The following is a 115,343-nucleotide window of genomic DNA, read 5'->3' on the forward strand; positions in this document are numbered from 1 at the left end:
AGGCTCGCCCAAGATCTTTGCGCCGCTGCTGCAGATCGTACAGGCGCACAAGGGCATCGACCTGGCGGCCTGAGCCGGAAGTACACAAGAAAAAAGGCAGCCCGCGGGCTGCCTTTTTTTCGTCGCTCACCTGGAACGGTCAGGGAACTGTCAGGACTTCCAGGCAGCGAGGAATTCCTTCCAGTGGGCAGCCTCATTGCGCGACAGCGTGTCACGTACCAACTCGATTTCCTGCGCATAGGTGTCCGCATCCAGTGCGCCACGCATCAGCTGGAAGCGCAGGAACACCAGGTAAGTGTTCACCACGTCCGTCTCGCAGTAATCACGGATCTCGGCGATTTTACCGTCCTGATAGGCGCCCCACACTGCGCTGCCATCCATGCCCAGCTTGCCGGGGAAGCCGCACAGCTTGGCGAGATCATCCAGCGGCGCGCTCGCACGCGGCTGGTACATCGCCAGCAGGTCCATCAGGTCCAGGTGCCGTGTGTGGTAGCGACTGATGTAGTTGTTCCACTTGAATTCACGGCTGTCCGCGTAATCACCATCGCCCATGTCCCAGTAGCGCGGCGCGACGATCGCGTGCTGCAGGCCCCGATAGTGCAGTACCGGCAGGTCGAAACCGCCACCGTTCCACGACACCACCTGCGGGGTGTACTTCTCGATGCCGTCGAAGAAGCGCTGGATGATGCCGGCCTCATCGGTATCCGGCTCCGACAACGAAAACACGCGGAAGCTGTTGCCGTCACGCAGCGCGCAACTGATGGTGACGATGCGCTGCAGGAAATGCGGCAGGAAGTCCGAGCCCGTAGCCGCGCGACGCTTCTGGAACATCCACTCCGCGACTTCGCTGTCGGCAAGATCGTCCGGCAGGTTCTCCAGCTTGCGGATGCCCGCAACGTCGGGAATCGACTCGATGTCGAAGACGAGCGTCGCAGCCATCAGGCAGGGAACACGCCGGTAGACAGGTAGCGGTCACCCCGGTCGCAGACGATGGACACGATGACTGCGTTGTCCACCTGCGCGGCGATGCGGAGCGCCACGGCCATCGCACCGCCGGACGAGATGCCAGCGAAGATGCCTTCTTCCCGCGCCAGACGACGCGTGATTTCTTCCGCCTCAGCCTGATTGACGTTCTCCACCTGGTCGACGCGGCTGCGGTCGAAGATCGAAGGCAGGTAAGCCTCCGGCCATTTGCGGATGCCGGGAATCTGCGAGCCGTCTTCCGGCTGGCAACCGACAATGCGGATCGCCGGATTCACTTCCTTCAAGTAGCGGGAGCAACCCATGATGGTGCCGGTGGTGCCCATGCTGCTGACGAAGTGGGTGATGCGGCCATCGGTCTGGCGCCAGATCTCCGGGCCAGTACCTTCGTAGTGCGCCTGCGGATTGTCCGGGTTGGCGAACTGGTCGAGGATGATGCCCTTCCCTTCATTGCGCATGCGCTCGGCAACATCGCGCGCCAGTTCCATGCCGCCTTCGCGCGGCGTCAATACCAGCTCCGCGCCAAAGGCACGCATGGTCTGGCGACGCTCGACGCTCTGGTTCTCCGGCATCACGAGGATCATCTTGTAGCCGCCCATTGCAGCGGCCATGGCCAGGGCAATACCGGTATTGCCGCTGGTGGCTTCGATGAGCGTGTCGCCCGGCTTGATGTCGCCGCGTTTCTCGGCGCGCTGGATCATCGACAACGCGGGACGATCCTTCACCGACCCCGCCGGGTTGTTGCCTTCCAGCTTGGCAAGGATGACGTTGTTACGTGCGGTAATCGCGTCGCCGGGCAGGCGCTTCAGGCGCACCAGCGGCGTATTGCCGACGTAGTCTTCAAGAGTGGGGAACTGCCGTTGAGTGGACATGGGCCGTGTTGTTATGGGGGGTAAACACGGCGAATGATACTGCAGTGGGCTGGACCGTCCTCAGGAACGCAGGCGCTCGGCGGCCGCGGCGAGTCGGTCCGACTCCTTGCGCAGCTCGACGAGCTGCCCCTGCAGGGCGCCGAGCTGGTCACCCAGCATACCCATCATCTTGCGCACCGCCTGCATGGGCGTTCCGGCTTCGAGGCGGGTGGCGTCGATGAGGTGTTGCAGATTGCGCAGGCCATCGCGATGCTGGGCCGGCACGGACGCGATGAAAGCGTCGATCATCTGCGTGCGTTCCGCGAAGAACGCCGCCGGATCGCGCCTGGCGAGCGCGCTCCAGTAGTCGAAATCGAAGTTCTCATGCGAGGGATGGGTCACCGCCGCTCCAATGAAAATGCCGCCAGTGACCCCATCCTACGCCGGGGTACTGGCGGCATTCAAGCCGACGATAGCTTTCTAGGCGGTATTAAGTCTCAGCCCTTGCGCAGCGCAGCAATCAGGCTGCCTGGGCGATCCGGTCTTCCAGCAGCAAGGCCGAACGCGTCGCCACCTTCTGGTCGCCCATCGCTGCCAGCAGTTCCTTCATGTCCAGGATCAGCACGATCTGGCCATTGGACAGCGTGGTCACGCCGGCCACGCCCTTGGGACGGAAGTCGTCCAGCGACTTGATCACCGCGTCCTCGCGGCCGGCGAAACTGTCGATGGCCAGCACGAAGCTCTGTTCCGCCGTCTGCATCAGCACGCCGTACTCCGGCACCTGGTTCTGCGGCCAGCCCAGCAGGCTTGCCAGCGAGACGATCGGCAGGACTTCGCCACGCACCACCAGGGTGGCACGGCCGCCCAGTTCCTGCACCTCGTTCGGGACGATGGGCAGGATCTCGCGGACCATGGACAGCGGCACCGCGAACGGCTGGTCTTCCAGGCACACCAGCAGCACCGGCAGGATCGCCAGGGTCAGCGGCAGCGAGATGATGAAGGTGGTGCCCTTGCCCAGTTCCGACTTGATGTCGATGGTGCCGTTGAGCTTCTGGATGTTGGTACGCACCACATCCATGCCCACGCCGCGGCCCGACACGTCGGAGACCTGCGCCGCGGTCGAGAAACCCGGCAGGAAGATGAGGTTGAAGCTCTGGCGCTCATCCATGGTGTTGGCTTCCTCATCCGAGATGAGGCCCTTCTCCACGGCGCGTGCGCGCAGCTTCTCGGCATTCATGCCGCGGCCGTCTTCGGCCACGAGGATGAGGATGTGGTCGCCTTCCTGGCGCGCCTCCAGGCGCACGAAGGACTTGTCCGGCTTGCCGGCGGCCAGGCGCTCATGCGGCAGTTCGACGCCGTGATCCACCGCGTTGCGGATCAAGTGGATGATCGGATCGGACAGATCCTCGATCATCGTCTTGTCGATTTCGGTGTCCTCGCCTTCCAGCACCAGCTCCACGTCCTTGCCCAGCGAACGGGCCAGGTCGCGCGCGATACGTGGGTACTTCTGGAACAGGCGGCCGATGGGCTGCATGCGCGTCTTCATGACGGCGTTCTGCAGGTCCGAGACCAGCAGGTCGAGCTGGCTGACCGCTACGTCCAGCGCATGCAGCGTGTCGGTGTCGTTCTTGCCGTTCAGGATGTCGCTGCGCAGCGCGTTCAGGCGGTTCTTGGTCAGGCCGATTTCGCCCGACAGGTTGAGCACCTGGTCCAGGCGCGAGGTATCGACCCGGATCGAGTTGTCGCGTTGGCGTTCCTCGGTACGGCGACCGGTCGGGCCGCTGTAGCCGGGTTTGTCGGCCGCACGGCGACCGATCGCAGCCTGGATGATCTCCTGGGCCTTGGCGTCTTCCAGATGCACTTCGGGCTCACCCGGCGGCACCGACACCACGGCACCCGGCTGGACGCCGGTCACCGCGAAGTAGTAGGCGTTCCAGTCGATGCCATCCGCACCAATGCTGGCAGCCGCCGCAATGGGCTGCGGCGCGGGCGCAACCGCCGCGACCGGCTTCCCGGCAACGGGCGCAGGCGCTGCCGCGGGCACCGCGCCGGCCTTGAGTTCGCCGGCCAGCGCCAGCTTGAGCTGGGCAATGATCTGGTGATCAGCCGGCGACGGCTGGATGCCGCGCTCCAGGTGACCGAACATGTCGCGCACCGCGCCGGTGGCGGCGAGGATGACGTCCATCGCCTCCGGCGTGATCGACAGCTCACCGTTGCGCAGCTTGTCGAACAGGTTCTCAGTGAGGTGACACAGCGTGACCAGTTCGGTCGCGTTGAGGAAGCCGGCTCCACCCTTGATGGTGTGGAAGCCCCGGAAAATATCGTTGAGCAAGCCCTTGTCATTCGGCGCCCGCTCCAGGTCGACGAGCTTGTTGTCCACACCTGACAACAGATCGCCGGCCTCGATCAGGAAATCCTGCAACAGGTCTTCCATGCCCCCAAAGTCACTCATCTCGTACTCCGCTCAGAACGCGCTCAGATTTGCTCGGTTGGCTCAGAAGCCCAGGCTTTCGAGCAGGTCGTCCACCTGCTCCTGGTTGGTCACCACGTCGTCGCGACCCGCCGCATTGACCACCGGACCGTTCAGCAGACCTTCGTCCGCCGCCAGGTTCAGCTTGCCTTCCGGTGCCGACTGGATCAGCACGCCGAGCAGTTCGGTCTCCAGCGTCTGGGCCATGTCGACCACGCGCTTGATCACTTGCCCGGTCAGATCCTGGAAGTCCTGCGCCATCATGATTTCCAGCAGCTGCGCATTGACGACCTTGCTGTCTTCCTTCACCTGGTTCATGAAGGCTCGCGTGTCGCCAGCCAGTTGCTTGAATTCATCGACCGACAGTTCGCGGCCATACAGCTTGTCCCAGCGTGAGGACAAGGCACTGGCGTCTTCTTCCACGCGATCCTGGATCGGCTTGGCCACGTCGGTCGCGTTCAACACGCGGCTGGCCGCCTGCTCGGTCATCTGCGAGATGTAGGTCAGGCGCTGGCGGGCATCCGGCAGCTTCTGCGCGGTCTCTTCCAGCTTCTTGTCGTAGCCGAGTTCGCACAGCGTGTCGTGCAGCAAGCGGGTCAGGTTGCCCAGCTTGTTGAACACCGACTCCTGACGCTCTTCCGCGGTCTGCGGAATGTGAACCACGATGGGTTCGGGCGTGCGGGCCGCCGCAGGGGCCGCGCCGCCGGAAGCCACCGTGTCGAACAGGGCTTCGAGCTCGGGCGAATCGCCGATCTCCCCTGCCGCCGTGGCAGTAACGGCCGCCGCCGGTGCCGCAGGGCTGGTACCGGCGGATACGGAATCGAAAAGGTTCTGCAGGTCGTCCGAATCCCCCGACTCCTCGGAGTCGGTGCCGGCTACGACTTCCAGCTTGGGCTTGCCTGCTTCACCAGCAATGTTGTCGAACAGTGCCTGCAGTTCGGCGTTGTCGCCGGACTCGTCTGCTTTTTGCCGCTTGGCCATGTTGTGGACTCCTTGTCGGCGCAGATCAGGCAGCTGCCTTCATTTTTTCGAAGATCTTGCCGAGCTTCTCGGACAAGGTCGCGGCGGTGAAGGGCTTCACGATGTAGCCGCTGGCGCCTGCCTGCGCGGCCTCGATGATGTTTTCCTTCTTCGCCTCGGCGGTGATCATCAGCACCGGCAGGTGCTGGAGCTGCGCATTGGCGCGAATGGCGCGCAGCAGCTCGATGCCAGTCATGTTCGGCATGTTCCAGTCCGTCACGACGAAATCGAAGCCGCCCGCGGTCAGCTTCTGCATCGCTGCGACACCGTCCTCCGCCTCGTCGACGTTGGTGTATCCGAGTTCCTTCAGCAGGTTGCGGACAATCCGGCGCATGGTCGAAAAATCGTCAACAACCAGGAATTTCATTTTGGGATCCGACATGGTTTTCTCCGGCTCTGTCCTTGCTTACTTTGCTTTCATGAGATACGGGCGCAACGTATCGGCGAGAATTTCCGCATCGAACTTCGCGACATAGGCATCCACGCCCACCGATTTGCCCATCGAGCGATTCGCCTCCGATGACAGGGACGAATGCATCACGACGGGAATTCCGTCGAAACGGCTGTCACTCTTGATATGGCGAGTGAGTACGTAGCCGTCCATTTCCGGCATCTCGGCATCGACCAGGATCAGGTCGAGTTCTTCGGCGAGACGCCGCTTCTGTTGTTGTGCGTGCGTGGCCAGGCCTTCCAGGCGGGTCCAGGCTTCCATGCCGTTCAGGGCATGCTTGTGGCGGATGCCGAGCTTGTCGAGCACTTCCGCAATCTTGCGGCGGGCGACGCTGGAGTCATCCACGAAGAAGATGTTGCGCTCGCCGTCCTGGTCGATCGCTTCGATGCTGCCGATCGCCGGCTCACCGAAGGTCTGCGCCATGATGGTCTCGACGTCCAGGATCGACACCAGCTTGCCGTCCGGCAGGTCGGTGATGGCGGTAATGAAGTTCTGCGCCGCCATGTTCTCGGGCTGGCGGACCTTGCTCCACTCCACGCGGATGATGCGATCGACGTCATTCACCAGGAAGCCCAGCGTGCGCTTGCTGTACTCGGTCACCATCATCGAACCACCCAGCGGGGCGCCCGGCTTCGCCAAGCCGATGACCTTGGCCAGCGACAGCACCGGGATGACGTTGCCGCGCAGGGAAATCAGCCCCTCCACGCCATGCGGCATGTTCGGCGACTTGGTGATGAAGGGCGTCTTGGAGACTTCGCGCACCTTGAACACGTTGATGCCGAAAATCTCGCTGGTACCGAGGCTGAACAGCAGGATCTCCATGCGATTGGAGCCCGCCAGCCGGGTACGGCCGTCTATCGATTCAAGCAGGTTGGAGTTTTGCGTATCCATGTTTCTCGATCGCCTGGGTTGATGCTCGGCGCGGCGCTCAGGCCGCAACCAGTTGTTCCGGCGCCAGCATGGCGCGGATCGCGTCCGACAGCTTGTGCGGCTCGAACTTCGGCACGTAGCCATCCACGCCCACCGACTTGCCCAGCGTCTGGTTGGACATGGACGACAACGACGAGTGCATCAGCACCGGCACGCCGTCGAAGCGCGGGTCGGACTTGATCTTGCGGGTGAGGATGTAGCCATCCATCTCGGGCATCTCGACATCGGTGAGGATCAGGTGCACCAGCTCCCACACCTTGCGACCGGTCATCTCGGCATGGGTGGCGATCTTGTCGAGCTCTTCCCAGGCGATACGCCCGTTGATCGCGCCGCTGTGGCGCAGGCCCAGCACGTTGAGCGTGCGTTCGATCTGCTTGCGGGCGACCGATGAGTCGTCCGCGTAGAAAACCATCATGTCGCGACCGATCGGCTTGATGTCGCGGAACATGAATTCGTCGTCGTACTTGGTGGTCTCGGAGAGCACCTTCTCGACGTCCAGCATCATGATGAGTCGACTGTCTTCCAGCTCGCTCACCGCGGTGACCATACCGCCCAGGCGATTGGTCAGCATGTCTGGCGGCACGCGCATGTTCGACCAGTCCAGGCGCAGGATGGTATCCACCGCCTCGACCAGGAAACCCTGGGTATGACCGTTGTACTCGGTGACGATCATGATCTCGCGCTTGCCTTCGCGGTCGATGCCGCAGTACTTGGCAAGGTCGACCACCGGCACCAACTGGCCGCGCAGCGACACCATGCCCTCGACGCCAGCCTGCATGTCCGGCGCGGCGGTGATCGCGGGCGTGCGCATCACCTCACGCACCTTGAACACATTGATGCCGAAACTCTCGCGGCGACCGGTACGTGCGTCGACGCCCAGTGAGAAAAGCAGGATCTCCAGCTTGTTGGTTCCCGCCAACCGGGTTCGCGCATCAACCGCCTTGAGCAATTCGGACATTTGGGTGCTCCGTTGTTTCGTTTTTGCACCTGCTCTGCGCAGGTGCCCCACTGCTACAGGGTTTACGACGCCTTTCAGGCAAACTTAAGTCGTAAAGCTGCGCTGCGTCATCCCTGAAACCCAGCCGGAGAGCCGCATCCAGCAGCTTTTGCACGCATGAACGGGGGCCGACACATCGTGCAACACTTCACCCCGCTTTTTCGCCGGCTTGACGGCACCGGAACCGGCTCGCCATCAATGCCGGCTTCCTGCCAGACAAGCTGCTCTCAGCCCGGATATCGGTCCGGGCGACCAGCTACTTTAGGGCGCGGGCCCCGTCATGCATGAGGGGAAATACCCAGCAGGCCGTCGGGCAGGAGGATGGAGACCATGTGGATACCGCGTCGATGCCGCGCGGGATATCCAGCGGAACACTTGGGGAACGGCGACGACGGCCGGGAAGGGGCCGCCGGAAAAGCAGAAGGCCGGGACAAGCCCGGCCTTCGCATGTTGCGCAGCACGTCCGCGATCAGTTGATCGTGAACAGCTTGGAGAAGTTGGCGATGTCCAGAACCTGACGGACATTGCCCTTGACGCCAGTGAGATGGACTTCGCGGCTGGCAGCCTTGGCCTTGTCGCGCAGCATCAGCAGCATGCCGAGCGCTGAACTGTCGAGGTAGGAAACACTGGCCAGATCGACGCTGACTGAACGGCCCGGCGATTGGGACAGCAGCTTTTCGACGGCCTCGCGGAATTCACGATGCGCCTTGAAATCGAAGCGGCCCGACAGGTGCAAGGTTGCCTGCCCATCGTTGACCGTCACGTTTGCTTCCATAGGTGCGACTCCAGTGTTCTTGTAGCTATTATGCGATTCTATCGTCAGATGGCGCCAACTCTTGAGTTGCGCCCTGCCCGAGCCAGCATTTTACATGTTGCTCCCGCGCCCTTCCCCCTTGAGGCGGGCAAGCAGACGGGTGGGGATATCCCGCAGGGCGGCGACCTCCTGCGCTGCACCAATCAATGCCGCCTCCCGCGGCATGCCCCAGACTACACAGCTTTCCTCGTCCTGCGCAATGTTCCATGCCCCGGCCTGACGCATGGCGAGCATACCGCGAGCGCCGTCCTTTCCCATGCCAGTAAGGATTACCCCCAAGGCCTGGCTGCCACTCCAGCGCGCAGCAGATTCGAAGAGCACGTCCACCGAGGGACGGTGACGGTTGACCGGTTCGTCGCGCGACAACTCGCATACCGCCCCGGCCGCTGTGCGGCGCAGGCGCAAGTGGGAATGCCCGGGCGCGAGGTAGGCGGTGCCAGGCTGGATGCGCTCACCGTCCTCCGCCTCCTTCACGCGGATCCTGCACAGACTGTCGAGCCGGCGTGCGAACGAGCCGGTGAACATTTCCGGCATGTGCTGCACGATGAGGATCGGCGGCATGCTGGCCGGTAGCTGGGTCAGGACTTCCTTGATCGCTTCTGTGCCGCCGGTCGAGGCGCCTATATATATATATTTCTCGGCCAGGGTCCGTGCGTCCAGTTGAGGCAGGTTTGACGGTGGCGGGTTTGCCGCGCCCGCCTTTGCTGCACCCCCGCTTGCAACATGGGCAGTCCCGTTCCGGTTCGGCATGGGGTCGGCCCTGGGCATGACCCGTGGCCGGGACAAGCGGGCGGCGCGGATCTTGTCGCAGATCTCGTCCGCGTAGCGCTGCATGCCGGCCACCGGTTCGACGCGTGGCTTGGAAATGACGTCCACCGCCCCGAGCTCCAGCGCGCGAAGGCTGGTCTCGGAGCCCTTGTCGGTCAGCGCGGAGATCATGATCACCGGCATCGGCCGCAGCCGCATCAGGCGATCCAGGAATTCCAGCCCGTCCATGCCGGGCATCTCGACGTCCAGGGTCAGCACGTCGGGCGACAGTTGCTTGATGGCTTCGCGGGCGGCCTGCGCGCTACCCGCGGTGCCGACGACCTCGAGGTCGGGCGCTGCGTTGATCAGTTCACAGAGGATGCTGCGCATCAGCGCCGAGTCATCTACAACCAGCACCCGGGTCTTCATCGGTCGTCCTCAGAACAGTTCCACTATGCCGGCCACCGGCTGGTCGTTCAGGCGCTGCGCGTACTCGCGCTCACGCTCGACGACGGTGCCGTTCTTCAGTTCGATCAGCCGCTTGACCATGACCCGCCCGGTCGCCGGAAAGAAATACACCTTGCGCGGATAGATGTCGCCGAGATCCTCGGCGAGCAGGGGGATCTTCTCCGTTCGCAGATAGTCCAGCACGAACTCGGCATTGCGCTCGCCGACCTGCGAGCCCGCCAACTTCGCCATGACGCGACCACCGCCGAAGACCTTGGCCTCCAGGTGCTCACGCTGCGCCCCCAGCTTCAACAGGTGGTTGATCAGGATCTCCATGGCAAACACGCCATAGCGCGCCGAGCCGGACAGGGGCCGCGCATCGCAACCGATGGTGCCGTCAGGCAGCATGAAGTGGTTGAGCCCGCCCACGCCCAGTACGCGGTCGCGCACGCAGGCGGACACGCAGGACCCCAGGACGGTGACGATCGCCATCCGCTCGCCGGTCACGTAGTACTCGCCCGGCAGCACCTTGACCGCCTCGCAGCCGAAGCCGCGGTCGAAATAGCGGTTGCCGGCGAGCTGGTCGCGCAAACTGGCGCTGTAGTCAGGCGCAGCCCTCGGGGACGCTGCAACGGCCACGGCCTGTGTCGCGCTACTTCCTGGCGGCGGCGTCCGCGCGTGCATAGACGGTTCTTCCCATCGAGCGGAACAGGTTGGCAGCGTGGATGAAGTTCTCGGAGTGCCCCGCGAACAGCAGGCCTTCCGGACGCAGCAGCGGTACGAACTTTTCGAGGATCTGGTACTGCGTCGGCTTGTCGAAATAGATCATCACGTTGCGGCAGAAGATCGCATCGAACGGCCCCTGCACCGGGTAGCTCTTGTCCAGCAGATTGATCTGCCGGAAATTCACCAGGCGCTGCAACTCGGGGCGTACGCGGACGAAGCCGTCCTGCTCACCGGTACCGCGCAGGAAATAACGCTGCAGCCGGTCCTGCTCCAGGCGCTCGACGCGGTCCATGCCATATACCGCGCGCTGGCCGTGAGCCAGCACGTTGGTGTCCAGGTCGGACGCGGTGATCTGCACCGGGGGCGTAAGGCCGCCGAAGGCCTCGCAGGCAGTGATCGCCAGCGAGTACGGCTCCTCGCCCGTCGATGCCGCGCAGCACCAGATCTTGATGGGTCGCTTCTCGGCGATGCCACGCAGATGGGTATTGAGGATGTCGAAGTGATGCGCTTCGCGGAAGAACGAAGTGAGGTTGGTGGTCAGCGCATTGACGAAAGCTTCGCGCTCCGCCGGATCACCGCCCTTCTCCAGCGCATCGAGGTACTCCGAGAAAGTCTTCATGCCCTTGCTGCGCAGGCGCCGCGCCAGGCGGCTGTACACCATGTCCTGCTTGACCGGTGACAGGGAAATGCCGGCCTGCTTGTGGATGAGGGCGCGCACGCGCTCGAAGTCCGCCGGGGTGAAGGCGAACTCGCGAGTGCCCGTGTCGATCTTGCGGAGCGACTCCATCGCCCCCTGCTGGGCCCGTTTCAACTCCTCGGGACTCAAGCGCGGACGTTCGGGGCGAGGCGGTTGCGTCGCCGTGTCTCTGGAAGCGCCACCCACACTCGCCACCCCGCCAGTACGGGTTGGAAGGCCGCCCAAAGAACCCACCGGTTTATCCAAAGCCATGCCCTGCCCACTCCTCGCTCAATACATCCGTTTCAGTTTCTAGAACTCTGACCAGCCGTCTTCATCGGCCTCGGCCTTTTCTTTGCGCATCGGCGCGGCCGCGCGGACCGGCGCCCGCGGCGCGGCCTCGCGGCGAGCAGCTGGCCGGCTGCCGGTGCGCGGCTTCAGCTCGCGCACCTCGGCGCCCTGTGCCGACTGTTCCAGCCGGAACACCGCCACGGTGGTCGCCAGTGCCTGCGACTGCTCGCTGAGGCTGCCCGCCGAGGCGGCGGCCTGCTCGACCAGCGCTGCGTTCTGCTGGGTCACGCCTTCCATCTGGCTGACCGCCTGCGTCACCTGCTCGATGCCTGCTGCTTGTTCACGGCTCGCCTGGGCAATTTCTGAAACCAGGGACGACAGCGACTGGAAGCGCTCGACCAGGCCGCCGATGGTGCCGCCGGCTTCCTGCACCAGCGCCACGCCGTCATCGACGCGGGTCACGCTCTCGGCGATCAGGGTCTTGATCTCGCGGGCGGCCTGGGCGCTGCGCTGCGCCAGGCTGCGCACCTCGGTGGCTACCACGGCGAAGCCGCGGCCCTGCTCACCGGCACGCGCGGCTTCCACCGCCGCGTTCAGGGCCAGGATGTTGGTCTGGAACGCAATCGAATCGATGACGCCGATGATGTCGGCGATCTTCTTGCTGGATTGCTGGATGGACTGGATCGTCTCCACCACCTGCCGCACCATCTCGCCACCCTGCTGGGCCACCGCGTTGGAGCTGGTGGCCAGTTGCTGCGCCTCGCTGGCGTTGGTGGCGTTCTGCCGCACGGTGGCATTCAGTTCCTCCATGCTGGACGCGGTTTCCTCCAGGCTGCTGGCTTGCGCCTCGGTACGGGACGACAGGTCGGCGTTGCCGGAGGCGATCTCGCCGGACGCCGTGCCCACCGCCGCCACGGCTTCCTGGATGCTGGAGACGACCTCGCGCAGACGCGCCACGGTGGCGTTGGTGTCCTGCTTGATCTGGCCCAGCGTGCCGCCGTACTCCGCGGTGATCTGCCTGGTGAGGTCGCCCTGCGCAATCGCGTTGAGCACACGCCCCAGGTCCTCCAGGCTCGCGGCGACACTTTCCACCAGGCGGTTCATGCCTTCCGCCAGTTGCAGGAAGAAGCCGCTGCGACCTTCCACCGACAGGCGCTGGCTGAAATCGCCATCGGCCGCGGCGGCGATCAGGCCGGCGATCTCCCGCTCGGCCGCCACCTCGGCGGTGCGGTCCACCCACTCGACCGCGGTGCCGATGCGTTCCTGCTTGTCGGTGAAGGCCGGTGTCACCGTCAGCGAGAAGGTGCGCCCACCCATGACGATCTGCGCCTTGTGGGTCGCCTTCAGGTCCGCCAGCATGCGACGCTGGTGCGCGGGGTTCTTGTGGAACACGTCGATGTTGGCGCCCTGCAGCGTCGCCACCGAGAAGTTGGGCAGGTCCCGGCGGATGTCCGACTCCGCCTCGCTGAACATTTGGTGGATCGCACGGTTCATGTAGATGACGTTCAGGTCGCGGTCGGCGATCATCACGTTGGTGGCCACGTTGTCCAGGCCGATCTTGATGCGCTGCGTCTCCTCGGCCTGACGGTCGGCCTCGGCCACGTCGAAGCCCAGCTTGATCTGCATGGACTCCAGCGCGCGCAGCACGTCGCCCACCTCGTCGCCACGGTTGATCTGCACCTTGCCGTCATAGTTGCCTTGCGCGATGTTGCGGAAGATGGTGATCGCTTTCTTCAGTGGCGGCACGAAGCGGCGTGCGAACAGCAAGGTCAGCCCCACGGCCAGCGCGATCGCGACCAGCCCGCCGAGCAACAGACCGTTACGCGTGCCGGCCAGGCCGTCGGAGATGCCGATCGCGTGGGCGTTCGCCGCCACCCGCTCACCGTCCATCAAGCGTCCCATAGCGACATCGAAAGCCCCCGCCGCAGGCACGATGCTGCCCTGCCACAGGCGCTGCGCATCGTCGAAGCGGCCCGCCTCCAGCGCATCGCGCCCCTGCTTCAGCAGGTTGCGCAATTGCTGGCGCCGCTGTTCATACGCGGCCTGCACGGACTGCAACTCCGCGGGGACGCCATCGGGGCGCTTCAGGTATTCGCCCCAGCGCGTGTCCGCCGTGGCGATGGCACGGTCGAACGCCGCGAGGTGTTCACCGACCGGATGAGCGTGCGCAGCGGATTGCTGGCGCGGCGAATGCTGCAGGCCCTGCACGATCTCGTCGCGCGCATGGATCAGCTCGCCGTGCGCCGCCACGGCATGCACCATCGGCACGAAGTGCTGCGGCACGAAGGCGCCGCCGGCGTCGCCAAGCTGGCTCACCTGGCGGATGGACAGACCCGCGACGACCAGCGCGACCGCCGCCAGCAGGCCGAAGCCGATGCCGAACTGGGCACGCAGCCCCAGGCGGCTGGCTTGCTTCTGCCACCAGTGGCGTCGCGCATTCACCACCGCCCCCTGCGCCACCGCCACGCCCTTGGCCTGGCCTTCGCGGATCTCGCGATAGATCCGCTCGCCGTACTCCACCTGCTCGCGCGTCGCGGTGCGGCGTACCGACATGTAGCCAGTGACCACGCCACCTTCCCAGATCGGCGTGGCATGGGCCTCCACCCAGTAGTGGTCACCATTCTTGCAACGGTTCTTGACCAGGCCGATCCAGGGCTTGCCGTCCTTCAAGGTGTTCCACAAGTCCTCGAACGCCGCTGGCGGCATGTCGGGGTGGCGCACGATGTTGTGCGGCTGGCCGATCAGTTCGGGCTCGGTGAAGCCGCTCACGTCGATGAAGTCGCGGTTCACATACGTGATGCGTCCCTTCGTATCGGTCTTGGAGACGATCATCGTGTCCGCGGTGAGCGGATACTCGCGTTGGGTCACGGGCAGATTGGTACGCATGCGGGCCTCCCGGCTTCTCTATGACTGCTGGCGATGACTGCTTGGTTTGCGGACGCTGTTCAGTAACTGTCCGGTAGCTGCGAAACAGTGGTTGCCCGGCCATCCCGCTGGATGCCGGGCGGGTTGTCTAGTGAACCGACTGGTCTATCAGGCACATCTCGGCGGAACTCATCATCCGGGCGATGTCCAGCACGATCAGCATGCGGGACTCCAGCGAGGCCAGGCCGGCGATGTACTCCGCGCCGACCGACGAAGAGAACTCCGGCACCGGGCGCACCTCCCCGTCCGGCAAGGTCAGCACGTCGGACACGCCATCGACCACCATGCCCACTACGCGGGTCCCCACGTTGAGGATGATCACCACCGTGAAGGGCGTGTACTCCACCTTGCCGACGCCGAACTTGATGCGCAGGTCGACGATGGGCACGATGGTGCCGCGCAGGTTGATGACACCCTTGATGAACTCCGGCGCGTTGGCGATGCGCGTCACCGCGTCGTAGCCCCGGATCTCCTGGACCTTCAGGATGTCGATGGCGTACTCCTCGTCACCGAGCGAGAAGGTCAGGTAGTCGCTGCCACCCGCGCTGTCGCCCGCGCTCTTGCCATGAGTCGTGTCCTGTAGCTGAAGCATTCCGCCTCCCTCCTGTCCCGTTCGTTCAGGCGGCCACCGGCAGGCTTCGCCGTACCAGGCCCACCATCGCCGCGGCATCCACGATCAACGCCACCCGGCCGTCGCCCATGATGGTGGCGCCGGCCACCCCGAGGACGCGGTGGTAGTTCGCCTCCAGGCTCTTGATCACCACCTGGTGCTGGCCGATGAGCGCGTCGACGAACAGCGCAGCCTTGGTGCCGTCGCTCTCCAGCACCACCATGATTCCCTCGCTGAGCGCCGGCCCGTCGCCGGGCACCCGGAACTGCTCGCGCAGTCCGATGACGGGCAGGTACTCGCCGCGCACCTGGATCAGGCACTCGCGGCCCGACACGCTCTTGATCATCGCCGGCGTCGCCTGCAGCGACTCCACGACGTAGTCCAGCGGGATGATGTAGGTCTCGTTGCCCACCGCCACCGACATGCCGTCGAGGATGGCCAGCGTGAGGGGCAGCCGCACGGTGACGCGGGTGCCCACACCGGCCACCGAGTCCAGCTCCACACGGCCGTTCATGGCGGCGATGTTGCGCTTCACCACATCCATGCCGACCCCGCGCCCCGACACATCGGTCACCGCGGCGGCCGTCGAGAAGCCGGGCTCGAAGATGAGCATCCAGACGTCCTGGTCGCTCATGTTGTCGTGCACCGGCAGGCCGCGTTCGCGCGCCTTGGCGAGGATGCGTTCGCGGTGCAGGCCACCGCCGTCGTCGGACACCTCGATGACGATGTTGCCGCTCTGGTGATAGGCCCGCAGCATCAGCGTGCCCATCTCCGTCTTCTGAGCGGCAGCGCGCGCCTGTGGCGACTCGATGCCGTGGTCCAGGCTGTTGCGCACGAGGTGCGTCAGCGGGTCGGTGATGCGCTCGATCAGCGTCTTGTCCAGCTCGGTATGCTCGCCGGTCATGATGAGCTGCACCTTCTTGCCGAGCTTCTGCGACAGGTCGCGCACCAGCCGCGGGAAGCGCGAGAAGACGGTGGAGATCGGCAGCATCCGTACCGACATCACCGACTCCTGCAGGTCGCGCGTGTTGCGCGCAAGCTGGCCGATGCCGCTGAGCAGACGCTCATGAAGCTGCGGGTCCACATCGGCCGCGGCCTGCGCCAGCATGGCCTGGGTGATGACCAGCTCGCCGACCAGGTTGATCATCTGGTCGACCTTCTCCACGCTGACGCGGATCGAGCTGTCGGCGGCCGCTTTCGCCGCGGCGGGCGCGCCCTTCTGCTCGGTCCTGGCCGTCGCGGCCTGCGGCGACTCGCTGCCAGCCCTTGCGACGACCGTCTCCGCCGCCGGGGCCGCCGAGGGCGCCTCCTGGGCTGGCAGGCTGCTCATATCGAAGAGGCCGAAGGAGCCATCGTCCGCCTCGAATCCTTGCGACGTAGCTGGCGCTGCCGCCGCAGCTGCCTCGCCATCGACGCTGGCATCCTCCGCCAGCGGCGCGAAGAACCCGAAAGCGCCATCGGGGTCGTCGTCACCCGCCGCTTCGACCGGCGCAGGTGCCGCCTCCACCGCAGAGGTCGCCACCGCCGAGACACTGACGCTGCCGCTGTCCGCCACGTAGTCCAGGATGCCGGCCAGTTCCTCGGCGCTGGACGTCCCCTGCACGAGGACGCTCAGCGTCCCCTCGGCATCCAGCACGAACTCGTCCACGCTGCCGACCGCCAGCAGTTCCTGGCGCAGGTTCTCGGCCAGTCGCGCAGCGTCGCTGCCGCTCAGGTGAGCGTGAAGGCGATAGGCAAGCAGCGCGCCGGGCGCCTCGCCCCCCTCGGTGGCAGCCGCCGCGCCCTGCGCCGCGGCCAGCATGACCAGGCGCGCGCGGATCTGCTCGGCTGCGTCATGGTCGGCCTCGCCCTGCCCCTGGTGGGCCGCCAGCAGGTTCTTCAGGACGTCACCGGCGACCAGCGAGGCGTCGACGATGTCCTCGGTCAGTGCCCGCTCGCCCTTGCGCACGAGGTCAAGCAGGGTTTCCAGGTCGTGGGTGACTTCGGCCAGGTCATTGAACCCGAAGGTGCCGGCCGAGCCCTTGATGGAGTGGGCCGCACGGAAGATCGCGTTGAGCGCTTCGGCGTCCGGCGCCGAGAGATCGATCTCCAGCAGCAGGGCTTCCATGCTGCCCAGGTGCTCCTGCGCCTCCTCGAAGAAGGTGGCGTGGAAGCGGCTCATGTCGATGGACATTGGCTCGCCTCCCGGGGATCAGCCGATGACTTTCTTGACGACTTCGATCAGTTTCTGCGGATCGAAGGGCTTGACCAGCCAGCCGGTTGCGCCGGCATTGCGTCCCTGCGTCTTCATGATGTCGGACGACTCGGTGGTCAGCATCAGGATCGGCGTGCTCTTGTACTGCGGCAGGCCGCGCAGCGTCTTGATCAGCGATATGCCGTCCAGTCGCGGCATGTTCTGGTCGGTCAGCACCAGGTCCACCGGGCGACCCTTGGCCTTCTCGACGCCGTCCATGCCGTCCACGGCCTCGACCACGTCGTAGCCGGCCCCCTTGAGGGTGAAGGACACCATCTGGCGGATGGAGGCGGAGTCATCGACAGTCAGTACGGTCTTCGCCATCACGGCTCTCCTAGAAAAGTTCGACGTCGCCGCGTGCCATCGCGGTCTGCAATACGGGAGTCGCTGTCTCGCGGGCCGACAGGCGCGACAGCGATTGCGCGAGCTGCGCCAGTTCCAGCTGGAGGTTTTCCGTGTCCGCTGCCGTGGCTCCGTCGAGCTGTACGGCCAGGCGCTGCATGTCCTGCAGGGCGCCATCCAGCAGCACGACGCGCTTGTCCATGTGGGTCAGCAGTTGCGACACCATGTCCTGGAACTGCAGGGCGGTGACCGCACGGCCAACCTCGCCATCGAGCGCGGTGGCGGCCTCGCCCATCCGTTCCAGGGCGGCGCTGCGCTGCTGATGGATGTGGTCGATCTCGCCGAGCACGCTTTCCACCCGGGTCTTGGCGTCGACGGCGAAGCTCATGTCTTGCGAAGCCATCCGCCGGATGGCGATCTCGGTCTCGCCGACCACGGCACGCATCTGCGCCATGACATTCGAGATCTGCTGCGAGAACTGGGTGGTGCGGTTGGAGAGCTCGCGCACCTCGTCGGCCACCACCGCAAACCCCCGCCCGGCCTCGCCGGCACGCGCCGCCTCGATGGCCGCATTGAGGGCCAGCAGGTTGGTCTGCTTGGAAATGGCACCGATCTCGCCGAGGATCGATTCCACCTCGCGGGCACGCTCCGCGATGTTGTCGGTCAGGCTGACGAGGCTCTGCCCCAGGCGACTGTTCTCGATGACGCTGTCGACGATGCGCTGCATCGCCTCCGATGTATTCGCCATGAATACATCGATCTGCACGGTCGCCCCGTCGCCCTGGCCGCTCGCCATGTCGACCGCCAGGCGTTGCTGGGCGCGGGTCTGTTCGTTCATGCCGCCGAAGCTCGTCGTGAGTTGCGTGATGGCCTGTGCCAGCAGGGTCTGGACCCGAACCGTGTCTTCGCGATTGGCGCTGAGCAACTGACCGAATTCACGTGCGCAATGGCTCAGCAACTCGGCAAGACCTGTCTGCAAACCTGGCTCCCCGGACGCTATGGCAGCGGTACCGGAAGTCGCCACTCCGTGCGGGCCGCGCAGTGCCAGCCATGCCCAGGGGGCCGCAGCCAGGAGTGCGATCAGCCAGGTGCCGAACAACGAGGACCGCACGCCGCCCGCTCCGCCATAGGCCAGCAACGCAAGAGGTAGCAGCAGGCTCCAGCCTGCTGCCAGGATCAGAACTGTCCTTCCCGCAACCCGTGTCTGCATTGCCCTGCCCCTTGCCTGTGCAGCCTTGCGGCCTGATGCAATAGGAATATCGTCGGTCGCATTTGTTCCAACTTGAACGCGTGAATAAATGTCCACGCTCGGTGTCATCCGGAAACCCGCATGGGATATGGCGGCGCAAAAAAACCTGCCCAGAAGTGCGTATGACGAAAGGATTAGATGCGACAGAGGTGCCGCAGGAGTGGTCAGACCGCCGGCAGGACTACCGGCGCGCTGCGGGGTCCGGAAATCCCTGGCGGGAGGGTGGTGTCAGCGCGGAACGGGGGACGCTTCGCGCAGCTCTTCCGCCTGGAGCGGCTGACTGCTGCCGACATCCAGCTCCTGCCCTTCATTCAGCAGGGTCTCTTCCGCTTTACGATTCAGCACGATGATGCTGATGCGGCGGTTGATGGCGCTGTATGGATCGTTGCGATCCAGCGGAATCGTGGACGCCAGGCCCACGACGCGCATCACCTTGTTGTCGCCGATGCCGCCGACCACCAGTTCGCGCCGACAGGCATTGGCACGGTTGGCGGACAGCTCCCAGTTGGTGAAGCCGCTGCCGTCGCCGGAATAGCGCGCGGCATCGGTATGCCCGGTGATGCTCAGACGGTTTTCCACCTGGTTCAGCACCGTGCCGATCGCGCGAAGGATCTCGCTGGTGTAGGGCTTGAGCGTCGCGCTGGCGGTGTCGAACATCGGCCGGTTCTGCTCGTCGACGATCTGCAGGCGCAGGCCGTCGGAGGTCAGGTCGATGAGCAGCTGGTTCTTGAACTGGCGCAGGTTGGGGTTGGCCTCGACGAGGGCTTCGATCTTGCCCTTCAGGTCCTGCAGCATCGCCCGTTCCTTCTGCCGTTCCTCCTCGGTCTGCTGGGGCGAGGTGTGCACCTTGGTGAGCTTGCGCGCTTCCTGGAAGGTGCTGTTGGCCACCTCACCCACGGAACGGGTCAAGTCCTTGCCGCCCCCCTCGACCGGGGACGTGGCCGAGCCCGAGCCCGGTCCGCCTTCCAGCGAGAGCTTCAGCGGGTTCTGGAAGTAATCCTGGATGCCTTTCAGGTCGCCCTTGGTGGTCGACCCCAGCAGCCACATGAGCAGGAAGAAGGCCATCATCGCCGTCACGAAGTCGGCATAGGCGATCTTCCACGCACCACCGTGGGCGCCACCGCCGCCCTTCTTGATGCGCTTGACTACGATTGGCTGTTGGGAATCGTCACTCATTGCTCACTCATGACTGCTCGAATCGCTCAGGCAAATGCCAGGCTTATTTGCTCTTGCGGTTCTTGATTTCTTCTTCCAGTTCCTTGAACTGGGGGCGGTCGGTCGAGTACAGCACCTTGCGGCCGAACTCCACGGCCACCTGCGGCGCGTAGCCGTTCATGCTGGCGAGCAGCACCACCTTCATGCACTGGTAGATCTTGCCGGCCTCTTCACTCTTCTGCTCCAGCTGGGAGGCGATCGGCGCGACGAAACCGTAGGACAGCAGGATGCCGAGGAAGGTACCGACCAGCGCGCCGCCAATCATCTTGCCCAGCACCGCCGGCGGCTGGCCGACGGAGCCCATCACGTTCACCACGCCCATCACCGCCACGACGATACCGAAGGCCGGCACGCCGTCGGCCGTCTTGGACATGACGTGCGCCGGCACGTGGGCCTCGTGGTGGTGGGTTTCGAGTTCGATGTCCATCAGGTTCTCGATCTCGAAGGCGTTCAGGTTGCCGCCCACCATCATGCGCAGGTAGTCGGTCAGGAACTCCACGGCATGGTGATCGTGGAGGAAGGTCGGGTACTTGGAGAAGATGGGGCTGGCTTCCGGGTTCTCGATGTCGTTCTCGATCGACATCAGGCCCTCCTTGCGCACCTTGGCGAGGATCTCGAAGAGCATCGCCAGGATGTCGACGTAGTAGGCCTTGTTGTAGGGCGAACCCTTCAGCACCGAGGGCAGCGCCGCCAGCGTGGCCTTCACCGCCTTCGAGCCATTGCCGGCGACGAATCCGCCGACCATGAGGCCGAAGATGGCCAGGTATTCCATTGGCACCCACAGTGCCGCGAGGCTGCCGTGCACCGCGTAGGTGCCGACCGAAGCAGCCAGGATGATGACGTAACCGACCAGCAGCAGCATCTTGAATCGTCGCCCGGATAGTTGCGAGGGTGGGAGGTTCTGCGGACCAGCGGGCCGCCCCCGGGATCGCCATTTGCGCCCCGTCCATGCTGGCTATCGGCACCGCGGGGCCGCAACTTGAGTCAGGCGGGGCGCGGATCGGCAGCCATTCGCCCTGCCCGGCGCAGCGGCGAAAAAAGACCGCCGGGCCAAGGGCCGGGCGGTCTTAACCCCTTGCGGCGCAAGGAGGAGGTCAGACGGAGAGCGAGGCTTTGCGCGCTGGCGCGGTCAGACGGCCACCAGCTTGGGGGCGGTTACGGCTTCCTCGCGCAGGCCGGCACGCTTGCCCTTGCCGGCACGGGCAGGCACGTTGCACAGGCCGCACACGTAGTCGTGGGTCGGGTCGAAGGCATGGGCCACGAAGCCACCACCACACTTGGTGCAGCAGGCCAGTTGCAGCATCTTGGCGTCGAAGAAGCGCACCAGCGTCCAGGCACGGGTGAGGCTCAGCACTTCTTCCAGGTCATGGGCCTGCACGTGGTCGCGGTACAGGCGGTACGCCTTGAGCGTGGCGTCCAGGCCACGCAGGCTGGTGTTCTTGTTCATGAAACCCAGCAGGGACATGAACAGCGACGCATGCACGTTCTGTTGCCAGGGGATGAACCAGTCGGTCGAGAACGGCAGCATTCCCTTGGGGGGCGACTCGCCGCGGATCTCCTTGTACAGCTTGAGCAGACGCTCGCGGGACAGCCCGGTTTCGGACTCCAGCATCTGCATGCGTGCGCCCAGTTCGATCATCTCCATGGCGCGCTGGGTTTCCTGCGCGTCCTGCACCAGACTTTTCATCCGCATGATGGGCTCCCGGCTCAGGAAAGATGCTCGACCGGCTGCGACGCAGCCAGGATCGTGGCGTGGATGCTGGCGGCTGCGCCCACGCGTTCGTGGCTGGACAGCAGATTCACCAGCATGGCGTCGTCGAAGCGGAAACGGCACAGCATCATGTCGCTGCCGGCCATGCGCAGGATCTGGCCCGGCGACAGCTCCTCGATGATGACGGCGACGTCCTCGCCGATGCCCAGGCGCAGCATCGCGCCTTCACGGTCATCGCGCAGCATCTGTTGCGAGAGCATCAGGTAGGCAAGATTCAATTCACGAATCTCGTTCTTCAGATTTGCTGCATTCATCGCGGGCCTCGACTCTCTTTTGTGGGAGCGGGCTGGATGCCGCTCTATGGGATTGAAGTCTGCCGCGCAAGGTGCCGATGTCCAATCAGGTGCCTGCCAAAAATGACGTACAAGAGAACGACCGATTTTTTGTAGGAGTTTCTCCTACAAGGGCATTCCCCAAGGGGTGATGACGGCCTATCTCGCTTGCCACGCATTCACGGACTTTTTGACACCGCGCGGCGGCCTATGTATAGTTCGGCCTCTCGTTTCGCGGCGCCCTTCCTGGCGCACTGTCGAATCGGGCGGTTAGCTCAGCGGTAGAGCACTGCCTTCACACGGCAGGGGTCGCAGGTTCAAACCCTGCACCGCCCACCAGTTTCATGAAATGCCGGCCTTGCGCCGGCATTTTTCTTTTCTGCTTTCCTTCTGCTTCCCGATGACTCACGCACGCGGCCGCGGCATCGCGCCGCGATGTTTCACGCGCCCGCGTTCCCCGCTCATCACACTTAAAGTGATTTCTAGCTTCCTACAAACCTCCTAAAGTTTTTCAGGAGGCATGCCGTTAGAGGCCTGCGTACTGGAGTCCACGCTCCAGCGAAATTCGTAAATCCGTCTCAGGGCCGCCCGCCCTCCTCCGCAGTCCCTCCCCGATTTCCATTGCGTCAATGACGCTGCCCGCGCAACGGCGTGCTACGGGCAGCGCCTGGCCGCGCTCAGGGCTCCTGTCCCGCATGCGGCTGGGTCTTCTGGCGACCCCCGGTGTTCACCACCGCGATAGCTCCGAGGATCAACACCGCCGCCAGCGCTTCGCGCCAGCCCGGCTGCTCGCCCAGCACGACTACGCCGGCAGCCACGCCCACCAGTGGCGTGATGAGGGACGACAGTGACGACACCGCCACCGGCACCAGCAACACCAGCCGGTTCCACGCCCAATAGCAGTACATGAAGCCGACCACGGTGTTGTAGACGATGCCGAAGGCCGGCCAGAAGCTCGGCCAGGACTGCGGCACGCCATCCACGAAGTACGCCAGCACCGTCATGGGGATGCCGCCCAGCAACATGATCCAGCCGGTCAGCACGACGGTGGGCATCGGCAGTTGCCACAGCTTCATCAGCACCATGCCCATGGCCCAGCACCAGGCGGCCCCCACCATCAGCAGGATGCCCAGCGGCGTCGCCAGCATGGCGCCGAAGCTGTCGCTCATCAGCGCGGCGATTCCGCCCAGGCCCAGCAACAGCGCGACGACGCGGCGGCCGTCCAGGCGGTCGCCCAGCAGCCAGACGGACAGCGGGACGCACCACAACGGCATGGTGTAGCCGAGCAGCGCGGCGCGCCCCGACGGCAGGTACTGCAGGCCGTAGGTCGCCAGCACGTTCCAGCCAACGATGTTGAACAGGGTCAGCCACAGCAGATGCTGGATGCGGCCGCGCGGCAGGCCGACGGGCTGGCCGTAGGCGCGGGCGATGGCCAGCACCCCCAGCCCGCCCACGACCAGGCACAGGCCGCGGAAGGTCAGCGGCGGCACCTCGCTGAGCACGATCTTCATGATCGGCCAGTTGAGGCCCCAGCCAAGCGCAATGGAAGCGAGCAGCACGATGCCCTCGCGGGGCAGGTGGAAGCGTTGGGACATGGTTCAGGCACTGCGGATGAACGCAGCGGACGACGAATGCGTCGAAGGCGCGACGCGGCTGCCCCGGCGGCGCGGGGACTGACGGATGGCGACGGCGAATGCCGTTGCCGGGGTAGATTTTATGCGAGACGGCGGCGGGCGTGACGCGCGACGCCACATGAACGGCATTGGAACGACACGGCATCGACCAGCCCATCGCTGACCAGACACTTCGAGAACCAGACGATCGACCGGTGAGGACGGCAGGCCAACCCGGCCTGCGCGCATCGTCAGCACCGTCAAGAACTGGCAATACCCGCATCACAGGCCGCCGAAGGCCGCAGCAGCCCCTGCCGTATAATCCGCGCCTTGCCGAAATACCCTCAGAAAGTCCGGTTGTCCCCATGTCCGCCCTCCAGCAAGAACTCCAGCGCCGTCGCACCTTCGCCATCATTTCCCACCCTGACGCGGGCAAGACCACGCTGACCGAAAAGCTGCTGTGGTTCGGCGGCGCCATCCAGGTGGCCGGCGAAGTGCGCGCCCGCAAGGCTTCACGCCATGCGACGTCCGACTGGATGGAGCTGGAAAAGCAGCGCGGCATCTCGGTGACCTCCTCGGTCATGCAGTTCCCGTACCGTGACGCCATCGTGAACCTGCTGGACACCCCGGGCCACGAGGACTTCTCGGAAGACACCTACCGCACGCTCACCGCCGTCGACTCCGCGGTGATGGTCATCGACTCGGTGAACGGCGTGGAGTCGCGCACCATCCAGCTGCTGAACGTGTGCCGCATGCGCGACACGCCCATCCTCACCTTCATCAACAAGCTGGACCGCGAGGGCAAGGAGCCGATCAACCTGCTGGACGAGATCGAGTCCGTGCTGGAGATGGAATGCGCGCCGATGACCTGGCCGATCGGCATGGGCAAGCGCTTCCGCGGCGTGTATCACCTGTACGACGACACCATTTCCTTCTTCGACCCGCACGCCGAGAAAGGCACCTCGGAGATCATCAAGGGTCTGGACAACCCGCGCCTGGACGAACTGATCCCGGAGCAGGCCGACGAACTGCGCATGGAGGTGGAACTGGTGCGCGGCGCCTCACACACCTTCGACAAGGCCAAGTACCTGGCCGGCAAGCAGACGCCGGTGTTCTTCGGCTCCGGCGTAAACAATTTCGGCGTGCAGTCGGTGCTGGACGCGCTGGTGGACCACGCGCCGCAACCGCTGGCACGCCCCTCCGAGAGCCGTGAAGTGAAGCCGGAAGAAGCCAAGTTCTCCGGCTTCGTGTTCAAGATCCAGGCCAACATGGACCCGAAGCACCGCGACCGCATTGCCTTCATGCGCGTGTGCTCCGGCCGCTTCGAGCGCGGCATGAAAATCAAGCAGGTGTCGCAGGGCAAGACGCTGGCGGTGAACAACGCCATCACCTTCATGGCGCAGGACCGCAACACCACCGACGAAGCCTTCCCCGGCGACATCATCGGTATCCCGAACCACGGCACCATCCGCCTGGGTGACACCTTCACCGAAGGCGAGGACCTGAAGTTCACCGGCATCCCGTCCTTCGCGCCGGACCTGTTCCGCCGCGCGCAGATCAGGAACCCGATGAAGATGAAGCAGCTCCAGAAGGGCCTGGAGCAACTGGCCGAGGAAGGCGCGACGCAGCTGTTCCGCCCGCTCGCTTCCAACGACCTGATCCTCGGTGCGGTCGGCGTGCTGCAGTTCGACGTGGTGGCGCACCGCCTGGAGCACGAGTACGGCGTCGAAGCCGTGTTCGAAGGCTGCACCTGGGTGACCGCACGCTGGCTGCGCGGCAAGGACGAAGACATCCGCACCCTGCTCGACAAGGCGCCCGCCAACATGGCGTTGGATGGCGCGGGCGACTACGTCTACCTCGCACCGAACCGCGTCAACCTGCAGATGGCGCAGGAGCGCCACCCCAACGTGCGCTTCCTGGAAACGCGCGAGATCTACTGAGCCGCCTGCCGGGCGCGACACCCGGCGCGTGCCCTCAAGCCGGGCGCGTGACGGGCAGGTGAAGGGTGAAGGTCGAGCCTTCACCCAGCGCGGAACGCAGCTCGATGCGGCCTCCCATCAGACTGGCAAGTTGCTTCGCCAATGCGAGCCCGAGGCCGGTGCCGTCCTGGCGCCGGGTCAGTGACGGGTCGGCGCGGCGGAATTTCTCGAACACCAGTTCGTGCATCTCCGGTGCGATGCCACGCCCGCTGTCTTCCACCGCGAAGACCAGCTCATCCGGCGTACCGCCGACGCGCAAGGTGACATGGCCGGTGTCGGTGTACTTCACGGCGTTGTTCAGCAGGTTGTTGAGGATCTGCCGCAGGCGCAGTGCGTCTGCCACGAAGGATACCGGCGCCTCGTCCATGACTTCGAAATTCAGCGCCAGCCCCTTCGACTGCGCATGCGCACGATGCAGGCCGACCACCTCCAGCACGAAGGGCCGCGTGTCCAAGCCTTCCGGCCTCAGTTCCAGGCGACCGGCTTCCACCTTGGCAAGGTCGAGCAGGTCGTTGACGATGTCCATCAGGTGCTGGCCCGAGCGCTTGATGGTGCTGGCATAGTCGCGCTGCGCCTCGTCGGTCAGCTCCATCCCCAGCAGGTCCGCGAAACCGAGGATGCCGTTGAGCGGCGTGCGCAGTTCGTGCGACACGTTGGCGATGAAGTCGGTCTTGATCTGGTTGGCTTCTTCCGCCTTGACCCGCGCGCTGTCGGAACGCACCAGTGACTCCTGCACGCTGTCGGCCATGCTGTTGAAGGCCTGCGCCAGCCGTCCCATCTCGTCATGGCTGCGCACCTTCAGGCGATGCGACAGGTCGCCGTGACGGAAGCGTTCGATGCCGTGGATCATGTCGGTGATGCGCGTGGTCAGGAAGGCGGCCATCCAGATCGCGATGGCGATGACGATGACCACCATCGCCAGCGTCGACACGGTAAGCGCCTTGGCCGTGCCGTGCAGGTTGTCCTCGATGGCCACCATCAGCGCAGCGCGCTCGCCCTGGAAGGCCCGGTTCTTCTCGCTGATGGTCAGGCCGATCTGCCTGGCGGAGTCGGTGGCCGCCTTGTGGAAGTCATCCACGTTCGCGCCGATGGTAACGAAGCCAAAACCCCGCGCGCTGTCGCCGTACTGTCCTGTGTAGTACGGAATGGTCGCCGCCGTGGTGAGCTTCCACAGCCCGCTGAAGAAGATGACGAAGGAGCCCGACCCACCGCGCTCGGTGAGCTGGTGCCAGCCGGCGCACTGCGGCGAGAAGTTGAGGTAGCGGCAATCCAGCGCCACCGTGCCGGCCTTGACCAGCGCCCCGGCCGGCTTGCGCTTGAGCGACTGGTCGCGGAAGTCCGGCACCTCCTGCAGGAAGGCCGGCGAGGCTTTCCCGGAGGCCTGCCATTCCTCGTACAGCTGCTGGTCCAGCCACGGCGTGACCGGCTGGCCGTTGGCGGGGTCGTAGCCGACGATGAAGTAGTCGCGCGGGTGCACGATGGCGCGGCTCTTGTGGTCCCACATGAAGGCGTAGTTGCCTTCGATGGCGTCGATGATCGGCGTGTAACGCTGCGCAGTGGGCATCACGTGGTCGGTGAACTGGCGCAGGTGGGCGTGGTCCAGCGCCAGCGTCACGTAACCTGCCACCACGCCGTTGCGCACGACCGGCGTGGCCCAGCGAACGATGCCGTGGTAGCGCTGGCCAAGCGGATTCTCGGTGCCCGCGTAGGCCGACTTCGTCGGTTCATAGGGAATGCCGGCCTTCTTCGCCGCCTCCGGCGTGTACATGCCGATCAGCTTGCTGCCGACATAGGCGCCGATCACTTCCGACACGTAGATCTCGCCGGGCTTGAGCTTCTTCAGGGCCGGCCAGTAGTGCTCGGCACGCACGAAGGTGTTGGCGGACTGGCTGACGTCCCGCAGGCCGGCAGGCATCCACTCGACGTTGCGCAGTTTCACCCGCTCCTGCCCCTGGGTGTCGATGAAGCTCATCTCCGCGAACAGCGGGCGCATCACGCGCTGGCCCAGGTATTCCGGCGGCCGCGCGCTGAAGTTGCGCGCATTGTCCGGCAGCGCCTGGCGTGCATCGGCTACCGCGGTCGAATCGGGTTGCTGTGGCGTCGCCGCCTGCCAGCGCATGCCATCGGCGGACAGTTGCCAGGGGCCGTGCTCGTGCAGGGCACGCTGGCGATGACGCAGGAACCCGGCATAGGCCGCCTCGCTCGCATCGATCTGCGCGGCCTGCAGGATGTCGGCATCGCGGTCGTAGAGGAAGGTCGCCACCGACTGGGCGGTATCGGTGGTCAGGCGCTCGATGGCTTCGCGCGACCGGTCATCCAGCGCGGCAATGGCGTCCCCCGTGACCTGCTCGCCCACCTGGCGGATCGAACCCAGCATGCCTTCGGCCATCGTCGTGGCCCGGCCGGATATCGATACGCTGAGCCCCTGCGCCGCCGACCACGCGACCCACGCCAGCAGCAGCAGCGGCACCACCTTGATGACGACGAAGATCAGGATCAACTTGCCGCGGATGCCCGCGGTACCGCCCCACCAAGCCTTCACACCGTCTCCCTTGCCCTTGTCTTGTATGTGCCGCAGCCTTCACGTGCTGCGTGTCCCCGCACTGTCCTGCCTGCCGGATTATGCGGTGCTGAGCCGGCCCGTCCAACCACGCCCGGCCGACGGCCGGCCCGGGCGGCACCAAGCAGTTAGAATGCCAAGGATCCAATCCTGCTGACGGCTACCCGGCGCCATGAACTTCTGCCCCAAGTGCGGTGCAACGGTGACCCTGCGTGTTCCCGCGGGCGACCACCTGCCCCGTCACGTCTGTGACCAGTGCCACGAGATCCACTATTCCAACCCCAAGGTGGTGGCCGGCGTGCTCGCCGTGTGGGAAGACAAGGTGCTGTTGTGCCGCCGCGCCATCGAGCCGCGATACGGCCTGTGGACGCTGCCGGCGGGCTTCATGGAGAACAACGAGACGACCGGTGACGCCGCGCAGCGAGAAACCCGCGAAGAGGCCTGCGCGCGGGTGGAGCTGGAGCAGATGTACACGCTGGTGAACGTCACCCACATCAGCCAGATCCACATCCTCTACAAGGCACGGCTGCTGGACCTGGAATTCCACTCCGGTCCGGAGTCGCTGGAAGTGGCGCTGTTCGACGAAGCCGACATCCCCTGGGAGCAGATCGCGTTCCGTTCGGTCGGCGTGACGTTGAGGCACTTCTTCGCCGACCGTCGCGAGGGCCGCTTCCAGTTCCGGGTGGTCGACCTGCCGCCGCCCGAGGCAGGCGGGCGCTAGGGCTTCCCGCTCAGCGCGGCAACAGCTCGATCTCGACTTCCCCCGGCCCCGTCACCGGCAACCGCAGTGCCCCCAGCCTGGATTGCCAGGTCCCGGCGTCCAGCCACTCCCCGTCACGCCCCAGTGCCACCACGCGGCCCTGCTCATCGAAGCGCGCCGCCAACCGTTCGCGCGCCGCGGACAACATGTCGGGCGCCAGATCGACCAGGGCCGCCAGCAGGGCCAGGCGCTGGCTGACCGGCAACTCCATGTGGTTGAGCGGGCGAAACCCGGGGGTCGCCTCGGCCGGCCCGATCGGCGCCACGGCGGGCGGCGGCGTTTCGGCAGCGCGCGCGGGTGCCGGCTTTCCAGTTTCCACGGTGGCTGACGGGCGCCCGCCCGCAATCGCCGTCGCTGCAGGCGGCGGAAGGGGGACCGGAACCGGTGTTTCCTTCGCCGACGGCGCCTCGGAGCCCGCCTGCAGGCGGACCTGCAAGGCCTGCCTGCCATTCACGGAGGAGACGGTCTGCCCGCGCCAGTAGTCCAGCAGCGCCAGGTGCAGCAACACCGACGCCAGCAGGCCGACAAGCGCGTAGCGACGCAGCTTCATCCACCCCTCTCCCCGGGCAAAGATTGAAAAAGTCGCGCAACCCGTTTAGCGTACAGGCATTGTCAGTGCCGATACTTCAAGGAATGTAGTCCCTGCGCAGTCCCCACCTGGTTCGCTCTCCGCCATGCTGCCACACGCGATCCGCCAGCCCGAGCTGTACAGCCCTCACCGTTCGAGGCGCCCGTTGATCCTGACCCTGGATGTCCACGGTCAGCCGCATCGCTGGGTGACCTGGCAACACGCCATCTTCTACTACAGCAAGAACCTGGTGGCCTGGGACGCTGGCGAACACTGCTTCACCTTCCTCGGCGGCACCTCCCGCCTCACCGGCACGCGTTCCGCCCTCACCGCCAACAGCATCATCGCCATCAAGGGTCGTGCGCTGTCGGCGCGCAGCCTGATCCAGACCCCGCCGTTGTCCAACCGCGAGCTTTTCCACCGCGACCGCCATGTCTGTGCGTATTGCGGCGGCGAATTCAGCGTGCATCGCCTGACTCGCGACCATGTCCTGCCGGTGTCGCAAGGCGGTACCGACATCTGGATGAACGTGGTGGCCGCCTGCCGCTCCTGCAACCAGCGCAAGGCCGGCCGCACGCCGGAACAGGCCCGCATGCTGCTGTTGTACGCGCCCTACGTGCCGAACAAGGCGGAGTACCTGATCCTCTCCAACCGCAACATCCTCGCCGACCAGATGGACTTCCTGGCCCGTCACCTGCCGGCGCAGAGCCGCTGGCGGCACGTCGCGCCGGCCTGACACCCGCGGGTTCGCTCCTCGCGGCCGGTCCACGACATCGCGGGCCGACCGCGATGGAGTAGCATGCGCGGCGGCACCTGTTGCGGCGACACCTTTCCGTCATCGCCCACTGCCGCTTTCCCCTCGCCTGATGCAAGCCCTCACCGAAATCATCGGCTTCGCCGCCGCCGGCCTCACCACCTGCGCATTCGTCCCGCAAGCCTGGCTGACCTGGAAGAGCCGCTCCGCCCACGGGGTATCGCTGGGCATGTACAGCGTCTTCGTCACCGGCGTGGCGCTGTGGCTGGCCTACGGCCTGCTGATCGGCTCCTGGCCGGTGACGGTGGCCAATGCCGTCACCCTGACACTCGCCAGCTTCATCCTGGCCATGAAGTTGCGCTTCGGCTGAACTACGACCACACCATGAATGATCCGCAAGCCAGCCTGAGCTGGCAGGACAACGACACTGTCCACACCGCACGCTGGCGCTCCGAAAGCGGCTGGCCTGCACCCAGGCGTGTCGTCATCGCCGACGACACCACGCCTGCCGACACTGCCTACCGCCTGGCCTGCGAAGGCACCGCCCTGCTGTGGCACGGCGACTTCCAGAACGCCCGCCAGTTGCTGCAGGCGCTGATGCGCCGCGTCGACCGCAAGCCGGCCAAACCGTCGAAACAGCGCAAGCCGGCGTCGCTGACCGAAGCCTTCCACCTGCACCGCCAGGCCCAGGCGCAACGCGCCCGTACGCTGGCGATGCTGCTGATCCCGCTCGACGCCGACTACGGCATCAGCCTGCGCCGTGCGCCGGACCTGCGGGAAGCCTGCCGTGAAGCCTATGGGGAGCCCCACGCCCAGGCATCCGTCGCGTCGCTGCGCGAGCTGCTGGGCCTCGTCGGCGCGCATGAATGGCGCAAGAAAGGCGTGGAGATTCCCGCGCTCGACGCCCGCATCCACCCGCACTACGGCGTGTTTTCGCCGGTGCGTGGCGAATACGTCGACCTCGTCGCGCAGGCACCGCTGCCCGCGAAGACCCTGGCCTTTGACATCGGCACCGGCACCGGCGTGCTTGCCGCCCTGCTGGCGAAGCGCGGCGTGCAACGCGTCATCGGCACCGACCAGGACGCACGCGCACTGGCCTGCGCCCGCGACAACATCCAGCGCCTCGGCCTGTCACGGCAGGTCGAGATCCTGGAGGCAGACCTCTTCCCGGCGGGGCGCGCGCCACTCATCGTCTGCAACCCGCCCTGGCTGCCCGGCAAGCCCAGCTCCGCGCTGGAACACGCCGTGTACGACCCCGACAGCCGCATGCTGCGCGGCTTCCTCGCCGGCCTCGCGGAACATCTCGCACCCGGCGGCGAAGGCTGGCTGATCCTGTCGGACTTCGCCGAGCACCTTGGCCTGCGCTCACGCGAATCCCTGCTCGGCTGGATCGCCGATGCCGGCCTCGCGGTGCGCGACCGCCTCGACATCCGCCCGCGCCACGGCAAGGCCCGCGACGCCGACGATCCCCTGCACGCTGCACGCAGCGCCGAAGTCACCTCACTCTGGCGCCTCGTCGCCAAAGACTGAACACCGCAGACTGAACACCGCATCATGAGCAAGATCCACGACATCCGCCCCGGCCAGTCCGTCGAGCTGCTGAAGGAGCTCCACATCCTGACGCGCGACGGCAAGATGAACCAGGACAGCCGCCGCAAGCTGAAGCAGGTGTACCACCTGTTCCAGTTCATCGAGCCGCTGCTGCGCGACGCCCTGCAGCAGCACGCCACCCTGAGCCTGGTCGACCACGGCGCCGGCAAGTCCTACCTGGGCTTCATCCTCTATGACCTGTTCTTCAAGGAACACGCTGCGCAGGGGCACATCTGGGGCATCGAGACGCGCGAAGAGCTGGTGAGCCACTCGCGCGAGCTCGCCGCCAGGCTGGGTTTCCCCGGCATGTCCTTCGAGAACCTGTCGGTGGCCGACTCCATCGGGTCGACGGCACTGCCCGCCAGCGTGGACGTCGTCACCGCGCTGCACGCCTGCAACACCGCCACCGACGACGCGATCCGCTTCGCGCTTGCCAAGCAGGCGCGCCACATCGTCCTGGTGCCCTGCTGCCAGGCCGAAGTCGCCACGGTGCTGCGCAAGAACAAAGGCCGCGAACTCGCGAAATCCGCGCTCACCGAATTGTGGCGCCACCCGCTGCATACCCGCGAGTTCGGCAGCCAGATCACCAACGTGCTGCGCTGCCTGCAACTGGAGGCGCACGGCTACAAGGTGAACGTCACCGAGCTGGTGGGCTGGGAGCATTCGATGAAGAACGAACTCATCGTCGCCACGCAGACCGGCCAGTCCAACCCGCGCGCGGCACACCGCCTGCAGGACGTGCTGGAATCGGTCGGACTGGAAGAACTCTCCGGTCGTTTCTTCGTGCCAGCCTGAGCGACGCTGCACGTCGTGCCCGACTACCGCCCACCACCGGACAAAGGCCTCGCGCTGGTCCATCACGACGACGCGATGGTGGTCGTCGACAAGCCGGCCGGCCTGCTGTCGGTGCCCGGACGCGGTGATGACAAGCAGGACTGCATGGCGGCGCGCGTGCAGGCGGCGTTCCCCGACGCACTGATCGTGCATCGCCTGGACATGGGCACCTCCGGCCTGCTGGTCCTCGCACGCGGCGCAGCAATGCACCGGCTGCTGTCCATCGCCTTCCTGCAACGCAAGGTGGGCAAGCGCTACGTCGCCATCGTCGCCGGCCGCATGACGCAGGCCGAAGGCGAGATCGACCTGCCGCTGATCACCGACTGGCCGAACCGGCCGCGCCAGAAAGTCCACCACGACATCGGCAAGCCATCGCTGACCCGCTACCGTGTGCTGTCACGGGATGCGGACAGTACGCGCGTGGAACTCGAACCGCTGACCGGCCGCTCGCACCAGTTGCGCGTCCACCTGCAGCAGATCGGCCACCCCATCCTCGGCGACGAGCTGTACGCTGATGCAGGCAGCGTCGCCCGCGCACCGCGCCTGTTGCTGCACGCGGAATCGCTTTCCTTCACCCACCCGGTCAGCGGCGAGACAATGCATTTCCAGAGCCCTGCGCCGTTCTGAACACCTTCCGCCACACCTACGATCACCCGGCAAGGAGCCGCCAATGACCCTGTCCATGCATTCCGCCCTCGTCCCCACCGCCACGCGCACGCTGCGCAACCTGGTCAGCATCCTCGAGAAGATCGCCGCCCACGCGGAAGCCAGGAAGATCGATCCTTCCATCTTCCTCAACGCGCGCCTCTACCCCGACATGTTCCCGCTGGTGCGCCAGGTGCAGATCGCCAGCGACACCGTCAAGGGTGCCGTCGCCCGACTGGCCGGCCAGGAACCGCCGAGCTGGGCGGATACCGAGACCACCATCGAGCAACTCATCGAACGCATCAACCGCACCATCGATTTCGCCAACAGCTTCCAGCCCGCGCAGATCGACGGCTCGGAAGAGCGTCCCGTCGAGTTGAAGATGCGCAGCGGCACGCGCCAGTTCACCGGGCAGTCCTACCTCCTCGGCCACGCCCTGCCCAACCTGTTCTTCCACACCACGACGGCTTACGCGATCGCGCGTCACAACGGCGTGGAAATCGGCAAGGCGGACTACCTCGGCCGCGTGGAGTAGATCCGGTGGCGGCCTGGGACATCGCCTGCCCCGGGTCATCCAGGCAACGACCCACAAAAGAAAAACCCGGCCTGAGCCGGGTTTTCTTTTTCAACTGCTACGTGATCAGAAGGCAGTCACGTCGGAGCGACGGATGTCGCACCACTGGGTTTCCCAGAACTCACCGTTGTTGACCTGCGGCTCACCCGGCTGCACGCCGATGGCCTGCACGCAGACCTTCGGTGCGCCGGCCTTGTAGCCCTTGATGCGCAGGTTGCGCACGGTGGCCTTGTCGCCGTAGTTGTAGTTCAGGCGCAGCAGGTAGCTGCTGACAGAACCGTTGATGTTCACGCCGTCCAGGTCCAGGTTGCGCGGGCCGCCGTTGTTCGAACAGTTACCACACGACTGCCACAGCTTGCCGATGCTGCCGTAGGTGTTGAAGTTGCGCAGCTTGATGGTGCTGCCCTTGCCGTTGTGCTGGAACACCTTGTCTTCGGCATTGTTGGCCGAGCCGCCGATGATGTTCATCACCTGGCCACTGGTGCCCAGCATGGTGGCGGCGTCTTCGCAGACGTCTTCCCACACCACGTTTTCCAGCGTGCAGTTGCCCTGGCAGTGGATGCCGTCGGCCGCGTTGGCATTGATGCGCAGGTTCTTCACCGTGCCGCCGTTGGCCACCTTCAGCACCGGTTGCTGGCCTTCATCCTGGCCGCCGCAGGCCGTGCCGATGGTCACGCCGCCGCAGTCCACCGTGCCGCTGATGGTGCTGCCCGGCAGGCACGCGCCGCCGCCCGAGCTGGACGAGGAAGAAGAGCTCGAGGACGAACTGCTGGACGAGGAGCTGGAGCTCGATGAGCTCGACGAAGAGCTGGAGGAGCTGCTCGAGGAGGAGGAAGAAGAGGAAGAAGAAGACGACGAGGACGATGAAGAGGACGACGAACCGCCACCACTGCTCGAGGCCGTGGAGCACTCGTTGTTGCCACCGGCGATACGACCGCCGAAGGTCGCTTCGTTGCAGGTGAAGCTGCCCGAAAGCGTTTTGTACAGGAACTGGTCGGCGCGGCCGAAAGCGACCTGCGTGTTGGCGGCCACCGAGCAGGAAGCGCCTTCCTTGCAGATGGTGACCCAGCCCTTGGGACGATTGGCTGCCCAGACGGAAGCAGCCATCGCTGCGGCCGCCAGGCCGAAGGCGATGTGCGAGAGTTTCATGAGACCTGTCTCCTTTGGATCTTGATCGATCTTGGAATTGTTGGATCTGGGGGCACGGAAATTCCGGAGCTCCAGTAGCCGGCGACCCCTTGCGGGCGCGACCAGCCCCTAGTTTGGCCATTCATCGCATGAAAGCAAGGCTTTGCCGGGCATGTAGGACAAGTTCCTCGCTCGTCGCACGAATTTTCCGCGCTGCGCCTTGACGTCCAAAAGAACCGCGACCAAGCTGCAGCACGATCAGGACGCCCGGCAACCAGATTCATGCGTCCTCGATCTGTAGGCAAAGTACCTACACTGCAGCAAAACAATAATTATCTGGAGACACACATCATGATCCGCAAACTGCTTGCAGGCGTTCTCGCCTGCTCGGCCGTCGCCTTCGCGCACGCCGCCACCGACTACCCGTCCGGCTACACCAAGTGCGCCCAGAACACCGGCGCCACCTGTTCCTTCAGCGGTACCCGCCAGGTCGCGCTCGGCAAGTCCGGCAGCTTCGTCTACGGCACCTTCAGCAACAGCGTCGCCTGCTCCGGCAGCAACTTCCCGAGCAACAGCTTCACCAGCTCGGCGTGGTGCTCCTACGCCAGCACGACCAGTTCGTCATCCAGCTCCAGCTCGTCGTCCTCATCCTCATCGTCGAGCTCGTCGTCCAGCTCCAGCAGCTCTTCGTCGTCCTCGTCGAGTTCCTCCAGCTCTTCCTCTTCAAGCTCTTCTTCCAGCAGCTCGTCGAGCACCAGCTCCTCGTCGTCCAGCTCGGGCACCGGCAGCTCCACCTCGTCCGGCGGCAACGCCCCGGGCCTGATCGGCTTCGCCACGCTGAACAAGGCCGGCCGTAACGGCACCAACGGCGGCGTGGGTGGCCAGACCGTCACCGTCACCACCTTTGCGCAACTGGTTGCCGCCGTGGGCGACAACACGCCGCGCATCGTGCAGGTGTCGGGCACGATCTCCGGCTCCAGCCCGAAGATGGTGAAGGTCGGCTCCAACAAGACCATCATCGGTGTGGGCTCCAGCGCGACGATCAGCGGTTTCGGCTTCAACGTCAGCAGCTTCGTGCCGCCGAACGAGGGCGACTCCTGCGACTACGATGACCGCGGCACCTTCACGCCGGCCGAGAACGTCATCATCCGCAACCTGACTTTCCGCAACTCGTCCGACGACAGCATCAACGTCGAGTGCTACACCCACCACGTGTGGGTGGACCACAACACCTTCTACTCCTCGACCGACGGCTCGGTGGACGTGAAGCGTGGCGCGGACTGGGTCACGGTGTCGTGGAACCGCTTCGTGCAGACCGACAAGTCGATGCTGCTGGGCCATAGCGACAACAATGGCTCGCAGGACACCGGCTACCTGCACGTGACCTACCACCACAACTGGTTCGACCACAGCAACACGCGTCACCCGCGCGTGCGCTTCGGCCAGGCGCACATCTTCAACAACTACGGCAACGGCATCCAGGATTACTTCATCGGTGCCGGCGTAGGTTCGGACATCACGGCAGAAGGCAACTACATCGACGGCATCAAGCGCCTGATCACCTACTGGGGTGGCAACAAGGTGACCTACGGCAGCTCGAACATCAACTCGGGCGAGTGCCGTGCCGACGACTGCCTGGTGCAGAACGGCCAGGGCTTCAACCCGCGCAGCTACTACAGCTACACGCTGGACCCGGCCGCCAACGTGCCGACCATCGTGAGCAATGGCGCGGGCGCCGGAAAACTGTAAGCACCGCGTGAGCAACACCTTATAACGCAGTACAGCGAAAGGAGTCCGGAACATCGGGCTCCTTTCCGCATGTCTGGCGCAGCAGTGCAACGCACGCCAGTGAAGTCGCAGCAACAAACCAACAACTACGGAGACAAGAATGAAGTTCTCGCACATCGCAATCGGCCTGGCCGCCGCGACCATGGCAGCGTCAGCTTTCGCCGCCAACCGCCCCAAGGGCTGGGTCACCGTCTGCGCGGAAAACAAGGGCACCTGCTCGGTTCCGGCCAACACGAACGTGGCCTTCGGCCGCGCTGACCAGTTCATCTACAAGACGCTCTCGGGCGGCTTCACCTGCAGCGAAGCGACCTTCGGCGGCCGCATCGCCGGTGGCGTGAACGAGTGCTCCACCGCTTCGAGCAGCTCGGGCGGTTCGTCCTCGTCGAGCAGCAGCTCTTCGTCTTCGTCGTCTTCGAGCAGCTCGTCCTCCAGCTCGAGCTCTTCTTCCAGCTCTTCGTCGAGCAGCTCTTCCTCCAGCAGCTCCAGCTCGTCGTCGAGCAGCAGCTCGGGCTCGTCCGGCAACGGCACGACCCCGATCCCCGGCTGGTCCGGTCCGGTCAACACCTGTGAGCCGGGCGCGCTGATCCACGGCACCACGGTGGACTGCGGTGGCAAGAAGCTGGGCCTGTCCTGCGCGGGCGGTAGCGAAACCCAACCGGCCGTGCTGACCATCATCAACGGCACCGTGAAGAACGCCGTGATCGCCGCTGGCGGTGGCGCGGACGGTATCCACTGCGGCTGGGGCAGCCTCGGCAGCGGCCTGGGCACCAACGTCCAGGGCGGCACCTGCAACCTGGAAAACGTGACCTGGGAAGAAGTCTGTGAAGACGCAGCCTCGATCGGCAACGGTCAGGTCGGCACCGTGATGAACATCAAGGGCGGCACGGCAGCCAACGCGGACGACAAGGTGTTCCAGAACAACGGCATCAACTCGACCCTGAACGTGAACGACTTCACCACCACCGGCTCCATCGGCAAGCTGTCCCGCTCGTGTGGCGACTGCACCGGCAACGGTGGCCCGCGCTTCTTCAACATCAACAACACCAAGCTGGAAAAGGTGTCCTCGTCGGTCATCGGCGTGAACAGCAACTACGGCGACCGTGCCACGATCCGCAACCTGCTGATCAAGGGCTACAAGTCGGGCAGCCCGAAGGTTTGCGTCGAGTACAAGGGCGTCCAGAAGGGCGGCGGCTCCTCTTCCACCATCGGTGAGAAGTGGAACTCTGCTTCGTGCGACGTCAGCACGGGCGACGTGAAGGCGTACTGATGCCGTGACACCGGAGCGGCCTGGCCGCTCCGTCTGCAGCACAGAACCCCCGTGTCTTCGCGATCCGGGGGTTTTCTTTTCCGGGACCGTGTTCCTGACGGATCATGTGCCCACCTGCTCCCTCGCACTCATGCCCTTTCGGATGTCCAGGATGTCGAAGCGACTGTTCACGCTGTTCGCCCTATGTGGCGTGCTGCTGCCTGCCCTGCCTGCCCGGGCAGCAGGAATCCCTGAGTCCCCTGCACCTGTCTTCAGCGGTCGCACGGTCATCAACGCCGTGCTGTTCACCCAGATGGCGCTACCCGCGCCCGGGCCGCTGCTGCTGGCCGGCACCGACGGCAGCATCCTGCGCAGCGACGACGACGGCCAGCACTGGCGGGCCACGCTGCCGGACGCGCCTGTCTCCAGCGCCATCCTGCAGTTCGCGCGTGACGACAACACCGGCACGCTGCTGGCTGCCGGTGCCACCGGCGGCATTCTGCGGTCCACCGATGCCGGCCTGAGCTGGAAGCTGCAGGCCACCGGACAGAACACCCGCGCACGCGCACTGGCGCGATCCGCCCGCAGCAGGACCTGGCTCGCGGTCGGCGAGAACGCCTTGCTGCGCTCCACCGATCAAGGTGCCCGCTGGAGTCCGGTCGACAATCCGGCGAACAAGCCGCTCGGCCACGTGCTGGCGCTACCGGGTGGCACATGGCTGGCCGCCGGCGAGGAAGGGACGCTGCTGCGTTCCACCGACGATGGCAAGCGCTGGCGTGCGGTCAAGAGCGGCAGCACCGCGACCATCACCGGCCTGGCCTACCTGCCGGAGTTCCGCCGCGTGCTCGCACTGGGCGGCGACGGACAGATCCTCGCCAGTACCGATGACGGCCAGGGCTGGCAACACATGGCCACCGGCGTCTCCGCCTACCTGGGTGCGGTCGCCTACGATCCTGCGCGCAAGCTCTTGCTGGTCGGCACAGCCCAGGGCGATGTCCTGCGCTCCGGCGATGGCGGACGCAGCTGGCAGAAAAGTGCGACCGGCGCCGGCCAGTACATACAGCAACTGGCGTTCGGCCCGGACGGGAGTGTCTTCGCAGCCGGCGAAACAGGCGCGATCCGTCGCTCGCAGGACGGAGGGCAGACCTGGACGCGCATTTCCATCGCGACGCCTGACCGGCTGAACGTGCTGTTGATCCGCGATCGCACGATGATCGCCCTGGGCCAGTTCGGCGCCGTCATGCGTTCGGCCGACGCGGGCGACAGCTGGTCGTCGCTGCAGCAGGCCATCCATTCCTACGTGCATGACATCAGCCTGGCGGCGGACGGCCGCACGCTGGTCAGCGTGGGGGCCAACGGCTGGGTCATGCGCTCGGTCGACAACGGCCGGCAGTGGACGCCTCAGCCCATCGGCCTGGGGCACGACGTCTACCTGCTGAGCGCAGTGCAGGACCCGAGATCCGGCGCCGTCGTCGCGGGTGGGCCGCCCGGTACGATCATCCGCGCCGAAGGCGACGCCTCGGTGTGGAGCCGTCGTCTCGAAATCAATCGCGCGGCACAGGGCAACTTCCAGAAGCTCGTCGAGGACCGGCGCAACGGCGTGCTGCTGGCACTCGCCAGCCCCGGCACCGTGATGCGCTCGGTCGATGGCGGTCGCACCTGGCTGCCTACTGACGCGCGCACCGACCCGCACCTGTACGACGCGGATGCCAGCCGCATCGACGGCAGCTTCGTGGCCGTCGGTCGCGATGGCGTCATCCAGGCCAGTCGCGATGGCAGGCAGTGGAAGCCTGTCGACAGCGGCGTGAAGACGGCGCTCTACGGCGTCAGCTTCATTCCCGAACTGAGAGCCTTCTTCGCAGTCGGCGGCGCGGGCGTGATCCTGCGTTCCGAGGATGGGCATGCCTGGCGGCGCCTGGACAGCGGCACCGAGGCCACGCTGCGCCACATCGCCTACAGCCCTTCCCACAAGGCGCTGATCATCACCGGCGACAAGGGTGCCCTGCTGCGCTCCACGGACAACGGCAACAGCTGGGCCTGGCCCGGCAGCACGACGGACGAAGGCCTGCGCAAACCGCTGGTGACACGCAAGGGGGTACTGCTGGTGCCCGGCCGCTCGGGGGTACTGCTGCGCTCGGACGATGGCGGCCTCAGCTGGCAGCGCCTGCCCACTCGCACGACCGGGCATTTGAAAGGCCTGTTCGAGCTGGACGATGGCAATGCGGTGCTGGCCTATGGCGAGCGCCTGCTGCGCATCGAGCTTCCGCCGCCCGCTCGCTGATCGCAAACAAAGAACCCGCCAGATGGCGGGTTCTTTGTTCACTGGTACTACAGGTGATCCAGCGTCAGGGAGCGATCTTCCCGGCCCCGGCACCTGCCGTCAGGATCGCCGGAATGTTTGCCGCCGGATCCAGCGTGTAGCTGTAGTAGCTGCGCGGGTTGAAGGCATCGCCCGTGTTCACCTCCGGCGCCTTGGCCTTGATGATCAGGTTGCTGGCATCCCAGGTCAGCTTGCCCGAAGCGCTGCCCTGCTCCTGCGTCGCGAAGCCATTCATGTTGAGGTAGTTGCCATCGGCATGGATGTCCGACTGCAGGCTGGAGCCGATGAAGTAGTTCTTCGTCCCGTCCGCCCAGTTGTTGTACACGTGGGCCTGGCCGAAGCGCACGCGCGGGTGGCGCTGCGTCGTGTTCTGCAGCCAGTTGTGGTGGTAGGTGACGTGCAGCTTGCCGGTGTCCTGCGCCGAGTTGCTGTCATCGTGGCCCAGCAGCATGGTCTTGTCGGTATTCATGATCTTGTTCCACGAGACCGTCACCCAGTCCGAACCACGCTTGATGTCCAGCGCACCGTCGGTACCCGGCAGGATGGTGTTGTGGTCGAGCCAGATGTGGTGCGACCAGCAGGCCACGTTGATGCCGTCGTCGCCGTAGTTCTGGATCGTCAGGTTGCGCACGATCACGTTCTGCGTGTAGGTGAACAGCCCGGCGTGCTTCGCCTCGCACCAGTCCGACTTGAACTGCGCCACATGCTCCGGCCACCAGCCGCTGATGTTCAGACCGAAGCCATCGATGGTAGCGTTGGTTCCGCTGCCCAGGATGCTCTTGTTGGAGCCGACGTTCACCATCACCGCACCGCCTTCGGCGCGGATCGTGCCGGACACCCGCACCACGCGCGGTGAATGATCGCCCACTGCCGTCACGAACTGCTGGAAGTTGGTGACCACGACTTCCGGACCGCCCGCGCCGCCGTTGGTACCGTTGCGACCATCGCGGTTCAGCGAGGCGAAGCCATCCACACCCGCCGCGTTGCCGCTGGATGAACCATTGCCGGAAGACGAGCTGCTCGACGAGGACGAACCTGTACCACTGGACGAAGAGCTGCTCGACGAACTCGAGGAACTCGAAGAACTCGATGAGGTACTGCTGGAGGAGGAACTGCTCGACGAAGAAGAGCTCGAAGAACTGGAGCTGGAGGACGAGCTGGAAGAGGAACTCGACGAGGAGCTGGATGAAGACGAGCTGCTCGACGAGCTGCCCGGCACCGAGCACTCGTTGACGCCACCGGCAGTGCGGCCGCCGAAGGTTGCCTCATTGCAGACGAAGCTGCCTGCCAGGCTCTTGTAGAAGAATCTGTCGGCACGGCCGAAGGCGACGCTGGTGGTTTGCGCCACCGAGCAGGTCTTGTTCTCGCTGCACAACGTGACGTATCCGGCTGGCCGGTTGGCGGCCATCGCGGACGTTGCGACGGACGTCAAGGCGACGAGCAATACGTTACCCAACGCAAGCTGCGTGGTCTTCATGGAAATGTCTCCTCAGTAGGTATTTTTGTAGGTGCTGCAATTTGACGAAACCTGCAGAAATACCGAGCAATTTCATGTTTCTACGCCCGTCATGACTCTGCAATTTCGCCTTCGGCAGATTGGTCTGACAAACATGAAAGGTCAAGCCGCAAGGCACTAAAGCCGTTGCCACGCGCGTACGCCGGAGAGCCCGGCCCGGTGCACTTGCTGCGCTGCGTTGCAGGCACAATCCGCGATCACACACCAACGACACGCCGCCATGACGCGCGTGCATTGCCAAGACTTCGGAGGAGACACGATGCCCAACCGCCTGAGCTCTCACGTCTGGCGCCTGAGCGCCAGCATCCTGCTACCCGTCCTTGTCCTCGTCGGCTGTCGCGACGCGGAGCCCCCGCGCGCGACGCCGGGCTATCGCGCGGAAGTGATCAACCCGACACTGGTCCGGGGCATGTCGGTCGATGACGGCAGCATCCAGCTTGCATGGGGCAGCGATGGCACCATCCTGCGCTCCACCGACAACCAGCAATGGCAACAGGCCAGCTCTCCCGTCACGGCGGACCTGAACCGTGGCGGCACGGACGGCAAGGTCCTGATCATCGTCGGCGCAGCCGGCGCCATCCTGCGCTCGGAGGACAAGGGGCAGACCTGGACGCAAGTCCGCCACGACGGCATGGAGTCCGACCTGCAGGCACTCACCTTCCACGCGCCGACCAGGACCTGGATCACCGCCGGCACGCAAGGCGTGATCCTGCATTCACGCGACGACGGCAAGACCTGGACCGCGCAGAAAGCCAGCCAGCCGTTCAAGCTGGAGAGCCTCTACGCCGACCCGGCCAGCCAGCGGGTATGGCTGGGTGGACCGGAGGGAATGCTGGGACGCTCCGACGACGGCGGCCAGAACTGGGCGATCGTCTCGCTGGGTATCGACACCCCGATCACCGGCTTCTACCGCCATGGCGAGACACTGATCGCCACCAGCGCGCAGGGGCGCTTCTACGTGTCGCAGGACAAGGGCGACAACTGGGCATTCCTGCAGCTGCCCACGCGGGCCTTCTTCACCGACACCGCCTACGACCCCGGCCACAGGACGATCGTCATGAGCGGTCACACCGGTGACGTGGCCGTATCCGCCGATGAAGGCAAGTCCTGGCGTCTCGTCGAGGCGACCTTTCACGGCAGCAAGAACTACCTGAGCACGGTGCAGTTCGACCCCCGCAGTAAGGGCCTCATCGCCGCGGGTCATCACGGCACGCTGCTGCGTTCCGCCGACGGCGGACTCAGCTGGACCGCCGCGCTGCCCGCCGGCACCGCCGGCAATTTCCAGGGCATGTTGTACGACGCCAAACGCGGCACCCTGGCCCTGCTGGGTGATGGCGGCCACCTGCACGCATCGCAGGATGCCGGCAAGACCTGGGCAACGCTGTCCGCGCGACTGACCGACTACCAGCGCGAGGTCATCGCCACGCCCGACGGCAAGGGTTTCGTCACCGCAGGCCAGGTCGGCGCGATGTACCTGGCCGGGCACGACGGCAATGACTGGGAAGTCCTGCGCCTGCGCTACCCGAACGAGAACACGCCACCGAGTTACCGCGCGCTGGAACTCAGCCCCAGCGGCAAGGCGCTGCTCGCTGCAGGTCCGCCGGGCACGATCATGCGTTCCGCCGACCAGGGGCGCAGCTGGCAGGTCACGCTCGCCATTCCGCTGGAGAAAGGCGAGGCGCTGGTGAAACTGATCCCGGACGCACGGCACAAGACCACCGTCGCCGTGGAAGTGTTCGGCGGGCTCAAGGTGTCGACCGACGACGGCAAGAGCTGGCAGGAACAGCGCGTCGACGCGGGCGGACGCGAGCTGTGGCATGGCGCCGCCACCGACGACGGCACCGTGGTGATCACCGGCAATGGCGGCGTGATCGTGCGTGGCGATCCGCGCAGCAAGCAATGGCAGGTCGTGCCCAGCGGCACGGAGCACGGCCTGTACGGCAGCCACTACGACCCGGCCTCGAGAAATGTCTTCGCGGTCGGCCAGGGAGGCACCATCCTTCGCTCCACCGATTCCGGCCGGCAGTGGCAGAGCGTCGGCACCGGCGGCGAACACGGGCTGCGGCGCATGCTGACCGACCCCAGGACGCAAGCCCTCGTGGCTTTCGGCGAAGGGGGCCTGATCATGCGTTCGACGGACCAGGGACAAACCTGGCAGCGCGTGGAAAGCGGCACGACGGAAGAATTGCGCACCAGCGCCGTCGAGCCCGGCACGCGGAATCTGTTGCTGACCGGACGCCAGGGCACGCTACTGCGCAGCACCGACAGCGGACAGACCTGGCAGGCCATCGACACCCACACCCAGCGACATTTCCGCAGCATCGCCATCAACCCCGCCACGAAGACGCTGATGCTGGTGGGCGAACGCACGGTACGACTGGTGCCTGACGACGCAGCGCCCGCACCGTAGGCAAGCAACCGGCAAGTCCTCGACCCGTAACGGCAGACGATCCAGCGCGATCGCCTGCCGTTTTGCCGTCCAGTGCGTCTTCATGTTCTTGCGTTGCACACACGCATGCGATGTGCGGTGCATGCAAATGAACGGCATAACTGCGGGGTGCCACACCACGCTCGATCGGTCGCCGTATTGCGCAGCTTCGATCGGTCTCGACCGGGCATCGCACCTCATCAAGGCGCCGATACGCTGCCGCGACGAATCGGCATGGTTTTGCTCTGCTTGGGACGTGGGACGCAGGTGACGCGGCCGTGCGTGGCAATGAATCCTGTGGGCCTCGCCGGCAGACAGATACCCGGGCTTGATCTGCAGTCGCACGATCCAGCAATCGCCGGCCCAAAGAAAAACGCACGGCCATCGGCCGTGCGTTCAAACAAACAACAAACCAGGAAACAACAAATTACTGCAGTACGTATTCAACTTCCTGTTACACCGCACCGCCGAAGCGGTGCGGCTGACAAACCAACCAGTGATTCTTAGTAGTTGGTGTTGCCCGAGGACGTGCACTTCATCTTGCCGATGCACAGCGAGCCGGAGTTACGCAGGCGGCTGTTGGTCAGGCTGCCGGTGGAGCTGGAGCTGTCCGAACGGAACACGCCTTCGCCCAGGTTCGACAGTTGGCAACGGTCGATGTTGACCGTCATCTTGAAGGTCGTGCCGCCGTTCTGACGGATGACCTTGGCAACGCTGTCGACGATGCAGTTGGAGATGTTGACGGTACCAGCAGCGTTGACCTGACCGAACTTGTCTTCACCGTTGTAGCCCGACACGCCGCTGATGTTGATCGTGCCCGATTCCTTCAGCGTGAAGGCGTCTTCACCGATGTTGGTCCAGCGGAAGTTCTGCAGGTTGCCGTTGCCCTTGAAGTGAACACCGTCCACGCCGTTGTTGCCCAGGATGGCGTTCTTCAGGGTTGCGCCGCCGGAGATGATGAAGGCCGGATCCTGGCTTTCGTCCTGGCTGCCGTTACCCATCGAGCTGGAGGGGTTGAAGGTCTTGCAACCGCCGTCATAGGTGCCGCTGCTGACGTTGATGGTCGAAGAGATCGACTGGTTGCCGGTGGAGGAGCAGGTAGCGCCGGTGATGCCACCGCCGCTGCTGCCGCCCGACGAGCTGCTCGACGACGAGCTGGAGCTCGACGAGGAAGAGCTGGAGCTGCTGCTGGACGACGACGACGAGCTGGAGCTCGACGAGGTGGAGCCAGCGTACGAGCACCAGGCCGAAGCCGCGTAGCTGTTGCTCGGGAAGTTGCTGCTGGAGCAGGCAACGCTGTTGGTGAAGGTGCCGTACACGAAGTTGCCGGACTTGCCCAGGGCGACCGAACGGGTGCCGCTGAACGAGCAGGTGGCGCCGGTGTTCTGGGCGCACTTGGTGTAGCCGGACGGATAGTCAGTTGCGGCTTGGCTGCTGAAAGCCATGGCGGCCAGCAGGCCACCGACGACGAGCTTGAGTTTCATGAGATGTCTCCAAAAGAACCACGATTGGTGTCCGACCACGACGGCACTTTCGGTGACAGCCTGACCTCCTCCTGGCCGCACGAAATGCTCTTCGGTGCTATCTGCTTCTGCGTGGTCAGGCTGGAGATTGGTACCCGTTGAAACCCAAGTCAATTTGCAGCGCGACACAATTCGACAGAAGCGTCAATTCAGTCACACCGAAAAACGAATTTGAAGACGATCGTACGAATATGGTGATTTTTGGCCGCCAAAGCGTGCGTGCAAACACGTTGGCACCCGAATAAATCAGGCCTGCGTCTGCGTGTAGATGGCCTTGATGTCCTGGATGTTGCGACAGGTGCCATCCGCCAGCATGGCATCTCCGTGGATGTAGCCGCCGTAGCCGCGCAACACGGGCAGACCTTCGTCACAGCCTTGCAGCCGTGCCAGCATGAGCGCCAGCGCAAGGGGCTCGGGGTCATCCAGGCGGCAGTAGGTGTGGTGTTCGCTGGCGACGATGGCACCACGGTGGGCACGCTGCGCGAACATGCGCTCGCCCAGCTTCTGCGCGAGCTCCAGGTAGATTGCCGCACCGGTCGCGCGATGCACTTCCATCACCGCGCTGAGCAGCAACGCATCCACGTCCTGCGGCACCGCGATGCTGCGCGGCTGCGCCGGATCCTCCGGGTCCCAGTCGCCCAGGCCGAAGTTGCGCGCCATTGCGCACACGGTGGGCCACAGCGTCGCACGACGGCTGACTGCCCATGCGGTGGCGTAAGACAGGAAGACCATGCCGGTGATCGGACGGCGGATGAACGTCTTGCCCTTGGGGCCGTAGTAGCCGAAGCGCCGGAAGACTTCGCCGGTGAGATCGCGGCCGTCGGCGAACATCGGCTTGATCTCGTTGGATTCCGGCACGTACGCATAGCGCGCCCAGGCATCGAGGCCGTCGAGCGTCCAGTCGCGCAGGCGGCGCCCTTGCTCACCGAGCTCGCGCGCCATCAGCATCTGCGTCAAGGCACTCTCGCCGTAGATGCCCTCCGGTCCGTTGAGCGCCTCCTCGTCCATCTTGAACAGCACCCAGGCTTCCTTCGCCACGTCTCCGTACTCGGGACCGAACTGCCTATGGGCGCGATCGCCGAAGAAGGACCAGGTGAAGTTGTGGGCGTTCTCGTCGGTCGGCGGCTCTTCGCGCTTTTCCGGGCGGTTGAACTGATAGACGCCCAGGCCGGTCACCGGATGCCGGCTGCGCACGTACTGCCACGCCAGGAACTCACCCCAGGACAAGGCCTGCTCGTCGCCCTGCAACTTGAACAGCATGCAGGCGGCATAGATCAGGTCGCTGCCGATGTTGATGAAGGACAGGCCGCGCGCTTCCCGCAGCAGATCCAGGTCGGCACGTTGGGGCGCGCTCCACAAGCCCGGCTCGTCAAGCGAGCGGCCGTACTGGCCGTGACGGCTCAGTTCGAGGCTGTCCCAGTTGTCGATGTGGGCGTTCCACAGGCCCTTGATGAGACGCGCCGTGGCCTGCGGATCCACCTCGTGCATCAACTCGTAGTACGGGTAGTGATGCTTGAGTTCGTGTACCTGGTGCTTGTTCTCCGGCCCCACGGCACGCAGGGTGCGCAGGTCGATGAAGGAGTGCCCGCCCCAGGTCAGCAGGCCACCATGATCGACATGCTGGAAATGCCAGGCAATCGCGTCCCGCGCGGCCTGGGCGTAGCGCTCGTCGCCGGTGAGCCGGGCGAGGCATACCAGGAACCGGAAGAAATTCTGCTGCGATGCCAGGTTGGACGGCTCCCAGGGCGTGCCGTCAACGTTCCGCCACACCACCGGACGACCGGTGAAGGTATCGAAACCATCGAAGAAAAGCGGCGTGCCGTGGTAGGGGTCGCGATAGCGTTCCAGTACCAGATCGGCGTAGCGGCGCAGGTAATCAAGCACCGAATGCATCGTTGAATCAGCAGAACCAGGCAGGTGAAATAAACAAGTCAGCCGGAGTCTGTCCGGCCCTTGGGGTTAACCGCAAGCTTAGCTGTAAAGCTGACGAAACGCTTACGTGCTTATCGTGCAATGCGGCAGCAATGCACCATCGTGTCTTCAAAAGGCGATTTCAAGGGCTGGCAAGCGCGTGCGGAATCGCACGCCAGACACGCTATTTACGACTTTCCCGGACACTACCAGACCATGCTGGAAGCAGCGCAGCATCCGTTTTGGATAAACTGCGTTCCATTCCCGATCAAAAGCGTGGCTGGGCATGCCCGATACTCAATACCGGATCATTTTCCGCGGTGAATTGCTGGACGGATTCAATCGCGACGAGGTCAGCCAGACCGCAGCCCAGCGGCTGGGGCTGAAACCCGAGCAGATGGATACCATCTTTTCCGGCCAGGCGGTGGTTCTCCGCAAGGGCCTGGACAAGGCCAACGCCGCCCGTTACCTCGGCGAGCTGCGCAAGATCGGCATGCGGGCCAAGGTGCAGGAAATGACCGTCGTGCCACGGCCGGCAATCACACCTCCCCCGCAACCCGCCCCCCAGCCCGCTCCGGGCTTCGATCCCGAGAAGACCGACATCTACGTACCGGCCCGCCCGCTGTCGTCGGCGCTGGACGAGGCAGCCGACGCCCTGCCTGCCATTCCCGCGATACCGCCAGCAGCGCCGCGTCCGGCGCTGCCTGCGCAGTCCGAGAAGATCATGTGCCAGAAGTGCGGCGACCGGCAGACCAAGCGCAAGCTCTGTCGCAGCTGTGGCTTCGACATGGAAGCCTACGAGGCGGCGCAGCGCCAGCTGGAAAAGGACGAGATGGAAGCCGCGTCGCGGATGCGCCTGCCCGACATCAGCATCCTGGATTCTCAGGTTCCCGTGGCCATGACCCTGTCTCCGAGCTCGGACGACCTGCCCGAGGAAGACGCCGGCAAACGCTTCGGCGCCGGCCGCATCGGCCGCGGGCAATTGCTGGCCAACAGCCTGCTGGTGTTCTCCGCCGCGGCCCTGCTGATCCTCGCCGGCTCCAGCCTGGGTGAATTCGGCGCCATCGTCGGCGTGCTGTGCGCGCTCGGATTGACGATCTACGTGCTGGCCCCGCAATTCGTCCGCCGCCTGCACGACCTGGGACGCAATAGCTACGCAGCCGTGGTTGGGCTGGTGCCCTACGTGAATCTCGCCTTCCTGCTCTATTTGCTGGTGAAGCCGGGCTCGCCGCGTCACAACCGCTACGGCGCCCCGCCCGCCGGCCCCAGCAGCACCTTGTTAACCGCCGGCCTGGTTGCGGTGGTCGTCACGCTGACCGCGCTGTACACGCTGCCGTCCGAAGCCATGCAACGTCACATGGGCAATGCCGTGAGGCTGTTCACCGGCCTCCTGCCGTGACCACATCCCAGTCCTGCCAACACGATCCTGCCACCATGAAATACCTGCTCGTCGGCACCGGCAACATCAGCCGCACCTACATCGGCGCCATTGCGAAGATCCCCGGTAGCGAAGTCGTCGGATGCGTTTCACGCAGCGGCCGCCGCCCCGCCGTCGCGCCGGACATGCCGTGCTGGACCACGATCACGGCCGCCGCCGCGGCCACCGATTTCGAAGCGGTCATCCTGACCACGCCCAACAGCCTGCATCACGAAGGCGCCATCGAGGCCGCCGGCCTCGGCAAGCACGTGCTGACCGAGAAGCCGCTGGACATCACGCTGGCCAACATGGACCGCATGATTGCCGCGTGCGAGGCGGCCGGCGTCACGCTGGCCACCGCCTACCAGCGACGCACCAACCCCGACAATCTCGCCATCAAGCGCCTGATGGACGCCGGCGCCTTCGGCCGCGTCTTCGCCGCCGACCTCGCTGCCAAGTTCTGGCGCGAGAAGGCCTACTACGACACCAGCCCGTATCGCGGCGGCTGGGCGCTGGATGGCGGCGGCCCCTTCATCCAGCAGGCCTGCCACAACATCGACTACTACCTGTGGCTGTTCGGCATGCCGGACAAGGTGGTCAGCGAACTGGGCACCTTCGTCCACGACATCGAGACCGAGGACCACGGCGCGGCCCTGCTGCGCTACGCCAACGGCATGATCGGCACCATCATCGGCTCCACCGCCGCCCGTCCCGGCTTCTCGGCGCGTCTGGAAGTGCACTGCGAGAAGGGGAGCTTCGTGACCCTGGACGATCGCATCGTCACATGGGAAATCGACGGCATCCCCAACCCGGCCAACACCACCGACATCTACGACGACAAGGGCGCCAGCAGCGCAGCGGTGGCCGACACCTCGCGCCACGAGGCGGTCCTGCGCGACTTCGAGGAAGCGGTGCGCGACGGCCGCCCGCCGCTGGTCACGCCGCAGCAGGCACGACAGACCACCGCGTTCATCCTGCGCATCTACGGTCGCTGCTGAAGATACAGTCTGGACGCAGGCACCCGGTCCGGCAGCGGCAACGCCTCATCGCCTCCACCCGACCGCTCGCGCCTCCGCACGAGTCACGCTTGCCGGACTTCTGTGAAAGCCGGTACGGCGCAAACTGCACCGGCTTTTTCACGTTCGTGCCATGAACACCGTCAACGCCCTTCTCACCCTCTTCCTCGCCGCCCTGATCGCCGCGACGCTGCTGCCCACCTCGTCAGAGGCAGTACTGGCGGCCTTGCTGGCACAGGGCGACATCACGCCTGCGCTCCTGATCGCCGTCGCAGCGCTTGGCAACACCCTGGGCTCAATCATCAACTGGGCGCTTGGCCGCTTCCTGCTGCACTACCGTGAGCGGCGCTGGTTTCCGGTCAGTGCCGCGCAACTGGACAAGGCCACACATCACTACCGGCGCTGGGGCGACTGGAGCCTGTTGTTCTCGTGGGTGCCGGTGGTGGGTGATCCGCTGACCTTCGTGGCCGGCGTGCTGCGCGTGCCGTTCTGGCGCTTCCTGCTATTGGTCGCCACCGGAAAGACCGCGCGCTATCTCGCCGTGTGGTGGGCGGTGAGCACCGCCACGGCATAAGCAACAACCATTCAGGCGTAACGCGTCGCGCGGCCCTCGCGCACGAAAGCCCACAACTGCATGCCGCAGGCACGCGCCAGATCCACCGCAGCGGCGGTCGGGGCCGACACGGTTGCCATCGCAGAAACGTTCGCCATCATGCACTTCTGCACTAACTCCACCGAGGCACGCGAACTGAGCAGCGCCAGGGCGGGCGCGCTGCCCGCACGCAGGCAGGCGCCAATGGCCTTGTCGAGTGCGTTGTGGCGGCCAACGTCCTCGCGTGCTGCCAGCAGGGTGCCGGCCCCGTCGAACAGCAGCGCCGCATGCGCCGCGCCGGTCTGCGCATTGAGGCCTTGTTGGGCTTCGAGCTGGGCCCGTGCGCGCTGGATCGCATCGACGCTCACGTCCAGCGCCGTCACCCTGCGCGGCGGGCGCAAGGCGCTGCCGAGATTACGCGCGCCGCACAAGCCGCAACCGCTGGGTCCGGCCAGCGTGCGGCTGCGCTCGACAGCGCGTTGGCGACAGGCTTCATCGACGCTCAGGTAGAGATTGATTCCCGAGGGCTGGGCGTGAAGCTCGATGCCGTGGATCTCCGACACGGCGCCGACGAGGCCTTCGCTGAACAGCAGGCCCGCGGCGAAATCCTCCAGGTCGGTCGGCGTCGCCATCATCACGGCAAAGGACTCGCCAGCCAGCACGATGCCCACCGGCACCTCGGCCATCAGCATCTCGCGGGATTCATGCATGCCGATGTCGTACCGCAATGCATCCACCTGCCGCAATGCCTCGCCAGCGCGCGGCAGCAACATGCGTGCAGCCGCTTCGCCGGCGGCGGTCAACGACACCTTGCGTTGCAGGCTCAGCTCCGCGCCGTACGGCTCCAGCGCGATCCAGCCCAGGCCCCCATCCCTGTGATCACCCAGTGCATCCAGCTCGCGCAGCAGCACGCTCATCGACAGGTCCAGCTGCTTCGTCAGCGCCGCCAGCGGACGCCCGCCCTGTTCGGCCAGCACCTGCAGCACTGCGCATTGGAGTTCGGTCATGGACGCGCCACCGGCACCAGCCGCACCGGGATCGACTTGGACGCGGGCGTGCCGGCGCCGACCGCCACGTTGTCCAGCGCGACCAGCGCATTGGTCTCGGGGAAGTAGGCGGCCAGGCAGCCGCGCGGGATGTCGTGCGCCTGCAGGCGGAAGCCCGGCGCACGACGCACCGGCCCGTCCGTGTAGGCACTTTCGATATCGACACGGTCATCGGGTCGCAGGCCCAGGGCAGCGATGTCGTCTGCGTGGATGAAGAGCACGCGACGCTCGCCGCGGACGTCGCGGTAGCGGTCGTCCAGGCCGTAGATCGTGGTGTTGTACTGGTCGTGGCTGCGCACCGTCATCAGGTGGAAGACCTGCGCGTCCTCGCTCACCGCGCGGCGATAGGCCGTGTCGGCAGTCAGCGGCGCGACACGGAATTCCGCGAGCCCGCTGGCGGTTAGCCATTCGCGCTCGCGCGCCGCGTTGCGCAGGTGGAAGCCCAGGGGTTTCTCCACCCGTGCGTTGAAGTCGGTGAAGCCATCAATGGCCTGTTCGATCAGCGCACGGATGCTGCGGTAGTCACGCGCCAGCGCCAGCCAGTCCACCGGCCCGGGCGGCAAGGTGGCGGCCGCGAGTCGCGCGACGATCACCGGCTCGGACAACAGGTGCGGCGAAGCCGGCCGGTTGATGCCGGCGGACAGGTGCACCATGCTCATGGAATCCTCGACGGACACGCTCTGCGGCACGCCGTCCACCTCATCGCGTTCGGTGCGGCCCAGTGTCGGCAGGATCCACGCCTTGCGGCCTGTGACGAAATGGCTGCGGTTCGGCTTGGTGGACACATGCACCGTCATCTCGCAGCGCGACAGTGCCGCCCAGGTGCGCTCCGTGTCGGGCGTGGCAGCGGCGAAGTTGCCCCCGAGCGCGAAGAAGAACTTCGCACTGCCCTCTTCCATCGCGCGGATCGCGTCCACCGTATCGTGGCCATGCTTGCGCGGCATGCGGATGCCGGTGGCGGCCTCCATGCGGTCCAGGAAAGCCGGCGCAGGTTTCTCGTAGATGCCCATCGTGCGATCGCCCTGCACGTTGGAATGCCCACGTACCGGACACAGCCCGGCCCCCTGGCGGCCGATGTTGCCGCGCAGGCACATAAGCGCGGCGAACTGCTGGATGGTCTCCACCGCGCGCGGATGCTGGGTGATCCCCATGCCCCAGGTGAGGATGGTGGCGCGGCTCTTCAGGTACAGCTCGGCCGCTGCCTCGATGCTTTCCCACGTCAGCCCGGCCTCTTCCGCGAGTTGCGCCGGCTGCAGCGACTCGACGTGCGCGCGCCAGGCGTCGAAGCCGGTCGTGTGCGTGCGGATGAAGTCCTCGTCGATCAGGCCCGGCTCGCTGCGCGCACGCTTCAGCACGCAATGCGCGATGCCGAGCACGACGGCGATGTCGCCACCGATCTTCGGCTGAAAGTAGTGCGAGGCAATCCGCGTGCTGCTGCCGGACAGCATCTCGCCGGCCTGCTTCGGGTCGGTGAAGCGTTCCAGCCCGCGCTCGCGCAGCGGGTTGAAGACGACGATCTCCGCGCCGCGCTTGCTCGCTTCGCGCAGGGTGCCGAGCATGCGCGGATGGTTGGTGCCGGGGTTCTGACCGAAGATGAAGATGGCATCGGCATGATCGAAATCCGCCAGCGTCACCGTGCCCTTGCCGACCCCGATGGTGGCCTTGAGGCCGACGCCGGAAGGCTCGTGGCACATGTTCGAGCAGTCCGGCAGGTTGTTGGTGCCGAAGGCGCGCACGAACAACTGGTACAGGAAGGCCGCCTCGTTGGAGGTGCGACCCGACGTGTAGAAAAGCGCCTCGTCCGGCGACGCCAGGCCCTTCAACGTCGTGGCGATGTCGGCAAAAGCCTCGTCCCAGCCCGCGGCGACGTAACGGTCGGTGGCCGCGTCGTAGCGCATCGGCTCGGTGAGGCGCCCCAGGGCTTCCAGCTCGATGTCGTCGCGCTGTCGCCATTCGCTGACGGTACGCGCGGCCAGCACCTCCGGTGTCGCGCGGTGGCTGGTGGCCTCGTTCATCACCGCCTTCACGCCGTTCTCGCAGAACTCGAAGCTCGACGCGTGCTCCGGGTCCGGCCAGGCGCAGCCAGGGCAGTCGAAACCGGTGGGCTGGTTGACGTTGCGCAGGGTCAGCACGCCGCGGGCGGCCCCATGCTCGGCCAGCGTGTGGCCGACGGCGCGCAGGGCACCCCAGCCACCCGCAACCGGCCCCGTGGCGTCGGGGGCACTGCCTTGCTCGTGGGACGCGCTTGCCTTCTGGCTTTCTTTTTTCATGGCGGCGAGGGTGCCACGGCTGGCGCGCTCACTCAATGGAGGTTGCCGCCACCGCCTCTACGTCGATCGCCGTATTGCCGCGCGTATCAATACCGATTGAACCTTTCGCAGCGATGCGGCTCAATCGGCCCATGCCACGCAATGCCCTCTTCCGTTCCCTCCGCCCGCGCGCCGCCCTGGGCGCGCTGTGTGCGGCCGTTTTCATTCTGCTGGGCGCTACGGCTTGCCAGAGCGTCGACGGCTGGCAGCGCGGCCTGATCTATCGCCCCAGCGCCCAGCTGGAGCGCACACCTGACAACGCTGGCCTGGGTTACCAGGACGTGTGGATCGACGCGCCCGCCGCCGGCAGCTTCAACGACGGCAAGGTGCATGGCTGGTGGTTGCCGGCACGGGAGGCGGATGCGCCGGCCCTGCTGTTCCTGCACGGCAACGCCGGCAATCTCGGCTACAACCTGGGCATCGTGGAGCGGCTGGCGACGCTGGGCTACTCGGTGCTGGCCATCGACTACCGCGGCTTCGGCCGCAGCAGCCCGGGCGTGCCGGACGAGCCCGCCCTGTACGCCGACGCGCAGGCCGCCTGGAAGGAACTCGCGAAGCTGGCGCCGCGGGCCTCGCGCCGCGTCATCTACGGCCATTCGCTGGGTGGCGCGGTAGCGATCGACCTCGCCAGCCGCGTGCCGGATGCCGGCGCGCTGATCGTCGAGAGCAGCTTCACCTCGATGGCCGACATGGCGGAGGTGCGCGGCTACGGCTGGCTGCCGGTGTCCTTCATCCTGACCCAGCACTTCGCCTCCCGCGACAAGATCGCCAGGGTGAGCGTGCCCACGCTGTTCATCCACGGCGAGCGTGACGGCATGGTGCCGGCGACGATGAGCCGGCAGCTCTTCGAACTCGCCAAGGGACCGAAGGAGCTGTTGATCGTGCCCGGCGCGCGCCACGCCAACGCCGGCATGGTCGCGGGCGAGCAGTGGCGGCAGGCGATCCAGCAGGTGAGCACCCCCAGCACGCTGTCGGCCGCCGTGCCGGCGCTGCCGCTGGGCACCGTGCAGACGACGACCCTGCCCACCTCCGCCAGCGCAGCTGGCAACTGATCGACACTTCATCGACACCTGACTCCATCCGGCTTCGGCAAGCGGCATGGCAGCCGGAGCAGCCATACGCAGGTCGGTACAGATCCCGCCATCCTCCTGACAGAATGCTGTCAGCAGCAGGCGCGCAGCATGGCGACTCCTTCACCCCCCCAGAGGAGTCGATCATGTCCAGCACCCCGCAACTGAACGCCGTCAACTGGTTCGAAATCCCCGTCAGCGACCTGGGTCGCGCGCAGCAGTTCTACCAGACCCTGCTCGCCCGGCCGCTGGAGCGCATGAATTTCGCCGGCACGGACATGGTGTACATCAGCTTCTCGCAGGAAGGCATCGGTGGCGCGCTGGTCACCGACCAGAACCGCCCTTCGCTGGACGGCACCACCGTGTATCTCAACGCCAATCCGGAGCTCGACCCGGTGCTCGCCCGCGTGGCAGCGGCCGGCGGCAAGCTGCTGACGCCGCGCACCGAGCTGCCCGAGAACATGGGCGTCTTTGCAGTCATCCAGGACAGCGAGGGCAACCGTGTCGGTCTGCATGCTGATCGCTGACCGACCGGTACCGCCCGCAGCAACCGCAACGGCCGCCGTGACCAGCGTTTGCTACTACGTCGCCTGCAGCCTCGACGGCTTCATCGCCGCCGAGGACGGCGGCACCGACTGGCTGCCGCCCATCGACCCGGACGGCGAGGACTTCGGCTTCGGCGAATTCTTCGCCGGCATGGATGCGCTGGTGATGGGCCGCCACACCTGGGAGCAGTCGCTGACACTGGTCGGCCCGGATGCGCCGTGGCCGTACGGCGACAAGCCCTGCTGGGTGATGAGCCGCCGGCCGCTGAACCCGCCGCACGCCAGCGTGCGCGTCAGTGCGGCCACGCCGCGCAGCGTGCTGGCCGCCGCCCACGCGGCCGGCCAGCAGCGCGTATGGCTGATGGGCGGCGCGGCGCTGGCGCGCAGCTTCCGCGCGGAAGGGCTGATCACCGACTACATCCTCAGCATCGTGCCGGTGATCCTCGGCAAGGGCATTCCCCTGCTGCAGGCCGACGAGACGATGACCCACCTGGAATTGCTATCCTCCCGGCAGCTTGGCGGCGGGCTGGTCCAGTTGCACTACCGGCGCAAACTGCCTTCGGCACACTGACGAGAGAGTGAAGGAAAGACAGCCATGCCCATCCACCGCATCGGCGAATTCACCGCCCGCGAAGGCCAGGAGAGCGCCCTGCGCGGCTTCTTCATCGCCACGGTCCTGCCCTTCATCCGCGCCTCCGCCGGCAATCTGGGCTGCGAGCTGCTGCAGGACTGCGAGCAGGCGCGCCGCTTCGTCGTCATCGAGCAATGGGAAAGCGCAGCGGCACACGCCGCGTCGCTGGCCAGCGCGCCCCCGGAAGCCTTCGCCGCCGTCCTGCCGATGCTGGATGGCATGCCGGCGGGCGCCTGGTACCTGAAGCAGGAGAGCCGATGAACGACGGGGCACCGCGATGAGACGCGCCGACCGGCTGTTCCGCATCGTCGAACTGGTGCGTGGGCGACGCCTGTCTACCGCCGCCTGGCTGGCGGAACGCCTGGAGGTCAGCGAGCGGACCATCTATCGCGACGTGGCGGACCTGATCGCACAAGGCGTGCCCATCGAAGGCGAGGCCGGTGTCGGCTACCGCATGGGCGCCGGCTACGAACTGCCGCCACTGATGTTCAGCCGCGCCGAAGCGCAGGCGCTGGTGGCGGTGGTGCGCATGGCGCGTGACCGCATCGGCAGCATCCAGGCCCAGGCGGCGGAAAACGCACTGGGCAAGATCATGAGCGTGCTGCCGCCGGCGGAACGCGCGGCGGCCGAGCGCCTGCAACTCTACGCGCCGACCTACGGCTTCGACGACATGACGCGGCACATGCTGGACAGCGTGATGGCCGCCACCGAGATGCGCCGCAAGCTGCGCCTGCAGTACGAGACGGAAGGCGGCGATGGCAGCGAACGCATCGTGCGGCCGCTGGGCACGCTGTACTGGGGCCGCGCGTGGACGCTGGTGGCATGGTGCGAGTTGCGCAACGACTTCCGCAGCTTCCGCATCGACCGCATCCAGGCGCTCGACACCCTGGGCGAAACCTGGCGCGACGAGCCGGAGCAGACGCTGCAGGCCTACTTCCGCCGCGAGCGGGCACGCATGGAAGCCTGCGGCGAGTACGAGCCGGCGCTCGATCCGTCCAGTGTCCCCCGTGCCCCCAGGCCTGCCCCGGCTGGCGGCATGGCACGTGACATCGCACGCGACATCGCACGTGATACATCCAGCCACACATCGACCGGCCACGCTTCGAGCGAAGACGGCGGGCCGCAACACCGCCCGCAAGACTCTCGCCCTCCGGACGAGGACGATCCTTTCGGGCGATAATTACGGGATGCAAGGTCGCAATCCCGTCTTTCAGTACCCGTCATTCCTGCGTTTCTGGTTCGGTCGCGTGGCAACCACGATGGGCAACCAGATGATGATGGTGGCGGTGGGCTGGCAGATGTACGACCTCACCAACAGCGCCTGGGACCTCGGTCTCGTCGGCCTGTGCCAGTTCCTTCCCTCCCTCGCGCTCATCCTCGTCGTCGGCCAGGTGGCCGATCGCTATGACCGCCGCCGCATCCTGTCGCTGTGCGTCGCCGCCGAGGTGCTCATCTCGCTCGGCCTCGTGTGGGCCACGCTGGGCGGCTGGATCAACCGCGAGACCATCCTCATCGCGTCGGTGCTGCTCGGCGTGGCCAAGGCCTTCCAGATGCCGGCGCAGCAGGCGCTGTCGCCCTTGCTGGTGCCCGCCGCAGTGCTGCCGCGCGCGCTGGCCTTCAATTCCTCCGGTGCGCAGGCCGGCATCATCGTCGGGCCGGCCATCGGCGGCTTCATCTACGTGGCGGGCGCACAGGTGGTGTACCTGGTCGCCGGGGTGATGTTCCTCGCCGCCGCCCTGCTGTTCGCCAGCGTGCGCTACGAACACACGCCGACGACCACGCGCGAGCCGGTGTCGCTGACCAGCATCTTCGCCGGCATGACGTTCATCTGGCAGCGCAAGGCGGTGCTGGGCGCCATCTCGCTGGACCTCTTCGCGGTGCTGCTCGGCGGCGCCACCGCCCTGCTGCCGATCTTCGCCAAGGAGATCCTGCACGTCGGCCCCTGGGGCCTCGGCCTGTTGCGCTCGGCACCGGCCGTGGGCGCACTGGCCATGTCGCTGTGGCTGGTGCACAACCCCATCGAACGCCGCGTCGGCAAGGTGATGTTCGCCTCGGTGGCGGTCTTCGGCGTGTGCATGCTGGTGTTCGCGCTGTCCACGTCCTTCCTGCTGTCGCTGTTCGTGCTGCTGATCTCCGGCGCCGCCGACATGAACAGCGTGGTGATCCGCCAGTCGCTGGTGCAACTGGAAACGCCCAACGAGATGCGCGGCCGCGTCAGCGCGGTGAACTCCATCTTCATCGGTGCGTCGAACCAGCTCGGCGAGTTCGAGTCCGGCGCCACCGCCGCCTGGTGGGGCGTGGTCCCCTCCGTGGTGGTCGGCGGGCTCGGTACGCTGGCCGTTGTCGCCATCTGGATGAAACTCTTCCCCGACCTCACCCGGCGCGAGAAACTCGTGTCCGCGCCGCCCCCCACCGCCTGATTCGCTTCAACCCACGATTTCCATGCTGCACGACGCTTTCTCCCTCGCCCAGATCCTGGGTTACGCCGCCTTCGTCCTCGGCGTCGGCTCCTTCCTGCAGAAGAACGACCGCCACTTCAAGCTGTACATGACCGGCGAGTGCATCGCCTACGCGCTGCATTTCTACATGCTGGGCAACTACACTGCCACCGCCAGCTCCATCGTGTCGGTGGCACGCTCGGTGCTGTCGCTCTACACCCGCTCGCTGTGGATCGCGCTGACCATCGTCGCGATCAACATCGCATTGGGACTGGCGCTGGTGAAGACCTGGACCGACTGGTTGCCGCTGATCGCGTCCTGCACCGGCACGCTGGCGCTTTTCCTGCTGCAAGGCATTCCGATGCGCCTGCTGATGCTGGTCGGCACCCTGCTGTGGCTCGCCAACAACATCATCACCGGCTCGTACGGCGGCACGGCGCTGGAGATCGTGATCGCGATCGTGAACTGCACCACCATCTGGCGCCTGATGCGCGACCAGCGCCTGGCAGGCACGCCAGCGGAGACCCCACGCGATGTATAACCCCAGCCGCGACCAGGCCCGCGCTTTCTTCGCCGACGCCTGGCGCAAGTACAACGACAAGACCCCGCTGACGCCGATGGAAGACATCGGCGTGCGCATCGTCCTGCTGCATCCGGAGTACCACGCCCTGCTGGCGGACGAGGACTCGCTGCACCGCGACTTCTCGCCGGAAGACGGGCAGATCAATCCCTTCCTGCACCTGTCGCTGCACCTCGCCATCGAGGAGCAACTGAGCATCGACCAGCCCCCCGGCATACGCGCCGCTTTCGAAATGGCGATACAACGGCACGGTGGCGAACAGCACGACGCCCTGCACGACGTGCTGGAGTGCCTGGGCGAGACGATCTGGAAGGCCCAGCGCGAGGGCAAGCCGCTGGACGCCGTGACCTACGTGGAGTGCGTGCGGCGTCGCTCGCAGCAGGCCTGAAGCCAAGCTAGCGCGGCACGAGCCCCTTCACCGCGTTGGCCCGCGCCACGCAGGTGATCTGCCCGGAAGCGTCCTCGGCCGGCAAGCGGGCCTGCACCCGCGACCTGAGGACGGAAGTATCCTCGGCCCCCATTTTTGCCAGGATGAGCCCCACGCTCGGCGCACCCAGCGCCGTCGCCCAGAAGTCCTCGAAGCCCTGGAAGCTGCGATGCACGGTGATCTCGCGGGTCTCGATCGCCTCCAGCCCCGCACCGTCCCACAGCGCCTGCAGGACGTCGACGCGCGAAGCCTCCGGGCTCGGCGGTGCCGGCACTGCGAAGCCCAGGCCGCGCAATTCCGCGAGCAGCGCTTCATAGGGAAAGCCACCTCCGGTCATGTCCCAGCCGTAAGCCGTGACGGCGCCACCAGTACAGACCACGCGCTTCATTTCAGCCACGCCTCTGGCGGGCTCCGGCACGAAGAAAATCACCAGCGGCATCACGGCGATATCGAAGCTGCCGTCGGCGTAGGGCAAGGCCATGGCGTCTCCCTCGCGGAACCCGGCGGCAGCCAGCGCGGGTCGCGAGCGTGCGTAGGCGAGTTGCTCGGCGGAAGGATCGACACCGTGCAGGGAGGCAGGCGCGCAACGGTCGGCGAGCATCTCGGTGAAGGCGCCGTTGCCGCAACCGACGTCGAGCCATCGCAATCCCGGCGCCGGGGCCAGCCAGTCGAGGAAGGTCTCCCCCGCGAGCTGGCTCCACTTGCCCATGTATCGCTCATAGGCGCCACCATCCTTGAAGCGGATCGGGTCCGTCGTCATGCAGCATCACCTCCTCAGCACGTGCGCCCTGCGCGCAGAAAAGCAAAACGCAGCCCGAAGGCTGCGTTTCTGTATTCAAGGCGGCGAGCCTGACCCCCGGCACTTACAGTGAGTGGTTATGGCTGCTTCCTTCCGGACCTGACCAGGTTCCCACGCTGCAATGCGGGGAGACCCGCCGCCGTGCATTCTACCCCAAAAGCTGCGCGATCCAGCCGCCCCCGGGCAAGTCCGAAAACAGTCCCTTACTGCTTCGACGGAATGTTCAGCAGCGGTGCGACGCTCATGTTGGCCGGCACCACCACCGTGTTGGTGTTGCCCTTCTCGGCGAACTTCAGCAGGGCCTGGTTGGCCTCGTGCTGCAGGTATTCACGGGTCAGGCTGTCCGCGATGATCTTGTTGGCGCGCGAGATGCCTTCGGCTTCGGTGACGCGGATCTCGGATTCCTTCTTGGCGATCTCGGTCTGGATGGTCATCGCCTCCAGCTTCTTCTGGTTGGCCACCGCATTGCGGATCGACTCCTCGATGGACGGATCGGTCGCTACCGAGCGGATCACCACGCGGGTCACCTGGAAGACCTTCGGGTCGTTCTTCTCCAGCTCTGCCTGCACGTTGTCGCGGATCGCGCCGGCGATCGCATCGCGGCGCGTATGCATCACCAGGGAATCGACCTTCGCCACTTCCTCGTAGGCCGCATTGCGCACCACGCGATGCAGCAGGCCGAAGGCCGGCAGCCACTGCTTCGTCTCCCCGTCGTACTGCGACTGCCCGGAGTACTTGGACTGCAGCTCGGCGATCTGCCCCTGGTCCGCCTTGTAGTAGATGCTGATGTCCATGTCGCGCAGGCTGAGGTTGTCCTTGGCCTTGGGCGTCAGGTCCTGCAGGTCGATCACCACCTCCTTGGCGGTGAACTCGCGCACCGTCGAGATCAGTGGCCACTTGAGGTATACGCCGGGCGTCACTTCGTCCTGCGAGATGATGCCCAGCGTCTGGCGGATGCCGACGTTGCCGGTGCCGATGGTGCCGGCGGTGCCGATCAGCAGCGCGAGGCCCAGTCCGAGCAACACCACGAAGCCCAGCAGCTTTCCACGGTTGTGCATTCTTGTTCTCTCCCTGTTGTGCGGCCATCGTCGGCCTGCGCCGCGACGCTAGCACAGCTTTATGAGCGAGGCTGGCCTGCCCGCTGGCGGGCCGACGAATGCAGGCGTCTTACCTTGGACGGCTTTCCCAGATCTTCTGCAGCCGTTTGACACTCACCGGCATCGGCGTCTTCAGCTCCTGCGCGAACAGGCCGATGCGCAGCTCCTCCAGCATCCAGCGGAACTCCTCCAGCGACTCGTCATGCACGCCGGCCTTCTGCTTGGCGATCCACTCGCGCTCCCAGGGCTGGGCCAGCGACCGCCAGTCGCTCATCAACTGCGCGTCGCGATCCGCGTTGTTGCGCAGTTTGTCGAGGCGCACGCCGGCGCCCTTCAGGTAGCGCGTGAAGTTCGTGAGGCGCTCGTAGGGATGCGCGACGAGGAAGTTCTTCGGCATCAGCTTGCCGGTATGGGCGTGGAGGTCGGCGACTGCCTCCGGGAAAGTCTTCAGTCCCGACAGGCGCTTCTGGAGGCCGAGGTACTCCGTCATCAACTGGCCGGCCAGGCGCATCAGCTCCTGCGCCACCAGGCTCATGCGCGGCTTGGCGTCTTGTGCGCGCTGCGTGAACGAGGCCGCATCCTTCGGCAGCGGATCGAGCAGGCAGGTGCGGCCCAGCGTCGCCTCGACAAGTTGCGCCTTCAGTTCGGCCTCGGTGCCGAAGGGAATGAACTGCAGGGCCAGCTCGCGCAGGCCGGGCAGCTTCTCGATGGATTTCACCTGGTCCTTCAGCGCCAGCGCGAACAGGCGCGACAGCCCCTTGCGATGCACCCTGGCCGCCTCGTCCTCGGTGTCGTAGGGACGCAGGCTCACCGAGTCACCATCGTCATGCAGGGCCGGGAAGCCGATCAGGTTGCGGTTGCCAACCTTCACTTCCAGCAGTTCGGGCAGTTCGCCGAAGCTCCAACTGGTGATGCCGGTGAGCTGCGTGGGCGCTGTGCTGGCTGCTTGCTCCTTCGACGCAGATGCTTGCGGGGCCGGACTCGCCCTCCCCGCTTGGGACGACGCGGCAGGCGCGGCGGCCTCCTCGGTCGGGGCACGACCCGCAACATTCAGCGCCGCCAGCTGCGCACCCATCGAGCCTTCCACCTGCGCACTGCGGAATGCGGCCGCCACCTGGTCCTTCAGCTTGACGCGCAGCTCCGGCAGGTTGCGCGACTGCATCATCACGCGGCCATGCTCGTCGATGACGCGGAAGTTCATGAAGCAGTGCGGATTGATGTTCTCCAGGCGGAAAGCCGCCAGTTCCAGCTTCAACGACACGCGGTTCTCGACGAAGTGCTGCAGGCATTTCAGCAACGGTTCGTCGCGGTTGTGCTGACCTTCCTCCACCTCGGCCAGGAAGGCACGCGTACTCTCGCCGATGGGTTGCAGGCGATGGCGATGCTTCTGCGGCACGGTCTTCAGCAACGCGGTGACCTTCTCTTCCAGCAGGCCGGGCACCAGCCATTCGCAGCGGTTGGCGCTCACCTGGTTGAGCATCGCCAGCGGCACGGCCAGCGTCACGCCGTCGTCCGGCGCCGAGGGTTCGTGCACGTAGCTGAGCTTGAGCTTCTGCCCCATCACTTCCATCGAGCCGGGGAAGTTGTCGCTGTTCACGCCAGCGGCCTCGTGGCGCATCAACTGCTCGCGTTCGAGGTGCAGCGTCTTGCCGCCCGCGCGCTCGGCCTGCTTGCGCCAGGCTTCGAAGGCGCGCAGATCGGTCACGTCCGCGGGAACCTGCGCGTCGTAGAAGGCGTAGATCAGGTGCTCGTCGACCAGCAGGTCGGGCCGGCGCATCTTCTGCTCCAGGCGCTCGATCTCTGCGATCAACCGCCGGTTGTGCTGGAAGAAAGGCATGCCCTTCGCCGACGATTCCTCGATCTCGCCCTGCACCAGGCCGTCGCGGATCAGCAGCTCGCGGCACAGGGCCGGGTCGATGTGGTCGTAGCTGCAGGCGCGTCGCGCATACAGGGTGATGCCATGCAGCACCGCGCGCTCCCAGGCGCGCACCGCCCCCTTGCCCTTTTCCCAGTGCGGCTCGTACACGCTCTTGCGCAGCATGTGCGCACCGACTTCCTCCAGCCACTCGGGCTCGATCTTCGCGATGCAACGGGCATACAGGCGCGTGGTGTCGATCAGCTCCGCCGCCATCAGCCACTTGCCGACGCGCTTGCTCATGTAGCTGCCGGGATGCGGCCAGAATTTGATGCCGCGCGCGCCCTGGAAGGCGCCGACGTTCGGCCCCGTCGCATCCTCGATCTTCAGGCCGATGTGGCCCAGCAGGCCGGACAGCAAGGCCTTGTGGATGTCCTCGTAGCTGGCCGGCTTGTCGTTCTCCTTCCAGCCATGCTCGGCGCACAGCGCGTGCAACTGCCCATGCACGTCGCGCCATTCGCGCAGGCGCAACCAGGACAGGAAGTGCTGCTTGCACCAGGCCTTCTGCTTGCTGGAGCTCTCGTGCTTCCAGACCTGGTCGAACGCCTGCCACAGGTTCCAGAACCACAGGAACTCGCTGCGCGGCTCGCCTTTCTCCTCGGGCGCAAGGCGGAACTTCGCGTGCGCCTGGTCGGCGGTGCCGGGTTGCTCCGGCGGACGTTCTCGCGGGTCCTGCGTGGAAAGCGCGGCGGCGATGACCAGCACCTCGCGCAGGCAACCACGTTCGCGCGCAGCGAGGATCATGCGGCCGATCTTCGGGTCCAGCGGCATCTTCGCCAGTTCGCGGCCAACGTCGGTCAGGTCATTGTCGTCATCGACCGCGCCCAGCTCCTGCAGCAGCTGATAGCCGTCGTTGATCATGCGCGGGCTGGGCGCGTCGATGAAGGGAAATTCCTCCACCGCACCGAGCCGCAGGCCCTTCATGCGCAGGATGACGCCGGCCAGCGATGAGCGCAGGATTTCCGGCTCGGTGTGCGACAGGCGTGCGTTGAAATCGTCCTCGCCGTAGAGGCGAATGCACACCCCGTCCTGCACGCGGCCGCAGCGACCGGCGCGCTGGCGTGCGGCGCTCTGCGCGATCTTCTCGATCTGCAGCAGCTCCACCTTGTTGCGGTGGGAATAACGGTTGAGACGTGCCAGGCCCGTGTCGATGACGTAACGGATACCCGGCACCGTCAACGAGGTTTCGGCCACGTTGGTCGACAGCACGACGCGCCGGCCATTGCTACGGCCGAACACGCGCGCCTGCTCCTGTGCGGACTGGCGCGCGAACAGCGGCAGAATTTCCGCGCCCTGCGGGTGGTCCTTGCGTAGCGCCTCAGCCGCTTCGCGAATCTCGCGCTCACCCGGCAGGAAGACCAGCACGTCGCCGGGACCTTCGCGCTGTAGTTCGGCCACGGCATCGACGATGGCGTCGTTCAGTTCCTTCTTGGCGGACTGTGCGCGGCGGGCGTCGCTGCGGTCATCGCGGCGTTGCAGACGGCGGTCGGTGGCGGACTTTTGCGTCGGCTCCTCATCTTCGATCGGCCGGTAGCGCATCTCGATCGGATACAGGCGGCCCGATACCTCGATGACCGGCGCCGGCTTCTCCGGCGTGCCGAAGTGCTTCGCGAACCGATCGGCGTCCAGCGTCGCGGAGGTGATGATGACCTTCAGGTCCGGCCGCTTCGGCAGCAACGTGCGCAGGTAGCCGAGCAGGAAGTCGATGTTGAGGCTGCGCTCGTGCGCCTCGTCGATGATCAACGTGTCGTAGGCCGACAACGTCGGGTCACCCTGGGTCTCGGCCAGCAGGATGCCGTCGGTCATCAGCTTGATGTAGCTCTGCGCGCTGGTGTGATCGGTGAAGCGGATCTTGAAACCGACCGTCGTGCCCAGCTCGCTCTTCAGTTCCTCCGCGATACGCGTGGCGGTGGCCCGCGCGGCCAGCCGGCGCGGCTGGGTGTGGCCGATCAGGCCGGTCTCGCCGCGGCCGAGCTCCAGGCAGATCTTGGGTAGTTGCGTGGTCTTGCCGGAACCGGTCTCGCCACAGACGATGACCACCTGGTGCTGGCGGATCGCTTCTGCGATCTCGGCCCGCCGCTGGTTGACCGGCAACTCGTCGGGGAACGTCGGCTTCGGCAGGTTCTCGCGCCGTGTGGCGCGCGTAGCGATGGAGCGCTCGAACTTCTCGCGCAAGGCATCGGGCAGATCAGCGAGCGCACGCGCCGGCCGCTTCAGATCACGAAGCTGGCGACGCAGGCGGGGACGGTCGGCGGAGAGGACGAGATCGAGCAGATCGGGCACGGGGAGCAGCCGGGATGGCGCGGCAAACAAAGCGCGCGATTTTACCGCGCACGCTGCGTGTCATTGCGCCAGCCAGCCAGCGTCGCCAAAAGATTGCCGGCACAGAAGATTGCCGACACAGAGGTCGTTGGGCTTCGTTTCACTCAGCCCAACACGTCACTGTCCGCAGGACTCCAGCAGCTCAGACCTTCCGCCCGATCCGCGCCGTCAGCGGCCAGCTCACGCCGCGCGCTTCCTGCGGGTGCCCCCACAGCGGCAGCAGCTCGCGGGCCAGCGCCTCGACGGGGTCCACGTTGTACATGCCGACATAACGGCCGGTGGCGGACCAGCTGCGCAGGTAGCCCATCAACTGCGCGAGCGTCCAGTTCACGCTCAGCGTGTAGGGCGGCACGTCGATTTCCTCGAAAGGGAAATCCAGTTCGCGGTAACGGGTGTCGACGTGGCGGCGCTCCGGGTTCCACAGGCCGCCCAGCGTCTCGGTGCGGAAGCGCTGCACCAGCACGTCGATTTCCGGGTCGTCCATCTCGACCACGCCGTAGGTCCACGCCGCCAGCACGCCACCCGGCACCAGCACGCGCCGGGCCTCGGCATAGAACGCTTCCAGCGGGAACCAGTGCAGCGACTGCGCGCAGGTGATCAGGTCCACGCTGCCGGTTTCCAGCCCGCTCTGCTCCGCCGGTGCCACGCGCCACTCGACCTTCTGGCAGGGCGGCGCGGCGGCGATCTGGGCGGTGGAAAAGTCGCTGCCGATCACGTGATCGAAACGCCCGGCCAGGTCCAGCGTGGCCTGCCCGCTGCCGCAACCTGCGTCCCAGGCCAGCTTGCGATGCGGCACCCAAGCCAGCAGGTAGTCGTAGAGCGACTGCGGGTAGCGCGGACGGAACAGCACGTAGCCCTGCGCGAGGGTGGAGAAATCGTCTTTGCCAGTGGGCTGGCCGGGGGTCGAGGTCATGGCGGGCTCCTTCGCCAGCCAGATTACACGTTGCAGGCAAGCAGCCGCCAGCCCGGCCAGGGAATGATTCAGGAAAATTTGATTTGCATGTGCTATTGCGATCAACGATGATCTGGCCGGATTACCCGCAGTGCACAAGACAGGTGCCTGCTTCGCATCAGGGCTGGTTCTCGAAGGAGAGGTCATGCGCAAGTGGCGGAACGGATCGGGTGGCTGGGCAATGACAGCCGTGGCTGCAGCATTCCTGGCGCTGGTCCTCGGCGCATGTGAAAAAAAGGAGCCCGCCGCCAAGGGCCCACCCCCCGCCCCGGTGCGTGTCGCCACCGTCGTCCAGCAGACCATCCCCGCCACCACTGAGTTCGTCGGCCGCGCACAGGCCTATCGCTCCGTGGAAATCCTCGCCCGCGTGGAAGGCGTGCTGGAAAAGCGTCACTTCACCGAAGGCACCAACGTCCAGACCGGACAGCTCCTCTACACCATCGAGTCAGCCCCCTTCGAGGCGGCGCTGCGTGATGCGCAGGCCGTGCTGGCGCGGCAGGACGCCACCCTGGTCAATGCCCGCTCGCGCGAGGCACGGCTGGCGCCGCTGGTGAAGGAAAACGCGATCAGCCAGCAGGAGTACGACAACGCGGTGGCCTCGATGAAAGAGGCCGAGGCCTCGGTCGCCGCCTCGGCGGCGCAGGTCGAGACCGCCAAGCTGAATCTCGGCTACACGAAGATCTACGCCACCGAGAACGGACGCATCGGCCAGAGCCTGGTGCCGGAGGGCCGGCTGGTCGGGCGCGGTTCGCCGACGCCGCTGACCACCATCGACCGCATCCATCCCATTTACGTGAGCTTCACGGCGTCGGACAAGGACGTGTTCGAGTTCCGCCGCGCGCTGACCAGCGGCAAGATCAAGGAAGGCAAGGAGCAGACGGCGCAGGTGCTGTTGCCGGACGGCAGCATCTACGAGGAGTCCGGCCGCATCGATTTCGCCGACATCCAGATCGGCCAGGGCACCGGCACGATGACACTGCGCGCCGTCCTGCCCAACCCCAAGGCCGAACTGCTGCCGGGCATGTTCCTGAAGGTGGATGTGAACTCCGGCGAGATCCCGAACACCGTGCTGGTGCCGCAGAAGGCGGTCATCAAGTCGCCCACCGGCCACAACGCCTGGGTGGCTCGGCCCGACGGCAGCGCGGAGCGCCGCGACCTGCTGGTGGGCAAGTGGTACAAGGACCTGTGGATCGTCGACAAGGGCCTGCTGCCGGGCGAGAAGGTCATCGTCGACGGCTACCAGAAGCTGCAGCCGGGATCGAAGCTGGTGATCGTGCCCGACGGCGCGCCGATGCCCGGCGCTGCCGCAGCACCCGCCGCCGCGAAATAAGGGAGGCCCGCTATCATGGGTTTCTTCGTCACGCGGCCGGTGTTCGCCACCGTCATCGCCACCATCCTCGTGCTGCTCGGTCTTCTGTCGGTCAGCCAGCTCGCCATCGAACAGTACCCGGTGGTCGCGCCACCGCAGGTCAAGGTGACCGCCACCTATCCCGGCGCCAGCCCGGAGACGCTGGAACAGACCGTCGCCGCGCCCATCGAGCGCGAGATGAACGGCATCGAAGGCCTGCTGTACATGAGCTCCACCAGCTCGTCGAGCGGCCTCATGGAGCTGACCATCTCCTTCGAGCCGGGCACTGACCTAGACCTCGCGGAAGTGGAGGTCAACAACCGCGCCAAGCGCGTGGAGCCGCTGCTGCCGGAGATCGTGCTGCAACAGGGCCTGAAGGTGGACAAGACCAACCCGCAGATCCTGATGATCGTGGCGCTGAGTTCCGAAGACCCGCGCTACGGCCAGTTCTACCTGTCCAACATCGCCTACACCGCGCTGATCAACGAACTGAAGCGCCTGCCCGGCGCGGGTGACGTCACGTTGTTCGGCAACCCCTACTCCATGCGCCTGTGGGTGGACCCGGACGCGCTGGCCAAGTACAGCATGTCGGTCACCGACGTGATCAACGGCGTGAAGGAGCAGAACCAGAACTTCGCGGTCGGCGAGATCGGCCAGGCCCCTGCGCCGACCGGCCAGGTGCTGACCTTCCCGATCCAGACCGCCGGCAGCCTGGTGGAAGTGTCGGAGTTCGCCAACATCATCCTGCGCGCGCAGAGCGACGGCTCGGTGGTGCGCGTGCGCGACGTCGCGCGCGTGGAACTGGGCACCGAGGACTACCAGATCGTCTCCCGCCTGGACGGCAAGACCGCCTCGGCGATGGGCATCTACCTTCGCCCCGGCGCCAATGCGCTGAAGCTGGCCGAGGCGGTGAAGGCGCGCATGGAGACCTTCGGCAAGACGCTACCGCCGGAGATCAAGTGGTCCATCCCCTACGACACCACGCGCTTCGTCACCGCTTCCATCGAGCTGGTGCTGCACACCTTCGTGGAAGCCTTCGTGCTGGTGCTGATCGTGGTGTACCTCTTCCTCGGCAACCTGCGCGCGACGCTGGTGCCGATGATCGCCATCCCGGTGTCCATCATCGGCACCCTGGCCGGCATGCTGGTGATGGGCTTCTCGATCAACATGCTGACCCTGTTCGGCATGGTGCTGGCCATCGGCATCGTGGTGGACGACGCCATCGTGGTCGTCGAGTCGGTGGAAGAGATCATGCACCGCGAGCATCTCTCCGCCGTGGAAGCGACGAAAAAGGCCATGGCCGGCATCGGTGGCGCCATCGTCGGCGTCACCTCGGTGATCTGCGCGGTGTTCGTGCCCATCGCCTTCCTCGGCGGCGTCACCGGCACGCTGTACAAGCAGTTCGCCATCACCATCACCATCTCCACGCTGCTGTCGGCCATCACCGCGCTGACGCTGACGCCGGCGCTCTGCGCGCTGATCCTCAAGCCGGGCATGCACAAGCCGAAGCCGATCCAGGCTTTCGACAATTTCTTCGCGAAAGTGACGCAGCACTACACCACCGGCGTCGGCGGCGTCATCAAGCGCGCATTGCGCTTCGGCCTCATCTACCTGGTGCTGATCGGCGGGCTGGTCCTGCTGTTCAAGACCATTCCCACCGGCTTCGTGCCGGAAGAGGACAAGGGCACGGTAATGGTAGCCGTCGACCTGCCCGCGGGTGCCTCGCCGGAACGCACGCTGGAAGTAGTGAAGCAGGTGGAGGCCTACTTCCTGAAGGAACCCGCGGTGCAGAACGTGGTGGCCATCACCGGCTTCTCCATCTTCTACCGCTACGCCAACCAGGGCTTCCTGTACGTGACGCTGAAGGACTGGAAGGAGCGCGAGGACCCGGACCAGTTCGTGCTGAAGATCATCGAGCGCGCCAACCGCTCGCTGTATGCACTGCCCGAGGCGCGGGTCTACGTGCTGAACGAACCGCCGATCTCCGGCATGGGCAACATTGCCGGCTTCGACTTCCGGCTCGTGTCCACCGACGGCGATCGCGCCAAGCTGGACCAGGCCGCGCAGGACATGGCCGCCGCCGCAGCGCAGGAGCCCTCCCTGATCGGCGTGCGCAGCGTGGCGGCGCCGATGGTGCAAACGCTGTACCTGGACGTGGATCGCAACAAGGCCAAGGCGCTGGGCGTGAGCCTCGCGGAGCTGTACCAAGGCGTCGGCGCGCTGATGGGCTCCAGCTTCATCAACCAGTTCACCCAGTTCGGCACCAACCTCAAGGTGAAGCTGCAGGCCGAGCAGCAGTTCCGCTCCGACCCGTCCTTCCTCGGCCGTTTCTACCTGCGCAACATCGAAGGCAAGCTGGTGCCCTTCTCGTCGCTGATGAAGACCGAATGGCGCTTCGCGCCCATCGCGCTGAACCGCTACAACGGCTACGCGTCCGTGCAGCTCAACGGCACCTCGGCGCCCGGCCACAGCTCGGGTGAGGCCATCGCGGCCATGGAGCGCATCGCCGCCGAGAAGCTGCCCGAAGGCGTGACCTACGAATGGTCCGGCCAGTCCTTGCAGGAAAAGCAGTCCGGCGGCCAGCAGGGTTTCATCTTCGTGCTGTCGCTGATCTTCGTGTTCCTGTTCCTGTCCGCGCTGTACGAGAGCTTCTCGCTGCCGGTGGCGGTGTTCCTGGTGGTGCCGATCGGCATCCTCGGCGCGCTGGTCGCGCTGTTCCTGCGCGGCACGGCCAACGACGTGTTCTTCCAGGTCGGCCTCATCACCCTGATCGGCCTGGCGGGCAAGAACGGCATCCTCATCGTGGAGTTCGCCAAACAACGCTGGGAGGAAGGCCAGAGCACGCTGGACGCCGCCATCGAGGCCGCGCGGCTGCGGCTGCGGCCCATCGTCATGACCTCGCTGGCCTTCATCCTCGGCGTGCTGCCACTGGTGAAGGCCACCGGCGCCGGCGCCGCCACCCAGCACTCGGTGGGCACCGGCATCCTCGGCGGCATGCTGGCCGCCACGCTGATCGGCGTGTTCTTCACGCCGCTGTTCTTCTACGCGATGAACCACCGGCGCGACAAGCGACGGGCTTCGCCGCCGGCAGCCGATACGACCACCGGCGTCGACGTGGGTGGAAAGGCAGGCACGCCATGAGACGCGTCGTCCGTCGCATCCTGCCAGCGAGCCTGGGCCTTGCAATGCTCGCGGTGCTGGCCGCCTGTGCCAGCAAGCAGCAAGTGCCCCCGCCCGAGGTCGACATGCCGCCGGCCTGGCGCTACACGGCAGCAGGCGCCGACCCCGCCGCGCAACCGTGGATACCGCTGCTGACCGATCCGGAGCTGGACGAACTGGTCACCGCCGCCCTGCGCTACAACCGCGACCTGCGCGCTGCCGCCGCCCGCGTCGACCAGGCCCGCGCCCTGTGGGGCACGCAGGATGCCGGCCGCTGGCCCATGCTGAGCGCGGGTGGCAATGCCACGCGCGGCAAGCAGCCGGTTGCCGCCGGCGTCGACAACCGCATCGGCGAATCCGGCCAGGTCGCCGTGCTGGCCAACTGGGAGCTCGACCTGTGGGGGCGCATTGCCGACAGCTCGGAGTCTGCGCGCCAGAGCTGGCTGTCCACCGAAGAGAGCTACCGCGCCGCACGCGTCAGCCTGGTGTCGCAGGTGGCGCAAGGCTGGCTGCGCCTGCTGGAAGTCGACGAACAGGTGCTCATTGCCGAAAACACCGCGAAGGCACAGCGCGAATCGCTGCGGCTGGTGAACCTGCGTTTCCGCGGCGGCGTGGCCTCGCAGGTGGACGTCAGCCAGGCCGAGTCCGCGCTCAGCACCTCGGAGAGCTCGCTGGCCGAACTGAGGGCCAATCGCGTGCAGGTGGAGAATGCCCTGGCCGTGCTGGCCGGGCGGTCGCCACAGGCGCTGCAGCTGGCACGCACGCGCCAGATCGTGCAGTTGCCCGCCCCCGCCACGCTGGGCGCGGGCCTGCCGTCCGAACTGCTGCAGGCGCGGCCGGACATCCGTGCCGCGGAACGCAGCCTGGCCGCCACCCAGTTCGACGTCTCCGCCGCCCGCAAGGCCTTCCTGCCCAGCATCAGCCTCACCGGCCTGCTCGGCTTTGCCAGCTACGACCTGTCGCGGCTGCTGGACGCGGGCAGCGAGGCCTGGTCGGTCGGCGCCGGCATCACCCAGCCGCTGTTTACCGGTGGCGCCCTGCGTTCGCAACTCGACCTCGCCAACGCCCGCCAGCGCGAGGCCACCGAACGCTATGCCGCCGCCGTGCTGCAGGCCCTGCGTGAAGTCGAGGACGCGCTGGCCAGCTACCAGCACCTGCGCGACCAGGCGGCCGCCCAGGCGCGCGGCGTGGCCGCCAACCGCGAACGCCTGCGCCTGGCGGACCTGCGTTACCGCGGCGGCGTGACCGACTACTTCGAGGTGCTCAACGCCCAGCAGCAGCTCTTCGCCGTGGAGCTCAGCCGGGTGCAGAGCGAACGCGCGGTACGTGCCGCCCTGATCCAGCTATACGCCGCACTGGGCGGCGGCGAGGCTGCCACGGACACAGCCCCGACCGCCGAGGCGTCGCCTCCCGCGACGAATCGCTGAGCAAGCCAACCAGATACGCAAACCGGGCGCCCGGAACCGAGGCCCGGCGCACGGAAAGTCGACGCAGGGCAAAGCCGCGGCCCCACCGATGGCTACACTGTGCATCGGGCGCCGGTCAGCAGCCAGCAAGCTGCGGCCGGCACGATGGGAAGGCTGACCGGGTTTGCGCACGCAACATGGACGAAAAGCACTACCTCTCATCACTGTTCGACCCCCGCAGCGTGGCGATCATCGGCGCCACCGAGCGCGAAGGCGCGCTGGGCCGGGTGCTGGTGCAGAACATGCTGGATGCCGGCTACCAGGGCGGCCTCCACGCGGTCAATCCCAAGCATCGCACCGTGCTGGGGATCACCTGCCGTCGCCGCATCGGCGATGTGCCCGGCCCGGTGGATCTGGCCATCATCGCGACGCCGGCCCGCACCGTGCCCGACATCGTGAGCGAATGCGGCAAGGCCGGCGTCAAGGCAGCGGTCGTGTTGTCGGCGGGCTTCGGCGAGACCGGCGCCGCCGGTGCCCAGCTGGAAATGGAAACGGTGCGCAACGCCAAGCGCCACGGCCTGCGCCTGCTGGGGCCCAACAGCCTGGGGCTGGCGCGGCCCTCGCTCGGGCTCAACGCCACCTTTGCACTGGGCAAGCCCCTGCCCGGCAGCATCGGCTTCATCTCGCAGTCCGGCGCGCTGTGCGCCGCCATCCTCGACTACGCCCGACCCAACCAGGTGGGCTTCTCCAGCATCGTCGCGCTGGGCGTCGCCAGCGATATCGACTTCGGCGAAGTACTGGACTACATGGTCTGGGACAACCGCTGCGAATCCATCCTGCTGTACATCGAAGGCGTGCGCGACGCGCGACGTTTCCTGTCGGCCCTGCGCGCCGCTGCGCGCGCCAAGCCGGTGATGGTGCTGAAGAGCGGCCGCCATCCGGTCGGCCTGCGGGCGGCGCAGTCGCACACCCGCGTGACCGGTGGCGACGACGCGGTGTTCGACGCCGCCCTGCGCCGCGCCGGCGTGATCCGCCTGCAGAACCTGTCCCAGCTGTATGCCGCCAGCAAGGCGCTGTTCGCGCACTTCCGGCCGCGTGGCAACCGCCTGGCCATCGTGACCAATGGCGGTGGCCCGGGTGTGCTGGCCGCGGACTGCGCGGGTGATCTCGGCATTCCGCTGGCCGACCTGTCCACCGACACGCTGGTGCGGCTGGACCGCATCCTCCCGCCGGAGTGGTCGCGCGACAACCCGGTGGACCTCGTCGGCGATTCCGACCCCCAGCGCTACGCGCAGGCGCTGGCCGAACTGCTGACGGACAGCGGCGTGGACGGCGTGCTGTGCCTGCTGAGTCCGCAGGCGATGACCCGTCCGGTGGAAGTGGCCCAGCGCGTCATCGCGCTGGCGAAGAAAACCGACAAGCCCATCCTCACCTGCTGGCTGGGCGACGAACAGGCGCGCACCGCGCGCGACCTGCTGCAGGCCGCCGGCATACCGTCGTTGCGCACACCGGAGAATGCGGTGGAGCTGTTCTCCAACCTCAGCGCGTATTACCGCAACCAGCAGTTGCTGACGCAAGTGGCGGCCCCCATCGTGGAAGACCGCCCGCCCCTGCTGGAAGCCGCCCGCCTGATCATCGACACGGCGCTGCTGGCCCGCCGCACCACGCTCACGCGGCTGGAGTCCATGGCCCTGCTGACCGCCTTCCACATTCCCACGGTGCCGATGCAGGTGGCCTACCACGCCGACGAAGCGGAGACCGTCGCGGCTGCCCTCGGATTCCCGGTCACCCTGCGACCCAATGCACCGCTGCCGGTGCAGGGCGCGGGAGCCGTCAGGCCGCGCCACGACCTGCACAGCGCGGTGGCGGTGAACCTGGCCTGGGCGGAGATGAGTGCCGACATCGCCCGCAGCATGCCGGCCGCGGTACATGACGGCATCGTCATAGAACCGACGGAGCACGCGCTGAACGTGCGCCAGCTGATGCTGCGCGTATGGCGCGACCCGGTATTCGGCCCGGTCATCGGCGTGGGGGAGCGCAGCCTCGACCCCCAATACTGGCCTGATCGCGCCGTCGGCCTGCCGCCGCTCAATGCCTTCCTCGCCAATGACCTGCTGTCGCAGACGCGCGCAGCCCGGCGTATGCAGGCGCTGGACGGCCTGCCCGCCGCGAACGTCAAGGCCGTGGAGGACCTGCTGGAGAACGTCTCGGAGATCGTCTGCGAGCTGCCCTGGGTGCGTGCCGTCGAGCTGAACCCGCTGCTGGTGGACGACATTGCCGCCATGGTGATCGACGCCCGCATCGAGATCGGCAGCGTGGCGCACCTGGCGGGTCGCTACGATCACATGGCGATCCACCCCTACCCGGCCAACATGGTGCGGCACGCCAGCCTGCGCGACGGCAGTCCGGTCCTGCTGCGGCCGCTGAAGCCGGAGGATGCGGAACTGGAACAGGCCTTCGTCCGCCGCCTGTCACCGGAGACCAAGTACTTCCGCTTCATGAACGCGCTGCGCGAACTGCCGCAGAGCCTGCTGGCCAAGCTGACGCAGATCGACTACGACCGCGAGATGGCTTTCATCGCGACCGTCGAACGCGACGGACAGGAGTTCCAGATCGGCGTGTCGCGCTACGCCACCAATCCGGATGCCGACAGCTGCGAGTTCGCCATCGTCGTCGCCGACGAATACCAGCACAGCGGCCTGGGCCGCCAGTTGATGGCATTGATCATCGAAAGCGCGAAGGAGCGTGGCCTCAAGACCATGAAAGGCTCCTTCCTCGCCAGCAACGAACGGATGATCCGCTTCGTCGAAAGGCTGGGCTTCGTCGTCACGCGCGATGCCGAGGACCAGGGGCTGCGACACGGCGTGCTGGACCTGGAAACGGCCGCCCCGCCCCCGATGCCGTGAACGCGAACGCCCCGCCGGAGCGGGGCGTTCCTGTCAGCCTTGCACGAGGCAAGGCGCAGTACCGGCAAGGACGGACTTAGTCCGAATCCTGCTCCACCAGCACCGAGTTCTTCACCCGGCCGCTGGGGTCCAGCTCGACGTAGAGCTGTGCATCACCGATGCTGGAGCCCGCTGCCGGTGTTACTTCATACACCAGCGATTCACCTTGCGGGTTGCCCGGGATGTGGCCTGCCAGGGCCGGTCGGCCCAGCTGGCTGATCACTTCTTCCTTGGTCTGACCGTAGGAGACCATTCCGGCCTTCTCTTCGGTGATTTCCTTCGACAGCCAGTTCACTTCTGCTGCCATCACGCTACCGGCCATGAACGAACCGGCAACCAGGCCGGCCAGGATACGGGATCGAGTCTTCATGATTTCACTCCTTTTATCAGTTGCGAGGACAGCCTTCAGAAGAGCAGCCGTCAGGACCACTCTAGGCCCGCGCACCGGGCGCTCCCTGTAGGCATCGTCGGCAAGGACTGTAGGATTCGCGGAGGCATACCGGCGGCCGGTGTCTCACGTGTGCAACGGTGCTCCCGCCGGCATGCAGCATGATCCGGCTCAAGCTCCGCGGCGCCACTCGGCGCCGAGCTGTATGTAGAATGCTGTGACGCAAAAACACTCATCCGCGACCCGTCGGGGTCCGCACGCCATCCCCTGCACACATGAACACGCGACCCATCAACGTGATCATCATTGCCGAGGCCTTGCCTGCCCACCTGGAAGATGTCCACGCCATCATGGCCGAGGTTGCCAACCTCAGCCGCATGGAAGAGGGTTGCCTGCGCTATGACGTTTATTCAGACAGCGAGCATCCGACGCGCATGAACACCATCGAGCTGTGGCAAGACCAGGCCAGCCTGGACCGTCACCTCGCCTCGCCGCACGTGCGACGCGGTGTCATGCAGCTCATCGGCAAGATGGCCGGGTTGCCGCAATTGCGCATCCTGCGGCCGGCCGTCGAAGAGCTGAACTGAGCACCGTGGCCGATACCGCCCCCAAGCGCTGCACCTGGCCCGGCGAGGACCCGCTGTACGTCGCCTACCACGACGAAGAGTGGGGCGTGCCGGTGCATGACGACGGCAAGCTGTTCGAATTCATCACGCTGGAAGGTGCGCAGGCGGGCCTGTCGTGGATCACCATCCTGCGCAAGCGCGAGAACTACCGGCGCGCCTTCGCCGGCTTCGACGCCCGCAAGATTGCACAGTGGGACGACAGGCATGTCGAGAAACTGATGCAGGACGCCGGCATCGTGCGCAATCGCGCCAAGATCAACGCCACCATCGGCAACGCCCGCGCCTTCCTAGAACTGCAGGCGCGCCACGGCAGCTTCGCCGAATGGATGTGGGGCTTCGTGAATGGCAAACCCATCCAGAACCGCTGGAAGAGCACCAGCCAGGTGCCCGCCAGCACCCCTGTCTCGGATCTGCTGTCGAAGGAACTGAAGCGCGCGGGCTTCCGGTTCGTCGGCAGCACCATCATCTACGCACACATGCAGGCCGTCGGCATGGTGAATGATCACCTCACGACCTGCTTCCGCCATCGGGAACTCAGACCATGATCGATTTCAAGGGATTGCCTGCGGTACGCATCGTCGCACCGGACGGCGCAGAGGCAACCGTCCTGCTGCAGGGCGCACAGGTGTTGTCCTGGAAGCCGGCAGGCGGCCAGGAGCGCCTGTACCTGTCCGACCGCGCCATCTTCAAGCCGGGCGAACCGGTGCGCGGGGGCGTACCCATCTGCTTCCCGCAGTTCTCGCGTCGCGGCCCCCTGCCCCAGCACGGCTTCGCGCGCAACCTGCCGTGGGAATGCATCACCGAGCGCACCGGCGAGGACTACGCGATGACGGTGTTGCGCCTGGTCGACGACGAGACGACCCGCGAAGCCTGGCCCCATGCCTTCCAGTGCGAGCTGACCGTCAGCATCACCGGCCAGCGCCTGGACATGGAACTGGAGGTGCTGAACACCGACGATGAAGCCTTCAGCTTCACCGCGGCCCTCCACACCTACCTCGGCGTCCGCGAGGTGGAGGAAGCCACCCTCGAAGGCCTGCGCGGCCTGCGCTACTTCGACAACGTGCTGAAGCAGGAAGACTGCACCGAAACCGGCACCGAACTGGTGGTGGACCGCGAGCTCGACCGCATCTACTTCGACCTCCAGCGCCCGCTGCTGCTACGCGAACCCCGGCGCGCGCTGGGCATCAACGCCGAGAATTTCGCGGACGCGGTGGTGTGGAACCCGTGGGAGACCCGCACGCCGAGCATCGCTGACCTGCCTCCCGACGGCTTCCGCCGCTACCTGTGCGTGGAGGCAGGCGCCATCGGCCAGGCCGTCACGCTGACGCCGGAGCAGAGTTGGTGGGGGCGGCAGACCCTGGTGGCGCTGTAGCCGCCACGGCAGGGCCGACCGTCGCAGGCTGCGTCTGGCGGGTTCATTCCCGCTAGAATCCTTGTCTTCCGGGCGCCACGGGCGCCCTCCCCGCACCGAACCGGAACCACCGTGAGCACCCCCAAGGACACCGCGCCCGCCCAGGCCAGCAACTTCCTGAAGAACATCATCGAGCGCGACCTCGAGACCGGCACCTATGCCAGCCGCCGCTGGGCCGGCTCGCCCGGCGACGCTGCGCACCAGTCCGCCGGCCAGCCCGACCCGGCGAAGATCCGCACCCGTTTTCCGCCGGAGCCGAACGGCTACCTGCACATCGGCCACGCCAAGAGCATCTGCCTGAACTTCGGCCTCGCGCGCGACTATGGCGGCGTCTGCCACATGCGCTTCGACGACACCAACCCGGAGAAGGAAGAACAGGAATACGTCGACTCCATCGTCGACGCGGTGAAGTGGCTGGGTTTCGGCTGGGAAGCCAACAACGACTCGCACCTGTATTTCGCCAGCGACTACTTCGAGTTCATGTACCGCGCCGCGCAGTACCTGATCGAGGCGGGCCTCGCCTACGTGGACGCGCAGAGTGCGGAAGAGATGCGCGCCAATCGCGGCACGCTGACCGAACCGGGCAAGGACTCGCCCTGGCGCAACCGCCCCGCAGCGGAGAGCCTGCAACTCTTCGCCGAGATGCGCGAAGGCAAGCACGCCGACGGCAGCCTGATCCTGCGTGCGAAGATCGACATGGCGTCGCCCAACATCAACCTGCGCGACCCGGCGATCTATCGCATCCGCCACGCCGAGCACCACCGCACCGGCGACACCTGGTGCGTGTATCCGATGTACACCTTCGCGCACCCCATCGAGGATGCGCTGGAACAGATCACCCACTCCATCTGCACGCTGGAGTTCGAGGACCAACGCCCCTTCTACGACTGGCTGCTGGAGCGCCTGGCCGATGGTGGCCTGCTGGCGAAGCCGCTGCCGCACCAGTACGAGTTCGCACGGCTGAACGTCACCTACGTGATCACCAGCAAGCGTAAGCTGAAGCAACTGGTGGACGAGAAGCACGTGGATGGCTGGGACGATCCGCGCATGCCCACCATCGTCGGCCTGCGCCGCCGCGGCTACACGCCCGAGGCCCTGCAGTTGTTCTGCGAACGCACCGGTACCACGAAGTCCAGCAGCCTCATCGACTACAGCAGCCTGGAGATCGCGCTGCGCGACGACCTCGAAGGCAAGGCCGCCCGCGCGATGGTGGTGCTGGACCCGGTGAAGCTGAAGCTCACCAACTGGAACGACGTATTCGGTGCGGGCCATGTCGAGCCCTGCAGTGCGCCGGTGCATCCGCACCACGAGGAAATGGGCAGGCGCCAGTTCAACCTCACGCCGGAAATCTGGATCGAGCGCGAGGACTTCATGGAAGAACCGCCCAAGGGTTATCACCGCCTCACTCCGCCGCGCACCGACGCGGCGGGCGTGGAAGTTGCCGGCAGCATGAGCCGCCTGAAGTACGGCTACGTCATCCGCTGCACCGGCTGCGAGAAGGATGCGGGTGGGCAGGTCACCGCAGTGCTGGCCGAGATCGTGCCGGACACCAAGAGCGGCACGCCCGGCGCGGACAGCGTCAAGGTGAAAGGCGTCCTCACCTGGGTGAGCGCGAGCGAAGGCACATCGGCCGAAGTGCGCCTGTACGACCGCCTGTTCAGCGAAGCCCATCCCGACGCCGGTGGCCGTGATTTCCTGGAGGCACTGAACCCGCAATCGAAACAGGTCGTCACGGCCTTCGTCGAACCGGGCCTGGCCGCGGCGCCCGCGGGCACCAGCTTCCAGTTCGAGCGGCACGGTTACTTCGTGGCCGACAGCCAGGATCACCAGCCGGGGCACATCGTGTTCAACCGCACGACCACGCTGAAGGACAGTTGGGCAAAATAGGCGTCACACACGAGATGGCAAGGCACACTCGCCGCAATTGCCACATTCTTGCCACACAGGCATCGCACGAAAGCCAGGGAGGCTGGCGCGAATGAGCATCTTCGACAAACTCAAGAACCTGCTGGGCCAGGGCAACGAAGCTGCGCCACCGCCTGCTGCACCGGTGGAAACGCCGGCCGGTCCTGCCACACAGATGGAGCGGCGGACCCGCGAGCGCGTGAATGCCCGGGAAGGCACACGCGCCCTCATCATCGACGACTCGCCGACGATCATCGCCGCACTCGCGAAGATCCTCCGCTCGGTGGGTTACGTGACACTGGAAGCGCCGGACGCCGAGCAAGGCATCGAGATCGCCCGCAGCCAGCAGCCCGACCTGATCTTCCTCGACATCGTGCTGCCCGGCATGAACGGCTTTGCCGCCCTGCGCCTGATGCGACGCGATCCGCTCACGCGCAACATTCCCATCGTGATGATGAGTGGTAACGAACAGGCGACCGAGCAGTTCTTCGGTACCCGGATCGGCGCCGACGACTTCATGAAAAAGCCTTTCTCCCGGCTGGAGGTTTTCGCACGCATCGAGCGCCTGCTGGACAGTGACCTGATGCCACGCCGGCGCATCACCGATGCAACCGCCGCCCCTCCACCGCCCCCCGCACCTCCTGTGGCCTGAGGCTAGGTCTCTCGCCATCGCTGCCAGACTCGTCTGACGGCAAACTCAGCTTCATCCGGCGCTTGCCGGCGCGCGCTGCGCGAACAATTCACCTGCAAACCCGTCCGCCTGGATTGCCCCGCAACGGGCAGTCACGCCGGCTCACGCAAGGAGGATTGTCATGCGTCACAAACAGATTTCGGGTACGGCGAATCGTCGCGCCCTCGCCAAGGCCAGCCTGCTGGCGATCGTAGTTTCCGCGTCTTCCCTCGCACACGCCGAATGGGCCAACACCCAGGGCGTGCAACACTTCTGCTCGGGCGTCAGCCTGGAGAGCCGTGATGCGATGAGCTCTGCCGGGGCAGCGAATGCCAAAGTCATGCTGACTGCCGGCAAGGAAGGGGGCTACCTCAGCGACGTGCAGCTCACCGTCTCCGGCGGCGGCCTGACCCAGCCGGTGAGCTGGCAGAGCCCCGGCCCCATCTGCCTGCTGAAGCTGCCCGCCGGCCGCTACAAGGTGGATGCCGAATTCGACGGCGAGCGCAGGACGGGCACCTTGAACGTTCCGCCTGTCCAGTCCTCCAACCCTCCGTCGTTGATGCTCAACTTTCCTGAAGAGTGAGCGTTAGACCCCTGCCGCAGCCACCTCACATCACTATTCCAGGTTGCGGCACGAAGCCCCCCCTGATCGATAAGAAATGGAGTTCGAACATGATCAAACAAGCCTTTTGCATCGGCCTGTCCGGCCTTCTCGTCATCTCCGGTTGTGCCAGCATGACCGAGACCCAACGCGGCACCGCTGTCGGTGCGGGCGTGGGCGCAGCTTCCGGCGCAGCCATCGGCGGCCTGACCGGTAGTGACCACGTAGGCCGTGACGCGGCGATCGGTGCTGCGGTTGGCGCACTCGGTGGCTACATCTGGTCCAACCGCATGGAGCAGCAGAAGCGCGCGATGGAGCAGGCAACAGCGGGTACCGGCGTCAATGTGACCCAGACCTCGGACAACCAGCTGAAGCTCGACATCCCGAGCGACGTGTCCTTCGACGTCGGCCGCGCCGACATCAAGAGCAACTTCCGTCCGGTGCTGGACAAGTTTGCCGACAGCCTGAAGAACAATCCGGCGACCAACGTGCGCATCATCGGCCACACCGACAGCACGGGTTCGGATGCGATCAACAATCCGCTGTCGGTGAATCGCGCCGCGAGCGTGCGCTCCTATCTGGGCGACCGCGGTATCGCCACCGGCCGGGTGGCCATCGACGGTCGCGGCTCACGCGAGCCCGTAGCTGACAATGGCAGCGAATCGGGGCGTGCGAAGAATCGCCGCGTGGAGATTTTCGTCGCCGAACGCGCGCCGGGCTGATCGCGCGTTCAGAACCGCGCGCCCAGCATGAAAAAGGCCGGTAGCACGAGCAGCACGACATAGGGATATCCGACAGTAGGCCGCCAGGCATTCCCCAGATACTCCCGTAACAACCTCGCTGCACCCGGCCTCGCGGCCAGCCATTCCGAATGCAACTGGAATGCGCTGGCCGCGCTGCTTTCATGCGACGTCGGCGGAGCGCGCAGGATGGTTTCGATGCGCAGGATGCGCGCGCCGAGACGTGCTTGCGAGGTACGCAGGATGGCTTCCTGCAGCCATAGCACCAGCACGGCGAACACACCCAGCCAGGACGCCCCCCACAGCATCGCCAGACTCAGCACCACCGCCGCCAGCTTCACCCACAGGCAGAGGCGCTCGTATTGCTCATGGTTGTTCTGCAGGCACAACCACTCGGCCGCGAAGGCGGACGGAGTTCCCGGAGTGCTTTCGATGTGCATGGTGATGGCCCTGTGTAGAGGCTGCGGACGATAGCAGAGTCGGCCAGCCGTGACCGGCATGGTTCATGTTGCTGGGTGCAGCGGGCACAATGGCATTCCACCCACAACAATATCCTTCGCCATGTACCTGCCCAGCCTGCTGGTCTTCCTGCACATTGCCGCCGCCATCGTCTGGATCGGCGGCATGGCCATCATGCACTTTGCCGTGCGCCCGGCCGTCGCGCAGCTCGAACCACCGAAACGCCTGCCTCTGATGCACGCCATCCTGGCCCGCTTCTTCACGATGGTGAGCATCGCGGTGCCGGTGTTGCTGATCAGCGGCATCTGGTTGATGAGCCTGATGATGGGCAGCGGTGGCCGTCCGCCGGTGTCGATTCACGTGATGGCGGGCGTCGGCATCCTGATGATGGCGATCTACGGCCATATCCGCTTCGCATTGTTTCCGCGCCTCCGGCGCGGCGTCACGGCACAGGACTGGGCATCCGCTGCGGCGGCACTCGGCGGCATCCGCAAACTGGTTGCCATCAATCTCGGGCTCGGTACGCTCACCGTCGCCATCGCGCTCTTGGGGCGGGCACTGTTCTGAGCCGCAGCACCCAACAACAAAGAAAAAGCCCACCTTCCGGTGGGCTTTTCTCTGAAGCGAAGAAGCGCGCTTACTGCGCAGCCGGTTCGGCCGGCGACTCTTCCAGCAGGGCCTTCATGGACAGCTTCATCTTGCCCTTCTCGTCCACTTCCAGCACCTTCACGCGCACGACCTGACCTTCCTTGAGGTAGTCGCCCACGTTGTTGACGCGTTCCTTGGCGATCTGCGAGACGTGCAGCAGACCATCGCGACCCGGCAGGATGTTCACGAAGGCACCGTACTCGGCCAGACGCACGACCGTACCTTCGTAGATGCGGCCCACTTCCACTTCGACGGTGATCTCTTCGATGCGGCGCTTCGCGTCGTCGGCCTTGTTCTGGTCGTTGGACGCGATGGTGATGGTGCCGTCGTCCTGGATGTCGATGACGCAGCCGGTCTCTTCGGTCAGCGCACGGATCACCGCACCGCCCTTGCCGATCACGTCACGGATCTTCTCCGGGTTGATCTTCATCGTGAACATGCGCGGCGCGAAGGTCGACAGCTCGGTACGCGCACCGCTGATGGCTTCACGCATGAAGCCCAGGATGTGCAGGCGGCCTTCCTTGGCCTGCTCCAGCGCGATGTTCATGATGGCCGGGCTGATCGAGTCGATCTTCAGGTCCATCTGCAGCGCGGTGATGCCGTTGGCGGTACCGGCCACCTTGAAGTCCATGTCACCCAGGTGATCTTCGTCACCCAGGATGTCGGTCAGCACGGCGAAACGACCGCCGTCCTTGATCAGGCCCATGGCGATACCGGCCACGTGGTCACCCAGCGGCACGCCGGCATCCATCATCGACAGCGAGCCACCGCAGACGGAAGCCATGGAGCTGGAACCGTTGGATTCGGTGATCTCGGACACGATGCGGATGGTGTAACCGAAGTCGGCAGCCTTCGGCAGCATCGCTGCCAGTGCGCGCTTGGCCAGACGACCGTGGCCCACTTCGCGACGCTTCGGCGCGCCCATGCGGCCCGTTTCGCCAGTGGCGTACGGGGGCATGTTGTAGTGGAGCATGAAGTTTTCTTTGTACTCGCCGGCGATGGCGTCGATGATCTGCTCGTCGCGGCCGGTACCCAGCGTGGTGACCACCAGCGCCTGGGTTTCGCCACGGGTGAACAGTGCCGAGCCGTGAACACGCGGCAGCACGCCGGTGCGGATGCTGATCGGACGCACGGTACGCGTGTCGCGGCCGTCGATACGGGCCTCGCCGGCCAGGATGCGGCTGCGGACGATCTCGGCTTCCAGCGCGAACAGGATGTCCTTCACGTCGGCGTCGGTCGGCGCACCTTCTTCGCCGGTGGCGATGGCGCTCACGGCCTTCTTCGTTGCGTCCTTCAGTGCCTGGCTGCGCTGCTGCTTCACGGTCAGGCCGAAAGCGGCCTGCAGGTCGGCTTGCACGAGGTCGCGCACGCGGGCGATCAGGCCTTCGTTCTTGGCCGGCGCGGTCCATTCCCATTCCGGCTTGCCGGCTTGTTCCACCAGCTCCAGGATGGCGTTGATGGCGGCCTGCATCTGCTGGTGACCATATACAACGGCGCCCAGCATCACTTCTTCGGACAGTTGCTGGGCTTCGGATTCCACCATCAGCACACCGGCCTGCGTACCGGCAACGACCAGGTTCATCTGGCTGTCAGCCAGCTCGGACACGGTCGGGTTCAGCAGGTACTGGCCGTCCTTGTAACCGATGCGCGCAGCGCCGATCGGGCCGTTGAACGGCACGCCGGACACGGCCAGCGCAGCCGACACGGCCAGCATGGCGGGGATGTCGCCATCGACTTCCGGGTTCAGCGACATGACGGTCGCGACGACCTGCACTTCGTTGAAGAAGCCTTCCGGGAAGAGCGGACGGATCGGACGGTCGATCAGGCGGGAGGTCAGCGTTTCCTTTTCGGTCGCACGGCCTTCGCGCTTGAAGAAGCCGCCGGGGATACGGCCGGCAGCGTAGAACTTCTCGACGTAGTCGACGGTGAGGGGGAAGAAATCCTGACCCGGCTTGGCGTCCTTGGCGGCCACGACGGTTGCGAGTACGACGGTGTCGTCGACGGTGACGATGACCGCGCCACCGGCTTGGCGAGCGACTTCGCCGGTTTCGAAGGTGACGGTCTGGTTACCGTACTGGAACGATTTCTTGATTGCGGTAGGCATGTGGATTCCTTTCAGCAGACGCGCGCCCGTACCGACGGACGGCGGTGATGCACGCGCTTTGATCTATCGAGCGCGCTGGCGCGGCTGGGGGCCAAGGGCCGATCCGGCACCAACCGGATCCCGATCGCCGGGGAGAAGCAAAAAGCGGAAAAAGCGAACTAAGAGCGAACCAAGCGAAACCAGGCAGAGCCTGGCGAACTACGAGAACTACGGAACAACAAAAACAAAGCCGGTGGCCACGAGGGCGAACCGGCTTTGCTTGCGGTCACTGGCGGATCACTGCGGCCCCGCCTGCTGGCAGGGCTTGCGCTGCAAAAGCGCCCATGACCACGAATTACTTGCGCAGACCCAGGCGCTCGATCAGACCGCGGTAGCGGTCGTAGCTCTTGCGCTTCAGGTAGTCCAGCAGCTTGCGACGCTGACTCACCATCTTCAGCAGGCCACGGCGGGAGTGGTGATCCTTGGTGTTGGCCTTGAAGTGGTCGGTCAGACCGTTGATGCGGGAGGTCAGCAGGGCGACCTGGACTTCCGGCGAACCGGTGTCACCTTGGGCCTGCTGGTAATCGGCAACGATCTGTGCCTTTTGTGCGGTGGTGATAGCCATCTGTGTCTCTAGTTAGTCGTTTCAACTCACGTAAGCACGCGATTTTACTCACATTCCCCGGTTTTACGCAAGACCCCGGATCAGCATGCTCAATGGCGGGCCAGTTCAGGGGCGGCACGGCGCAGGTAGTAAGCCATCGACCAGATGGTCAGGGCGGCCGCCAGAACAATCAGCACCTGGCCGATCAGGGCGATCGGCAGGCCCAGCAGGTCGTTGTGGAACAGCAGCATGGGGATCGCCACCATCTGCGCGGCGGTCTTCAGCTTGCCAATGTAGGAGACCGCCACGCTCTTGCTGGCGCCCACCTTGGCCATCCATTCGCGCAGGGCGGAGATGGTGATTTCGCGGCCGATGATGATGAAGGCGATGATCGCGTCGCAGCGGTCCAGCTGCACCAGCATCACCAGCGCAGCGCCCACCATCAGCTTGTCCGCCACCGGGTCGAGGAAGGCACCGAAGGCGGAGGTGACCTCCATGCGGCGCGCCAGGTAGCCATCCAGCCAGTCGGTGATCGCCGCCACCGTGAAGATCACGCAGGCGGTCAGGTTCTGCATGAACGGCGAAAGCCAGCTGTCGGGCAGGTAGAACACCCCCATCACGAGGGGTATGAGCAGGATGCGCGCCCAGGTCAGCAGGTTGGGAAGATTCTTCATGTAAGGGGAAAGCTGTCGGCTTCAGTGCAGGGCGTTATAGATTTGCTCGGCGATTTTACGGTTGATCCCCTCGACTCTGCACAGATCATCGACAGTCGCCGCGCGCACGCCATCCAGGCCACCGAAAGTCTCGATCAGTTTCTTGCGCCGCGTCGGCCCGATTCCGGGAATGTCGTCGAGCTTCGAACCGATGCGGGCCTTGCTGCGACGGGCGCGCATGCCAGTGATCGCAAACCGGTGTGCTTCGTCGCGCACGATCTGGATCAGGTGCAGCGCCGGATGGTCGCCGCCGAGGCGCACCGGCTCCCGGCCATCGGCCCAGATGAGCTGCTCCATGCCGGCCTTGCGCTCCTCTCCCTTGGCGACGCCCACCATGCAGATGCTCTCCAGGCCCAGTTCGGTGAGCACTTCATACGCCACGCCGACCTGCCCTTTGCCACCGTCGATAAGGATCACGTCCGGCCGCATGCCCTCGCCAGCCGCAACCTTCTCGTAACGCCGCGTCAGCGCCTGGCGCATGGCGGCGTAATCGTCGCCGGGCTCGATGCCCGCAATGTTGAAGCGGCGGTACTCGCCCTTCTTCATGCCTTCGCCTTCCCACACCACGCAGGACGCAACCGTCGCCTCGCCCTGGGTATGGCTGATGTCGAAGCATTCGATGCGCACGGGGCGCTCGCTCAGGCCCATGGCAGCCTGCAGCGCGTCGAGCTGCTCCCCCGCCCGGCTGGTGTCGCGCAGGCGCGCGGTGATGGCCAGCTGGGCGTTCTGCTCGGCCATCTCCACCCAGGCCTTCTCGCTGGCGAAACGCGCGGCGATGACGCCCGGTGGCTTCTCGCAGGCCTCTTCCAGCACAGCGCGGACGGCATCCAGATCCGCCCCGGCGACGACCAGGCGGGCCGGCGCAGGATGCTCCAGATAGTGCTGCTCCACGAAAGCCAGCAACGCGTCCGCCGCACTCATGCCCTCGCCGCCTTGCGGAAACTGCGGCCGGTCGCCGAGGTGACGACCGCCCCGCACCATGGCGAGATTGACGCACACCAGCGCGCCCTGCTCCACCGCGGCGACGATGTCGACGTCCTCGTCCTTGCCGGAGTCCACGTACTGCTTGTGCAGCACCTTCTGAACCGAGCGCAACTGGTCGCGGAACATCGCCGCCTGCTCGAAGGCCAGTCGTTCCGAGGCCTCGCCCATCTTGCCGGTGAGCGCATCGACGATGTCGTTGGTACGACCGGACAGGAAGAGATTCGCCAGGCGGATGTCTTCGGCATAGTCCTCCGCCGATACCAGCCCGACACAGGGCGCCGTGCAGCGCTTGATCTGGTGCAGCAGGCAGGGACGCGCACGATGCGCGAACACGGAGTCCTCACAGGTGCGCAACTGGAACAGGCGCTGCAGCAGCTGAATGGTTTCGCGCGCCGCCCAGCTGTTGGGGTACGGGCCGTAGTAGCGCACGCCCTTCTCGAAGGCGCCACGGTAATAGGTGACGCGCGGGAAGTCGCCCGCAGTCAGTGCGATGTAGGGATAGCTCTTGTCGTCGCGAAAGAGGATGTTGTAACGCGGACGCAGCGACTTGATGAGATTGTTCTCAAGGATCAGCGCCTCGGTTTCCGAACGCGTCGCGGTGATGTCCACGCGCAGCACCTTCTGCACCATCAGGCCGATGCGCGGTGACGACGGGGTACGCTGGAAATAGCTGGTGACCCGACGCTTGAGGTTCTTCGCCTTGCCGACGTAAAGCACTTCGTCGCCATCGCCGATCATGCGATAGACACCGGGTTGCTCGGTCAGAGTGGCCAGGAAGGCCTTGGCATCGAAACTCACGGCCCGCAGGCGCTCAGGCCAGAGCGCTCACCCAGTCGGCAACGACACGTTGCGCAGCCAGGTATGCCGTGTTGCCGGCAAGGAAATCGCGCCCCTCGCGTTGCGGCAACAGGCGTTCGATGCGCGCCGCGCTGGCAACCGGGAAAACCGGGTTCCAGCCCGCCAGCAGACGCGCCGTCTCGTCCGGTCGATTGCACACGAGCACCATGTCGCAGCCGGCATTCAGCGCCGCATCGGCACGCGCGACGATGTCGCCGACCACGGTGGCCCCCTCCATCGTCAGGTCGTCGCTGAAGATCACCCCATCGAAGCCGAGCCGACCACGCAACACGTCCTGCAACCAGAACGGCGAAAAGCCCGCAGGCCGATCGTCCACCTTGGGGTAGATGACGTGTGCCGGCATGATCCCGGCCAGTCGCCCGCCGAGTGCATGCCGGTAGGGCTGCAGGTCTTCGGCCCAGATCGTGTCGAAATCGCGTTCGTCGACCGGGATCGCAAAGTGCGAATCCGCCGCCACGAAACCGTGTCCGGGAAAGTGCTTGCCCACCGCGCCCATCCCGGCCTGGTTAAGGCCTTCGGTCAGCGCGGTGGCCAGTTCGGCAACGATGCGTGGATCGCGATGGAAAGCCCGATCGCCGATCACGCCACTGGTGCCGAAATCCAGGTCGAGCACGGGGGTGAAGGACAGATCCAGGCCCAAAGCCATCAACTCGCCGGCCAGCACCAGACCGACTTCACGGGCGCGCACGCGGGCCGCCTCTTCATCCTGTTGCCACAGCTCGCCCAGGGCACGCATCGTGGGCAAGCGGGTGAAACCACTGCGGAAGCGCTGTACGCGGCCGCCTTCGTGGTCCACCGCAATGACCAGATGCGGCGTCCGCAGGGCATGGATTTCCGCACAGAGCTCGGCGACCTGTACCGGATTCTCGTAGTTGCGGGAAAACAGGATGACGCCGCCCACGAGGGGATGACGCAAGACCTCGCGTTCCTCGTCCGTCAGCCTGGTGCCTGCGACATCGCACATGACCGGGCCCGGGGGCAGGTGAACGGGAACGGCTTTCATCGGGACTCCAGGATGGCAAACGCGACGACGTATTCCTTTTCGTCGCTGATGGAAAGGTGGCTGCTCAACGCGCGCTCGACCATCGCGGCCTGCATCACGTCGTTCAGCACATAGGAGGGCTTGCCCAGTTCGTCATGCCCCACCGCCACGGCATGAAGCGTCAGCGGCGCCCGCAGCCCCGTGCCATAGGCCTTGGCAAAGGCTTCCTTGGCGGCGAAGCGTTTGGCGAGAAAACGTGCAGCATCCGGTGCGCGCGCCATCTCTCCGCGCTCGGTATCGGTCAGGATGTGCTCGGCAAATCCGTTGCCATGACGCTCCAGCGCCTGACGCATGCGTGCCACCGACACGATGTCGGTGCCGATGCCGAAGATCATTGTGTCGCGGCCTCGCGCATCAGGCGCTTCATCTCCCGCACCGCCTCGCGCAGGCCGACGAATACCGAGCGGCTGACGATCGCATGCCCGATGTGCAGTTCGCGCACCTCGGGCAAGGCCGCCACCGGCTGCACGTTGAAGTAGTTCAGCGCATGGCCGGCGTTGAAGCGCATGCCAAGGTCGACGATTGCAGCCCCCGCGCGGCGGATCTTGTCCAGTTCCGCGAGCACGGCCGGACTACGCGCGTCACGCCCTTTCTCGTGGAACGCCGCCGCATAAGGCCCGGTGTGGATTTCGCAGACGCGGGCACCAATCCGGTTCGCAGCCTCCACCTGGGGCAGGTCGGCGTCGATGAACACACTGGTCATGATGCCGGCATCGGCCAGCCGGGCAACGATGTCGCGCAGACGGGACTCCTGCGACACGATGTCCAGCCCGCCTTCGGTGGTCACTTCCTGCCGCCCTTCCGGTACCAGCATGGCCATTTCCGGCTTCAACTCCACCGCGATGGCCACCATCTCCTCGGTGGCGCCCATCTCGAAATTCAGCTTGATCTGGGTCTGGTCGCGCAGCCGGCGTACGTCGTGATCCTGGATATGGCGGCGGTCCTCGCGCAGATGAACGGTGATGCCATCCGCCCCGCCCAGATGCGCCTCCACCGCGGCCCACACCGGGTCCGGCTCATAAGTACGACGGGCCTGACGCAACGTGGCCACATGGTCGATATTGACGCCCAGTTCGATCACAGTTCTTGCAGCTCCATGAAAATACGGCGGGACTCCAGCCCTTGCGTGCCGAGATAGTGTTGCAGCAGACGCCGCATCAGCGGACGTGCTGCCTGCTGGGTCTCGGCCGCGGAAAAATCGTCGCGCGCCATCGCCAGCAGGACATGGCCCGGCAGCACCGGCGCATCCTCCAGCCCTGTCGTCGCCTCGACGAGACCACGCTCGATTATAAAGAGGTAGCGCCCGTCTTCCCGAACAGGCTCGCCGCTGTCAGCCAGCGCATCCAGTGATGGCGCATAACCGAGTTCGCGCAGCAACTGCAGTTCGAAACTGCGCAACAGCGGCGGAATGCTGGCGGAGCCGGCAAGCTGCTTCAGCGTCTCGGCGTAAGCATCGAACAGGCGCGAATGGGCATCCTCCCGCGGCAGCAGGCGCAGCAGGAGTTCATTGAGGTAGTAGCCCGACAGCAAGGCGGCGCCCCCCAGCAAAGGCTGGCCGCCTCGCCACTGCGCGTCCATGAGTGTCTTCACCTCGCCACGCCCGCTCCAGCCGACCACCAGAGGCTGGAAGGCCATCAGCAGGCCACGCAGCGGGGAGGCCGGACGACGCGCACCCTTGGCCACCAGCGGCAAGCGACCATGGGCCCGGCTGAAGACCTCGACGATCAGGCTGGTTTCGCGCCAGGACGTGCTGTGCAGCACGTAGGCTGGCTGTTCGTCGATGCGCAGGCGGGTGCTCATGCGCGTGAAGCCAAGCGATCAGTCGTAGCCAAGACTCTTGAGCGCACGCTCGTCGTCCGCCCAGCCGCTCTTCACTTTGACCCAGACCTCGAGATAGACCTTGCCGTCGAAGAGCTTCTCGAGCTCGATGCGCGCCTCGGTGGAGATGCGCTTGAGGTGCTCGCCGCCCTTGCCGATCACGATGCCCTTGTGGCTGTCACGGTCGACGATGATGGCGGCGAAGATACGACGCAGCGCCCCTTCGGTCTCGAACTTCTCGATCTCGACCGTCATGCCGTAGGGCAACTCCTCGCCCAGCAGGCGGAAGAGCTTTTCGCGCAGGAACTCCGCAGCGAGGAAACGCTCGCTACGGTCGGTGATGTCGTCCTCGCCGTACATGTGCTCGCCTTCAGGCAGGTACTTGGCAAGCGCCTCCAGCAAATGAGTGGCGTTGTGCCCGCGCTGTGCGCTGATCGGCACGCTCTCGGCAAATTCGCGCTGGGCCGCCATCTTCTGCAGGAAGGGCAGGAGCTTCGCTTTGTCCTCCTCCAGATCGATCTTGTTGATCGCCAGCACCACGCGCGCGCTGTCCGGAATCAGCTCCATGACCTTGCGGTCCTCTTCGCCAAAGCGATCCGCCTCGATCACGAACAGCACGATGTCGACTTCCGCCAGCACCTGGGTGACGGTCCGGTTCATCGTACGGTTCAGCGCGTTGCGGTGCCGCGTCTGGAAGCCGGGCGTGTCGACGAACACGAACTGGTTCGCTCCTTCCGTGAGCACACCGGTGATGCGATGCCGGGTGGTCTGCGGCTTGCGCGAGACGATGCTGATCTTCTGCCCGACCAGACGGTTGAGCAGCGTCGACTTGCCGACGTTGGGGCGACCGACTATCGCGATGAAACCGGTACGGGATGAGGGACTGACGGGACTGTTCATTTTGCTTCCAGTGCTGCCAGTGCGGCCTCGGCTGCAGCCTGCTCCGCGGCGCGCCGGCTTACGCCGACACCTCGGGGAGACTCCTTCAACAGCGCGATCTGGCAACTGACTTCGAATTCCTGAGCGTGGGCCTCACCGCGCACTTCCACGAGGCTGTACTGCGGCAAGGGCAGACGACGCGCCTGCAGGAGCTCCTGCAACGTCGTTTTGGGGTCTTTCAGTTGCCTCGCGGGATCAAGCGACGCAAGACTGTCGGCGTACAGGCGGAGGATGACTTCACGTGCCGCCTCGAACCCTGAATCAAGATAGACCGCGCCGACAAGTGCTTCCACCGCATCCGCCAGAATCGAAGGACGACGATGCCCGCCGCTCTTCATCTCGCCATCCCCCAGGCGCAGGCATTCACCCACGCCAAGGCGCTCGGCGATTTTCTGCAGTGCATCCTGGCGAACCAGCTGGGCACGCAGGCGGGAGAGCTCGCCTTCCCGCAGGTCCGAGAAGCGTACATACAGAGCTTCGGCAATCACCATGTTGAGGATGCCGTCGCCGAGAAACTCCAGGCGCTCGTTGTGATCGGCGCTGAAGCTGCGGTGCGTCAGCGCTTGTTCAAGCAGCGCGGGGCGGCCAAAAGAGTGGCCAAGCCGGTTCTCGATGTCACGCCTCTGCACCACACCAACCAATGCGTGGGCTATTTGCCGGAGGAAACGTCGAATGCCAGAACCAGGCTGGCGTTCGCGACCAACGGCACACGGCGTTCGTACTCGACGCTGATGTCGACGCTACCAGCGGCCCGGTTGATGACCAGATCCTGTCCCCGGATGGACGAGATGTCGTCGATCGCGGCAAAACGATCGAACGCCTTGCGGAACTCTCCGATCGCAGAATCCGGCGGCACATCGCGCACGACGCTGTTCAGCGCCTTCTTGACCGAAAAGTACTCATTGAACACGGGTACGAGCTTCAGACCGAGCAGCAATACGGCCACGAGAAAAATCCCGACCAGCAAGGTCGAGATCAGGGTCAAACCACTCTGTCGCTTCATGAAACCTCCCTGGCCAGAAAAGCGGACTTAATTGAACTTGCCCAGCCGGTCGAACTTGATGCCCTTCGGCGGCAGGATGCTGTCGGCGTGGAACCAGATGAAGAACGCCTTGCCAACGATATTCCCTTCCGGCACGAAGCCCCAAACCCGGGAGTCGGCACTCTGGTCGCGGTTGTCGCCCATCACGAAATAGTGACCTGCCGGGACGGTGCAGCTCATGCCCTCCCCGGTGTGCGTGCAACTGGCCTGGTTGGCATGCGCAATGCGCTGCCCCTCCGGGATGAACGGCAGAGCATCCTTGTCATTGAGTACGGAGTGCTCCTTCTCACCGATCTTCTCGACGAATTTCTGCGAGTAGTACAGGCGCTCGGGATGCAGATACTCGCCGTCGTCACGCGTTTCCACGGCTTGGCCGTTGATGGTCAGGCGCTTGTTGATGTACTCCACCTTGTCGCCGGGCAGGCCGATGACGCGCTTGATGTAGTCCTGGCGGATGTCGTGCGGATAGCGGAAGACCATCACGTCACCGCGTTGCGGCTCCCCAACCTCGATGACCTTCTTGTTGATCACCGGCAGGCGCACACCGTACTCGTACTTGTTCACCAGGATGAAATCGCCGACGAGCAGGGTCGGGATCATCGAGCCGGACGGAATGCGGAACGGCTCCACCCAGAACGAACGCAGCATGAAAATCGGCAGGATCACGGGGAAGAAGCTCGCCCCGTATTCCACCCACCAGGGGTCGGGCGTCTGCTTGCTGCGCTTCTTGCGCGCCACCAGTACATCGTAGAACCAGAGCACGCCGGTCAGCACGCTCAGCACGAACAGAATCAGGGCGAAGTCCACTGCGTCTTCCAGTATGAGTTGTAGGAGCTTTGTTCTTTGTTACTTGGAATCGTCGACACGCAGCACGGCAAGGAAGGCTTCCTGCGGGATCTCCACATTACCCACTTGCTTCATGCGGCGCTTGCCTTCCTTCTGCTTCTCCAGCAGCTTCTTCTTGCGCGAGATGTCACCGCCGTAGCACTTTGCCAGCACGTTCTTGCGCAGCGCCTTGATCGTTTCGCGCGCAATGATGTGCGAACCGATCGCGGCCTGCACGGCGACGTCGAACATCTGGCGCGGGATCAGTTCACGCAGCTTGGCAGCCAGTTCGCGGCCGCGGTACTGGGCGCTGGCGCGGTGCACGATGACCGACAAGGCATCGACCTTCTCGCTGCTCACCAGCAGGTCCAGCTTCACCACGTCCGCGGCGCGGTATTCCTTGAAGTCGTAGTCCAGCGAGGCATAGCCACGCGACACCGACTTCAGCTTGTCAAAAAAGTCCATGACCACCTCGGCCATGGGCATGTCATAGACCAGCTTCACCTGGCGACCGTGGTAGTGCATGTCCACCTGGTTGCCGCGCTTCTGGTTGCACAAGGTGATGACCGGGCCAAGGTAGTCCTGCGGCACGAAGATGGTGGCCGTGATGATCGGCTCGCGCACTTCTTCGATCTTGCTGATCTCGGGCAGCTTGGACGGGTTCTCAATCTTGATGACTTCGCCTGAATTCAGCAGCACTTCATACACCACGGTCGGCGCCGTGGTGATCAGGTCCATGTCGAACTCACGCTCCAGGCGCTCCTGCACGATCTCCATGTGCAACAGGCCCAGGAAGCCGCAACGGAATCCAAAACCGAGCGCTTGCGAAACCTCCGGCTCGTACTGCAACGACGCGTCGTTGAGCTTCAGTTTTTCCAGCGAGTCACGCAGCTGGTCGTACTCGCTGGCCTCCACTGGATACAGGCCGGCGAAAACCTGCGGCTTGATTTCCTTGAAACCTTCCAGCGCCTCGCTGGCGGGCTTGCCTGCCAGGGTGATGGTGTCGCCCACCTTGGCCGAAGTCAGCTCCTTGATGCCCGCAATGACGAAACCCACCTCGCCGGCGTTGAGCGACTCGCGCTGCACCGACTTCGGACTGAACACGCCAGTCTGTTCGCACAGATGCTGCGCGCCAGTGCTCATGAACAACAATTTGTCCTTGGGACGCACGACGCCATCGACCACGCGCACCAGCATCACGACACCGACGTAGTTGTCGAACCAGGAGTCGATGATCAAGGCCTTCAGCGGGCCCTCCGCCTTGCCGCGCGGAGCCGGAATCTTGGCGATGATGGCTTCGAGAATTTCCTCGACGCCCATGCCTGTCTTGGCCGAACAGGGGATCGCGTCGGTGGCGTCGATACCGATCACGTCCTCCACTTCCTGGCGTGCCGTATCCGGGTCGGCCGACGGCAGGTCCATCTTGTTCAGCACCGGCACCACTTCCACGCCGAGCTCGATCGCGGTGTAGCAATTGGCAACCGTCTGCGCTTCGACGCCCTGCGACGCATCCACCACCAGCAACGCCCCCTCGCAGGCGGACAGGGAGCGGCTGACTTCATACGAGAAGTCGACGTGCCCCGGCGTGTCGATGAGGTTCAGGTTGTAGACCTGGCCGTCACGCGCGCGGTACTGCAGCGCGGCGGTCTGCGCCTTGATGGTGATGCCACGCTCACGCTCCAGATCCATCGAGTCGAGCACCTGGGCCTCCATCTCGCGTTCGGACAGGCCGCCACAGGTCTGAATGAGACGGTCCGCCAGCGTGGACTTGCCGTGGTCGATGTGGGCGATGATCGAGAAATTGCGAATGTGTTGCATGCGTGGCACAACAAAAAGGGTGCCGCGGCACCCTTCGTGGACTCAGAAAAGTAGGCGCGGATTATAGCTGAAGCAGCCTGCAAGCCCCAGCGCGCCGAGCTCAGGGCTGGCGGGCAGCGGTCCGCAGGCCAACGAAACTCAGGGTGTCGCCACGGCGCACCTGCAGGCTCACCGCAGCACCTGCCGACAAGCCATCGACCAGACGGTTGAAATGCTCGGCATTGCGTACGTCCTGTACCTGCCCGCGGCTCACGATGGCCACCACCACGTCACCGGGGCGCAGATCGGCGCGCGCAGCAGCCCCCGTTGCGCGGCGGATGGCTGCGCCGCGGTCCAGCTTCAGTTGCTTGCGTTGCTCGGCATTCAGATCCTGGGTCAGCAAACCCAGGCGGTTGCCGCCGCGCACATCGGCCGGCTTGCTGGCCGGGGCCTGACGGGCAGCCTCTTCTTCCGGCAGTTCGGCCACGCCCACCGACACGTCGATGAGCGCACGCTGGCGCCAGACCTGCATGCCGGCTTTCCTGCCCGGCTGCGTCGCGCCGACGATGCGCGGCAGCTCACTGGAGGTCTCCACCGGCTTGCCATCGAAGCGCAGGATGATGTCGCTGACCTTGATGCCGGCCTGATCAGCCGGACTTCCCGGCTCCACCGCACCCACGAGGGCCCCACGCGGCCGATCGAGGTCGAAGCTGTCGGAAATGTCGCGAGTGACTTCCTGGATGAGCACGCCGATGCGCCCGCGCCGCACCCGGCCCCGGTCACGCAACTGGGCCTGCACATCCATCGCCACGTCGATCGGAATGGAGAAGGACAGCCCCATGAATCCGCCGGTCCGGCTGTAGATCTGCGAGTTGATGCCGACCACTTCGCCGCGCAGGTTGAACAACGGCCCGCCGGAGTTGCCCGGATTCACCGCCACATCCGTCTGGATGAAGGGCACCAGTGAATCATCGGGAAACGAGCGCCCCTTGGCACTGACGATGCCGGCCGTCACCGAATTGTCGAAGCCGAAAGGCGAACCGATCGCCAGCACCCAGTCACCCACGCGAAGCTTCGAAGAATCGCCCAGCACGGCGCGTGGCAAACCGGTTGCGTCGATCTTGAGCAGGGCAATATCCGTGCGCCGGTCACTGCCGATCAGGCGTGCAGCAAACTCGCGTTTGTCCTGCAGGCGGACGAGGATTTCATCGGCACCCGCCACGACGTGCGCGTTGGTGATGATGTAGCCGTCCGCGCCGACGATGAGCCCGGAACCGACGGATTCATCCTCGTCTTCCGGAACCTGCTGGTCAGGCTGGCGCGGTGCGAAACGTCGCCACCATTCCGGTACCGACCCCATGTCTTCCTGCTGCAGGGGTGGCGTCGCGACGCCAGAGGTCGCGCGGTTGGCCGTGATGTTCACCACCACCGCTCCTTGCCGCTCGACCAGATTTGCGAAATCAGGCAACTCGCGCGCCTGCGCGAGCGACAGCATCCAGGAGATACATAGCGCGACCAGCAGGCCGCGCAAGGGGAAACGCAGGTTCATCCGCGCAGCTTAGCGCAGCGCGATGATGCGTGGGGCCATGCGTCGGCGCTCGGCCTGACCGACCCGCCAGACCGTCACCGCGAACCCCAGGCCGAGCATGCCGCCCAGCAGGGTTCCGGTGTCGGAATCGGCAGCCCAGAACCCCAGGACGGACCCGGCCAGCAAGGCGAGGATCGGCAGGAGCCAGGTTTTCGCCAGGCTGCCGCGGGGTGCGCCTTCCGGCATGTGGATCAGCACCTTCTCGCCGGGCTGCACGGCTTCGTCGCTGAGCACGGCGTACTCCACGCCCTGGTCACCAAACAACTGGTCGAGGGCGCTGTCCCCCGCCTCGACGACCCGCACGTAAGTCTGGTCGCCATCCACCCGCGACACGACAGCTTCCAACTGCATCAAGACTCCATCAGCGGATGCTGCGCGACGGCTTGCTGCGCAGGCTGACGCCATCTGCCGCGGCCTGCAGGGCAGCCATCGGCACTTCACCAATGGCAGTGATCATCTGGCTGGCGTACATGCGCTTGTAGATACCTATCGGTCCGCTGTTGCTGGGTTGCGGCGTCACGCCACGGGACTCCACGGCCGGCTCGACAAAGACCGAAATGCTGGCGAGACCATCGGAGAACACTGCGTGATAGGCCTCGGCACCATCCTTGCGCAAGGGACGGCGGATCGACGACACCTGGCGGAAGCCCGGCGGCACGCCCTTGAATGTCCACGACACGTCGTCCGGCCGGACATCGCCTCCACGCGCATTCACGACCACCCAATCGGTCTGGTCGGCATAGCGGGAGCGCACCTTTTCCTTGTCCGGCGTGATGTGGAGCGCGATTTCCGAGAACCCGAAGTGCTCCAGCACATCGCCTTTGGCATTGACCAGGCGCGCGCGCAGCAACAGCCCGGTTTCCTTGTCGGCCCACAGCTTGTAGCCGTAGCGGAACTCGTCGCGGGGGAACAGCGACAGCTGGATCGCGTCGCGCCCGGCAATGCGCACCGGGGCGCCGACGCGCATTTCGTAGTGCTCCGGCAAAGCGCTGACCATGGAAATCACGCGGCCGGGGAAGCGCACCGAACCGGCACGATCCAGCACCACCATCTTGTCATTGGGGAGGTAGCAGCGCACCTCATCCTTGATGCGGATCACTTCCCGCACCGGTCCATCCAGGGTTTCGAGCTTTTCCTGCTCGCCGGAGGCATCCGAAAAATGCGTAATGCGCGAAGTCTCGGTACGACCATTGACCTGATAGACGAACACGCCGCTGTAGTTCAGACCTCGTGCAGCCTGACTCATGCGCTGCAGCAGCGCCATGGCCTCGGCGGTGGACTGGGAAGACTCAGCAGCAAAAGCCTGCGCACCGCACACGAGCAGCAGTGCGGTCAGCCAGCGCGCACCGATCATCGAGCCATCCCTGAGGATTCGTCGGATACGGTACGGACATAGCCCGCCACCTCGGCCATGGGAGCGCCACCCGCATAAGCCTGGTGGGCGATGAGGTAGGCACGATCACCGCTCAGCAATACATCACTGGCAGGCGCCGCGACCAAGCGAGCCTGCGCGCCCGGGGCCGGGGATGCTGCCAGCATCGGCGTCGCCGTCGGCGCCACTGTGTCGGGGGCCAGCGAGAAGCCGGCCCAGGCAACCACCAGCACGGCACAGCTGGCCGCCGCCATGGCCATCCAGCGATTGGGTTCGAGCTTGCGTTGCGGCGCCACCGCCACAGGGGCCAGCACCACCGGCTCGCTCTTCAGCGCCTCCAGCACGCGTGCGCTGAAATCGACCGACAGTGCAGGCTCGCCACGCAGGGTATCGCCGATCAGCCAGTAGGTTTCGCAAGCGCGTCGTTCCGCCGGCTGGCGACGCAGACCTGCCGTCGCACGCGCCAGGGAGTCGGCATCCAGTTCGCCATCGAGCCACGCTGAAAGTTGTTCGTTCATTTCCTTACCACCTCGTTACCACCGCTGATCGGGGGACACATCCAGCAAAGGCTTCAAGCGCTCTGCAATCGCCTCTCGCGCACGGAAGATGCGGGAACGCACCGTGCCGATCGGGCAATCCATCACCGTCGCAATCTCTTCGTAACTCAAACCTTCCAGCTCGCGCAGCATGATTGCGGTGCGCAAATCTTCAGGCAGAGCCTCCATCGCTGCATTCACCGTTTCGCCGATCTGCTTGGTTACGAGCAGGCGTTCCGGCGTATCGATGTCACGCAGCTGATCGCCATCATCGAAGGTTTCAGCCTCCTCCGAAGCGATCTCCGTTGTCGTCGGGGCTCTGCGCCCTTGCGACACCAGATAGTTCTTGGCCGTGTTGACGCCAATCCGGTACAGCCACGTATAAAACGCGCTGTCTCCCCGAAATGACGGCAAGGCACGATAAGCCTTTATAAAGGCCTCCTGCGCCACGTCCTCGACCTCGGCTGGGTCTCGGATCATGCGGGATAGCAGGCGGGCAAGCTTGCGCTGGTATTTGGAAACCAGCAGGCCGAACGCCTGCTGGTCACCGCGCTGCGCGCGCTCGACCAACTGCTGGTCAATAGCTCTGTCGCTCATCGGCTGAGGGTGATTGTTCTTGTCGGGATGCTTCCCCGGGAAAACCGCCCGAGTATAGCCGAAGGCATCTCATTGCCTGCCCCTGTGACTGCGCCCCGCCACGGAAGTTCAGCCCGCAGAGCAAGGTGTATCAAGGGGGCGTGATATAGTCCCGCGGCCTTCGGATTCCCCCGGAACACCACAGCGTGCAGCAGTTCGACGTCCTCATCCTCGGCAGCGGCCTGGCCGGCCAGTCACTGGCCCTGCGTCTGGCCGACAGCCGGCGCGTAGCGATCGTCACAAAACGTCACATCGAGGACAGCGCAAGCGCCTGGGCCCAGGGCGGCATTGCCGCCGTCATCGACCCCGCCGATTCCACCAAGTCACATTTCGACGACACCATGGTCGCCGGCGCAGAGCTCTGCGATCCGGCCGCCACCCGCTTCGTGGTGGAGCATGGCAACGCCGCCATCCAGTGGTTGCGTGAACAGGGCGTCCCTTTCACGCCGGATGGCGACACGCCATGGGGCATGCACCTGACGCGCGAAGGTGGTCACAGCCATCGACGCATCGTGCACGTCGCCGACGCCACCGGCGCAGCGGTGCAGGAAACGCTGATCGACCGCGTGCGCCGCCATCCGAACATCCGAATCTTCGAACGCCACATCGCGGTCGACCTGATCGTCGGCAACAAGATCGGCAAGCCGGATGCCGGCTGTCTGGGTGCCTACCTTCTCGACATCGACAAGGGGCACATCCATCCGTTTGCAGCGGCGCATACCGTTCTGGCGACGGGCGGAACCGGCAAGGTCTATCTCTACACGACCAACCCTGACACCGCCACCGGCGACGGCGTGGCGATGGCCTGGCGCGCGGGCTGCAGCGTGGCGAACATGGAGTTCATCCAGTTCCACCCCACCTGCCTGTACCACCCGCAAGCAAAATCCTTCCTGATCTCGGAGGCCGTCCGCGGCGAGGGCGGCCTGCTGAAACTGCCCGACGGCACGCGCTTCATGCCGCAACACGACCCGCGCGCAGAACTGGCACCCCGCGATGTAGTAGCGCGCGCGATCGACTTCGAGATGAAGAAGCGCGGCCTGGACAGCGTGTTCCTGGACATCAGCCACAAGTCGCCCGAGTTCCTTCACGAGCACTTCCCGAACATTCTGGCGCGCTGCGCCGAGCTGGGCATCGACATCACCCGCCAGCCGATCCCGGTGGTGCCTGCCGCCCACTATTCCTGTGGCGGCGTGGCGGTAGACCTCAAGGCCCGGACGGATGTCCCCGGCCTGTATGCCATCGGGGAGACCGCCTACACCGGTCTGCACGGTGCCAACCGCCTTGCCAGCAACTCCCTGCTGGAGTGCGTCGTCTTCAGCGAGGCCGCTGCGCAGGACATCCTGAGCAATCCGCGCAAAGCCGTCGACATGCTGCCTGCCTGGGACGAGAGCCGGGTCTCCGATGCCGACGAGGAAGTGGTCATCGCCCACAACTGGGAAGAGCTGCGGCGCTTCATGTGGGACTACGTCGGCATCGTGCGCACCAACAAGCGACTGGAGCGCGCCCAACACCGCATACGCCTGCTCACGCGCGAAATCGACGAGTACTACGCCAACTTCCGCGTCAGCAACGACCTGATCGAGCTACGCAACCTCGTCGTCACCGCCGATCTCATCGTGCGCAGTGCCCTCAAGCGCAAGGAAAGCCGCGGCCTGCACTTCTCGCGCGACTATCCTCAAACCCTCAAGAGGAGCCGTCCCACCGTGCTGCGCAACCCACGCCGGCCGGGACGGCTACGCAGCTGGGTGTTCGGCTAGGCATCGCCGCAAGGGCAACGAACACCGCTCCCCTCAGGCTTTGCGGCGCCCCTCGGACGGGGATGCCTGCGCTACGTCCCAGCGCAATCTAGCGCGCAAACCGCGCCATGCCTCCTGCCCGACCCCGCCACGCGTCAGAACGCAGCGCCCGCGCCTGGTTTGCGGTGCGCCGCCCATCTGCTCCCACACCAGGACAAGACAAACCCCCAGATCCACGGAAGACTGGAGGACGTTCGCGTCTTGAGTTATCCCGGCGCGATGCAACCGCAGGCGCCTGCCGTTGAGCCACTCCAGCTCCAGTGCGTCAGCAGCACGAACCCTGCGCCAGACCATACTTGCTGACACCACGACAACCAGCCCGACGACCGCGCGCACCCAACCCGGCACGCCACTTCCCAGGCATGCCACGACGGGCAATATGTGCGCAACGCCGGCGACAGAACGCAAGCCAAATGAAAAACGCGCCGACACCCGCAGAGGCGGGAAATTCGGCGCGTGTCGGCTGACAGCCAAGCGGAGGTCAGACCTTGCGGAACACCAGCGTGCTGTTGGTGCCACCAAAACCGAAGGAATTGGACAAGGCTGCGCGGATCGGCATCGGACGTGCCACGAGCGGCACATAGTCCAGATCGCATTGCGGGTCGATCTCCCGCAGGTTGGCCGTCGGCGGCGCGATCTGGTTGTGCACGGCCAGGGCGGTGAATACCGCTTCGATCCCTGCAGCGGCCCCCAGCAGGTGGCCCGTCATCGACTTGGTGGAACTGATGGCGAGACGCTTCGCGTCGTCGCCGAACGCGCGCTTGACGGCCAGCGTCTCGGCAATGTCCCCCAGCGGGGTCGAAGTGCCATGCGCGTTGACGTAATCGATCTCATCGGCAGCTGTCTTGCCATTGCGCAACGCATTGACGATGCTGCGCGACGCCCCCTCACCACCCTCGCTCGGCGCGGTGATGTGGTAAGCATCCGAACTCATGCCGTAGCCGGCGACTTCGCAGTAAATCTTCGCGCCCCGTGCCTTGGCGTGCTCGTACTCTTCCAGCACCACGACGCCGGCGCCTTCACCCAGCACGAAACCATCGCGGCCGACATCCCAGGGGCGGCTTGCCGTCGCCGGATCGTCGTTGCGGGTCGAGAGGGCCTTGGCAGCACAGAAGCCGCCCATGCCCAGCATGGAAACAGTGGACTCGGCGCCGCCCGCGACCATGACGTCGGCATCGCCGTATTCGATCAGGCGCTGCGCTTCACCGATGGAGTGATTGCCCGTGGCACAGGCACTCACCGTCGCGAAGTTCGGCCCCTTGAAACCATAGTTGATCGAGAGGATGCCGGAGATCATGTTGATGATCGACCCCGGCACGAAGAACGGCGAGATCTTGCGCGGGCCGCCTGCAGCCACGTCATTGCCGGTCTCTTCGATCATCGGCAGGCCACCGATGCCGGAACCGATACAAACCCCCACCTGCTCGGCAAACGACGGGTTCGCGTCGATGCCCGCGTCCTTCAAGGCATCGATGGCGGCCGCCAGGCCGTAGTGGATGAAGGTGTCGTAGCGGCGCGCTTCCTTGGGAGAAAGGTAGGCCGCCACGTCGAAATCCTTGACCTCGCCGGCGATCTGGGTCGTCAGCGGGGTGGCGTCAAAACGCGTGATGCGCGTGATGCCGGAGCGAGCGTTAAGGATGTTGTCCCATGCGGTGGCGACGGTGTTTCCAACGGGCGAGATGATGCCCAACCCAGTGATGACTACGCGACGACGCGACAACGCTCGACTCCTGGCAATTTGACGGGTGAAGCAGCCTGATCAGGCCTTGTTCAGATGCGCATTGACGTAGTCAATGGCTTGCTGGACGGTGGTGATCTTTTCGGCTTCTTCGTCGGGGATCTCGCACTCGAACTCTTCTTCGAGAGCCATCACCAGCTCGACGGTGTCGAGCGAATCGGCGCCCAGATCGTCCACGAACGAGGACTCGTTCTTGATCTCCGCCTCGTTAACACCCAGTTGCTCGGCGACGATCTTACGTACTCGCTGCTCAACGTTCTCCATGAATCGCTCCTTCCCTGTAATCGGATAGTTCGAGAAAAACTCTCGCATTCTAGCAGAAACCCAAGGCCATCTTCAGGCAACTCCGGGCTTCTGCTCACTCACATACTGAGCGGCATGCCGCTCAGACCATGTACATGCCGCCATTCACGTGCAAGGTGGCGCCGGTCACGTAGCTTGCCGCCGGTGACGCGAGGAAAGCAACCACGGCGGCGATCTCTTCCGGACGACCGAGGCGACCGAGCGCAATCTGCCCCTGCAGGGCGTCACGCTGTGCATCCGGCAGTTCGCGGGTCATATCGGTATCGATGAAACCCGGGGCCACGCAGTTGACCGTAATGTTGCGGCTGCCCAGCTCACGCGCCAGTGCGCGCGTCATGCCGCCAACACCGGCCTTGGCGGCCGCGTAGTTGGCCTGACCGGCATTGCCGGAACTGCCCACCACCGAGGTGATGTTGATGATGCGGCCCGTGCGCGCCTTCATCATGCCGCGCATGACGAGGCGGGACATGCGGAAGACCGCCTTGAGATTGGTGTCCATCACCGCATCCCATTCGTCGTCCTTCATGCGCATGGCGATGTTGTCACGCGTGATACCGGCGTTGTTCACCAGCACACCGACCGTGCCGAACTCCTTTTCGATCCCGGCGATCGCCGCTTCACAGGCAGTCGCATCGGTGACATTCAGCATCAGGCCGCGGCCACTCACACCAGCCTCGGTCAGCGCAGCCGAAATGGCGGCCGCACCGCTTTCGCTCGTCGCCGTACCAATCACGGTCGCGCCGGCGCGACCCAGCACCAATGCGATTTCGCGGCCGATGCCGCGGCTTGCCCCGGTAACCAGGGCTACCTGGCCCTGCAGACTCGTTTGCATCGAATTCTCCCTGTTCTTGTTACAGCGCTTCGCGCAGGCGGCGAACCGACTCCGCGTCGATCAACGCATCGACTTCCAGCGAAGCTTCGATGCGCTTGACCAGACCCGCCAGCACCTTGCCCGGACCGCACTCGGCCACGCGCACGACGCCCTGCGCATGCATCGCCTGCACCGTCTCGATCCAGCGGACCGGGCCGTAAGCCTGGCGCACCAACGCATCGCGGATACGGGACGGGTCGCTCTCGATGGCGACGTCCACGTTGTTCAGCACCGGAATGGCCGGGGAACGGAACTCCACTTCGGCAAGGCGCGCAGCCAGACGTTCCGCGGCCGGACGCATCAGTTCGGAATGGAAAGGCGCACTCACCGGCAATGGCACGGCACGCTTGGCGCCACGCGCCTTGCAGGCTTCCATGGCACGCTCGACCGCTGCGGCATGACCCGCAATGACGATCTGCACCGGCGAATTCAGATTCGCCGCGGCGACCACCTGTCCCTGCGCCGCCTCGGCGCAGGCAGCGGCCACTTCTTCAGGCGCCAGGTTGAGAATGGCGGCCATGCCACCTTCGCCGGCCGGCACCGCTTCCTGCATGGCCTGCGCACGGAAACGCACCAGACCCACGGCATCCTTGAAATCGATCGCGCCCGCAGCAACCAGCGCAGCATACTCACCCAGGCTGTGCCCTGCCACAACGGCAGGGACAGGGCCGTCCAGAGACTGCCATGCACGCCACACGGCAACGCCGGCGGTCAGCATGATTGGTTGCGTATTGACGGTCTGCGCCAGCACTTCGGCCGGGCCATCGGCCACCATTGCCCACAGGTCGAAACCCAGCGCGGCGGAAGCCTCATCGAACGTTTCGCGCACGACGGCGAAATCGGCGTAGGCCGACATCATGCCGACCGCCTGCGAACCCTGTCCCGGGAAGACAAAAGCGAATTTCATTTCAGACATCCTTGTGACGAGTATGCCGAAGCTCAGACGCGAGCCAGCACCGCACCCCAGGTGAAGCCACCACCTACGCCCTGCAGCATGACGAGCTGCCCGGGGCGGATGCGACCGTCGCGCACGGCGACGTCCAGCGCCAGCGGCACGGAAGCCGCGGAAGTATTGCCATGCATGTCCACGGTCACGACCATACGCTCGGCCGGGATCTTCAGGCGCTTGGCCACGGATTGCATGATGCGGATATTGGCCTGGTGCGGAATCAGCCAGTCAAGCTCATCCAGCGACAGGCCTGCCAGATCCAGCACCTCCTGCCCGACGTCACCCAGCACCTTCACCGCCTGCTTGAACACAGCCTGACCGTCCATGCGCAGGAACGGCGAACCCACGATCTCACCGCCGGCGATCTGGCCCGTCGTGTTGAGGATCTGGTGCTGCGAACCATCCGCGTGCAATGCAGACGACAGGATGCCGGCCTTGTCGTCAGCCGCCAGCACGACGGCGCCAGCGCCGTCGCCGAACAGCACGCAGGTGGACCGGTCCTTCCAGTCGACGATGCGGGAAAGCGTTTCGGCCCCGATGACCAGCGCGCGCTTGTGCGAACCGGACCGGATGAACTTGTCTGCCACCGTCAGCGCATAGACGAAGCCACTACACACCGCCTGCACGTCGAAAGCCGTCGCGCCGGGCGGAATGCCCAGTTCGTTCTGGACAAGACAGGCCGTGCTCGGAAACACCATGTCCGGCGTCGTCGAAGCCAGCACCACAAGATCGATGTCCGTCGCGGCAATGCCAGCCGCATCCAGTGCTCGACGCGCCGCTTCGGCCGCCAGCGTGCTGGTACGGACATCCTTCTCGGCGATGTAGCGCGCACGGATACCGGTACGCTCGACGATCCAATCGTCGGAGGTATCGATACCACGCGCGACGAGATCATTGTTAGATACCGGCGCGCCAGGCACATAGCCGCCCGTACCAACGATTCGGGAAAAGATCATGCGGTCTCAGCGACGGCCCGGTGCTGGGCCATGTAATCGTTCATGCGATGTTCGATACGCGCGATGAGCTGGTTGCGCGCGGCTTCTGCCGCACGGCGCAAGGCCATCGTGAAGGCCATGGCGTCGGCCGAGCCGTGGCTCTTCACCACCACGCCGCGCAGCCCGAGCAGGCATGCGCCATTGTAGCGACGATGATCCACCCGACGCTTGAAGCGCTTGAGCGCCGGCAGGGCCACGAACGCCGCAACTTTCGCCAGCCAGTTGCGCGTGAATTCCTGGCGCAGGAAGGTCGCCATCATCTGGGCGATGCCCTCCGAGGCCTTCAGCGCAACGTTGCCCACGAAACCGTCGCAGACCACCACATCCGTCGTGCCTTTATAGATGTCGTTGCCTTCGACGTTTCCGTAGAAGTTCAGGCCGGAGTCACGCAGCAGTTCGGCGGCCTGCTTGACCACCTCATTGCCCTTGATGTCCTCTTCGCCGATGTTGAGCAGGCCGACGGTAGGCCGCTCACGATGCTCCACGGCTTCCACCAGCATCGCGCCCATGATGCCGAACTGCAGCAGATGTTCGGCAGAGCAATCCACGTTGGCGCCAAGGTCGAGCATGTAGGTCTGCCCGTGCATGGTCGGCATGATGGTCGCGATCGCCGGTCGGTCGATGCCGGGCAAGGTCTTGAGTACGAAGCGGGAAATCGCCATCAGTGCGCCGGTATTGCCGGCGGAGAGGGCCGCATGCGCTTCGCCAGCCTTGACCAGGTCAATCGCCACGCGCATGGATGAATCCTTCTTGCCGCGCAGCGCGGAAGCCGGGGGCTCATCCATTTCGACCACTTCGGAGGCGTGACGGATGGTCACGCGATCGCCGTAGGCAGCCAGGCGTGGAGCAATGTCGCCGGCAAAACTCTCCGGCTTGCCCACCAATATGGCGTGCACGGACGCATCTTCGTCGAGGAATCGCAAGGCAGCAGGAATCGTCACGGAGGGACCGTGATCGCCGCCCATGCAGTCAATCGCAAGAGTGATGTTCATCTTGCTCGCTTGCGCGCTGCAAAGGAAAAGGAATTCGGGGGAATTCTGGAAAGGGAGGAAATGGCGGCGGGCGCATTGTTCGCAGCCCGCCAGCACATGTCAGGACGATTATTCGCCCTTGGCCTTGACGACCTTCTTGCCACGGTAGAAACCGTTGGGCGAGATGTGGTGACGCAGGTGAGCCTCACCGGAAACCGGCTCCACGGCCAGCGCCGGGGCGGTCAGGAAATCGTGCGAGCGGTGCATGCCACGCTTCGACGGGGACTTTTTGTTTTGTTGAACGGCCATTTCTTCACTCCTTGGTTTACTTACTACCCTTGTCCGACTTCAACTGCGCCAGTACGGCAAAGGGCGAATCCTTCACTTTTGCAACAGCCGCCTCAGGCGTTTCGCAGGAATCGTGCATCGGCGATATGGGCAACGAGAGCAGGATCTCGTCTTCCACCGCCGCCAGCACGTCGAAGTTGTGACCGACGTTGATCGGATCGCAGCTATCGTCTTCCAGCGCTTCGTCCGGCAAGGCCTCACCTTCAGCAAGAAGCATCAGGCGGTTTTCGCTCTCCAGCACATGCGGAACGGCTTGCAGACAACGCTGGCAACCCAGACCGATCGCACCTTCGAGCTGCAGGACGATGAACAGCTTGTCATCCTGGCGCAGGCCCTGCAGGTGGTAGCGCACGCGCTGATCCAGCCCGGCGCCATCCTCCAGCACATCTGCCAGCCGCCCGAAACTCCGCGCATCCACCTCCCCGTCGACCACCGCGCCACGGCGGGCAAAGTCGAACGGGTCGGCAATCAGCACATCCTGAGAAGCGGGCAACTGTTGCGACATAAACGGTGAATGATATGATTTTCAGGCTTTTCTGTCAAAGCCGACGCTGCTTTCGCGACGCCGGCACCTGCTGCCCCCATGCCCACTCCCCTTGTCCTGGCCTCTACCTCGGTCTATCGCCGCGCCTTGCTTGAACGCCTGGGCCTCGATTTTGCAGTAGACCGCCCCGAAACCGACGAAACAGCCCTGCCGGACGAGGCGCCACGCGCCACGGCGGAACGCCTGGCGATCGCCAAGGCGCGGGCCGTGGCGCCACGCCATATGGGCAGCCTGATCATCGGCAGCGACCAGGTGGCGGCGCTCGGCGAACGGCATTTCGGCAAACCCGGCACCATCGAACGCGCCGTCGCGCAATTGCGCGAGATGAGCGGCAACACCGTGGTATTCCATACCGCGCTGTGCCTGCTGGACAGCCGCGACGGCAGCTACCAGATCGAAACGGTGCCCACCGAGGTCAGGTTCCGGGAGCTCGAAGAGACCGAGATCCGTCGCTATGTCGAACGCGAAATGCCGCTCGATTGCGCCGGCAGCGCCAAGTCCGAAGGACTGGGCATCAGCCTGCTGGAATACATGCGCGGCGACGATCCCAACGCGCTGGTCGGCCTTCCGCTGATCGCCCTGTGCCGCATGCTGCGCCAGGCCGGTGTGCAGGTTCCCTGATGGCCGGCAGCCTGTATCTTCTGCCGGTCCAGCTCGGCCCGGCCGACACGGTCATGACACACCCGCCCGGCGTGCTGGCAAGCACGCAGCGGCTGGATTACTTCATTGTTGAACGGGCCAAGACGGCTCGCGCCGACCTGCGCAAACTGGGCCATCCGGCCCAACTGGCCTCGCTCACCATCGAAGAGCTGCCTGCCCAAGCCGAAAAACTGGACCAGCGCGAACTCGACAGGTTGCTGGCACCGGTTCTCGCCGGCCGCGATGGCGGGCTGATGTCGGAAGCCGGCTGCCCGGCCGTGGCCGATCCCGGCGCACTGGTCGTGCGACGGGCTCATGAACGGGGCATCAGGGTCGTGCCACACGTCGGCCCGAGCTCCTTGCTGCTGGCGCTGATGGCCTCGGGCCTGAATGGTCAGTGCTTCCGTTTCCACGGCTATCTGCCAGTCCAGGCGGAAGCACGCCAACGCAGCATCGCGGAGATCGAAGCGGAATCCGCAAGGCGCAGCCAGACCGAGCTTTTCATCGAGACGCCCTATCGCAACATCGCCATGCTGGACGCCCTGCTGCTGCACCTCAAGGACAGCACGCAGCTTTGCGTAGCGAGCGGGCTGACCACCGCCGAAGAACGGATCACCACCCGCAACGTCGCCGACTGGAAGCTCGCAATAAAACAGGCTGGACAACCCGACCTGGATCGCCAGCCTGCGATTTTCCTGCTGCTTGCCATGAGCCGCGGCGACAAGCGCCGCTGAGGCCCCGGCCTTTTACTTCCAGCCGAAGCGCTCGACCGCCCCCAGGAAGCCGTTGGCGGTTTCCGCACCGAAGCGCTTGGCAAAACGCTCCGCGAAATTCTGACGCTGCGTGTAGTCGCGGATGTCTTCGGCCTTGATGATGTCGCGCGCTACGGTGTCCACGGTGCCGAAACCATCGGTCAGCCCCAGCTCGATGCTCTTCGCGCCGGTCCACACCAGCCCGGAGAACGTCTCCGGCGACTCCTTCAGGCGGGGGCCGCGCCCCTTGCGCACCACATCGATGAACTGCTGGTGGATCTCGCCCAGCATCTGGCGGGCGAAATCCTGCTGCTTCGGGTCCTGCGGCGAGAACGGATCCAGGAACCCCTTGTTCTCGCCCGCCGTCAGCAGCCGGCGCTCGACGCCCAGCTTCTGCATGGCTTCGGTGAAGCCGAAACCATCCATGCGCACGCCGATCGAGCCGACCAGGCTGGCCTTGTCGACGAAGATTTTGTCGGCCGCCACCGCCACGTAATAGCCACCCGAGGCACAGATGTCCTCGACCACCGCATACACCGGCACGTTGGCATGCTTGGCACGCAGACGGCGGATCTCGTCGTTGATCATGCCGGCCTGCACGGGACTGCCGCCCGGGCTGTTGATCCGCAGCACCACGCCACGCGTGCCGGCGTCGTCGAACGCCGCCTGCAGCGCGAGGATCACCTGTTCGGCATTCACCTCGTCACCGCCGCCGATCACGCCATCGAGCTGCACCAGCGCCGTGTGGGCGGCGCCATCCGAGGTAGCCACCTCGCCGCGGTCCCATCCCCACACCATCATCAGGATGAAGCCGACGTAACCGAAACCGAGAATCTTGAAGAAGATGCTCCAGCGGCGACGCCGGCGCTGTTCCTTGAGGCTTTCGAAGGCCAGTTGCTCGACCAGCTTGCGTTCCCAACCGGGTTCGTTCATGTCACTCATGCTCATGGAGGTAGATGTTGCCGTCCTGCTCCAGCACCTTCAAAGGAATCAAGGCACCGCCCCTGCAGGGACCACCGGCGCAATGGCCGGTATCGGCTTCGTAGAGAGCGCCGTGGGTGGCGCAAATCAAGTATAAGCCCGAATCGTCGAAGAACTTTCCGGGGTTCCAGTCGAGTTCGACGGCGACATGGGCGCAGCGGTTCAGGTAGGCGCGGGGCTTTCCATCGAAACGCACCACGAAGGCGGACTGTTCCCCGTCCTGCGTCGCGACGGCAAAGCGCACGCCATCACCTCCGTCAGCCAGCTCGGCGCTCGTGCAGATCAGCCGTTGCATGCCAGCCAGTCCTGCAACGCCGGAATGTCATGCACGATTGCCAGCGGCGCCTCCGCCTGCAGTACGGGCAGTGGATGGGCGCCATAGCTGACCGCCAGCCCCGCTGTACCCGCATTGCGCGCCATCTGCAGATCGTGCGTCGTGTCACCGATCATCAGCGTGCGCGACGGCTCGACCAGGCATTCGTCCATCAACTCCAGCAGCATGCCGGGATGCGGCTTGGAAAAGCTCTCGTCCGCGCAACGCGTGGCAACGAACAGGTGTTCGATGCCGGAGCCCAGCAGGACGCGGTCAAGCCCGCGCCGGGCCTTGCCGGTTGCCACGGCCAGTTGATGCCCGCGCGCATGCAGCGACGCGAGCAGCGCAGGCACGCCGTCGAAGAGCACCAGCGTGTCCGCATCGGTCAGGAAGTGATAGCGGTAGCGCTCGGCCACCTGCTGGTGCGCGCTGTCAGGCACGTCCGGCAGCAGATAGTGAATGGCATCTGCCAGGCTCAGGCCGATGACATGCGCAGCACGCACATCGTCCGGCACCGGCAGGCCAAGATCGGCACAGGCGGCCTGCAGGGACCGTACGATCAGCGCCGTGGAATCCATCAGCGTGCCGTCCCAGTCAAAGACGATCAGGTCGAACTGGCGGCTCATGCTCCAGGCGCTCCCTGCGGGTATTCAAGCTTCTGCGTCGCGGACACGTGCGTCACGTAGGCCACCAGCTCGGGCGGCAATGGCGCTTCGAGATCGATGAGGACTTGCGTCTGCGGATGATGGAAGCGCAGCTTCGCCGCATGCAGGAACATCCGCCCGAGGCCTTCCCGGACAAGCTGCTTGTTGAGCGCGAAGTCGCCGTACTTGTCGTCGCCCAGCAGGGCATGGCCGAGCGACTGCATGTGCACGCGGATCTGATGGGTACGCCCCGTCTTCAGCTCCACTTCCACCAGGCTGCAATCCTCCCAACGCCGCTGCAGGCGCACGATGCTGTGGGCAGGTTTGCCGTCGCGATTCACCGCCACGCGACGCTCGCCGTCTTCGGTCAGGTACTTCAACAATGGCACGCGCACATGCTGGAGCGGGTTCATCCAGCGGCCCTGCGCCATCGCCAGGTAGCGTTTCTCCACGCTGCCGGCACGCATCTGGTCCTGCAGCGCCGTCAGCGCGGCCCGGCGCTTGGCGATGATGAGCAGTCCGGACGTCTCGCGGTCGATGCGGTGCACCAGCTCCAGCAGGCGGGCCTGCGGACGCTGGGCGCGTAGCTGCTCGATGACGCCGAAGCTCACCCCGCTGCCACCATGCACAGCCACGCCGGACGGCTTGTCGATGACCAGCAGGGAATCGTCTTCATAGACCACCGGAAAGTCACGCGGAGGGGCGGCGGAAACCAGTCCTTCCGTCCGTTCTGCCACGCGCACCGGTGGAATACGGACTTCGTCGCCGGCATTCAGGCGATAAGTCTGGCTGATCCGCCCGCCATTCACCCGCACCTCGCCAGAGCGCAGGATCCGGTAGATGTGACTCTTCGGCACACCCTTGCATTCGCGGATCAGGAAGTTGTCGATGCGCTGGCCGGCGTCCTCCGCATCCACCCGGACTCGCCGCACTGCAGCAGGCTGACGCCCTGCCGTTGCCGCCCGGTCAGGCGGCGCTTTGCCTAAATTCATTCTCTTCCCATATACTGCGGCCTGTTTTCCCGGCTGCGTAGGCTGCGATCGTACTGCATCGCACAGCCCGCCCGCAGGTGGACTGCACTGCAACACCGACACCCCGCTGGTCCCCGGCTCCACGAAGCGCGAAGTCGCCCCGAAGAGCCCGGCTCCATGCCTCTGGCCTGAATGGTCTTCCAATCCCGCCAGTCCGTGCCCGTGCCTGCCCTGCCCGTCCATCCTCCGCGCTGGTCTTTGGTGCCTTCATGCGACCGACCGCAGAGCCACGCCGGAAAGACCATTGCCACGCGCCCCGCAGAACCAGAAGAACGGAGCGCGATGGTAGATGACACCCACTACACAAGCTACAAGCACGCAAGCCAGATTGCAGATTTCACGCGGCGACGCGCGGCCCGCGAGGCAGCGCGACGACGCAGCAGCGAACCCGAACACCGTTTGCCCACGAACACGATGGATTCATCCCGGTTCCCGACAAGCAGTCAGTAGCACGCTCCCGAAGCCGGGGGCGTGAGGTTCGCCGTGGTCTGCTTCTGCGTTGCGCGCAGGAGAAGAACCCAAAATGAAGCGCATGCTTTTCAACGCGACGCAGGCCGAAGAACTCCGCGTCGCCATCGTCGATGGTCAGAAGCTGATCGACCTCGACATCGAATCGGCCGCCAAGGAACAACGCAAGAGCAATATCTACAAGGCGGTCATCACCCGCATCGAGCCCAGCCTCGAAGCCGCCTTCGTCGATTACGGCGCCGAGCGCCACGGCTTCCTGCCGTTCAAGGAAATCTCCCGCTCCTACTTCAAGGAAGGCGTCGAAGCCTCCAAGGCACGCATCCAGGATGCGCTGTCGGTCGGCCAGGAACTGATCGTCCAGGTCGAGAAGGACGAGCGCGGCAACAAGGGCGCCGCCCTTACCACCTTCATCTCGCTAGCCGGCCGCTACCTCGTGCTGATGCCGAACAACCCGCGCGGCGGTGGTGTTTCGCGTCGTGTCGAAGGTGACGACCGTGCCGAACTGCGCGAGATCATGGATGCGCTGGAAGTCCCCGGCGGCATGAGCCTGATCGCCCGCACCGCCGCCATCGGCCGCAGCGCCGAAGAGCTGCAGTGGGACCTGAACTACCTGATGCAGTTGTGGACCGCCATCGACGGTGCCGCCAAGGGCCAGAGCGGCGCGTTCCTGATCTATCAGGAAGGCAGCCTGGTGATCCGCGCGATTCGCGACTACTTCCAGCCGGACATCGGCGAGATCCTCATCGACACCGACGAGATCTTCGAACAGGCCCAGCAGTTCATGGCCCACGTGATGCCGGGCAACGTGAGCCGCGTGAAGCGCTACCGCGACGACGTGCCGCTGTTCTCGCGCTTCCAGATCGAACACCAGATCGAATCCGCCTACTCGCGCCAGGTGAACCTCGGCTCGGGCGGCGCGATCGTCATCGACCACACCGAAGCACTGGTCTCCGTCGACGTTAACTCCGGCCGCGCCACCAAGGGCAGCGACATCGAGGAAACGGCGTTCAAGACCAACTGCGAAGCCGCCGACGAAATCGCCCGCCAGCTGCGCCTGCGCGACCTGGGCGGCCTGATCGTCATCGACTTCATCGACATGGAGAGCCAGCGCAACCAGCGCGAGGTGGAAAACCGCTTGCGCGACGCACTGCGCTACGACCGCGCCCGCGTGCAGACCGGCAAGATCAGCCGCTTCGGCCTGCTGGAACTGTCGCGCCAGCGACTGCGCCCGGCCCTGGCGGAAACCAGCTACATCACCTGCCCGCGCTGTACCGGTACCGGCCACATCCGCTCCACCGAGTCGGCCGCGCTGCACATCCTGCGCATCCTCGAAGAGGAGGCGATGAAGGAAAACACCGGCGCCATCCACACCCAGGTGCCGGTGGATGTCGCGACCTTCCTGCTTAACGAGAAGCGCGTCGACATCGCCAAGATCGAGATCCGCCACAAGGTCAACCTGCTGATCATCCCGAACCGTCACCTGGAAACGCCGGCGCACGAGATCATCCGCCTGCGCCACGACCAGCTGAACCAGGAAGACAGCCACCTGCCCAGCTACCGCATGGCCGAGGCGCCCACCGAGCCAAGCTACACGCCGCCGTCGGCGCAGACCGAAGCCCGCCCGGCCCGCCAGCAGGCTGCCATTCGCGGCATCACGCCGGAACAACCGGCACCGGTCGTCGAACCGCGCGCCGAAACCCCGCGCGCATCCCGCGCGCAGGCCGCCGCTCCGGCGGCTGCCGAGCCGCAAGGGCTGCTGCAGCGCATCTTCGGCTGGCTGCGTGGCGAGACCAAGGAAGAGGCGCCGGTCGTCGAAACCAAGCCGGCCAGCACCCGCCGCGAAGGCCGTGACGGTCGACGTGGCCGCGACGGCGAGCGCCGTGAGCGCGGTGACGGCGAACGTCGTGGCCGTGATGGTCAGCGTGACGCCAAGCCGCGCGATGAAC

The 115,343-nt window shown here is 65.4% G+C and carries 107 protein-coding genes, 1 tRNA gene and 1 other RNA gene (2 of these 109 cut by a window edge); 41 read left to right on the top strand and 68 right to left on the bottom strand.

What is annotated here, in order from left to right:
* Positions 1–73, top strand: the 3' portion of a protein-coding gene (locus VVD47_RS03125) for an inositol monophosphatase family protein (protein WP_327601940.1). It extends 725 nt beyond the left edge of the window; only the last 73 of its 798 coding nucleotides appear in the window; its start codon lies off the left edge, out of view; it ends in the stop codon at positions 71–73.
* 77 nt (positions 74–150) lie between these two features.
* Here VVD47_RS03125 and VVD47_RS03130 read toward each other — a convergent pair whose 3' ends face one another.
* The 21 genes from VVD47_RS03130 to flhD all read right to left on the bottom strand — a co-directional run bounded on the left by VVD47_RS03130 (position 151) and on the right by flhD (position 22,000).
* On the bottom strand, positions 151–939 hold the full coding sequence (locus tag VVD47_RS03130) for a 3'-5' exonuclease (RefSeq protein ID WP_327601941.1): 789 nt from the start codon (positions 937–939) through the stop codon (positions 151–153).
* Entirely contained in the window at positions 939–1,853 is a 915-nt protein-coding gene (gene cysM / locus VVD47_RS03135) for a cysteine synthase CysM (protein ID WP_327601942.1), read from the bottom strand. Before cysM ends, VVD47_RS03130 begins: the two co-directional genes overlap by 1 nt.
* A 60-nt stretch (positions 1,854–1,913) precedes the next feature.
* A complete protein-coding gene (locus VVD47_RS03140; RefSeq protein WP_327601943.1) occupies positions 1,914–2,234 on the bottom strand; it encodes a DUF3135 domain-containing protein in 321 nt (106 codons plus the stop codon).
* A 118-nt stretch (positions 2,235–2,352) separates the two neighbouring features.
* Positions 2,353–4,284: a chemotaxis protein CheA gene (locus tag VVD47_RS03145; RefSeq protein ID WP_327601944.1), complete on the bottom strand. Its 1,932-nt coding sequence runs from the start codon at positions 4,282–4,284 to the stop codon at positions 2,353–2,355.
* A gap of 42 nt (positions 4,285–4,326) precedes the next feature.
* A complete protein-coding gene (cheZ, locus tag VVD47_RS03150; protein WP_327601945.1) occupies positions 4,327–5,283 on the bottom strand; it encodes a protein phosphatase CheZ in 957 nt (318 codons plus the stop codon).
* A 25-nt stretch (positions 5,284–5,308) separates the two neighbouring features.
* Entirely contained in the window at positions 5,309–5,704 is a 396-nt protein-coding gene (cheY, locus tag VVD47_RS03155) for a chemotaxis response regulator CheY (RefSeq protein ID WP_327601946.1), read from the bottom strand.
* A 24-nt stretch (positions 5,705–5,728) separates the two neighbouring features.
* Positions 5,729–6,664, bottom strand: a complete 936-nt coding sequence (locus VVD47_RS03160) for a chemotaxis protein (protein WP_327601947.1) — start codon at positions 6,662–6,664, stop codon at positions 5,729–5,731.
* Positions 6,665–6,701: 37 nt separating this feature from the next.
* Positions 6,702–7,661 (bottom strand): chemotaxis protein, encoded by a 960-nt coding sequence (locus tag VVD47_RS03165; RefSeq protein ID WP_327601948.1) that lies wholly within the window; start codon positions 7,659–7,661, stop codon positions 6,702–6,704.
* 508 nt (positions 7,662–8,169) lie between these two features.
* The gene (locus VVD47_RS03170) at positions 8,170–8,475 is read right to left on the bottom strand and encodes an STAS domain-containing protein (protein ID WP_327601949.1); all 306 of its coding nucleotides are present in this window, start codon (positions 8,473–8,475) and stop codon (positions 8,170–8,172) included.
* A 90-nt stretch (positions 8,476–8,565) separates the two neighbouring features.
* Positions 8,566–9,690: a protein-glutamate methylesterase/protein-glutamine glutaminase gene (locus VVD47_RS03175; protein WP_327601950.1), complete on the bottom strand. Its 1,125-nt coding sequence runs from the start codon at positions 9,688–9,690 to the stop codon at positions 8,566–8,568.
* Positions 9,691–9,699: 9 nt separating this feature from the next.
* A complete protein-coding gene (cheD, locus tag VVD47_RS03180; protein ID WP_327601951.1) occupies positions 9,700–10,299 on the bottom strand; it encodes a chemoreceptor glutamine deamidase CheD in 600 nt (199 codons plus the stop codon).
* A 61-nt stretch (positions 10,300–10,360) separates the two neighbouring features.
* Positions 10,361–11,221: a CheR family methyltransferase gene (locus VVD47_RS03185; RefSeq protein ID WP_327601952.1), complete on the bottom strand. Its 861-nt coding sequence runs from the start codon at positions 11,219–11,221 to the stop codon at positions 10,361–10,363.
* 201 nt (positions 11,222–11,422) lie between these two features.
* A complete protein-coding gene (locus tag VVD47_RS03190; RefSeq protein WP_327601953.1) occupies positions 11,423–14,287 on the bottom strand; it encodes a methyl-accepting chemotaxis protein in 2,865 nt (954 codons plus the stop codon).
* 127 nt (positions 14,288–14,414) lie between these two features.
* Positions 14,415–14,918, bottom strand: coding sequence for a chemotaxis protein CheW (locus tag VVD47_RS03195; RefSeq protein WP_327601954.1), 504 nt, complete (start codon positions 14,916–14,918; stop codon positions 14,415–14,417).
* 25 nt (positions 14,919–14,943) lie between these two features.
* Entirely contained in the window at positions 14,944–17,109 is a 2,166-nt protein-coding gene (locus tag VVD47_RS03200; protein WP_327601955.1) for a chemotaxis protein CheW, read from the bottom strand.
* A gap of 18 nt (positions 17,110–17,127) precedes the next feature.
* The gene (locus tag VVD47_RS03205) at positions 17,128–17,493 is read right to left on the bottom strand and encodes a response regulator (RefSeq protein ID WP_327601956.1); all 366 of its coding nucleotides are present in this window, start codon (positions 17,491–17,493) and stop codon (positions 17,128–17,130) included.
* Between the two features lie 10 nt (positions 17,494–17,503).
* Positions 17,504–18,490, bottom strand: a complete 987-nt coding sequence (locus VVD47_RS03210; protein ID WP_327601957.1) for a methyl-accepting chemotaxis protein — start codon at positions 18,488–18,490, stop codon at positions 17,504–17,506.
* Between the two features lie 498 nt (positions 18,491–18,988).
* Complete coding sequence (motB, locus tag VVD47_RS03215) at positions 18,989–19,936, bottom strand: flagellar motor protein MotB (RefSeq protein WP_327601958.1); 948 nt, start codon at positions 19,934–19,936, stop codon at positions 18,989–18,991.
* Between the two features lie 43 nt (positions 19,937–19,979).
* Positions 19,980–20,837: a flagellar motor stator protein MotA gene (motA, locus tag VVD47_RS03220; RefSeq protein ID WP_327601959.1), complete on the bottom strand. Its 858-nt coding sequence runs from the start codon at positions 20,835–20,837 to the stop codon at positions 19,980–19,982.
* 267 nt (positions 20,838–21,104) lie between these two features.
* On the bottom strand, positions 21,105–21,668 hold the full coding sequence (flhC, locus tag VVD47_RS03225; RefSeq protein ID WP_327601960.1) for a flagellar transcriptional regulator FlhC: 564 nt from the start codon (positions 21,666–21,668) through the stop codon (positions 21,105–21,107).
* Between the two features lie 14 nt (positions 21,669–21,682).
* Complete coding sequence (gene flhD, locus VVD47_RS03230) at positions 21,683–22,000, bottom strand: flagellar transcriptional regulator FlhD (protein WP_327601961.1); 318 nt, start codon at positions 21,998–22,000, stop codon at positions 21,683–21,685.
* 282 nt (positions 22,001–22,282) lie between these two features.
* Between flhD and VVD47_RS03235 the strand changes: the two genes are divergently transcribed.
* A tRNA-Val gene (locus tag VVD47_RS03235) sits at positions 22,283–22,357 on the top strand.
* Between the two features lie 338 nt (positions 22,358–22,695).
* Here the strand turns inward: VVD47_RS03235 and VVD47_RS03240 are convergent.
* Positions 22,696–23,613 (bottom strand): DMT family transporter, encoded by a 918-nt coding sequence (locus tag VVD47_RS03240; protein WP_327601962.1) that lies wholly within the window; start codon positions 23,611–23,613, stop codon positions 22,696–22,698.
* Positions 23,614–23,996: 383 nt separating this feature from the next.
* Between VVD47_RS03240 and VVD47_RS03245 the strand changes: the two genes are divergently transcribed.
* Complete coding sequence (locus VVD47_RS03245; RefSeq protein WP_327601963.1) at positions 23,997–25,571, top strand: peptide chain release factor 3; 1,575 nt, start codon at positions 23,997–23,999, stop codon at positions 25,569–25,571.
* Positions 25,572–25,605: 34 nt separating this feature from the next.
* On the opposite strand, the gene VVD47_RS03250 is transcribed toward VVD47_RS03245, so the two are convergent.
* The gene (locus VVD47_RS03250; protein WP_327601964.1) at positions 25,606–28,152 is read right to left on the bottom strand and encodes a sensor histidine kinase; all 2,547 of its coding nucleotides are present in this window, start codon (positions 28,150–28,152) and stop codon (positions 25,606–25,608) included.
* A gap of 190 nt (positions 28,153–28,342) precedes the next feature.
* On the opposite strand from VVD47_RS03250, the gene VVD47_RS03255 reads away from it, so the two are divergent.
* Positions 28,343–28,891 (top strand): NUDIX hydrolase, encoded by a 549-nt coding sequence (locus VVD47_RS03255; protein WP_327601965.1) that lies wholly within the window; start codon positions 28,343–28,345, stop codon positions 28,889–28,891.
* Between the two features lie 10 nt (positions 28,892–28,901).
* On the opposite strand, the gene VVD47_RS03260 is transcribed toward VVD47_RS03255, so the two are convergent.
* Complete coding sequence (locus VVD47_RS03260) at positions 28,902–29,480, bottom strand: hypothetical protein (protein WP_327601966.1); 579 nt, start codon at positions 29,478–29,480, stop codon at positions 28,902–28,904.
* A 184-nt stretch (positions 29,481–29,664) separates the two neighbouring features.
* On the opposite strand from VVD47_RS03260, the gene VVD47_RS03265 reads away from it, so the two are divergent.
* The 6 genes from VVD47_RS03265 (at position 29,665) to VVD47_RS03290 (ending at position 33,856) form a co-directional block, all read left to right on the top strand.
* Positions 29,665–30,234, top strand: coding sequence for an HNH endonuclease (locus VVD47_RS03265; RefSeq protein WP_327601967.1), 570 nt, complete (start codon positions 29,665–29,667; stop codon positions 30,232–30,234).
* A gap of 130 nt (positions 30,235–30,364) precedes the next feature.
* Positions 30,365–30,622: a SemiSWEET transporter gene (locus VVD47_RS03270; protein WP_327601968.1), complete on the top strand. Its 258-nt coding sequence runs from the start codon at positions 30,365–30,367 to the stop codon at positions 30,620–30,622.
* Positions 30,623–30,636: 14 nt separating this feature from the next.
* Positions 30,637–31,782, top strand: coding sequence for a class I SAM-dependent methyltransferase (locus VVD47_RS03275; RefSeq protein ID WP_327601969.1), 1,146 nt, complete (start codon positions 30,637–30,639; stop codon positions 31,780–31,782).
* Positions 31,783–31,806: 24 nt separating this feature from the next.
* Complete coding sequence (locus VVD47_RS03280) at positions 31,807–32,637, top strand: class I SAM-dependent methyltransferase (protein ID WP_327601970.1); 831 nt, start codon at positions 31,807–31,809, stop codon at positions 32,635–32,637.
* 15 nt (positions 32,638–32,652) lie between these two features.
* Complete coding sequence (locus tag VVD47_RS03285) at positions 32,653–33,303, top strand: RluA family pseudouridine synthase (protein WP_327601971.1); 651 nt, start codon at positions 32,653–32,655, stop codon at positions 33,301–33,303.
* 43 nt (positions 33,304–33,346) lie between these two features.
* Positions 33,347–33,856, top strand: a complete 510-nt coding sequence (locus VVD47_RS03290; RefSeq protein WP_327601972.1) for a DUF1993 domain-containing protein — start codon at positions 33,347–33,349, stop codon at positions 33,854–33,856.
* A 105-nt stretch (positions 33,857–33,961) separates the two neighbouring features.
* On the opposite strand, the gene VVD47_RS03295 is transcribed toward VVD47_RS03290, so the two are convergent.
* Positions 33,962–35,044 carry a pectate lyase gene (locus tag VVD47_RS03295; protein ID WP_327601973.1) on the bottom strand — a complete coding sequence of 361 codons (1,083 nt, stop codon included), beginning with the start codon at positions 35,042–35,044 and terminating at the stop codon, positions 33,962–33,964.
* Between the two features lie 330 nt (positions 35,045–35,374).
* Here VVD47_RS03295 and VVD47_RS03300 point away from each other — a divergent pair, with 330 nt between their 5' ends.
* The 3 genes from VVD47_RS03300 to VVD47_RS03310 all read left to right on the top strand — a co-directional run bounded on the left by VVD47_RS03300 (position 35,375) and on the right by VVD47_RS03310 (position 40,338).
* Positions 35,375–36,772, top strand: a complete 1,398-nt coding sequence (locus VVD47_RS03300; protein WP_327601974.1) for a pectate lyase family protein — start codon at positions 35,375–35,377, stop codon at positions 36,770–36,772.
* A 139-nt stretch (positions 36,773–36,911) separates the two neighbouring features.
* On the top strand, positions 36,912–38,078 hold the full coding sequence (locus VVD47_RS03305) for a pectate lyase (protein WP_327601975.1): 1,167 nt from the start codon (positions 36,912–36,914) through the stop codon (positions 38,076–38,078).
* A 151-nt stretch (positions 38,079–38,229) separates the two neighbouring features.
* A complete protein-coding gene (locus VVD47_RS03310) occupies positions 38,230–40,338 on the top strand; it encodes a WD40/YVTN/BNR-like repeat-containing protein (protein WP_327601976.1) in 2,109 nt (702 codons plus the stop codon).
* A gap of 64 nt (positions 40,339–40,402) precedes the next feature.
* Here the strand turns inward: VVD47_RS03310 and VVD47_RS03315 are convergent, their stop codons facing one another.
* On the bottom strand, positions 40,403–41,854 hold the full coding sequence (locus VVD47_RS03315) for a pectate lyase family protein (RefSeq protein WP_327601977.1): 1,452 nt from the start codon (positions 41,852–41,854) through the stop codon (positions 40,403–40,405).
* 298 nt (positions 41,855–42,152) lie between these two features.
* On the opposite strand from VVD47_RS03315, the gene VVD47_RS03320 reads away from it, so the two are divergent.
* Positions 42,153–44,303: a WD40/YVTN/BNR-like repeat-containing protein gene (locus VVD47_RS03320; protein ID WP_327601978.1), complete on the top strand. Its 2,151-nt coding sequence runs from the start codon at positions 42,153–42,155 to the stop codon at positions 44,301–44,303.
* Positions 44,304–44,824: 521 nt separating this feature from the next.
* Here the strand turns inward: VVD47_RS03320 and VVD47_RS03325 are convergent.
* Both VVD47_RS03325 and VVD47_RS03330 read right to left on the bottom strand, forming a co-directional pair.
* On the bottom strand, positions 44,825–45,805 hold the full coding sequence (locus tag VVD47_RS03325; RefSeq protein ID WP_327601979.1) for a pectate lyase: 981 nt from the start codon (positions 45,803–45,805) through the stop codon (positions 44,825–44,827).
* A gap of 285 nt (positions 45,806–46,090) precedes the next feature.
* Entirely contained in the window at positions 46,091–47,737 is a 1,647-nt protein-coding gene (locus tag VVD47_RS03330; RefSeq protein ID WP_327601980.1) for a hypothetical protein, read from the bottom strand.
* Positions 47,738–48,041: 304 nt separating this feature from the next.
* Between VVD47_RS03330 and VVD47_RS03335 the strand changes: the two genes are divergently transcribed.
* The 3 genes from VVD47_RS03335 to VVD47_RS03345 all read left to right on the top strand — a co-directional run bounded on the left by VVD47_RS03335 (position 48,042) and on the right by VVD47_RS03345 (position 50,762).
* Positions 48,042–49,154 carry a DUF805 domain-containing protein gene (locus VVD47_RS03335; RefSeq protein ID WP_327601981.1) on the top strand — a complete coding sequence of 371 codons (1,113 nt, stop codon included), beginning with the start codon at positions 48,042–48,044 and terminating at the stop codon, positions 49,152–49,154.
* A 35-nt stretch (positions 49,155–49,189) separates the two neighbouring features.
* Complete coding sequence (locus VVD47_RS03340; RefSeq protein WP_327601982.1) at positions 49,190–50,170, top strand: Gfo/Idh/MocA family protein; 981 nt, start codon at positions 49,190–49,192, stop codon at positions 50,168–50,170.
* A gap of 151 nt (positions 50,171–50,321) precedes the next feature.
* On the top strand, positions 50,322–50,762 hold the full coding sequence (locus VVD47_RS03345; protein WP_327601983.1) for a YqaA family protein: 441 nt from the start codon (positions 50,322–50,324) through the stop codon (positions 50,760–50,762).
* Positions 50,763–50,773: 11 nt separating this feature from the next.
* Here VVD47_RS03345 and fdhD read toward each other — a convergent pair whose 3' ends face one another.
* Together fdhD and VVD47_RS03355 are read right to left on the bottom strand one after the other, a co-directional pair.
* Complete coding sequence (gene fdhD, locus VVD47_RS03350) at positions 50,774–51,787, bottom strand: formate dehydrogenase accessory sulfurtransferase FdhD (protein WP_327601984.1); 1,014 nt, start codon at positions 51,785–51,787, stop codon at positions 50,774–50,776.
* Entirely contained in the window at positions 51,784–54,096 is a 2,313-nt protein-coding gene (locus VVD47_RS03355; RefSeq protein WP_327601985.1) for an FdhF/YdeP family oxidoreductase, read from the bottom strand. Before VVD47_RS03355 ends, fdhD begins: the two co-directional genes overlap by 4 nt.
* A 131-nt stretch (positions 54,097–54,227) precedes the next feature.
* Here VVD47_RS03355 and VVD47_RS03360 point away from each other — a divergent pair, with 131 nt between their 5' ends.
* The 8 genes from VVD47_RS03360 (at position 54,228) to VVD47_RS03395 (ending at position 59,787) form a co-directional block, all read left to right on the top strand.
* The gene (locus tag VVD47_RS03360; protein WP_327601986.1) at positions 54,228–55,187 is read left to right on the top strand and encodes an alpha/beta hydrolase; all 960 of its coding nucleotides are present in this window, start codon (positions 54,228–54,230) and stop codon (positions 55,185–55,187) included.
* A 164-nt stretch (positions 55,188–55,351) separates the two neighbouring features.
* Complete coding sequence (locus VVD47_RS03365; protein WP_327601987.1) at positions 55,352–55,732, top strand: VOC family protein; 381 nt, start codon at positions 55,352–55,354, stop codon at positions 55,730–55,732.
* A 37-nt stretch (positions 55,733–55,769) separates the two neighbouring features.
* Positions 55,770–56,321: a dihydrofolate reductase family protein gene (locus tag VVD47_RS03370; protein ID WP_327601988.1), complete on the top strand. Its 552-nt coding sequence runs from the start codon at positions 55,770–55,772 to the stop codon at positions 56,319–56,321.
* A 24-nt stretch (positions 56,322–56,345) separates the two neighbouring features.
* Entirely contained in the window at positions 56,346–56,642 is a 297-nt protein-coding gene (locus VVD47_RS03375) for a putative quinol monooxygenase (protein WP_327601989.1), read from the top strand.
* A 16-nt stretch (positions 56,643–56,658) separates the two neighbouring features.
* Positions 56,659–57,561: a helix-turn-helix transcriptional regulator gene (locus VVD47_RS03380; protein ID WP_327601990.1), complete on the top strand. Its 903-nt coding sequence runs from the start codon at positions 56,659–56,661 to the stop codon at positions 57,559–57,561.
* A 67-nt stretch (positions 57,562–57,628) separates the two neighbouring features.
* Entirely contained in the window at positions 57,629–58,801 is a 1,173-nt protein-coding gene (locus VVD47_RS03385) for an MFS transporter (protein ID WP_443080928.1), read from the top strand.
* 22 nt (positions 58,802–58,823) lie between these two features.
* Positions 58,824–59,360: a YgjV family protein gene (locus VVD47_RS03390; RefSeq protein ID WP_327601992.1), complete on the top strand. Its 537-nt coding sequence runs from the start codon at positions 58,824–58,826 to the stop codon at positions 59,358–59,360.
* Positions 59,353–59,787 (top strand): DUF1841 family protein, encoded by a 435-nt coding sequence (locus tag VVD47_RS03395; protein WP_327601993.1) that lies wholly within the window; start codon positions 59,353–59,355, stop codon positions 59,785–59,787. Before VVD47_RS03390 ends, VVD47_RS03395 begins: the two co-directional genes overlap by 8 nt.
* A gap of 7 nt (positions 59,788–59,794) precedes the next feature.
* Here VVD47_RS03395 and VVD47_RS03400 read toward each other — a convergent pair whose 3' ends face one another.
* The 5 genes from VVD47_RS03400 to VVD47_RS03420 form a co-directional block, all read right to left on the bottom strand.
* Positions 59,795–60,586, bottom strand: coding sequence for a class I SAM-dependent methyltransferase (locus VVD47_RS03400; RefSeq protein WP_327601994.1), 792 nt, complete (start codon positions 60,584–60,586; stop codon positions 59,795–59,797).
* A gap of 79 nt (positions 60,587–60,665) precedes the next feature.
* Positions 60,666–60,763, bottom strand: an RNA gene (gene ffs, locus VVD47_RS03405) — signal recognition particle sRNA small type.
* A gap of 65 nt (positions 60,764–60,828) precedes the next feature.
* Positions 60,829–61,683 (bottom strand): SPFH domain-containing protein, encoded by an 855-nt coding sequence (locus VVD47_RS03410; protein WP_327601995.1) that lies wholly within the window; start codon positions 61,681–61,683, stop codon positions 60,829–60,831.
* Positions 61,684–61,792: 109 nt separating this feature from the next.
* Positions 61,793–65,920 (bottom strand): ATP-dependent RNA helicase HrpA, encoded by a 4,128-nt coding sequence (gene hrpA, locus VVD47_RS03415; RefSeq protein ID WP_327601996.1) that lies wholly within the window; start codon positions 65,918–65,920, stop codon positions 61,793–61,795.
* A 181-nt stretch (positions 65,921–66,101) separates the two neighbouring features.
* Positions 66,102–66,872, bottom strand: a complete 771-nt coding sequence (locus VVD47_RS03420; RefSeq protein ID WP_327601997.1) for a class I SAM-dependent methyltransferase — start codon at positions 66,870–66,872, stop codon at positions 66,102–66,104.
* A gap of 229 nt (positions 66,873–67,101) precedes the next feature.
* On the opposite strand from VVD47_RS03420, the gene VVD47_RS03425 reads away from it, so the two are divergent.
* The 4 genes from VVD47_RS03425 to VVD47_RS03440 all read left to right on the top strand — a co-directional run bounded on the left by VVD47_RS03425 (position 67,102) and on the right by VVD47_RS03440 (position 75,730).
* Positions 67,102–68,241, top strand: coding sequence for an efflux RND transporter periplasmic adaptor subunit (locus VVD47_RS03425; RefSeq protein ID WP_327601998.1), 1,140 nt, complete (start codon positions 67,102–67,104; stop codon positions 68,239–68,241).
* Between the two features lie 15 nt (positions 68,242–68,256).
* Positions 68,257–71,400, top strand: coding sequence for a multidrug efflux RND transporter permease subunit (locus VVD47_RS03430; RefSeq protein WP_327601999.1), 3,144 nt, complete (start codon positions 68,257–68,259; stop codon positions 71,398–71,400).
* Complete coding sequence (locus VVD47_RS03435; RefSeq protein ID WP_327602000.1) at positions 71,397–72,845, top strand: efflux transporter outer membrane subunit; 1,449 nt, start codon at positions 71,397–71,399, stop codon at positions 72,843–72,845. The genes VVD47_RS03430 and VVD47_RS03435 overlap by 4 nt, the downstream gene beginning before the upstream one ends.
* Before the next feature lie 176 nt (positions 72,846–73,021).
* Positions 73,022–75,730 (top strand): bifunctional acetate--CoA ligase family protein/GNAT family N-acetyltransferase, encoded by a 2,709-nt coding sequence (locus VVD47_RS03440; RefSeq protein WP_327602001.1) that lies wholly within the window; start codon positions 73,022–73,024, stop codon positions 75,728–75,730.
* A gap of 76 nt (positions 75,731–75,806) precedes the next feature.
* On the opposite strand, the gene VVD47_RS03445 is transcribed toward VVD47_RS03440, so the two are convergent.
* Complete coding sequence (locus VVD47_RS03445) at positions 75,807–76,139, bottom strand: hypothetical protein (RefSeq protein WP_327602002.1); 333 nt, start codon at positions 76,137–76,139, stop codon at positions 75,807–75,809.
* 293 nt (positions 76,140–76,432) lie between these two features.
* Between VVD47_RS03445 and VVD47_RS03450 the strand changes: the two genes are divergently transcribed.
* The 7 genes from VVD47_RS03450 (at position 76,433) to VVD47_RS03480 (ending at position 82,092) form a co-directional block, all read left to right on the top strand.
* Positions 76,433–76,744 carry a putative quinol monooxygenase gene (locus VVD47_RS03450; RefSeq protein ID WP_327602003.1) on the top strand — a complete coding sequence of 104 codons (312 nt, stop codon included), beginning with the start codon at positions 76,433–76,435 and terminating at the stop codon, positions 76,742–76,744.
* A gap of 5 nt (positions 76,745–76,749) precedes the next feature.
* A complete protein-coding gene (locus tag VVD47_RS03455) occupies positions 76,750–77,328 on the top strand; it encodes a DNA-3-methyladenine glycosylase I (protein WP_327602004.1) in 579 nt (192 codons plus the stop codon).
* Positions 77,325–78,155: a D-hexose-6-phosphate mutarotase gene (locus VVD47_RS03460; RefSeq protein ID WP_327602005.1), complete on the top strand. Its 831-nt coding sequence runs from the start codon at positions 77,325–77,327 to the stop codon at positions 78,153–78,155. Before VVD47_RS03455 ends, VVD47_RS03460 begins: the two co-directional genes overlap by 4 nt.
* 111 nt (positions 78,156–78,266) lie before the next feature.
* A complete protein-coding gene (locus tag VVD47_RS03465) occupies positions 78,267–80,081 on the top strand; it encodes a glutamine--tRNA ligase/YqeY domain fusion protein (RefSeq protein ID WP_327602006.1) in 1,815 nt (604 codons plus the stop codon).
* Between the two features lie 91 nt (positions 80,082–80,172).
* Positions 80,173–80,751 carry a response regulator gene (locus VVD47_RS03470; protein ID WP_327602007.1) on the top strand — a complete coding sequence of 193 codons (579 nt, stop codon included), beginning with the start codon at positions 80,173–80,175 and terminating at the stop codon, positions 80,749–80,751.
* Between the two features lie 160 nt (positions 80,752–80,911).
* Positions 80,912–81,352 (top strand): hypothetical protein, encoded by a 441-nt coding sequence (locus VVD47_RS03475; RefSeq protein WP_327602008.1) that lies wholly within the window; start codon positions 80,912–80,914, stop codon positions 81,350–81,352.
* Between the two features lie 89 nt (positions 81,353–81,441).
* Positions 81,442–82,092: an OmpA family protein gene (locus VVD47_RS03480; RefSeq protein WP_327602009.1), complete on the top strand. Its 651-nt coding sequence runs from the start codon at positions 81,442–81,444 to the stop codon at positions 82,090–82,092.
* Between the two features lie 8 nt (positions 82,093–82,100).
* On the opposite strand, the gene VVD47_RS03485 is transcribed toward VVD47_RS03480, so the two are convergent.
* Entirely contained in the window at positions 82,101–82,610 is a 510-nt protein-coding gene (locus VVD47_RS03485; protein ID WP_327602010.1) for a hypothetical protein, read from the bottom strand.
* On the opposite strand from VVD47_RS03485, the gene VVD47_RS03490 reads away from it, so the two are divergent.
* A complete protein-coding gene (locus VVD47_RS03490; RefSeq protein WP_327603175.1) occupies positions 82,609–83,136 on the top strand; it encodes a CopD family protein in 528 nt (175 codons plus the stop codon). The two genes, VVD47_RS03485 and VVD47_RS03490, sit on opposite strands and share 2 nt — an antisense overlap.
* 70 nt (positions 83,137–83,206) lie before the next feature.
* Here the strand turns inward: VVD47_RS03490 and pnp are convergent, their stop codons facing one another.
* The 18 genes from pnp to rpoE all read right to left on the bottom strand — a co-directional run bounded on the left by pnp (position 83,207) and on the right by rpoE (position 100,015).
* Positions 83,207–85,321: a polyribonucleotide nucleotidyltransferase gene (gene pnp, locus VVD47_RS03495; RefSeq protein ID WP_327602011.1), complete on the bottom strand. Its 2,115-nt coding sequence runs from the start codon at positions 85,319–85,321 to the stop codon at positions 83,207–83,209.
* A 334-nt stretch (positions 85,322–85,655) separates the two neighbouring features.
* Entirely contained in the window at positions 85,656–85,925 is a 270-nt protein-coding gene (gene rpsO / locus VVD47_RS03500) for a 30S ribosomal protein S15 (protein WP_327602012.1), read from the bottom strand.
* A gap of 89 nt (positions 85,926–86,014) precedes the next feature.
* On the bottom strand, positions 86,015–86,578 hold the full coding sequence (pgsA, locus tag VVD47_RS03505) for a CDP-diacylglycerol--glycerol-3-phosphate 3-phosphatidyltransferase (RefSeq protein ID WP_327602013.1): 564 nt from the start codon (positions 86,576–86,578) through the stop codon (positions 86,015–86,017).
* A 21-nt stretch (positions 86,579–86,599) separates the two neighbouring features.
* A complete protein-coding gene (uvrC, locus tag VVD47_RS03510) occupies positions 86,600–88,339 on the bottom strand; it encodes an excinuclease ABC subunit UvrC (protein WP_443080957.1) in 1,740 nt (579 codons plus the stop codon).
* Positions 88,340–88,412: 73 nt separating this feature from the next.
* On the bottom strand, positions 88,413–89,462 hold the full coding sequence (gene nagZ / locus VVD47_RS03515) for a beta-N-acetylhexosaminidase (RefSeq protein WP_327602015.1): 1,050 nt from the start codon (positions 89,460–89,462) through the stop codon (positions 88,413–88,415).
* A complete protein-coding gene (gene acpS / locus VVD47_RS03520) occupies positions 89,459–89,836 on the bottom strand; it encodes a holo-ACP synthase (protein ID WP_327602016.1) in 378 nt (125 codons plus the stop codon). The genes nagZ and acpS overlap by 4 nt, the downstream gene beginning before the upstream one ends.
* Entirely contained in the window at positions 89,833–90,582 is a 750-nt protein-coding gene (locus VVD47_RS03525) for a pyridoxine 5'-phosphate synthase (RefSeq protein WP_327602017.1), read from the bottom strand. Before VVD47_RS03525 ends, acpS begins: the two co-directional genes overlap by 4 nt.
* Positions 90,579–91,301: a DNA repair protein RecO gene (gene recO / locus VVD47_RS03530; protein ID WP_327602018.1), complete on the bottom strand. Its 723-nt coding sequence runs from the start codon at positions 91,299–91,301 to the stop codon at positions 90,579–90,581. Before recO ends, VVD47_RS03525 begins: the two co-directional genes overlap by 4 nt.
* 18 nt (positions 91,302–91,319) lie before the next feature.
* Entirely contained in the window at positions 91,320–92,219 is a 900-nt protein-coding gene (gene era, locus VVD47_RS03535; RefSeq protein ID WP_327602019.1) for a GTPase Era, read from the bottom strand.
* Complete coding sequence (gene rnc, locus VVD47_RS03540; RefSeq protein WP_443080929.1) at positions 92,216–92,899, bottom strand: ribonuclease III; 684 nt, start codon at positions 92,897–92,899, stop codon at positions 92,216–92,218. Before rnc ends, era begins: the two co-directional genes overlap by 4 nt.
* A gap of 8 nt (positions 92,900–92,907) precedes the next feature.
* The gene (locus VVD47_RS03545; RefSeq protein WP_327602021.1) at positions 92,908–93,261 is read right to left on the bottom strand and encodes a DUF4845 domain-containing protein; all 354 of its coding nucleotides are present in this window, start codon (positions 93,259–93,261) and stop codon (positions 92,908–92,910) included.
* Between the two features lie 27 nt (positions 93,262–93,288).
* Positions 93,289–94,107, bottom strand: a complete 819-nt coding sequence (lepB, locus tag VVD47_RS03550) for a signal peptidase I (RefSeq protein ID WP_327602022.1) — start codon at positions 94,105–94,107, stop codon at positions 93,289–93,291.
* Positions 94,108–94,146: 39 nt separating this feature from the next.
* Positions 94,147–95,943: a translation elongation factor 4 gene (gene lepA / locus VVD47_RS03555; protein WP_327602023.1), complete on the bottom strand. Its 1,797-nt coding sequence runs from the start codon at positions 95,941–95,943 to the stop codon at positions 94,147–94,149.
* A gap of 100 nt (positions 95,944–96,043) precedes the next feature.
* Positions 96,044–97,471 carry a Do family serine endopeptidase gene (locus VVD47_RS03560; RefSeq protein ID WP_327602024.1) on the bottom strand — a complete coding sequence of 476 codons (1,428 nt, stop codon included), beginning with the start codon at positions 97,469–97,471 and terminating at the stop codon, positions 96,044–96,046.
* Between the two features lie 9 nt (positions 97,472–97,480).
* Positions 97,481–97,861 (bottom strand): SoxR reducing system RseC family protein, encoded by a 381-nt coding sequence (locus VVD47_RS03565; protein WP_327602025.1) that lies wholly within the window; start codon positions 97,859–97,861, stop codon positions 97,481–97,483.
* Between the two features lie 10 nt (positions 97,862–97,871).
* Positions 97,872–98,864 carry a MucB/RseB C-terminal domain-containing protein gene (locus VVD47_RS03570; RefSeq protein WP_327602026.1) on the bottom strand — a complete coding sequence of 331 codons (993 nt, stop codon included), beginning with the start codon at positions 98,862–98,864 and terminating at the stop codon, positions 97,872–97,874.
* Entirely contained in the window at positions 98,861–99,400 is a 540-nt protein-coding gene (locus VVD47_RS03575) for a sigma-E factor negative regulatory protein (protein ID WP_327602027.1), read from the bottom strand. Before VVD47_RS03575 ends, VVD47_RS03570 begins: the two co-directional genes overlap by 4 nt.
* Positions 99,401–99,415: 15 nt before the next feature.
* Complete coding sequence (gene rpoE / locus VVD47_RS03580) at positions 99,416–100,015, bottom strand: RNA polymerase sigma factor RpoE (RefSeq protein ID WP_327602028.1); 600 nt, start codon at positions 100,013–100,015, stop codon at positions 99,416–99,418.
* A gap of 185 nt (positions 100,016–100,200) precedes the next feature.
* Here rpoE and nadB point away from each other — a divergent pair, with 185 nt between their 5' ends.
* Positions 100,201–101,811: an L-aspartate oxidase gene (nadB, locus tag VVD47_RS03585; protein ID WP_327602029.1), complete on the top strand. Its 1,611-nt coding sequence runs from the start codon at positions 100,201–100,203 to the stop codon at positions 101,809–101,811.
* 33 nt (positions 101,812–101,844) lie between these two features.
* Here the strand turns inward: nadB and VVD47_RS20810 are convergent, their stop codons facing one another.
* The 9 genes from VVD47_RS20810 to VVD47_RS03625 form a co-directional block, all read right to left on the bottom strand.
* Positions 101,845–102,432 (bottom strand): protein YgfX, encoded by a 588-nt coding sequence (locus tag VVD47_RS20810; protein ID WP_443080930.1) that lies wholly within the window; start codon positions 102,430–102,432, stop codon positions 101,845–101,847.
* Positions 102,332–103,570: a beta-ketoacyl-ACP synthase II gene (fabF, locus tag VVD47_RS03590; protein WP_327602030.1), complete on the bottom strand. Its 1,239-nt coding sequence runs from the start codon at positions 103,568–103,570 to the stop codon at positions 102,332–102,334. Before fabF ends, VVD47_RS20810 begins: the two co-directional genes overlap by 101 nt.
* 39 nt (positions 103,571–103,609) lie before the next feature.
* Positions 103,610–103,852, bottom strand: coding sequence for an acyl carrier protein (gene acpP / locus VVD47_RS03595; protein WP_327602031.1), 243 nt, complete (start codon positions 103,850–103,852; stop codon positions 103,610–103,612).
* A gap of 121 nt (positions 103,853–103,973) precedes the next feature.
* A complete protein-coding gene (gene fabG, locus VVD47_RS03600; RefSeq protein ID WP_327602032.1) occupies positions 103,974–104,723 on the bottom strand; it encodes a 3-oxoacyl-ACP reductase FabG in 750 nt (249 codons plus the stop codon).
* A 19-nt stretch (positions 104,724–104,742) separates the two neighbouring features.
* A complete protein-coding gene (fabD, locus tag VVD47_RS03605) occupies positions 104,743–105,669 on the bottom strand; it encodes an ACP S-malonyltransferase (RefSeq protein ID WP_327602033.1) in 927 nt (308 codons plus the stop codon).
* Positions 105,670–105,701: 32 nt separating this feature from the next.
* Positions 105,702–106,667 carry a beta-ketoacyl-ACP synthase III gene (locus VVD47_RS03610; RefSeq protein ID WP_327602034.1) on the bottom strand — a complete coding sequence of 322 codons (966 nt, stop codon included), beginning with the start codon at positions 106,665–106,667 and terminating at the stop codon, positions 105,702–105,704.
* Positions 106,664–107,698, bottom strand: a complete 1,035-nt coding sequence (plsX, locus tag VVD47_RS03615) for a phosphate acyltransferase PlsX (RefSeq protein ID WP_327603176.1) — start codon at positions 107,696–107,698, stop codon at positions 106,664–106,666. The genes VVD47_RS03610 and plsX overlap by 4 nt, the downstream gene beginning before the upstream one ends.
* A 108-nt stretch (positions 107,699–107,806) precedes the next feature.
* Positions 107,807–107,986, bottom strand: coding sequence for a 50S ribosomal protein L32 (gene rpmF, locus VVD47_RS03620; protein ID WP_327602035.1), 180 nt, complete (start codon positions 107,984–107,986; stop codon positions 107,807–107,809).
* 16 nt (positions 107,987–108,002) lie between these two features.
* Complete coding sequence (locus tag VVD47_RS03625) at positions 108,003–108,530, bottom strand: YceD family protein (RefSeq protein WP_327602036.1); 528 nt, start codon at positions 108,528–108,530, stop codon at positions 108,003–108,005.
* 78 nt (positions 108,531–108,608) lie between these two features.
* On the opposite strand from VVD47_RS03625, the gene VVD47_RS03630 reads away from it, so the two are divergent.
* Both VVD47_RS03630 and VVD47_RS03635 read left to right on the top strand, forming a co-directional pair.
* Complete coding sequence (locus VVD47_RS03630; RefSeq protein ID WP_327602037.1) at positions 108,609–109,190, top strand: Maf family protein; 582 nt, start codon at positions 108,609–108,611, stop codon at positions 109,188–109,190.
* Positions 109,190–109,942: an SAM-dependent methyltransferase gene (locus tag VVD47_RS03635; RefSeq protein ID WP_327602038.1), complete on the top strand. Its 753-nt coding sequence runs from the start codon at positions 109,190–109,192 to the stop codon at positions 109,940–109,942. The genes VVD47_RS03630 and VVD47_RS03635 overlap by 1 nt, the downstream gene beginning before the upstream one ends.
* Before the next feature lie 12 nt (positions 109,943–109,954).
* Here VVD47_RS03635 and VVD47_RS03640 read toward each other — a convergent pair whose 3' ends face one another.
* From VVD47_RS03640 to VVD47_RS03655, 4 genes are read right to left on the bottom strand one after another with little or no spacing between them, the layout of a single operon-like run.
* The gene (locus tag VVD47_RS03640; protein ID WP_327602039.1) at positions 109,955–110,893 is read right to left on the bottom strand and encodes a S49 family peptidase; all 939 of its coding nucleotides are present in this window, start codon (positions 110,891–110,893) and stop codon (positions 109,955–109,957) included.
* A 1-nt stretch (position 110,894) separates the two neighbouring features.
* Positions 110,895–111,236: a Rieske (2Fe-2S) protein gene (locus tag VVD47_RS03645; RefSeq protein ID WP_327602040.1), complete on the bottom strand. Its 342-nt coding sequence runs from the start codon at positions 111,234–111,236 to the stop codon at positions 110,895–110,897.
* On the bottom strand, positions 111,224–111,880 hold the full coding sequence (locus tag VVD47_RS03650; protein ID WP_327602041.1) for an HAD-IIIA family hydrolase: 657 nt from the start codon (positions 111,878–111,880) through the stop codon (positions 111,224–111,226). Before VVD47_RS03650 ends, VVD47_RS03645 begins: the two co-directional genes overlap by 13 nt.
* Positions 111,877–112,890 carry an RluA family pseudouridine synthase gene (locus VVD47_RS03655; RefSeq protein WP_327602042.1) on the bottom strand — a complete coding sequence of 338 codons (1,014 nt, stop codon included), beginning with the start codon at positions 112,888–112,890 and terminating at the stop codon, positions 111,877–111,879. Before VVD47_RS03655 ends, VVD47_RS03650 begins: the two co-directional genes overlap by 4 nt.
* 562 nt (positions 112,891–113,452) lie before the next feature.
* Here VVD47_RS03655 and VVD47_RS03660 point away from each other — a divergent pair.
* Positions 113,453–115,343, top strand: the 5' portion of a protein-coding gene (locus VVD47_RS03660) for an Rne/Rng family ribonuclease (RefSeq protein ID WP_327602043.1). 995 nt of this gene lie beyond the right edge of the window; only the first 1,891 of its 2,886 coding nucleotides appear in the window; the start codon lies at positions 113,453–113,455; the stop codon falls past the right edge of the window.

Origin of the sequence: Uliginosibacterium sp. H1 (assembly GCF_036017065.1) — a bacterium.
GTDB lineage: Bacteria > Pseudomonadota > Gammaproteobacteria > Burkholderiales > Rhodocyclaceae > Uliginosibacterium.

Coding starts and splice junctions, on each gene's coding strand:
- VVD47_RS03130 (WP_327601941.1), bottom strand. CDS start 939: ATGGCTGCGACGCTCGTCTTCGACATCGAGTCGATTCCCGACGTTGCG.
- cysM (WP_327601942.1), bottom strand. CDS start 1,853: ATGTCCACTCAACGGCAGTTCCCCACTCTTGAAGACTACGTCGGCAAT.
- VVD47_RS03145 (WP_327601944.1), bottom strand. CDS start 4,284: ATGAGTGACTTTGGGGGCATGGAAGACCTGTTGCAGGATTTCCTGATC.
- cheZ (WP_327601945.1), bottom strand. CDS start 5,283: ATGGCCAAGCGGCAAAAAGCAGACGAGTCCGGCGACAACGCCGAACTG.
- cheY (WP_327601946.1), bottom strand. CDS start 5,704: ATGTCGGATCCCAAAATGAAATTCCTGGTTGTTGACGATTTTTCGACC.
- VVD47_RS03160 (WP_327601947.1), bottom strand. CDS start 6,664: ATGGATACGCAAAACTCCAACCTGCTTGAATCGATAGACGGCCGTACC.
- VVD47_RS03165 (WP_327601948.1), bottom strand. CDS start 7,661: ATGTCCGAATTGCTCAAGGCGGTTGATGCGCGAACCCGGTTGGCGGGA.
- VVD47_RS03170 (WP_327601949.1), bottom strand. CDS start 8,475: ATGGAAGCAAACGTGACGGTCAACGATGGGCAGGCAACCTTGCACCTG.
- VVD47_RS03175 (WP_327601950.1), bottom strand. CDS start 9,690: ATGAAGACCCGGGTGCTGGTTGTAGATGACTCGGCGCTGATGCGCAGC.
- VVD47_RS03185 (WP_327601952.1), bottom strand. CDS start 11,221: ATGGAGTCGCTCCGCAAGATCGACACGGGCACTCGCGAGTTCGCCTTC.
- VVD47_RS03190 (WP_327601953.1), bottom strand. CDS start 14,287: ATGCGTACCAATCTGCCCGTGACCCAACGCGAGTATCCGCTCACCGCG.
- VVD47_RS03195 (WP_327601954.1), bottom strand. CDS start 14,918: ATGCTTCAGCTACAGGACACGACTCATGGCAAGAGCGCGGGCGACAGC.
- VVD47_RS03200 (WP_327601955.1), bottom strand. CDS start 17,109: ATGTCCATCGACATGAGCCGCTTCCACGCCACCTTCTTCGAGGAGGCG.
- VVD47_RS03205 (WP_327601956.1), bottom strand. CDS start 17,493: ATGGCGAAGACCGTACTGACTGTCGATGACTCCGCCTCCATCCGCCAG.
- motB (WP_327601958.1), bottom strand. CDS start 19,936: ATGAGTGACGATTCCCAACAGCCAATCGTAGTCAAGCGCATCAAGAAG.
- motA (WP_327601959.1), bottom strand. CDS start 20,837: ATGCTGCTGCTGGTCGGTTACGTCATCATCCTGGCTGCTTCGGTCGGC.
- flhC (WP_327601960.1), bottom strand. CDS start 21,668: ATGCGGATGAAAAGTCTGGTGCAGGACGCGCAGGAAACCCAGCGCGCC.
- flhD (WP_327601961.1), bottom strand. CDS start 22,000: ATGAATGCAGCAAATCTGAAGAACGAGATTCGTGAATTGAATCTTGCC.
- VVD47_RS03240 (WP_327601962.1), bottom strand. CDS start 23,613: ATGTCCCAACGCTTCCACCTGCCCCGCGAGGGCATCGTGCTGCTCGCT.
- VVD47_RS03245 (WP_327601963.1), top strand. CDS start 23,997: ATGTCCGCCCTCCAGCAAGAACTCCAGCGCCGTCGCACCTTCGCCATC.
- VVD47_RS03255 (WP_327601965.1), top strand. CDS start 28,343: ATGAACTTCTGCCCCAAGTGCGGTGCAACGGTGACCCTGCGTGTTCCC.
- VVD47_RS03260 (WP_327601966.1), bottom strand. CDS start 29,480: ATGAAGCTGCGTCGCTACGCGCTTGTCGGCCTGCTGGCGTCGGTGTTG.
- VVD47_RS03270 (WP_327601968.1), top strand. CDS start 30,365: ATGCAAGCCCTCACCGAAATCATCGGCTTCGCCGCCGCCGGCCTCACC.
- VVD47_RS03275 (WP_327601969.1), top strand. CDS start 30,637: ATGAATGATCCGCAAGCCAGCCTGAGCTGGCAGGACAACGACACTGTC.
- VVD47_RS03280 (WP_327601970.1), top strand. CDS start 31,807: ATGAGCAAGATCCACGACATCCGCCCCGGCCAGTCCGTCGAGCTGCTG.
- VVD47_RS03290 (WP_327601972.1), top strand. CDS start 33,347: ATGACCCTGTCCATGCATTCCGCCCTCGTCCCCACCGCCACGCGCACG.
- VVD47_RS03295 (WP_327601973.1), bottom strand. CDS start 35,044: ATGAAACTCTCGCACATCGCCTTCGGCCTGGCGGCCGCAGCGATGGCT.
- VVD47_RS03300 (WP_327601974.1), top strand. CDS start 35,375: ATGATCCGCAAACTGCTTGCAGGCGTTCTCGCCTGCTCGGCCGTCGCC.
- VVD47_RS03305 (WP_327601975.1), top strand. CDS start 36,912: ATGAAGTTCTCGCACATCGCAATCGGCCTGGCCGCCGCGACCATGGCA.
- VVD47_RS03310 (WP_327601976.1), top strand. CDS start 38,230: ATGTCGAAGCGACTGTTCACGCTGTTCGCCCTATGTGGCGTGCTGCTG.
- VVD47_RS03315 (WP_327601977.1), bottom strand. CDS start 41,854: ATGAAGACCACGCAGCTTGCGTTGGGTAACGTATTGCTCGTCGCCTTG.
- VVD47_RS03320 (WP_327601978.1), top strand. CDS start 42,153: ATGCCCAACCGCCTGAGCTCTCACGTCTGGCGCCTGAGCGCCAGCATC.
- VVD47_RS03325 (WP_327601979.1), bottom strand. CDS start 45,805: ATGAAACTCAAGCTCGTCGTCGGTGGCCTGCTGGCCGCCATGGCTTTC.
- VVD47_RS03330 (WP_327601980.1), bottom strand. CDS start 47,737: ATGCATTCGGTGCTTGATTACCTGCGCCGCTACGCCGATCTGGTACTG.
- VVD47_RS03335 (WP_327601981.1), top strand. CDS start 48,042: ATGCCCGATACTCAATACCGGATCATTTTCCGCGGTGAATTGCTGGAC.
- VVD47_RS03340 (WP_327601982.1), top strand. CDS start 49,190: ATGAAATACCTGCTCGTCGGCACCGGCAACATCAGCCGCACCTACATC.
- VVD47_RS03345 (WP_327601983.1), top strand. CDS start 50,322: ATGAACACCGTCAACGCCCTTCTCACCCTCTTCCTCGCCGCCCTGATC.
- fdhD (WP_327601984.1), bottom strand. CDS start 51,787: ATGACCGAACTCCAATGCGCAGTGCTGCAGGTGCTGGCCGAACAGGGC.
- VVD47_RS03355 (WP_327601985.1), bottom strand. CDS start 54,096: ATGAAAAAAGAAAGCCAGAAGGCAAGCGCGTCCCACGAGCAAGGCAGT.
- VVD47_RS03360 (WP_327601986.1), top strand. CDS start 54,228: ATGCCACGCAATGCCCTCTTCCGTTCCCTCCGCCCGCGCGCCGCCCTG.
- VVD47_RS03365 (WP_327601987.1), top strand. CDS start 55,352: ATGTCCAGCACCCCGCAACTGAACGCCGTCAACTGGTTCGAAATCCCC.
- VVD47_RS03375 (WP_327601989.1), top strand. CDS start 56,346: ATGCCCATCCACCGCATCGGCGAATTCACCGCCCGCGAAGGCCAGGAG.
- VVD47_RS03380 (WP_327601990.1), top strand. CDS start 56,659: ATGAGACGCGCCGACCGGCTGTTCCGCATCGTCGAACTGGTGCGTGGG.
- VVD47_RS03390 (WP_327601992.1), top strand. CDS start 58,824: ATGCTGCACGACGCTTTCTCCCTCGCCCAGATCCTGGGTTACGCCGCC.
- VVD47_RS03395 (WP_327601993.1), top strand. CDS start 59,353: ATGTATAACCCCAGCCGCGACCAGGCCCGCGCTTTCTTCGCCGACGCC.
- VVD47_RS03400 (WP_327601994.1), bottom strand. CDS start 60,586: ATGACGACGGACCCGATCCGCTTCAAGGATGGTGGCGCCTATGAGCGA.
- VVD47_RS03410 (WP_327601995.1), bottom strand. CDS start 61,683: ATGCACAACCGTGGAAAGCTGCTGGGCTTCGTGGTGTTGCTCGGACTG.
- VVD47_RS03420 (WP_327601997.1), bottom strand. CDS start 66,872: ATGACCTCGACCCCCGGCCAGCCCACTGGCAAAGACGATTTCTCCACC.
- VVD47_RS03430 (WP_327601999.1), top strand. CDS start 68,257: ATGGGTTTCTTCGTCACGCGGCCGGTGTTCGCCACCGTCATCGCCACC.
- VVD47_RS03435 (WP_327602000.1), top strand. CDS start 71,397: ATGAGACGCGTCGTCCGTCGCATCCTGCCAGCGAGCCTGGGCCTTGCA.
- VVD47_RS03440 (WP_327602001.1), top strand. CDS start 73,022: ATGGACGAAAAGCACTACCTCTCATCACTGTTCGACCCCCGCAGCGTG.
- VVD47_RS03445 (WP_327602002.1), bottom strand. CDS start 76,139: ATGAAGACTCGATCCCGTATCCTGGCCGGCCTGGTTGCCGGTTCGTTC.
- VVD47_RS03450 (WP_327602003.1), top strand. CDS start 76,433: ATGAACACGCGACCCATCAACGTGATCATCATTGCCGAGGCCTTGCCT.
- VVD47_RS03460 (WP_327602005.1), top strand. CDS start 77,325: ATGATCGATTTCAAGGGATTGCCTGCGGTACGCATCGTCGCACCGGAC.
- VVD47_RS03470 (WP_327602007.1), top strand. CDS start 80,173: ATGAGCATCTTCGACAAACTCAAGAACCTGCTGGGCCAGGGCAACGAA.
- VVD47_RS03475 (WP_327602008.1), top strand. CDS start 80,912: ATGCGTCACAAACAGATTTCGGGTACGGCGAATCGTCGCGCCCTCGCC.
- VVD47_RS03480 (WP_327602009.1), top strand. CDS start 81,442: ATGATCAAACAAGCCTTTTGCATCGGCCTGTCCGGCCTTCTCGTCATC.
- VVD47_RS03490 (WP_327603175.1), top strand. CDS start 82,609: ATGGTTCATGTTGCTGGGTGCAGCGGGCACAATGGCATTCCACCCACA.
- VVD47_RS03485 (WP_327602010.1), bottom strand. CDS start 82,610: ATGCCGGTCACGGCTGGCCGACTCTGCTATCGTCCGCAGCCTCTACAC.
- pnp (WP_327602011.1), bottom strand. CDS start 85,321: ATGCCTACCGCAATCAAGAAATCGTTCCAGTACGGTAACCAGACCGTC.
- rpsO (WP_327602012.1), bottom strand. CDS start 85,925: ATGGCTATCACCACCGCACAAAAGGCACAGATCGTTGCCGATTACCAG.
- pgsA (WP_327602013.1), bottom strand. CDS start 86,578: ATGAAGAATCTTCCCAACCTGCTGACCTGGGCGCGCATCCTGCTCATA.
- uvrC (WP_443080957.1), bottom strand. CDS start 88,339: ATGATCGGCGATGGCGACGAAGTGCTTTACGTCGGCAAGGCGAAGAAC.
- nagZ (WP_327602015.1), bottom strand. CDS start 89,462: ATGAAAGCCGTTCCCGTTCACCTGCCCCCGGGCCCGGTCATGTGCGAT.
- acpS (WP_327602016.1), bottom strand. CDS start 89,836: ATGATCTTCGGCATCGGCACCGACATCGTGTCGGTGGCACGCATGCGT.
- recO (WP_327602018.1), bottom strand. CDS start 91,301: ATGAGCACCCGCCTGCGCATCGACGAACAGCCAGCCTACGTGCTGCAC.
- era (WP_327602019.1), bottom strand. CDS start 92,219: ATGAACAGTCCCGTCAGTCCCTCATCCCGTACCGGTTTCATCGCGATA.
- VVD47_RS03545 (WP_327602021.1), bottom strand. CDS start 93,261: ATGAAGCGACAGAGTGGTTTGACCCTGATCTCGACCTTGCTGGTCGGG.
- lepA (WP_327602023.1), bottom strand. CDS start 95,943: ATGCAACACATTCGCAATTTCTCGATCATCGCCCACATCGACCACGGC.
- VVD47_RS03560 (WP_327602024.1), bottom strand. CDS start 97,471: ATGAACCTGCGTTTCCCCTTGCGCGGCCTGCTGGTCGCGCTATGTATC.
- VVD47_RS03565 (WP_327602025.1), bottom strand. CDS start 97,861: ATGCAGTTGGAAGCTGTCGTGTCGCGGGTGGATGGCGACCAGACTTAC.
- VVD47_RS03570 (WP_327602026.1), bottom strand. CDS start 98,864: ATGATCGGTGCGCGCTGGCTGACCGCACTGCTGCTCGTGTGCGGTGCG.
- VVD47_RS03575 (WP_327602027.1), bottom strand. CDS start 99,400: ATGAACGAACAACTTTCAGCGTGGCTCGATGGCGAACTGGATGCCGAC.
- rpoE (WP_327602028.1), bottom strand. CDS start 100,015: ATGAGCGACAGAGCTATTGACCAGCAGTTGGTCGAGCGCGCGCAGCGC.
- VVD47_RS20810 (WP_443080930.1), bottom strand. CDS start 102,432: ATGTGCCGCTCGTGGCACGTCCGATGCCGATCCGCGCAGCCTTGTCCA.
- acpP (WP_327602031.1), bottom strand. CDS start 103,852: ATGGAGAACGTTGAGCAGCGAGTACGTAAGATCGTCGCCGAGCAACTG.
- fabG (WP_327602032.1), bottom strand. CDS start 104,723: ATGCAAACGAGTCTGCAGGGCCAGGTAGCCCTGGTTACCGGGGCAAGC.
- fabD (WP_327602033.1), bottom strand. CDS start 105,669: ATGAAATTCGCTTTTGTCTTCCCGGGACAGGGTTCGCAGGCGGTCGGC.
- VVD47_RS03610 (WP_327602034.1), bottom strand. CDS start 106,667: ATGATCTTTTCCCGAATCGTTGGTACGGGCGGCTATGTGCCTGGCGCG.
- plsX (WP_327603176.1), bottom strand. CDS start 107,698: ATGAACATCACTCTTGCGATTGACTGCATGGGCGGCGATCACGGTCCC.
- rpmF (WP_327602035.1), bottom strand. CDS start 107,986: ATGGCCGTTCAACAAAACAAAAAGTCCCCGTCGAAGCGTGGCATGCAC.
- VVD47_RS03625 (WP_327602036.1), bottom strand. CDS start 108,530: ATGTCGCAACAGTTGCCCGCTTCTCAGGATGTGCTGATTGCCGACCCG.
- VVD47_RS03630 (WP_327602037.1), top strand. CDS start 108,609: ATGCCCACTCCCCTTGTCCTGGCCTCTACCTCGGTCTATCGCCGCGCC.
- VVD47_RS03635 (WP_327602038.1), top strand. CDS start 109,190: ATGGCCGGCAGCCTGTATCTTCTGCCGGTCCAGCTCGGCCCGGCCGAC.
- VVD47_RS03640 (WP_327602039.1), bottom strand. CDS start 110,893: ATGAACGAACCCGGTTGGGAACGCAAGCTGGTCGAGCAACTGGCCTTC.
- VVD47_RS03645 (WP_327602040.1), bottom strand. CDS start 111,236: ATGCAACGGCTGATCTGCACGAGCGCCGAGCTGGCTGACGGAGGTGAT.
- VVD47_RS03650 (WP_327602041.1), bottom strand. CDS start 111,880: ATGAGCCGCCAGTTCGACCTGATCGTCTTTGACTGGGACGGCACGCTG.
- VVD47_RS03655 (WP_327602042.1), bottom strand. CDS start 112,890: ATGAATTTAGGCAAAGCGCCGCCTGACCGGGCGGCAACGGCAGGGCGT.